The sequence below is a fragment of the Providencia sp. PROV268 genome (assembly GCF_028477805.1).
Taxonomy (GTDB): Bacteria; Pseudomonadota; Gammaproteobacteria; order Enterobacterales; family Enterobacteriaceae; genus Providencia; species Providencia stuartii.
Genome location: NZ_JAMPLW010000012.1, coordinates 115,344 through 230,686, shown reverse-complemented (window position 1 = coordinate 230,686; position 115,343 = coordinate 115,344). Strand labels below are relative to the sequence as shown.

The 115,343-nt window shown below is 39.9% G+C and carries 101 protein-coding genes, 1 tRNA gene and 2 pseudogenes (2 of these 104 cut by a window edge); 64 read left to right on the top strand and 40 right to left on the bottom strand.

From position 1 onward, the window contains the following. Together PR699_RS10965 and PR699_RS10960 are read left to right on the top strand one after the other, a co-directional pair. Nucleotides 1-527: the end of an aldehyde dehydrogenase gene (locus PR699_RS10965; protein WP_014658282.1), read on the top strand. The gene continues 958 nt to the left of window position 1, outside the view; 527 of the gene's 1,485 nt are visible here — the last part of the coding sequence; its start codon lies beyond the left edge, outside the window; its stop codon occupies nucleotides 525-527. An 82-nt stretch (nucleotides 528-609) separates the two neighbouring features. Next, nucleotides 610-2,112 (top strand): sodium:alanine symporter family protein, encoded by a 1,503-nt coding sequence (locus PR699_RS10960; RefSeq protein WP_004919417.1) that lies wholly within the window; start codon nucleotides 610-612, stop codon nucleotides 2,110-2,112. 28 nt (nucleotides 2,113-2,140) lie between these two features. Here the strand turns inward: PR699_RS10960 and PR699_RS10955 are convergent. After that, nucleotides 2,141-2,228: transfer RNA gene (locus PR699_RS10955), tRNA-Ser, on the bottom strand. Nucleotides 2,229-2,546: 318 nt separating this feature from the next. On the opposite strand from PR699_RS10955, the gene ghrA reads away from it, so the two are divergent. Both ghrA and PR699_RS10945 read left to right on the top strand, forming a co-directional pair. Further along, nucleotides 2,547-3,488, top strand: a complete 942-nt coding sequence (gene ghrA, locus PR699_RS10950) for a glyoxylate/hydroxypyruvate reductase GhrA (RefSeq protein ID WP_014658283.1) — start codon at nucleotides 2,547-2,549, stop codon at nucleotides 3,486-3,488. A 148-nt stretch (nucleotides 3,489-3,636) separates the two neighbouring features. After that, on the top strand, nucleotides 3,637-4,182 hold the full coding sequence (locus PR699_RS10945) for a molecular chaperone (protein WP_014658284.1): 546 nt from the start codon (nucleotides 3,637-3,639) through the stop codon (nucleotides 4,180-4,182). Between the two features lie 219 nt (nucleotides 4,183-4,401). On the opposite strand, the gene PR699_RS10940 is transcribed toward PR699_RS10945, so the two are convergent. Together PR699_RS10940 and mdtH are read right to left on the bottom strand one after the other, a co-directional pair. After that, nucleotides 4,402-4,962, bottom strand: a complete 561-nt coding sequence (locus tag PR699_RS10940) for a lipoprotein (RefSeq protein WP_004919424.1) — start codon at nucleotides 4,960-4,962, stop codon at nucleotides 4,402-4,404. Nucleotides 4,963-5,086: 124 nt separating this feature from the next. Continuing rightward, complete coding sequence (gene mdtH, locus PR699_RS10935) at nucleotides 5,087-6,289, bottom strand: multidrug efflux MFS transporter MdtH (protein ID WP_004919425.1); 1,203 nt, start codon at nucleotides 6,287-6,289, stop codon at nucleotides 5,087-5,089. Between the two features lie 177 nt (nucleotides 6,290-6,466). On the opposite strand from mdtH, the gene rimJ reads away from it, so the two are divergent. Beyond that, complete coding sequence (gene rimJ / locus PR699_RS10930) at nucleotides 6,467-7,054, top strand: ribosomal protein S5-alanine N-acetyltransferase (protein WP_004919428.1); 588 nt, start codon at nucleotides 6,467-6,469, stop codon at nucleotides 7,052-7,054. A gap of 160 nt (nucleotides 7,055-7,214) precedes the next feature. Beyond that, nucleotides 7,215-8,750 (top strand): murein biosynthesis integral membrane protein MurJ, encoded by a 1,536-nt coding sequence (gene murJ, locus PR699_RS10925; RefSeq protein WP_014658285.1) that lies wholly within the window; start codon nucleotides 7,215-7,217, stop codon nucleotides 8,748-8,750. Between the two features lie 820 nt (nucleotides 8,751-9,570). Here the strand turns inward: murJ and argS are convergent. Then, nucleotides 9,571-11,301, bottom strand: a complete 1,731-nt coding sequence (gene argS, locus PR699_RS10920) for an arginine--tRNA ligase (protein WP_014658286.1) — start codon at nucleotides 11,299-11,301, stop codon at nucleotides 9,571-9,573. Nucleotides 11,302-11,545: 244 nt separating this feature from the next. Between argS and PR699_RS10915 the strand changes: the two genes are divergently transcribed. Together PR699_RS10915 and cutC are read left to right on the top strand one after the other, a co-directional pair. Then, nucleotides 11,546-12,100: a VOC family protein gene (locus PR699_RS10915; protein WP_004919436.1), complete on the top strand. Its 555-nt coding sequence runs from the start codon at nucleotides 11,546-11,548 to the stop codon at nucleotides 12,098-12,100. A 178-nt stretch (nucleotides 12,101-12,278) separates the two neighbouring features. Beyond that, entirely contained in the window at nucleotides 12,279-13,040 is a 762-nt protein-coding gene (gene cutC, locus PR699_RS10910; RefSeq protein ID WP_014658287.1) for a copper homeostasis protein CutC, read from the top strand. A gap of 376 nt (nucleotides 13,041-13,416) precedes the next feature. Here the strand turns inward: cutC and PR699_RS10905 are convergent, their stop codons facing one another. The 6 genes from PR699_RS10905 to PR699_RS10880 form a co-directional block, all read right to left on the bottom strand. After that, nucleotides 13,417-14,223, bottom strand: a complete 807-nt coding sequence (locus PR699_RS10905) for a hypothetical protein (protein ID WP_014658288.1) — start codon at nucleotides 14,221-14,223, stop codon at nucleotides 13,417-13,419. 210 nt (nucleotides 14,224-14,433) lie between these two features. After that, nucleotides 14,434-15,405 carry a tRNA 5-methoxyuridine(34)/uridine 5-oxyacetic acid(34) synthase CmoB gene (cmoB, locus tag PR699_RS10900; protein WP_004919439.1) on the bottom strand — a complete coding sequence of 324 codons (972 nt, stop codon included), beginning with the start codon at nucleotides 15,403-15,405 and terminating at the stop codon, nucleotides 14,434-14,436. Beyond that, nucleotides 15,402-16,157 (bottom strand): carboxy-S-adenosyl-L-methionine synthase CmoA, encoded by a 756-nt coding sequence (cmoA, locus tag PR699_RS10895; protein ID WP_004919440.1) that lies wholly within the window; start codon nucleotides 16,155-16,157, stop codon nucleotides 15,402-15,404. Before cmoA ends, cmoB begins: the two co-directional genes overlap by 4 nt. Before the next feature lie 132 nt (nucleotides 16,158-16,289). Next, nucleotides 16,290-16,688, bottom strand: coding sequence for an MAPEG family protein (locus PR699_RS10890; protein ID WP_004919441.1), 399 nt, complete (start codon nucleotides 16,686-16,688; stop codon nucleotides 16,290-16,292). 155 nt (nucleotides 16,689-16,843) lie between these two features. Beyond that, the gene (locus PR699_RS10885) at nucleotides 16,844-17,248 is read right to left on the bottom strand and encodes an NUDIX domain-containing protein (protein WP_004919442.1); all 405 of its coding nucleotides are present in this window, start codon (nucleotides 17,246-17,248) and stop codon (nucleotides 16,844-16,846) included. A gap of 152 nt (nucleotides 17,249-17,400) precedes the next feature. After that, nucleotides 17,401-17,721, bottom strand: coding sequence for a DUF4377 domain-containing protein (locus PR699_RS10880; protein ID WP_014658289.1), 321 nt, complete (start codon nucleotides 17,719-17,721; stop codon nucleotides 17,401-17,403). A gap of 573 nt (nucleotides 17,722-18,294) precedes the next feature. On the opposite strand from PR699_RS10880, the gene aspS reads away from it, so the two are divergent. The 6 genes from aspS (at nucleotide 18,295) to ruvB (ending at nucleotide 23,853) form a co-directional block, all read left to right on the top strand. Continuing rightward, entirely contained in the window at nucleotides 18,295-20,067 is a 1,773-nt protein-coding gene (gene aspS, locus PR699_RS10875) for an aspartate--tRNA ligase (protein ID WP_053110887.1), read from the top strand. A 10-nt stretch (nucleotides 20,068-20,077) separates the two neighbouring features. Then, nucleotides 20,078-20,509 carry a dihydroneopterin triphosphate diphosphatase gene (gene nudB / locus PR699_RS10870; protein ID WP_169342169.1) on the top strand — a complete coding sequence of 144 codons (432 nt, stop codon included), beginning with the start codon at nucleotides 20,078-20,080 and terminating at the stop codon, nucleotides 20,507-20,509. A gap of 30 nt (nucleotides 20,510-20,539) precedes the next feature. Continuing rightward, nucleotides 20,540-21,283 (top strand): YebC/PmpR family DNA-binding transcriptional regulator, encoded by a 744-nt coding sequence (locus tag PR699_RS10865; protein WP_004919448.1) that lies wholly within the window; start codon nucleotides 20,540-20,542, stop codon nucleotides 21,281-21,283. Nucleotides 21,284-21,614: 331 nt separating this feature from the next. Further along, on the top strand, nucleotides 21,615-22,136 hold the full coding sequence (gene ruvC / locus PR699_RS10860) for a crossover junction endodeoxyribonuclease RuvC (RefSeq protein ID WP_004919450.1): 522 nt from the start codon (nucleotides 21,615-21,617) through the stop codon (nucleotides 22,134-22,136). Nucleotides 22,137-22,208: 72 nt separating this feature from the next. Then, nucleotides 22,209-22,826: a Holliday junction branch migration protein RuvA gene (ruvA, locus tag PR699_RS10855; RefSeq protein WP_004919453.1), complete on the top strand. Its 618-nt coding sequence runs from the start codon at nucleotides 22,209-22,211 to the stop codon at nucleotides 22,824-22,826. Between the two features lie 16 nt (nucleotides 22,827-22,842). After that, nucleotides 22,843-23,853 carry a Holliday junction branch migration DNA helicase RuvB gene (gene ruvB, locus PR699_RS10850; protein WP_004919456.1) on the top strand — a complete coding sequence of 337 codons (1,011 nt, stop codon included), beginning with the start codon at nucleotides 22,843-22,845 and terminating at the stop codon, nucleotides 23,851-23,853. 72 nt (nucleotides 23,854-23,925) lie between these two features. Here ruvB and PR699_RS10845 read toward each other — a convergent pair whose 3' ends face one another. The 3 genes from PR699_RS10845 to znuC form a co-directional block, all read right to left on the bottom strand. Then, a complete protein-coding gene (locus PR699_RS10845) occupies nucleotides 23,926-24,399 on the bottom strand; it encodes a hypothetical protein (protein ID WP_004919459.1) in 474 nt (157 codons plus the stop codon). A 167-nt stretch (nucleotides 24,400-24,566) separates the two neighbouring features. After that, the gene (gene znuB / locus PR699_RS10840; RefSeq protein WP_014658292.1) at nucleotides 24,567-25,352 is read right to left on the bottom strand and encodes a zinc ABC transporter permease subunit ZnuB; all 786 of its coding nucleotides are present in this window, start codon (nucleotides 25,350-25,352) and stop codon (nucleotides 24,567-24,569) included. Next, on the bottom strand, nucleotides 25,345-26,112 hold the full coding sequence (gene znuC, locus PR699_RS10835) for a zinc ABC transporter ATP-binding protein ZnuC (RefSeq protein ID WP_004919464.1): 768 nt from the start codon (nucleotides 26,110-26,112) through the stop codon (nucleotides 25,345-25,347). The genes znuB and znuC overlap by 8 nt, the downstream gene beginning before the upstream one ends. 76 nt (nucleotides 26,113-26,188) lie before the next feature. Between znuC and znuA the strand changes: the two genes are divergently transcribed. The 9 genes from znuA to PR699_RS10790 all read left to right on the top strand — a co-directional run bounded on the left by znuA (nucleotide 26,189) and on the right by PR699_RS10790 (nucleotide 37,175). Next, a complete protein-coding gene (znuA, locus tag PR699_RS10830; protein ID WP_004919466.1) occupies nucleotides 26,189-27,148 on the top strand; it encodes a zinc ABC transporter substrate-binding protein ZnuA in 960 nt (319 codons plus the stop codon). Between the two features lie 27 nt (nucleotides 27,149-27,175). Continuing rightward, nucleotides 27,176-28,498, top strand: a complete 1,323-nt coding sequence (mepM, locus tag PR699_RS10825; RefSeq protein ID WP_154598745.1) for a murein DD-endopeptidase MepM — start codon at nucleotides 27,176-27,178, stop codon at nucleotides 28,496-28,498. 108 nt (nucleotides 28,499-28,606) lie between these two features. Further along, nucleotides 28,607-29,581, top strand: a complete 975-nt coding sequence (gene lpxM / locus PR699_RS10820; protein WP_014658294.1) for a lauroyl-Kdo(2)-lipid IV(A) myristoyltransferase — start codon at nucleotides 28,607-28,609, stop codon at nucleotides 29,579-29,581. A 1,305-nt stretch (nucleotides 29,582-30,886) separates the two neighbouring features. Next, complete coding sequence (locus tag PR699_RS10815; protein ID WP_040133096.1) at nucleotides 30,887-31,750, top strand: LysR family transcriptional regulator; 864 nt, start codon at nucleotides 30,887-30,889, stop codon at nucleotides 31,748-31,750. A 189-nt stretch (nucleotides 31,751-31,939) separates the two neighbouring features. Beyond that, nucleotides 31,940-32,470, top strand: a complete 531-nt coding sequence (locus PR699_RS10810) for a fimbrial protein (protein ID WP_014658296.1) — start codon at nucleotides 31,940-31,942, stop codon at nucleotides 32,468-32,470. Nucleotides 32,471-32,654: 184 nt separating this feature from the next. Then, entirely contained in the window at nucleotides 32,655-33,317 is a 663-nt protein-coding gene (locus PR699_RS10805; protein ID WP_004919478.1) for a molecular chaperone, read from the top strand. Nucleotides 33,318-33,328: 11 nt separating this feature from the next. After that, nucleotides 33,329-35,818, top strand: coding sequence for a fimbria/pilus outer membrane usher protein (locus tag PR699_RS10800; protein ID WP_014658297.1), 2,490 nt, complete (start codon nucleotides 33,329-33,331; stop codon nucleotides 35,816-35,818). Between the two features lie 8 nt (nucleotides 35,819-35,826). Further along, nucleotides 35,827-36,846: a fimbrial protein gene (locus PR699_RS10795; protein WP_014658298.1), complete on the top strand. Its 1,020-nt coding sequence runs from the start codon at nucleotides 35,827-35,829 to the stop codon at nucleotides 36,844-36,846. Nucleotides 36,847-36,944: 98 nt separating this feature from the next. Next, nucleotides 36,945-37,175 (top strand): hypothetical protein, encoded by a 231-nt coding sequence (locus PR699_RS10790; RefSeq protein ID WP_036943896.1) that lies wholly within the window; start codon nucleotides 36,945-36,947, stop codon nucleotides 37,173-37,175. A gap of 64 nt (nucleotides 37,176-37,239) precedes the next feature. Here PR699_RS10790 and pyk read toward each other — a convergent pair whose 3' ends face one another. After that, nucleotides 37,240-38,682 (bottom strand): pyruvate kinase, encoded by a 1,443-nt coding sequence (pyk, locus tag PR699_RS10785; protein ID WP_004919488.1) that lies wholly within the window; start codon nucleotides 38,680-38,682, stop codon nucleotides 37,240-37,242. 263 nt (nucleotides 38,683-38,945) lie between these two features. After that, entirely contained in the window at nucleotides 38,946-39,791 is an 846-nt protein-coding gene (locus tag PR699_RS10780) for a MurR/RpiR family transcriptional regulator (RefSeq protein ID WP_004919490.1), read from the bottom strand. Between the two features lie 407 nt (nucleotides 39,792-40,198). Here PR699_RS10780 and zwf point away from each other — a divergent pair, with 407 nt between their 5' ends. Next, a complete protein-coding gene (zwf, locus tag PR699_RS10775; RefSeq protein ID WP_004919491.1) occupies nucleotides 40,199-41,674 on the top strand; it encodes a glucose-6-phosphate dehydrogenase in 1,476 nt (491 codons plus the stop codon). A 79-nt stretch (nucleotides 41,675-41,753) separates the two neighbouring features. Here the strand turns inward: zwf and pdxK are convergent, their stop codons facing one another. After that, nucleotides 41,754-42,602: a pyridoxine/pyridoxal/pyridoxamine kinase gene (gene pdxK / locus PR699_RS10770; protein ID WP_004919494.1), complete on the bottom strand. Its 849-nt coding sequence runs from the start codon at nucleotides 42,600-42,602 to the stop codon at nucleotides 41,754-41,756. 633 nt (nucleotides 42,603-43,235) lie between these two features. Here pdxK and mdtJ point away from each other — a divergent pair. After that, nucleotides 43,236-43,664, top strand: coding sequence for a multidrug/spermidine efflux SMR transporter subunit MdtJ (gene mdtJ / locus PR699_RS10765; RefSeq protein ID WP_004919496.1), 429 nt, complete (start codon nucleotides 43,236-43,238; stop codon nucleotides 43,662-43,664). Between the two features lie 2 nt (nucleotides 43,665-43,666). Further along, complete coding sequence (gene mdtI, locus PR699_RS10760; protein WP_004919498.1) at nucleotides 43,667-43,999, top strand: multidrug/spermidine efflux SMR transporter subunit MdtI; 333 nt, start codon at nucleotides 43,667-43,669, stop codon at nucleotides 43,997-43,999. A gap of 65 nt (nucleotides 44,000-44,064) precedes the next feature. On the opposite strand, the gene PR699_RS10755 is transcribed toward mdtI, so the two are convergent. Next, nucleotides 44,065-44,412 carry a RidA family protein gene (locus PR699_RS10755; RefSeq protein ID WP_014658300.1) on the bottom strand — a complete coding sequence of 116 codons (348 nt, stop codon included), beginning with the start codon at nucleotides 44,410-44,412 and terminating at the stop codon, nucleotides 44,065-44,067. Nucleotides 44,413-44,574: 162 nt separating this feature from the next. Between PR699_RS10755 and PR699_RS10750 the strand changes: the two genes are divergently transcribed. The 5 genes from PR699_RS10750 (at nucleotide 44,575) to rnd (ending at nucleotide 51,442) form a co-directional block, all read left to right on the top strand. Further along, nucleotides 44,575-46,500 carry an ATP-dependent DNA helicase gene (locus PR699_RS10750; RefSeq protein ID WP_014658301.1) on the top strand — a complete coding sequence of 642 codons (1,926 nt, stop codon included), beginning with the start codon at nucleotides 44,575-44,577 and terminating at the stop codon, nucleotides 46,498-46,500. A gap of 122 nt (nucleotides 46,501-46,622) precedes the next feature. Next, nucleotides 46,623-47,321, top strand: a complete 699-nt coding sequence (tsaB, locus tag PR699_RS10745) for a tRNA (adenosine(37)-N6)-threonylcarbamoyltransferase complex dimerization subunit type 1 TsaB (RefSeq protein WP_004919503.1) — start codon at nucleotides 46,623-46,625, stop codon at nucleotides 47,319-47,321. A 285-nt stretch (nucleotides 47,322-47,606) separates the two neighbouring features. Continuing rightward, nucleotides 47,607-48,215, top strand: a complete 609-nt coding sequence (locus PR699_RS10740; protein ID WP_004919506.1) for a Slp family lipoprotein — start codon at nucleotides 47,607-47,609, stop codon at nucleotides 48,213-48,215. A gap of 327 nt (nucleotides 48,216-48,542) precedes the next feature. After that, complete coding sequence (gene fadD, locus PR699_RS10735) at nucleotides 48,543-50,231, top strand: long-chain-fatty-acid--CoA ligase FadD (protein ID WP_004919508.1); 1,689 nt, start codon at nucleotides 48,543-48,545, stop codon at nucleotides 50,229-50,231. Nucleotides 50,232-50,317: 86 nt separating this feature from the next. After that, nucleotides 50,318-51,442 (top strand): ribonuclease D, encoded by a 1,125-nt coding sequence (rnd, locus tag PR699_RS10730; protein ID WP_004919510.1) that lies wholly within the window; start codon nucleotides 50,318-50,320, stop codon nucleotides 51,440-51,442. Nucleotides 51,443-51,767: 325 nt separating this feature from the next. Here the strand turns inward: rnd and minE are convergent, their stop codons facing one another. The 3 genes from minE to minC are packed head-to-tail and all read right to left on the bottom strand — an operon-like array spanning nucleotide 51,768 to nucleotide 53,608. Further along, entirely contained in the window at nucleotides 51,768-52,046 is a 279-nt protein-coding gene (gene minE / locus PR699_RS10725; RefSeq protein WP_004919515.1) for a cell division topological specificity factor MinE, read from the bottom strand. Between the two features lie 3 nt (nucleotides 52,047-52,049). Further along, nucleotides 52,050-52,865, bottom strand: a complete 816-nt coding sequence (gene minD / locus PR699_RS10720; protein ID WP_004919516.1) for a septum site-determining protein MinD — start codon at nucleotides 52,863-52,865, stop codon at nucleotides 52,050-52,052. Between the two features lie 23 nt (nucleotides 52,866-52,888). Continuing rightward, nucleotides 52,889-53,608, bottom strand: a complete 720-nt coding sequence (minC, locus tag PR699_RS10715) for a septum site-determining protein MinC (RefSeq protein ID WP_004919519.1) — start codon at nucleotides 53,606-53,608, stop codon at nucleotides 52,889-52,891. 129 nt (nucleotides 53,609-53,737) lie between these two features. On the opposite strand from minC, the gene PR699_RS10710 reads away from it, so the two are divergent. The 4 genes from PR699_RS10710 to PR699_RS10695 are packed head-to-tail and all read left to right on the top strand — an operon-like array spanning nucleotide 53,738 to nucleotide 56,285. Further along, the gene (locus tag PR699_RS10710) at nucleotides 53,738-54,010 is read left to right on the top strand and encodes a YcgL domain-containing protein (RefSeq protein ID WP_004919520.1); all 273 of its coding nucleotides are present in this window, start codon (nucleotides 53,738-53,740) and stop codon (nucleotides 54,008-54,010) included. A 46-nt stretch (nucleotides 54,011-54,056) separates the two neighbouring features. After that, nucleotides 54,057-55,136 (top strand): lytic transglycosylase domain-containing protein, encoded by a 1,080-nt coding sequence (locus PR699_RS10705; protein ID WP_169342175.1) that lies wholly within the window; start codon nucleotides 54,057-54,059, stop codon nucleotides 55,134-55,136. Nucleotides 55,137-55,156: 20 nt separating this feature from the next. Continuing rightward, nucleotides 55,157-55,813 carry a fumarylacetoacetate hydrolase family protein gene (locus PR699_RS10700; protein WP_004919523.1) on the top strand — a complete coding sequence of 219 codons (657 nt, stop codon included), beginning with the start codon at nucleotides 55,157-55,159 and terminating at the stop codon, nucleotides 55,811-55,813. A gap of 19 nt (nucleotides 55,814-55,832) precedes the next feature. Next, entirely contained in the window at nucleotides 55,833-56,285 is a 453-nt protein-coding gene (locus tag PR699_RS10695) for a YcgN family cysteine cluster protein (protein WP_088499444.1), read from the top strand. Between the two features lie 85 nt (nucleotides 56,286-56,370). Here PR699_RS10695 and PR699_RS10690 read toward each other — a convergent pair whose 3' ends face one another. Continuing rightward, nucleotides 56,371-57,204 carry an aldo/keto reductase gene (locus PR699_RS10690; protein WP_014658304.1) on the bottom strand — a complete coding sequence of 278 codons (834 nt, stop codon included), beginning with the start codon at nucleotides 57,202-57,204 and terminating at the stop codon, nucleotides 56,371-56,373. A gap of 53 nt (nucleotides 57,205-57,257) precedes the next feature. Next, nucleotides 57,258-58,205 carry an FUSC family protein gene (locus PR699_RS10685; RefSeq protein WP_004919529.1) on the bottom strand — a complete coding sequence of 316 codons (948 nt, stop codon included), beginning with the start codon at nucleotides 58,203-58,205 and terminating at the stop codon, nucleotides 57,258-57,260. Nucleotides 58,206-58,495: 290 nt separating this feature from the next. Here PR699_RS10685 and PR699_RS10680 point away from each other — a divergent pair, with 290 nt between their 5' ends. The 6 genes from PR699_RS10680 (at nucleotide 58,496) to PR699_RS10655 (ending at nucleotide 65,695) form a co-directional block, all read left to right on the top strand. Beyond that, nucleotides 58,496-58,663: a hypothetical protein gene (locus PR699_RS10680; protein WP_004919531.1), complete on the top strand. Its 168-nt coding sequence runs from the start codon at nucleotides 58,496-58,498 to the stop codon at nucleotides 58,661-58,663. A gap of 1,548 nt (nucleotides 58,664-60,211) precedes the next feature. Next, nucleotides 60,212-60,796: a fimbrial protein gene (locus PR699_RS10675; RefSeq protein WP_004919533.1), complete on the top strand. Its 585-nt coding sequence runs from the start codon at nucleotides 60,212-60,214 to the stop codon at nucleotides 60,794-60,796. A 70-nt stretch (nucleotides 60,797-60,866) separates the two neighbouring features. Then, the gene (locus tag PR699_RS10670) at nucleotides 60,867-61,568 is read left to right on the top strand and encodes a molecular chaperone (RefSeq protein WP_004919535.1); all 702 of its coding nucleotides are present in this window, start codon (nucleotides 60,867-60,869) and stop codon (nucleotides 61,566-61,568) included. Between the two features lie 9 nt (nucleotides 61,569-61,577). Further along, on the top strand, nucleotides 61,578-64,067 hold the full coding sequence (locus PR699_RS10665; RefSeq protein ID WP_014658305.1) for a fimbria/pilus outer membrane usher protein: 2,490 nt from the start codon (nucleotides 61,578-61,580) through the stop codon (nucleotides 64,065-64,067). Continuing rightward, complete coding sequence (locus PR699_RS10660; protein ID WP_004919539.1) at nucleotides 64,058-65,065, top strand: fimbrial protein; 1,008 nt, start codon at nucleotides 64,058-64,060, stop codon at nucleotides 65,063-65,065. Before PR699_RS10665 ends, PR699_RS10660 begins: the two co-directional genes overlap by 10 nt. A gap of 12 nt (nucleotides 65,066-65,077) precedes the next feature. Continuing rightward, entirely contained in the window at nucleotides 65,078-65,695 is a 618-nt protein-coding gene (locus PR699_RS10655) for a fimbrial protein (protein WP_004919541.1), read from the top strand. A 138-nt stretch (nucleotides 65,696-65,833) separates the two neighbouring features. Here PR699_RS10655 and PR699_RS10650 read toward each other — a convergent pair whose 3' ends face one another. Further along, on the bottom strand, nucleotides 65,834-66,148 hold the full coding sequence (locus PR699_RS10650) for a helix-turn-helix domain-containing protein (RefSeq protein ID WP_004919544.1): 315 nt from the start codon (nucleotides 66,146-66,148) through the stop codon (nucleotides 65,834-65,836). Between the two features lie 1,292 nt (nucleotides 66,149-67,440). Here PR699_RS10650 and grxB point away from each other — a divergent pair. Beyond that, nucleotides 67,441-68,079 (top strand): glutaredoxin 2, encoded by a 639-nt coding sequence (gene grxB / locus PR699_RS10645; protein ID WP_014658306.1) that lies wholly within the window; start codon nucleotides 67,441-67,443, stop codon nucleotides 68,077-68,079. A gap of 101 nt (nucleotides 68,080-68,180) precedes the next feature. Here the strand turns inward: grxB and PR699_RS10640 are convergent, their stop codons facing one another. Together PR699_RS10640 and PR699_RS10635 are read right to left on the bottom strand one after the other, a co-directional pair. Continuing rightward, the gene (locus tag PR699_RS10640) at nucleotides 68,181-68,618 is read right to left on the bottom strand and encodes an META domain-containing protein (protein ID WP_014658307.1); all 438 of its coding nucleotides are present in this window, start codon (nucleotides 68,616-68,618) and stop codon (nucleotides 68,181-68,183) included. Nucleotides 68,619-68,634: 16 nt separating this feature from the next. Continuing rightward, on the bottom strand, nucleotides 68,635-69,633 hold the full coding sequence (locus PR699_RS10635; RefSeq protein ID WP_004919549.1) for a 2-hydroxyacid dehydrogenase: 999 nt from the start codon (nucleotides 69,631-69,633) through the stop codon (nucleotides 68,635-68,637). Between the two features lie 232 nt (nucleotides 69,634-69,865). Here PR699_RS10635 and PR699_RS10630 point away from each other — a divergent pair, with 232 nt between their 5' ends. Genes PR699_RS10630 through PR699_RS10620 form a run of 3 tightly spaced genes read left to right on the top strand, consistent with a single transcriptional unit; the run spans nucleotide 69,866 to nucleotide 73,004 of the window. Next, the gene (locus PR699_RS10630) at nucleotides 69,866-72,457 is read left to right on the top strand and encodes a YdbH family protein (protein WP_014658308.1); all 2,592 of its coding nucleotides are present in this window, start codon (nucleotides 69,866-69,868) and stop codon (nucleotides 72,455-72,457) included. A 50-nt stretch (nucleotides 72,458-72,507) separates the two neighbouring features. Then, the gene (locus tag PR699_RS10625; RefSeq protein ID WP_004919554.1) at nucleotides 72,508-72,681 is read left to right on the top strand and encodes a YnbE family lipoprotein; all 174 of its coding nucleotides are present in this window, start codon (nucleotides 72,508-72,510) and stop codon (nucleotides 72,679-72,681) included. Then, nucleotides 72,678-73,004, top strand: a complete 327-nt coding sequence (locus tag PR699_RS10620) for a YdbL family protein (protein ID WP_004919556.1) — start codon at nucleotides 72,678-72,680, stop codon at nucleotides 73,002-73,004. Before PR699_RS10625 ends, PR699_RS10620 begins: the two co-directional genes overlap by 4 nt. Nucleotides 73,005-73,052: 48 nt before the next feature. Here the strand turns inward: PR699_RS10620 and PR699_RS10615 are convergent, their stop codons facing one another. Continuing rightward, complete coding sequence (locus PR699_RS10615; RefSeq protein WP_004919558.1) at nucleotides 73,053-73,652, bottom strand: FMN-dependent NADH-azoreductase; 600 nt, start codon at nucleotides 73,650-73,652, stop codon at nucleotides 73,053-73,055. A 217-nt stretch (nucleotides 73,653-73,869) separates the two neighbouring features. Between PR699_RS10615 and hrpA the strand changes: the two genes are divergently transcribed. Beyond that, entirely contained in the window at nucleotides 73,870-77,763 is a 3,894-nt protein-coding gene (gene hrpA, locus PR699_RS10610; protein ID WP_193372039.1) for an ATP-dependent RNA helicase HrpA, read from the top strand. 72 nt (nucleotides 77,764-77,835) lie between these two features. Here hrpA and PR699_RS10605 read toward each other — a convergent pair whose 3' ends face one another. From PR699_RS10605 to ydgH, 6 genes are all read right to left on the bottom strand, one after another. Continuing rightward, nucleotides 77,836-78,804 carry a fimbrial protein gene (locus tag PR699_RS10605; protein ID WP_014658312.1) on the bottom strand — a complete coding sequence of 323 codons (969 nt, stop codon included), beginning with the start codon at nucleotides 78,802-78,804 and terminating at the stop codon, nucleotides 77,836-77,838. Beyond that, a complete protein-coding gene (locus tag PR699_RS10600) occupies nucleotides 78,801-81,287 on the bottom strand; it encodes a fimbria/pilus outer membrane usher protein (protein WP_272572859.1) in 2,487 nt (828 codons plus the stop codon). The genes PR699_RS10605 and PR699_RS10600 overlap by 4 nt, the downstream gene beginning before the upstream one ends. Then, nucleotides 81,268-81,981 carry a molecular chaperone gene (locus PR699_RS10595; RefSeq protein WP_080728264.1) on the bottom strand — a complete coding sequence of 238 codons (714 nt, stop codon included), beginning with the start codon at nucleotides 81,979-81,981 and terminating at the stop codon, nucleotides 81,268-81,270. Before PR699_RS10595 ends, PR699_RS10600 begins: the two co-directional genes overlap by 20 nt. Before the next feature lie 8 nt (nucleotides 81,982-81,989). After that, nucleotides 81,990-82,517 carry a fimbrial protein gene (locus PR699_RS10590; RefSeq protein ID WP_014658314.1) on the bottom strand — a complete coding sequence of 176 codons (528 nt, stop codon included), beginning with the start codon at nucleotides 82,515-82,517 and terminating at the stop codon, nucleotides 81,990-81,992. Nucleotides 82,518-83,429: 912 nt separating this feature from the next. Next, a complete protein-coding gene (locus tag PR699_RS10585; RefSeq protein ID WP_014658315.1) occupies nucleotides 83,430-84,818 on the bottom strand; it encodes an amino acid permease in 1,389 nt (462 codons plus the stop codon). Between the two features lie 277 nt (nucleotides 84,819-85,095). After that, nucleotides 85,096-86,046 carry a DUF1471 family protein YdgH gene (gene ydgH / locus PR699_RS10580; protein WP_004919577.1) on the bottom strand — a complete coding sequence of 317 codons (951 nt, stop codon included), beginning with the start codon at nucleotides 86,044-86,046 and terminating at the stop codon, nucleotides 85,096-85,098. A gap of 384 nt (nucleotides 86,047-86,430) precedes the next feature. Here ydgH and pntA point away from each other — a divergent pair, with 384 nt between their 5' ends. Continuing rightward, the gene (pntA, locus tag PR699_RS10575; protein ID WP_014658316.1) at nucleotides 86,431-87,963 is read left to right on the top strand and encodes a Re/Si-specific NAD(P)(+) transhydrogenase subunit alpha; all 1,533 of its coding nucleotides are present in this window, start codon (nucleotides 86,431-86,433) and stop codon (nucleotides 87,961-87,963) included. A 13-nt stretch (nucleotides 87,964-87,976) separates the two neighbouring features. Further along, the gene (gene pntB / locus PR699_RS10570; protein ID WP_014658317.1) at nucleotides 87,977-89,365 is read left to right on the top strand and encodes a Re/Si-specific NAD(P)(+) transhydrogenase subunit beta; all 1,389 of its coding nucleotides are present in this window, start codon (nucleotides 87,977-87,979) and stop codon (nucleotides 89,363-89,365) included. Between the two features lie 571 nt (nucleotides 89,366-89,936). Here pntB and uspE read toward each other — a convergent pair. Together uspE and PR699_RS10560 are read right to left on the bottom strand one after the other, a co-directional pair. Then, complete coding sequence (gene uspE, locus PR699_RS10565) at nucleotides 89,937-90,881, bottom strand: universal stress protein UspE (protein ID WP_014658318.1); 945 nt, start codon at nucleotides 90,879-90,881, stop codon at nucleotides 89,937-89,939. Nucleotides 90,882-91,003: 122 nt separating this feature from the next. After that, nucleotides 91,004-91,762: an FNR family transcription factor gene (locus PR699_RS10560; protein ID WP_004919586.1), complete on the bottom strand. Its 759-nt coding sequence runs from the start codon at nucleotides 91,760-91,762 to the stop codon at nucleotides 91,004-91,006. Nucleotides 91,763-92,108: 346 nt separating this feature from the next. On the opposite strand from PR699_RS10560, the gene PR699_RS10555 reads away from it, so the two are divergent. The 5 genes from PR699_RS10555 to PR699_RS10535 all read left to right on the top strand — a co-directional run bounded on the left by PR699_RS10555 (nucleotide 92,109) and on the right by PR699_RS10535 (nucleotide 97,690). After that, on the top strand, nucleotides 92,109-93,119 hold the full coding sequence (locus PR699_RS10555) for an NAD(P)H-quinone oxidoreductase (protein WP_014658319.1): 1,011 nt from the start codon (nucleotides 92,109-92,111) through the stop codon (nucleotides 93,117-93,119). Between the two features lie 402 nt (nucleotides 93,120-93,521). Beyond that, complete coding sequence (locus PR699_RS10550) at nucleotides 93,522-95,462, top strand: pyridoxal-dependent decarboxylase (RefSeq protein WP_014658320.1); 1,941 nt, start codon at nucleotides 93,522-93,524, stop codon at nucleotides 95,460-95,462. Between the two features lie 82 nt (nucleotides 95,463-95,544). Further along, complete coding sequence (gene tyrP, locus PR699_RS10545) at nucleotides 95,545-96,693, top strand: tyrosine transporter TyrP (RefSeq protein WP_306463368.1); 1,149 nt, start codon at nucleotides 95,545-95,547, stop codon at nucleotides 96,691-96,693. Between the two features lie 243 nt (nucleotides 96,694-96,936). Next, nucleotides 96,937-97,488: a PadR family transcriptional regulator gene (locus tag PR699_RS10540; protein ID WP_004919595.1), complete on the top strand. Its 552-nt coding sequence runs from the start codon at nucleotides 96,937-96,939 to the stop codon at nucleotides 97,486-97,488. Beyond that, a complete protein-coding gene (locus PR699_RS10535) occupies nucleotides 97,481-97,690 on the top strand; it encodes a hypothetical protein (protein WP_004919597.1) in 210 nt (69 codons plus the stop codon). The genes PR699_RS10540 and PR699_RS10535 overlap by 8 nt, the downstream gene beginning before the upstream one ends. Nucleotides 97,691-97,907: 217 nt before the next feature. Here PR699_RS10535 and PR699_RS10530 read toward each other — a convergent pair whose 3' ends face one another. Beyond that, nucleotides 97,908-99,653, bottom strand: coding sequence for an ABC-F family ATP-binding cassette domain-containing protein (locus tag PR699_RS10530; RefSeq protein ID WP_014658321.1), 1,746 nt, complete (start codon nucleotides 99,651-99,653; stop codon nucleotides 97,908-97,910). A 392-nt stretch (nucleotides 99,654-100,045) separates the two neighbouring features. Between PR699_RS10530 and PR699_RS10525 the strand changes: the two genes are divergently transcribed. From PR699_RS10525 to ahpF, 6 genes are all read left to right on the top strand, one after another. Then, a complete protein-coding gene (locus PR699_RS10525; protein ID WP_014658322.1) occupies nucleotides 100,046-100,522 on the top strand; it encodes a GNAT family N-acetyltransferase in 477 nt (158 codons plus the stop codon). Between the two features lie 385 nt (nucleotides 100,523-100,907). After that, nucleotides 100,908-101,978 carry an HlyD family secretion protein gene (locus PR699_RS10520; protein WP_004919603.1) on the top strand — a complete coding sequence of 357 codons (1,071 nt, stop codon included), beginning with the start codon at nucleotides 100,908-100,910 and terminating at the stop codon, nucleotides 101,976-101,978. Further along, on the top strand, nucleotides 101,975-104,731 hold the full coding sequence (rbbA, locus tag PR699_RS10515) for a ribosome-associated ATPase/putative transporter RbbA (protein ID WP_014658323.1): 2,757 nt from the start codon (nucleotides 101,975-101,977) through the stop codon (nucleotides 104,729-104,731). Before PR699_RS10520 ends, rbbA begins: the two co-directional genes overlap by 4 nt. Nucleotides 104,732-104,737: 6 nt before the next feature. Beyond that, nucleotides 104,738-105,862: an ABC transporter permease gene (locus PR699_RS10510; protein WP_179078395.1), complete on the top strand. Its 1,125-nt coding sequence runs from the start codon at nucleotides 104,738-104,740 to the stop codon at nucleotides 105,860-105,862. A 183-nt stretch (nucleotides 105,863-106,045) separates the two neighbouring features. Then, nucleotides 106,046-106,609 (top strand): alkyl hydroperoxide reductase subunit C, encoded by a 564-nt coding sequence (gene ahpC / locus PR699_RS10505; protein WP_004919611.1) that lies wholly within the window; start codon nucleotides 106,046-106,048, stop codon nucleotides 106,607-106,609. A gap of 87 nt (nucleotides 106,610-106,696) precedes the next feature. After that, nucleotides 106,697-108,271 carry an alkyl hydroperoxide reductase subunit F gene (gene ahpF, locus PR699_RS10500; protein ID WP_014658325.1) on the top strand — a complete coding sequence of 525 codons (1,575 nt, stop codon included), beginning with the start codon at nucleotides 106,697-106,699 and terminating at the stop codon, nucleotides 108,269-108,271. 183 nt (nucleotides 108,272-108,454) lie between these two features. Here the strand turns inward: ahpF and PR699_RS10495 are convergent. After that, nucleotides 108,455-108,580, bottom strand: a pseudogene (locus PR699_RS10495) (integrase); the annotation flags it as partial. Between the two features lie 154 nt (nucleotides 108,581-108,734). On the opposite strand from PR699_RS10495, the gene PR699_RS10490 reads away from it, so the two are divergent. From PR699_RS10490 to PR699_RS10475, 4 genes are all read left to right on the top strand, one after another. Next, nucleotides 108,735-108,893 carry a hypothetical protein gene (locus PR699_RS10490; RefSeq protein WP_014658326.1) on the top strand — a complete coding sequence of 53 codons (159 nt, stop codon included), beginning with the start codon at nucleotides 108,735-108,737 and terminating at the stop codon, nucleotides 108,891-108,893. Nucleotides 108,894-109,617: 724 nt separating this feature from the next. Next, nucleotides 109,618-110,082, top strand: a complete 465-nt coding sequence (locus PR699_RS10485; protein WP_041705634.1) for a GNAT family acetyltransferase — start codon at nucleotides 109,618-109,620, stop codon at nucleotides 110,080-110,082. Between the two features lie 21 nt (nucleotides 110,083-110,103). After that, entirely contained in the window at nucleotides 110,104-110,685 is a 582-nt protein-coding gene (locus PR699_RS10480; RefSeq protein WP_041705320.1) for a hypothetical protein, read from the top strand. Next, nucleotides 110,663-111,037, top strand: coding sequence for an ASCH domain-containing protein (locus tag PR699_RS10475; RefSeq protein WP_014658327.1), 375 nt, complete (start codon nucleotides 110,663-110,665; stop codon nucleotides 111,035-111,037). Before PR699_RS10480 ends, PR699_RS10475 begins: the two co-directional genes overlap by 23 nt. Before the next feature lie 13 nt (nucleotides 111,038-111,050). Here the strand turns inward: PR699_RS10475 and PR699_RS10470 are convergent, their stop codons facing one another. Beyond that, nucleotides 111,051-111,581, bottom strand: a complete 531-nt coding sequence (locus tag PR699_RS10470; RefSeq protein WP_014658328.1) for an ATP-binding protein — start codon at nucleotides 111,579-111,581, stop codon at nucleotides 111,051-111,053. Nucleotides 111,582-111,642: 61 nt separating this feature from the next. Between PR699_RS10470 and PR699_RS10465 the strand changes: the two genes are divergently transcribed. Continuing rightward, a complete protein-coding gene (locus PR699_RS10465; RefSeq protein WP_014658329.1) occupies nucleotides 111,643-112,044 on the top strand; it encodes a hypothetical protein in 402 nt (133 codons plus the stop codon). A gap of 342 nt (nucleotides 112,045-112,386) precedes the next feature. Here the strand turns inward: PR699_RS10465 and PR699_RS10460 are convergent. The 3 genes and pseudogenes from PR699_RS10460 to PR699_RS10450 all read right to left on the bottom strand — a co-directional run. Further along, nucleotides 112,387-113,440: pseudogene (locus tag PR699_RS10460) on the bottom strand (phage portal protein). Nucleotides 113,441-113,458: 18 nt separating this feature from the next. Continuing rightward, nucleotides 113,459-114,040, bottom strand: a complete 582-nt coding sequence (locus PR699_RS10455; RefSeq protein ID WP_004919702.1) for a YebB family permuted papain-like enzyme — start codon at nucleotides 114,038-114,040, stop codon at nucleotides 113,459-113,461. A gap of 148 nt (nucleotides 114,041-114,188) precedes the next feature. Then, on the bottom strand, nucleotides 114,189-115,343 hold the 3' portion of the coding sequence (locus PR699_RS10450) for a PLP-dependent aminotransferase family protein (RefSeq protein WP_014658331.1). The gene runs 327 nt beyond the window's last position; only the last 1,155 of its 1,482 coding nucleotides appear in the window; its start codon lies off the right edge, out of view; its stop codon occupies nucleotides 114,189-114,191.

Genomic DNA, 115,343 nt, shown 5'->3' with positions numbered 1-115,343 from the left:
CATTAGCCGAGTGGAAAGTTGGCGATCCTATGGATGAAACTGTCTCCATTGGGCCAATGGTTGAAAAAGCTCACTTTGAGAAAGTGAAGTCATTTATTGATCTTTCTGTGAAACAGGGCGCAAACATTATTGCAGGTGGAAAAATCCACAGTGAAATGGGCAGTGGTTGGTACATTGAGCCGACAATATTCGATAACGTCACTCCAGAGATGTCATTATTCCAAAATGAGGTTTTTGGACCCTTACTTGCCGTGTCAACGTTCGCAACAGAAGAAGAAGCGATTGCCCTCGCTAATAATACTCACTATGGGTTAGCGGCCTCATTCTATAGTCAAAATATTCATCGAGTGATGAAAGTTGCTCGGCAAATTAATGCAGGCACAGTGTCGGTGAATGGATTTAGTGAAGGTAATATCACGACGCCTTTTGGTGGCTTTAAGCAGTCAGGCTTTGGCGGCAAAGATAACGGATTAGAAGCTTTCGAACAATATACTCAAACAAAAGTCATTTGGATGATTAATCATTAATTTATTCACAACCTGAACAGCGTTAAGTTCAGGTTTTTTTATCCCTACAAATACATAATGACAATAACGAAGGAGTACTCATATGGAAGCCATCGTTAACACACTCGTTGGATACATTTGGGGCAACGCATTAGTGATTTTATCGCTCGGTGTCGGGCTCTATTTTACATTAGCTACACGCGGTGTTCAGTTTCGCTATTTGATTAAAATGGTCTGTTTGCTCAAAGAAAATAAATCATCAAAAGAGGGCATATCTTCATTCCAAGCTTTTTGTCTTGCGCTATCAGGGCGGGTAGGTGTAGGTAATATTGCTGGTGTGGCTACTGCCATTGCGGCGGGCGGGCCAGGGGCGATATTTTGGATGGTAGTGATGGGGCTTTTAGGTGGTGCTAGTGCATTTATTGAATCGACACTCGCTCAGATCTATAAGCAACGCTCCGATGGGCAATACCGAGGTGGCTCGCCTTACTATATCGAAAAAGGGTTAAAACTAAAGCCATTTGCGATTATTGTCGCTGCTGTGATCTGTCTATCTTACGGTGTGTTAGTGCCGGGGATCCAAGCGAATACCATTGCTGACTCTTTCCAAACGTCTTTCAACATTCCGCCTATCGTTACAGGTGTGATTATTACCTTATTGATGGCGTGGTTGATTTTCGGTGGTGTTAAGCGTATTGCCAGTGCTGCCGATAAAATCGTTCCTCTGATGGCGGTCGCTTATATTGTCATGATGGTGATAATTTTAGGTAGCCATTATGACAAAGTACCTGCCATGTTTAGCCTAATCTTTCGGAGCGCTTTAGGGATGGATGCCGTTTTTGGTGGCATCGTCGGTACCGCGGTTTCGTGGGGTGTTCGACGCGCTGTATTTTCTAATGTCGCGGGTGCGGGGGAGGCCACGTTTAGTTCGGCGGCGGCTGAAGTGAGTCATCCGGCGAAGCAGGGGTTGATTCAAGCGTTCTCAATCTATATTGATACTCTTGTGGTGTGCACGGCTTCAGGGCTCATGATCCTAGTCACCAATATGTACAATGTTTTCCCCGATGGAGGAGCAACGGCGCTGATTGAACATGTCCCGGGAGTGGCAGCAGGAACCGCGTGGACACAAATGGCCGTCTCAACAGTATTTGAATCAACGGGCTCTGGTTTTGTCTCAATTGCCGTGTTTTTATTCGCATTTACCACCTTGATGGCATATTACTATATCGCAGAGACAACCATTGTTTATCTAGACCGCCAACTCAAATACCCCATTCTCAAGTTGGTCCTAAAAATGGTCTTTTTGCTTATTCTGTTTATGGGGAGTGTGCAGTCCGTTAGCATGATGTGGAGCCTTGGTGATATTGGGTTTGGTAGTATGAGTTATCTTAACTTAATCGCGATAGTCTTTTTATCTAAACCAGCACTTCGCGCACTACGTGACTATGAACGCCAAGAAAAATTGGGAATCGATCCGGTTTTCGACCCGAAAGTCGCGGGCGTTGAAAATGCACAATTATGGGAAGAGATCAGTCGCGAATATCAATCGCAAACACAATCACCACAACATAAACAGATTGGAAAATTAACCGAAGAGCAGGAATAACATAAGAGGGCATTGATTTGATTAAAAATGGCGGTGAGGGAGGGATTCGAACCCTCGATACGTTGCCGTATACACACTTTCCAGGCGTGCTCCTTCAGCCTCTCGGACACCTCACCGTATTTTTAAATGCAGGTTGCTAACAAACGATATAACTTGTGTTGCAACGGGGCGCTACTATAGGGAAAAGCCGGGCTTGCGTCAACTCCCTATTTGCGCTTTTTACAGTTTTACTGCTTGTTTAGTTAAATATAAAACAATTTGGTTATTATCTAATCTTGAATGGTGAATCTGTGATCGACTTAAACTTCAAGTATTAATTATAAAATTCGTTAGCGGCTTAACAAAATGCTCATCATAACATTCATCAACCGTTGTATTCGCTTGAAAATGAGACATTTTCGGCACACTCTGTTGTAAACATAAGAGGAGTTGTCATGAATATTCTATTTTATCATCCATTTTTTGATGCTAATGAGTGGATCGACGGCATGAAAGCTAGACTTCCACAAGCCAATATTCGTCAATGGGTTAGGGGCGATAAACAAAGTGCCGATTATGCTATGGTTTGGCTCCCTCCTTATGAATGTCTAGCAGGGCGAAAAGATCTGAAAGGTATATTTGCGTTGGGGGCGGGTGTTGACGCCATTTTGAAGCAAGAGCATGAGAACCCAGGAACATTACCTGCTGGCGTGCCTTTAATGCGCTTAGAAGACACGGGCATGGCATTACAAATGGAAGAGTATGCGATGGCGAAAGTCCTCTATTACTTTCGTCGAATGGATGAATACCGCCAATTTCAATCGCAACGTCAATGGAAACCGTTGCCAGCCTATCGCCATGATGAGTTTGTCGTCGGGGTAATGGGGGCTGGTGCATTGGGGCAAGCGGTGGCTAAAAGGCTCGTGGAATTTGGTTTTCATGTGAGAACGTGGAGCCGAAGCGCAAAACAGCTCAACAACGTAAAGAGCTATTATGGACAAGAACAGTTAGGGGCGTTTCTGCAAGGTACACGGGTGATTATTAATTTATTGCCAAGTACCCCCCAAACAGTCGGAATTTTGAATCAAAGCTTATTTAGTCAGTTACAAAAAAATGCCTTTATTATTAACCTTGCTCGTGGCTCGCATCTTATTGAACAAGACTTGTTGGCAGCATTAGAGTCGGGGCAAGTTGCAGGTGCCTCTTTGGACGTATTTGCCAGTGAACCTTTACCACAAATGCATCCTTTTTGGACACACCCGCGCGTTGCGATTACACCCCATATTGCCGCGATTACACTACCGCAAGAAGCGATGGACATGATCAGCAGCAATATTCAACGCATTGAAAATGGGCAAACACCTGTCGGGATTGTTGATATGCAACGCGGTTATTAAGGTATACTTATTTTATTTCAGGTTGCAGCTTGGTTGATGGCACTGCTTTATATTCTTCATGCCATCATTTCTTATCCTTGCTGCGCCTCAAATGACTTAGAGTATGCTGGTGATAAGCCACCGTATAATGCGAAAACAGGAACCTGACATGAACGAATTTTCGATCGTCTGCCGTATTTTGGGAACACTCTTTCAGCGCTCCCCCGATGATAGTGTGGTAAAGCCATTACTGGATATGATAGCCCAAGATAAATTAAAGGCATCTTGGCCATTGGAGCAAGATGAGTATTGGGCGCGCATGGCAAAATCGGTTGATATGGCAGCGATTACCGCCGACTATCAAACGTTATTTGGTGGAGAAACACCTGCGGTTTCGGTGTTTGCCCATGATTATGATGATGAAATCGCGGAAGCGGAAATCCGTGAATTTCTTGTTGAGAGGGGGATGGCTCTGACAAACGCGAGAACCGATGCCTTTGGTGCGCTCTTATTGGCGGCATCTTGGCTTGAGGATCAAGCGGCAGAAGATGAAACAGCGGCGCAAATTGAGCTATTTGATAGCTTTATATTGAGTTGGTATGGTGCATTTCTAGGCAAAATGGAAGCTCATGCGACAACGGCATTTTATCGTACGCTGGCGCAAATTGCGCGTGATGCAGTGATTGCATTACGTGATGAATTAGAGTCAGAGTGACAGCGTCACTTTTGGTGTAATAAAATCCGCCTCTAAGCGAACCTTGTCAATGTAAATTGGCTATCAGAAAAACGAGGTAAGCCACTTAAGAGGTTTTTGTATTGGTATTAAGTATAACGCGTAGCATTTTGATAAACGGGTATATAGGTAGATAAAGAAAAGGCAACGTCTAAAAACGTTGCCTTTTGTGCTGTTTTCAATCGAAAATTTTTATGGATGTTAGTCAACTAAAGGAATAACGAGCTTGCCTGGTTTGATTTCAAGCCCTTTTGCTAATTTTTTAGCCGTTGCCTCAGCTGCACTATTTTCTGGATTCAACACATAAACCGGTTGTGTCTCAAAAAAGGTTTCTAATGAACTGTTGAGGTATGGGATCACGGCAGCAATAGCGGTATCCATACTCTCAGGAGTGACAGTGTATTGGCTGATGTTCAGCTCTTTTAAGTAAATGGCGCCTGCTTGAGCGTCAAAATAAGGGCGAGCCGTTAGGGTAAGCGCTATTTTGGCCTCGGCTTTACCTAATAAAGTATCTAAGTTGACTGCGGCATCCCCCGTTAAGGCGATTTTCCCCGGCTCACTGCGACCAATTTCTGATTTCAAGTTGGTTAATTGGATGTCTGCATCCGCGACGCCAGAAATACCAACTTTATTGTTATATTTAACTTTATTTGCAAGATACTGATTAACTGTATTTTCGCTAATCGAAAATTCAGTAAGTTGGCTACAGCCAGTGAGTAAAGTCAAACAGCCAATCAGAGCCGCCAATATAAATTGTTTCATAAACACTCCTTTTACAGTAACTTGACTATCTTATCCTATAATTATGGTTAATTGGCCTTTTACCCACATTTTTGTTAGTTAAAGTTTAAATTTATGGGCGTGTAGAGTCTAAATATCTCCGTTATTAACCACTTAACATGGCAGATTCAATTTTCTTACGGTTAAATTGTTTATGCAGTGCCCAAAGAGTGATGAAACCAATTACACCTAATAAAAACCACGGTAATTGTGGCAGATCCCATTGGTGACCAATATCGTACATCCAACCTCCACCAGTGTAGCCAACAGCACCTCCTAAAGCTAATCCTAAGCGGCTAAACCCCATATAACTACCGCGTGCACGTGGATCTGCCAGTGAAGCACTTAATGTTTCTCGTGCAGGATCGGCGGTTACAGTGCCTAAATAAAATAAGCATATTAATCCAAATAAAACAGGTAAAGAGCTCGTCATACCGATAGGAAACATGCTTAAACTCATTAAAAACAATCCAGCCATTAAACGCTGCTCAAGGCGAAAATATTTTTCACTCCAACGGGCGATGGGATAAAGTAACGTTAATGAAATAACGGCTTCAATGGCATACATCCATTTCACTGCGGTTGGCGTGCCTGCGATTTCATTCACAACAATAGGGAACATCAGCATAACCTGTACAGAGAGCATAAAATAACCAGCTAACGTGACCACATAGGTCACAAAACGGGTATCTTTGAGTACTCGGCTCATACCTTCTTTGATTGGTGTTCTTACCGTTGAAATACGGTAGGCCGGGAGTAGCCAAGCATTACAAATAGCGGCAAGTACAAAGACGGCCGCGCCAGCCCAACAGACATAATGGAAATCGTATTGCAGTAACCAACTACCAATCAGTGCACCAATAACGGCGCCCGCGCTGTCTTGCATGAGCAGCAGAGAATAAAAGCGTCCACGCTCATAAGGCCTTGTTAGCTTAATAACTAATGCGGTTCTTGGAGGATCAAATAGTGTTCCACCTAATGCTGACAAGACACAGGAGAGCCACAACACCCAAGGGTCATTGGCAATTGCCATGAGCACAAAGCCACAGGCTCGCAATAGCATCCCTATGACTATCATTGGCTTAGCGCCAAAGCGGTCTGCAATAGCACCACCAAAGATCCCAAGTCCTTGCTGAACAAATTGTCTCAGACCTAAAGCAAAGCCAACAATGACGGCGGCCCAACCTAGCTGGTCAACAAAGCGAATAGAGATCAATGGAAACACGACAAAAAAACCGAGAACAACCAGCATGTTGTCTAGGAGTAAAAAATATTTACCTAGACTTCTTGCCTGTGACACCTGCGCCATGACACACCATCGTAAAAAATAATAAAGAGGGAAGGATTCTTAATGTTTCTCATCAATAATATCAGTAGAATAGAAAGGGGAAGATGATATTTTTTTATCGTTATACCTAATGGTTATTGATAATGTGTTTTTATCCTTATGCCATCTCTGGCGATTTAATTTTTAAAAGGGTTAACGATGTTTGGTTATCGGACAAATGAACCAAAAGTGCGTCTTGTGACAGAAAGGATGGTTGTACGGTTAGCATATGAGCGTGACGGCTATCGATTAGCAGATTACTACAGCGAAAACAGAGAATTTTTGAAACCTTGGGAGCCAACCCGAGACAGTTCACATTTCAATCCATCAAGCTGGAATAGTCGCTTACATTTAATGACCGAGCTGCATCGTCAGGGAAACGCCTATCATTTTTTACTCTTAGACAGTCAAGAAAATGAAGTGATGGGTGTGGCGAATTTCAGTAATGTATTGCGTGGTGCTTTTCATGCGTGCTATCTAGGCTACTCATTAGGTGAAAAGTGGCAGGGGCAAGGGTTGATGTATGAAGCCCTTTCACAAGCTATCCGTTATATGCAAAAACATCAAGGGATGCACCGCATTATGGCTAATTACATGCCACACAATTTGCGTAGCGGTAACCTTTTGGCTCGTCTCGGTTTTGAGCGAGAAGGGTATGCCAAACAATATTTGCAGATTGACGGCCAGTGGCGTGACCATGTACTTACGGCGTTAACCGATGCAAATTGGAAACCGGTGAAACCCTAATTAACGGTATACGCCTAATAATTCGAGTGCAGCGTATCAAAATTATCAGCTTGCTGCTCTCGGACTCGGGCAAGTAACCTCTGATTTTATCATCCAATCATAGTCAGTCATGCTCCACGCTGATAAACTGGCATAATTGTTTTCTTTTAGTCTACCTATCATGAATTTATTAAAATCATTAGCAGCGATAAGCTCTATGACCATGATGTCTCGGGTACTTGGATTTATCCGTGACGCAATTATCGCTCGGGTATTTGGTGCAGGGGCAGCCGCGGACGCCTTTTTTGTCGCCTTCAAATTACCTAATTTATTACGCCGTATTTTTGCAGAAGGGGCGTTCTCTCAAGCATTCGTGCCAATACTGGCGGAATATAAAAACCAACAAGGCGATGAAGCAACTCGTACTTTTGTGGCGTATATTTCGGGGATGCTTACCCTCGCACTAGCGATTGTCACCGTGATCGGTATGATTGCCGCCCCTTGGATTATCTATGTGACGGCGCCGGGCTTTGCTGCCGATGCCGATAAGTTTGCATTAACCACAGACCTACTGCGGGTCACCTTTCCTTATATCTTTTTAATCTCACTCGCGTCGTTAGCTGGTGCAATTTTAAATACATGGAATCGTTTTTCGGTTCCTGCGTTTGCGCCAACGTTGTTGAATGTGAGTATGATTTTCTTTGCAGCATTTGCGGCGCCTTACTTTGATCCTCCCGTAATGTCATTAGCTTGGGCAGTGATTGTGGGGGGAATTTTGCAACTGGTGTATCAACTCCCGCATTTGAAAAAGATTGGCATGTTAGTTCTGCCACGGATTTCTTTTCGCGATAGTGGTGTTTGGCGAGTAATGAAAATGATGGGGCCTGCCATTATTGGGGTATCTGTTAGCCAAATTTCGTTGATTATCAATACTATTTTCGCATCATTTCTGCAATCTGGCTCAGTGTCTTGGATGTATTATGCGGATAGGTTGATGGAGTTGCCATCAGGGGTGCTGGGTGTTGCATTAGGAACCATTTTGTTACCTTCACTATCGAAAAGTTTTACTAGTGGTAACCATCAAGAATATCGTCATTTAATGGATTGGGGCTTACGCCTCTGTTTATTGCTCGCCTTGCCTTGCGCGATTGGTTTAGCGATCCTTTCGGAAGCGCTTACCGTATCGCTGTTCCAGTATGATAAGTTTACAGCTCATGACTCATTGATGACGCAATACGCATTAATGGCCTATTGTGTAGGGCTGACAGGGATGATCCTAGTGAAAATTTTGGCGCCAGGGTTCTATTCACGTCAGGACATTAAAACACCAGTTAAAATCGCTATTGTCACATTAATTCTAACTCAGTTAATGAACTTAGCATTTATTGGGCCAATGAAGCATGCCGGATTAGCACTGTCGATTGGTTTAGCAGCGTGTTTTAACGCGGGTGTCCTTTATTGGCAATTACGCAAGCAAGAAATTTTCAAACCACTTGCCGGTTGGCGAGGTTTTATTTTTAAACTCGTCATTGCCCTTATCGTGATGTCAGCGGTTCTGTTTGGTGTATTGCACTTTATGCCAGAATGGCAAGAAGGCAATATGGCCATGCGTTTATTGCGCTTAATTTTTGTGGTGATTATTGGTGCTGGGAGCTATTTCGCCACGCTATTCGCTTTAGGTTTCCGCCCAAGAGATTTTAAAAAGCAGAGTATTTAAGCCACAATAAATAACTGAAACGCCCCATTGGGGCGTTCAGAAATTCTTATTGTAGCAATTTTCTCACTACCCATTTGCTTGGCAATAGTATTAGGCATACACAAAGCGCTTAAGTAGCGCCTTATGCCACCCGCAGTATTTAACAGGTTGTTAAAATTTTGTCAGTAATGACAGGGCCATTTGAGCTGGATTATTAGTCAAATAGTCCTGTAATAATCCATTCATTGGAAGATCATGTACGTCGAGTCTTGGCCTTTCCCCATGGGGTAGCGATACATGCCACCTTGCCACGGCTTTGCCGATCAATATAACAGCAGGATTAACAGGGGGATTATTGGCTCGTATGTCTCAACGTAATAAAAAAATGACCATTGCACTTAACTATATATCGGGGATAGCGCTGGTATTGATTGGTTTAATACTTCTATATGATAATTTCATTTTCAAGAAATGAATTTAAGGTTAAATGTGTCAAAACAGTATCGGCATCTTTGCCTGACTATAATGATACATTTAACCAGAGAAAAATAATTACTAACATTTGCTGTAAAAAACGTCATAACAGCTGGTAAGAAGCTTCGTGAAAATTTTAAAGAGAGGGGCTTTCGTCTAATAAATAATATCGCTGATTCATATAATGAGGCCGCTTTTTATTACGGTATTGGAGGGGCATGCTATTTCGTCTCTCAGCTCTAACGCTCATATTGAAATAAGGCGGTCTAAAGAGCACGAAAAAAATTTCCTGAAATTGAGTCGACAGAAACAATAAACCCTATGCACAGCATAGGGTTTATTATCAATATGACACTTAGATATCAGCTTACATACGTTCGACGGTATCGATCCCTAAAGTATCCAGCCCAGCTTTTAATGTCTTCTGGGTCAATAGCGCTAATTTTAAGCGGCTTTGGCGCTGAGCTTCATCTTCGGCGCTTAAAATAGGACAGTGTTCATAGAAGCTTGAGAACAGGCCGGCTAAATCATAAAGGTAAGCGCACATAACATGTGGCGTACCATCACGTGCGACCATCAAGATGGTTTCTTCAAATTGCATCAAACGTGTAGCAAGTGCAATTTCACGTGGGTCTTGTAACACGATAGGCAGTGTGAGATCCGCTTGTGTCACGTTTGCTTTTTTGAAGATTGAGGCGACACGCGTATAAGCATATTGCATATACGGTGCGGTATTACCTTCGAAAGCTAACATGTTATCCCAATCAAAAATATAATCCGTTGTACGGCTTTTTGATAAGTCTGCATATTTCACTGAACCAATACCGACAACATTTGCAACGTTGTTTAACTCATCTTCTGGCATATCGGGGTTTTTGCTGCGGATGAGTACTTGCGCACGTTCAATCGCTTCATCTAATAAGTCAGAGAGGCGAACAGTACCGCCTGAGCGAGTTTTAAAAGGCTTGCCATCTTTACCGAGCATCATACCAAACATGTGATGTTCGAGAGACATTGATTCTGGGATATAACCGGCTTTACGTACGATTGTCCATGCCTGCATCAAGTGTTGGTGCTGACGTGAATCAATATAGTAAAGTGCACGGTCAGCATGCAGTACTTCATGACGATATTTTGCACAAGCGATATCTGTTGTCGTATATAAGAAGCCGCCATCTTTTTTCTGGACAATAACGCCCATAGGCTCGCCTTCTTTAGTTTTAAATTCGTCAAGATAAACGACAGTAGCACCTTCGCTTTCTACTGCGAGCCCTTTGGCTTTCAAGTCAGCGACAATCCCAGGCAGCATATCGTTATATAAACTTTCGCCCATGACGTCATCTTCAGTTAACGTCACGTTCAAGCGACGATAGGTTTCTTGGTTTTGCTGCATGGTGATATCAACCAGTTTACGCCACATTTTACGGCAGTACTCATCACCTGATTGCAATTTAACCACGTAACCTCTTGCGCGCTCAGCGAATACTTCATCGCTGTCATAGTGTTGTTTTGCTTCGCGGTAAAACTCCTCGAGATCTGCCAATGCCATGTCACTTGCATTTTCATTTTGCATTTTTTCGAGGTAAGCGATCAGCATACCAAATTGCGTACCCCAGTCACCAACATGGTTAGCACGGATCACTTTATGCCCTAAAAACTCTAAAGTACGTGCGGCAGCATCACCGATAATTGTCGAACGCAAATGGCCTACGTGCATCTGCTTGGCCACGTTTGGCGCGGAATAGTCGATGACGATAGTTTCTGATTTAACAGGGGATAGGCCAAGGCGATCACAGGTTAATGCTTGTTCCACTTGTGTGGTGAGCCAGCTTGGCTCAAGGAAAATATTGATAAAACCCGGCCCTGCGATTTCTACCTTGCTTGCAATACCTTCAAGATCTAAATGGCTGACAATCTGCTCGGCCAGTTGTCGGGGATTGATGCCCATTTTTTTAGCAGCGCCCATTACACCGTTGGCTTGATAGTCACCAAACTGCGCTTTCGCTGATTGACGCACAAGGGCATCACTGCCTTCTGGAGCTCCCGCTGCCTGCATTGCAGCACTGATTTTATCTGAAAGAATAGCCTGAATATTCACCGGATTACCTTAAATAACGAACCATAGTTATCGCATTGTGCCATCACATGCGTAGAACTAAAAGAAAGAAGAGAAAATTCGGCAGGTTTTATACCATATTTTAAGGGAGTCGTGCTACAGTCTGGCAGTTTTATTCACGGTATAGCTGTCATATTTCAATAGCGTTGATAACACAACAGACGAAAAATTGAGAGTATATCGCGAATGCGAAGAGATAAACGGTGTTTAGAAAAGAGTGTGTTGAATGACTGAATTTGCCAATGTGCCTGAACTGCAAGATCTATGGAACACGTTGCCTGAGTTTGAGCAAAAATTAACGCAAATGGCTAAAGTATTAGCTTTATCCTTAAACGATCACCTGATAGACCATGTTTCTGTCCGTTGTCATCATAATGAAACAGCAGAGCGCTGGCGGAAAGGCCTCCACCAATGCGGTCAGTTACTGTCTGAAAATGAAATTAACGGGCGTCCGATCTGTTTATTCGAATTGAACAAACCATTAATAATCGCATCTCAACAGGTTTATGTGGTCGAATTGCCTTTTCCAAAAGGAAAAATGTACCCACAAGAGACATGGGAGCACGTTGAGATGGTCATTAATGTCGCCCCAGAACAGCTAGAGCAGAGTGCATTGGCATTACTGCCACATCCGCTTCCAGAGGGCTACAGCTTGAAAATGAGTCAACCGAAAGGGCAGTTAGAAAGATTGCCTAATCCGACATTAGCAGTGACAAATGGGATAATTACTTTGAAATATCACCCTTACGCGCTGAAACAGATTATTGAAAGCGAAAAATAAGTGATGCAATTAACGTTATTACGAACAATTCGTAAAAAACTGTTAATGGTGTGATGTTAATCCGGTAACGTTCAAAAATTAGTGGCATCATTAATCGAATGTTAACGATTAACAAGTTCCTTTAAGTTATTAATTAGATGTTAAAGCAACGCTTTAATCCTACGTTTTGGAGGTGGTCATGGCAAAATTGGAAATTTGCTGTTTCGGTATCGAATGTGCACAAGTTGCACAAGAATACGGCGCTGATCGTATTGAATTATGCTCCGGTGCAGCAGATGGCGGCCTGACACCAAGTTATGGCTATCTAAAATTAGCAAGCGAAAAACTTCATATCCCCGTTCATCCTATTATTCGTCCGCGCGGAGGCGATTTTTGCTATAACACGAATGAATTTGAAGTAATCTGTGAAGATCTGCGGATGGTGAAAGAGATGGGCTTCCCGGGAGCAGTTATCGGAATTCTCGATACCGAAGGGCGTATCGATATCGACCGCATGGCGATATTGATGGAGATAGCAACGGGAATGAATATCACGTTTCACCGTGCATTCGATATGTGCGTGAATCCCTTATTAGCCTTTGAACAACTAAAAAGTTTAGGGGTTGCTCGTATTCTTACATCGGGGCAGCAGCAGAATGCAGAGTTGGGATTACCGTTACTTAAAGAGTTAAACGAAAAAAGTATTGAAATTAACGGCCCAGTGATTATGGCTGGTGCAGGGGTTCGGCTGGCTAATTTAAGTAAGTTTATGGAAATAGGGCTGGTAGAATTGCACAGTTCGGCGGGGAAATCAGTTCCGTCAAGTATGAGTTATCGTAAAGCAGGGGTGACGATGGCATCAAACAGTGAAAATGATGAATTTACTCATTACTGCGTTGATGGGCCAACCGTTGAAGCGATGAAAGATTTTATTTCGATCACTGAAAAGATTTCGGCATAAAAACGAAACTATTCAATAATAATTAATAAAAAGGGAGAGTTTTATCTCTCTTTTTATTTTAGGTCATGTAATCAATACAGAAAAGAGATAGTAAGTAATAAATCGTTCAATATAGCCTTTTACCCATAAAACAGTATTCAAAGTCATTTTAGAGATCATGCTAAATAAGAATTAAATGATAAGGCAATATCGATAAGATATTAAAAAGGGGAATAGTTTCGCGCTTTAAAGAGAACAGTTATATGCTGTTTTTCTCGAGGTAATAAGGCATAAGAAACCGCGTATAAGATAATCTTCTTTATCCATAAATACACGTAAATTGATTGGGCCGTTATAGAAAATAAGATAATAACGTGCCCAATAAAATTACCTTGAACTAGGATTTGGCTGGAAAAACAGCGTTTGCATAAGAAACACCATTTTCTAGGATCTCAATTGCCAATGGTAGCAGCTTTGAGGGTTTTCCACCGTTATCCTCAGTCGTATAATTTCCTAATACAACGAGGTTCTTATCTTTTTCAGCCCCATGGATATATTTTACGACGGAATTTTTTATAGGCTCTAACTCATAGATCTTTTGATTCAGTATGGAAGCAAAATAGACATCATCACCTTTTTTATAGGCAACAACAGTAACCAAACGTCCTTCTGTTGAGTCAACGACCTTGAGTGTTTCAGGGCTTAATTCATTGTCGTAAATCTCTTTTGCTCTATTAATGAGATGAGCTCTCACTCGATTACCGACTGATGAATCGTTAATATAGTTTTCGATTTGAGCTAACCCATTCATATTATCTATAAACGCTTTATTTTGAAGGTTCTGCGCTTTAATACCACCCTCATAACCGCCGTGCTCACAAACTAAGGCAGGAAAGCTGTCTTTACGGATGCGATTGCCAACACGAACAGAGTTAATTGCGATATCGTCACCGATATAGACTTCACTAATAAATGGCCTAAACCCCATAAATTCATTTTGATTATTCTTTGCATTAAACTCACCACAAACGATGGCTTCATCGGCATTCCTATGAACAACAATATCTTTATATTGTATTGAGTCAGGATCAGGATAATGTGTGGCAATCTCTTTTTTTATTGCAGTATGAATTTTATTTTCTGGGGGGGAGCAAGCGAATAAGAGAAAAGAGAGAGGAAAAATAAAAAAATGGGGCAGTTTCATGATCGTATCCAAATGAGTCTGTCATTAATAAAGGCTAACCGCTATTTAAATTTTTGTATAAGTATATTATATCAATAAATATTGAGAGATAAAATGTTTGCAGGGTTTGATAAATGTATTATTACTATTTGGGCAACTACAGATTTAAAAATACGGAGAATAAATTGAGAAAAGAATAAGAGTGAAACAAGTCACCCTTATTCGATGATTTTAGGGTTTACGTGCAACGAGGATAGCGCGTAATGGAGCAGGGTAACCTTCGATGGTTTTTGTTGAGTCATTAGGGTCTAGAAATTCTGCTAATGAATCCGTTTTCATCCACTCAGTACGGCGCTGCTCTTCAACTGTGGTGACGGCTTGGTCAACGATCCGCACATCGACAAAACCACATTTTTCTAACCAAACTTTAAGCATTTTAGCCGATGGAATAAAGTAAACGTTACGCATTTGTGCATAACGGTCACCGGGTACTAAGCACTGGAACTCATCCCCTTCAACAACCAAGCTTTCTAAAATTAGCTCGCCTTCACTGACTAATTGATTTTTTAGCTGCCATAAGTGGTCAAGAGGAGAACGACGATGATAGAGCACTCCCATTGAAAATACGCTATCAAAGGCATTAAGTGCGGGGAGCTGTTCGATGCCTAATGGTAATAAATGAGCGCGTTGGTCATCGCCCAGTAATTTCCTAACCGCTTCAAATTGGCAAAGAAACAGTTGTGTAGGATCAATCCCGACGACAAATGAGGCGCCTTCGCCTAACATGCGCCACATGTGGTAACCACTACCACAACCCACATCAAGGATCATTTTATCCTTTAAAGGGGAGATGTGAGGTAAAACCCGATCCCATTTCCAATCAGAGCGCCATTCCGTATCGATATTGATACCGTATAGAGAGAAAGGGCCTTTACGCCAGGGTTTTAATTGCTCAAGAATACTATTAAGACGGCGAGTTTCCCCTGCGGATAATTCAGGGTCACGTATCGCAGTTACGCTATTTTTTAAATCGAGTTGGGTGGGGGTCATGATGGGTAAATTTTCTAACATTTTTTCCCATGATTTGAATCCACCGTGTAATTGCGAGTTTTTCCACTCGCTAAGTTGAGCGGGTAATGTTTCAAGCCAATGACTTAAAGGGCCTGTTGCAATTTGCTGATAAAAGCGCCCGAAATCAATCATAACTGTGCCTCTTTAAGTGCTAATAAGGAGCCAAAGTTAAAGCATTGGAACCATACTTCACAATGCGTAAAGCCGGCTTGTTTTAACCGTAACTTATGTGTTTCAACAGAGTCGGTCAGCATAACATTTTCTAACATGCTGCGTTTCTGGCTGATTTCTAATTCGCTATAACCATTTGCACGTTTAAAATCATGATGCATATTGAATAACAATTCACCAATCTCTTTGTCTTCAAAATTGAATTTTTCTGACAGCACAAGGATACCGCCGGGTTTGAGGCCTTGATAAATTTTAGTTAATAGCTGTTGGCGGTCATTAGGATTAAGGAACTGCAACGTAAAATTGAGTACCACCATCGATGCATTTTCAATAGGGATATCGCGAATATCACCTTCGATAACCTCGACGGGCGTTGCGGCTTTGTAAGCGTCAATATGACGACGGCAACGTTCAACCATTGCAGGTGAATTATCGACAGCAATAATTTGGCAATGTTGCGCGGTAATATTGCGGCGAATTGACAGCGTTGCTGCTCCCAATGAGCAACCAAGATCATAGACACGGCTGTTTTCGGTGACAAAGCGCCCAGCTAGCATCCCAATCATCGTGATAATGTTTGAATAACCCGGCACCGAGCGCTGGATCATATCGGGAAAGACTTCGGCAACTTTTTCATCGAATTGCCAATCACCTAAGTTGGCAATCGGAGCGCTAAAGAGGCTGTCTTTATTGTTGGATTCCTGACTTGACATAAGATCTGTGTATGTAAAACAAAAGTAGTTGCGGATTGTAGCAGAAAAGGCGCGTAACCTGAAAATCAATCAGTCAAAACAGCAATAAAAGTTTTACGACACTTAAATAAAGTGCCGCGTTGATAATAAAAATTAAAGATTGAAGGAAAAAATTTGGATCCAAGGTAGGTAATAGATATTGGCGATAACCATCAATGTCATGGCAATATAGGTTGCCGCCATGCCTGAGCGACGATAAGAGATATCATGATTTTTCAGGCCATAAGAGTGGAGTATACGCCCTGCGATTAAAACTAAGCCACATAAGTGGATCATCCAAACCTGCGCGCCGTTCATCTCCATAAAAAGCAATAATATCAAAGCAATGGGGATGTACTCTATAGCGTTACCATGAGCGCGAATCGCTGTTTGTAGCTCATAGAAACCCCCATCACCATAAGATACTCGATATTGATTTCTGAGCTTCACAACATTCAACGATAGTTTAAGTAGTAACAAAGCGCCCAGTACAGCATACAGAGAGCTGACCATTTATTCACTCCATTGCTTAACCAAATTGATTCACTGATTGATTAAAACTATTCACTATATTAATAGATATTAGTAAAATTTACTAATAGTATAATGTCTAATTAGTTTACCCTTAAATTAAGGCTCCACAACAACGTAATCTGTTGGTGATTAACTTAATTAATTAGGCCATCTTGTTGTAATTTCGCCATAATGATCGCAGCAGTGGCTGAACATTTTGCTAGGTCATGGCTATCAAACCAAGCAAGCTCCGCAATTTCTGCGGCAGGACGAGGGGTACCATTATAATGCGCAAAATAGCAACGAATACGTACCTGAGTTCCATCTTGTTTACCATCAGCTGCGCCAATAAATTCATCATAAAATTGAAGAGAATCTTTATGTAAGGTTAAGGTTAACTCTTCTTCAATTTCTCGACATAAGGCTTGTTCATCACTTTCGTTAGGTTCGCGCTTTCCGCCCGGAATATAGAAGAGTGTCTTATTATGAGAACGAACCATTGCTACTTTGCGGTCAACAAGTGTAATTAAGCCTAACTTATCGATAATTTTATTGTCCATTGCCTTTAACTCTTTGTTTTAAGTGTTGGGGCCACTATGATGTGATGTTAATAATATTACTCAAATATAATGAAAACAATGGGTTTTGTATGGTTCCCCATTAGTAGACAAAATCATGGTCCACTAATGGGTAATATAAAATTTTATATGAATTATTTGGCTTTATTAATAATTTCAACTAACTCATATCTGACATTTGGGGCATCAGCAGGCGGATTAGCAACGTCAAATTGTTTGACTTTCAAAGTGTATTGGTAGCCTGATTCATATTCAAACCCTTGGATATTGCCATAAAAAAATTCCCACTCGGCATTTGGGGCTTGTTTGACTTTCATACATTTCATGGGGGCAACACCAACGCAATCAGCCAATGTTGAATCAATATAAAAAGTTTTTGTGTTATCAGCAGGTTTCACGGTTTGGCAGCCTACAAGCAGTAGAAATAGAGAAGAAACGAAGAGACTTTTTTTCATCGGATGGCCTTATATGCAGTTCAAATAAGTATGATTATAATAAATAACAGCAGGTAATTATTCTTAAATCAATTCAAATTGAACAATTATTTTGCTCGTATGCAGTTAAATAGGTTTTTGTTTGTTATCACATTCATCGTCGTGTAGTGATGAGCTAGAATAACCTTATTATCTATTTTGTTTGAAAATTAAGCATCATTTTGTTTCGAGCGCGTAAGGATAATGGATAACGCAAACACCATTGTCTATGTTGCGGTCATGAAACAGAATAACGTAATTAAATAAACCCGCCTTGCAATATGTACATAATTCGCGGAGTCACTTAAAATCACCAACAGTCATAAATTCTGTTTATAGCCATGTACAGTCATCGTTACGTGTTTCGATTAACTTTTAATCGATTAAAAGATGATTAAAAACAAAAATATTAGCTGTGTCCGCTAATACGTAACTGTTTGTGCAACAGAATTTCCTGTATAATGTCTGCCTTTTTGACATTCTGAATGTTCAGCAAAATGCCAAATTTCCGCAGCAAGTAAAATGCACAACAAGCTGAGTAAAAAAGGATATTGTATGCGTACTAACTATTGTGGGCAGTTAAACATTGCTCATGAAGGCCAAAAGGTCACTCTTTGTGGATGGGTAAACCGCCGTCGTGATTTGGGTGGTTTGATTTTTATCGATATGCGTGACCGAGAAGGTGTCGTGCAAGTATTTTTCGACCCTGAGCGCAAAGACCTCTTTGAAAAAGCTTCGGAATTGCGTAATGAATTCTGTATACAAATTACAGGAACTGTCCGCGCTCGCCCAGATAACCAAAAAAATAAAGACATGGCGACGGGGGAAATTGAAATCTTTGCTGAAGATCTCAACGTTTTTAATAAATCAGAGCCACTGCCGTTAGATAGCAACCAATCTAATACGGAAGAGCGCCGCTTAAAATACCGCTATCTTGACCTACGTCGCCCTGAAATGTCAGAGCGCTTACGCACTCGCGCAAAAATTACCAGCTTCGTCCGTAACTTTATGGATAAAGAAGGCTTTATCGATGTCGAAACGCCAATGCTGACCAAGGCAACGCCAGAAGGTGCTCGTGACTACTTAGTGCCAAGCCGTGTGCATAAAGGTAAATTTTATGCGTTGCCACAGTCACCACAATTGTTTAAACAATTGCTGATGATGTCTGGCTTTGACCGCTATTATCAAATCGTTAAATGTTTCCGTGATGAAGACTTGCGTGCAGACCGTCAGCCTGAATTTACCCAGATCGACGTCGAAACGTCATTTATGACGGCAGAACAAGTACGTGAAATCATGGAACGCATGATCCGCCAATTATGGTTGGACGTTAAAGGTGTTGATCTCGGTGACTTCCCAATAATGACCTTCGCAGAGGCAATGCGTCGCTACGGTTCAGATAAACCTGACCTACGTAACCCAATGGAATTAGTGGATGTAGCTGATATCGTTAAAAATGTCGAGTTTGCCGTTTTTTCAGGGCCAGCGAACGATCCAAAAGGCCGTGTTGTGGCATTGAAAGTGCCTAACGGTGCTGTCATGACTCGTAAACAGATTGATGAGTATGGTCAATTTGTTAGCATCTATGGTGCCAAAGGGCTAGCATGGATGAAAGTAAACGAACGTGCAAAAGGTTTAGAAGGTATTCAAAGCCCTGTCGCTAAGTTCTTAAATGAAGACGTTATTAACCAACTTCTTGAAAGAACAGAGGCCGCTGACGGTGACATTCTGCTGTTTGGTGCAGGAGCAAAAAATGTTGTGACCGATTCAATGGGGGCATTGCGACTGAAAGTAGGTCGTGATTTTGAACTGACAGACTTAAATAGCTGGAAGCCACTTTGGGTGATTGATTTCCCAATGTTTGAAGAGGATGGCGAAGGTGGCCTAAGTGCAATGCACCACCCATTCACTTCACCACGTGACTATTCACCGGAAGATCTGGCCAAAAACCCAGAAGAAGCTGTTGCTAATGCCTATGATATGGTCATCAATGGCTATGAAGTCGGTGGTGGCTCTGTGCGTATCCATCGTAGCGAAATGCAACAAACCGTGTTTAATATTCTAGGTATTAATGAACACGAACAACGTGAGAAATTTGGCTTCTTGCTAGATGCATTAAAATACGGTACACCGCCACATGCCGGTTTGGCGTTTGGTCTCGACCGTTTAGTCATGCTATTAACGGGAACTGATAATATTCGTGATGTTATTGCATTCCCTAAAACAACGGCTGCGGCGTGTTTACTAACTAGTGCACCAAGCCAAGCGAATCCAGATGCACTAACAGAATTAGCTATTTCAGTTGATGCAAAAAACGCTGAAGACTAATTTATTCGACATGAATAGTTTTAAACGCCCAGAGTCGGTGTTAGTGATCATTACCGCTGAAAGCAGCGGTAATGTGCTTATGCTACGGCGCAAAGATGATCCCGATTTTTGGCAATCCGTAACGGGTAGCTTAGAAGATCATGAAGGTGCGTTTGAAACCGCAATGCGGGAAGTCCGTGAAGAAACGGGCTTCCTCCCCCAAGAGGGGCAACTGTATGACTTGGCGCGTGAAGTCACTTTTGAAATTTTTGCGCATTTCAGGCATCGTTATGCTCCCGGTGTAACACATTGCAAAGAGCACTGGTTTAAAATGGTACTGCGTGTTGAACAAGTACCACTTTTGACGGAGCATACTGAGTTTTGTTGGGTTCCACCGCAGAAAGCGGCGGAATTAACGAAATCTTGGAGTAACCGTCAAGCTATTTTAGAATTTGCTATTTAATTATTTTATTGACGTTTTTGGAGATATTTCATGGCAGGTCATAGTAAATGGGCCAACACCAAACACCGTAAAGCGGCACAAGATGCTAAGCGCGGTAAGATTTTTACTAAAATTATCCGTGAGCTGGTGACAGCGGCGCGTTTAGGGGGCGGTGATCCTGCTACTAACCCGCGTTTGCGTGCTGCTGTGGATAAAGCATTATCGAACAACATGACCCGTGATACTTTAAACCGCGCAATTGCGCGTGGTGTTGGGAATGATGAAAACGATAATATGGAAACTATCATTTATGAAGGCTATGGCCCAGGCGGCACAGCGGTGATGGTTGAATGTTTGAGTGATAACCGTAATCGTACCGTTTCTGAAGTGCGTCATGCTTTCACCAAAACTGGCGGTAACCTCGGAACAGATGGTTCAGTTTCCTACTTATTTACTAAGCGTGGCGTTATCACTTATGCACCGGGCGTTGATGAAGATGCCTTGATGGAAGCTGCATTAGAAGCGGGCGCTGAAGATGTTGAAACTTATGACGATGGCGCTATCGACGTTTACACCACACCAGAAACTTTTGGTGAAGTGAAAGATGCTCTGGATGCAGCTGGCTTTACTAGCGAAGCGGCCGAAGTTTCGATGATCCCATCAACTAAAGCAGAGCTGGATGTTGAAACAGCACCTAAATTACTGCGCCTAATCGATATGTTGGAAGATTCTGACGACGTGCAGGAAGTTTATCATAACGGTGATATCTCTGACGAAGTAGCAGCACAACTGTAATCAGCTATCACTCGCGTAGAGAAAGCGGGCTGAATTCAGCCTGTTTTCTCTAACGCATCTCTAATAATAGCTGCTCCTTTATCTACTCTGCGTGGCTTACTGGTTTGCCATCTAGCGCTTTTGTGCATTTTGTCTTTCCTGTCTGTTTTTTTGGGCCTAATGATATTGGGAAATAGGCTATTTCTGTGCTTTTTTATCTCAGCTTAGAGAGACTCGCTAGTCATAGTCGCTTATCAATACGATTATTAAGGGACGGCATGAGTATTGTCGCCGCGGAAAGATACAGATAAGATGATATTAAAAGTAATAATGGATATTAATAGGCTTTGATATGGCGATTATTTTAGGTATAGACCCCGGTTCACGTGTAACGGGCTATGGTGTTATCCGCCAACAAGGCAGGCAACTTTTTTATTTAGGAAGTGGTTGTATTCGTACTCAGGTTGATGATTTACCAAGCCGTCTGCAACGTATTTATGCGGGAGTCTCGGAAATTATCACTCAATACCAACCCGATGTATTAGCAATTGAACAAGTGTTTATGGCAAAAAACGCCGACTCAGCCTTGAAATTGGGCCAAGCTCGTGGTGTAGCGATTGTAGCAGGTGTTAATCAAAATATTCCTGTGTTTGAATATGCTGCGCGGCAAGTGAAGCAAACCGTTGTCGGTACAGGGGCCGCGGAAAAAAGCCAAGTACAGCATATGGTTAAATCGATACTTAAACTTTCTGCTAATCCTCAATCAGATGCAGCGGATGCCTTAGCTATTGCTATAACGCATTGTCATTTTAATCAGAATTTGCTTCGTGTCGGCGATCCTCGCTTAGTGTTAACGCGTGGGCGATTAAGATAGTGACTGGATATACGTCCAGCCTTTTTTATGGTATAAACAGCGCTATCAATAAAATAAACTGAGGGCTTCAAGGTGATAGGTCGTTTACGCGGTATTGTATTAGAAAAACAACCCCCCATTGTTTTGTTAGAATTGCAAGGTGTTGGCTATGAAGTCCATATGCCAATGACCTGCTTTTATGAATTACCCGAAATCGGTCAAGAAGCCATTGTATTTACCCATTTTGTGGTGCGTGAAGATGCGCAATTATTGTATGGTTTTAATGACAAACAAGAGCGTGCACTATTCAAAGAGCTGATTAAAGTGAATGGTGTTGGGCCTAAACTGGCTTTAGCGATATTATCAGGGATGTCGGCTCAACAGTTTGTTTCTGCTATCGAACAAGAAGCGATTTCATCATTGGTTAAATTACCGGGAATTGGTAAAAAAACGGCTGAACGCTTGGTCGTTGAAATGAAAGACCGCTTTAAAGGCCTCAATGGTGATCTGTTTAACCAACACAGTGATATTAAGCTGCCGGATGTCAATGTCAAAGTATCAAGCCGCGCTGATATTGAAGCGGAGGCGGCAACCGCACTGGTCGCTTTAGGTTATAAACCACAAGAAGCCAGTCGTATGGTCAGCAAAGTGGCTAAGCCAGACAGTGATTGTGAGTCATTGATCCGTGATGCATTACGTGCAGCACTTTGATTGAGAGAAAATAACGATGATTGAAGCTGATCGCCTAATTTCTGCTGAAGTGATCCATGATGAGGAAGAAGCGATTGATCGCGCGATCCGCCCTAAATTACTCAATGAGTATATCGGGCAGCCACAAGTTAAAGAGCAGATGGAAATCTTTATTCAGGCGGCTAAGTTACGAGGTGATGCACTTGATCATCTATTAATTTTTGGCCCCCCAGGTTTAGGTAAAACCACGCTTGCAGGGATAGTCGCGAATGAAATGGGGGTAAATTTACGGACGACCTCCGGCCCAGTACTCGAGAAAGCAGGGGATTTAGCGGCGATGCTCACCAACTTAGAGCCGCATGATGTGTTATTTATTGATGAAATCCACCGCTTATCTCCCGTTGTTGAGGAGATCTTGTATCCCGCAATGGAAGATTATCAACTTGATATTATGATAGGGGAAGGGCCAGCAGCGCGCTCGATCAAAATTGATTTACCGCCTTTTACTTTAATTGGGGCAACAACACGGGCTGGCTCTTTAACTTCACCATTACGTGATCGTTTTGGTATTGTGCAGCGCCTTGAATTCTATAATGTCGATGATTTGCAATACATTGTGAAACGTAGCGCTCAGTTTATGGGTGTAGAAATTAGTGAAGAAGGGGCTAGACAAGTCGCCATGCGCTCGCGAGGTACACCGCGTATTACTAACCGTTTATTACGCCGTGTACGTGATTTCGCACAAGTCAAAGGTGATGGCAGCATCAATGAGCTAATTGCTAGCCAGGCACTCGATATGTTGAACGTCGATGCCGCGGGTTTTGATTACCTTGACCGGAAACTGTTAGTCGCCATTATTGATAAATTTATGGGTGGACCTGTGGGGGTTGATAACCTTGCAGCGGCTATTGGTGAAGAGCGGGAAACCATCGAAGATGTTTTAGAGCCATTTTTGATCCAACAAGGTTTTATCCAGCGCACCCCTCGTGGCCGGATGGCAACAGCTCACGCTTATCTACACTTTGGTTTAACTCCGAAAGAAGTTTAAGTGCTTAATGTCAGAAATTTCCCCCTTTACGGATAGGAAAAATAAAGGGGGAATATGATGCTACACGATCATTTACTCATTTGAATTAGGATCAAATGAGTAAGGGGAATCATATAATTCTAATGCTGGATCTGTACGAATCTGATAATTTAAAATGTCGTATAAATCAAATGAATTCCAATTTTGGCACTCTTTCTTATTGATTAACTTGTTATTTTTATAAACAGCTAATCCCTTAAATGCCCAGCCGCGCCCCTCGCCTTGATACAACAAATAGCTGTATGGGCCATTTTGAAAACGAATATATAGAGATTCACCAGCAATAAAATGTCCTTGCCCAACAAAAATATTTCTCGCTCCTTTTTCATTAAGCGGTAAGGTTATCTCTGGCTTAGCCAAAGTTCCGTATCGATATTGTGGTGTTTTCCCCGGGTCGACTATCACGCTAACATACTTTTTATTCTCCAGTTGGCAGGTAAATTCTGCGGCCATCACTGGTGTTGCAGATACCCCAATTATAACCATCCCAAGTAATGTTTTATTCATTTCGATACCTTGATACTTAATATTATTAGAGTATTAAGTATTTATTTTTTATTTTAATTAACGAGATGGTTAAGACTGAAAATAGCAAAAGTGTGAAGTTGATATAAAATAAAACCGCTCAATGGGGTATCACTTATTGAGCGGTAAGAGAAAAGCCTCAGTCGGTATTAATTTTTCGTTTTGACTAATAAGCTAAAGGCAAACAAGATTGCAGCGGTTAAGACCACTGAAGGGCCGGCTGGCGTATCGTAAAACGCGGAGAATGTGAGACCTCCTGTCACCGATAACATACCAATTAAAATCGCGATCAGTGCCATTTGCTCTGGTGTTTTAGCGAAACGGCGTGCTGTGGCGGCAGGGATAATTAATAAAGATGTAATAATTAGCGCACCGACAAATTTCATTGCGATCCCAATGGTCAATGCAGTGACTAACATCAGTAGCAGACGTAGGCGTTGAATATTGACACCATCAACAAAAGCGAGCTCTTGGTTAACCGTCATGGAAAGCAGCGCCCGCCAGCGCCAGCAAAGTAAGCCGCAGACTACAATCACACCAATAAAGATAGTGATAATATCCTCGTAATTAACCGAAAGGAGATCCCCGAATAAGTATGCCATTAGGTCAACACGCACATTGGCCATTAAGCTGACAACGACGAGGCCGAGGGATAAGGCACTGTGAGCCATAATGCCTAATAAGGTGTCAACAGCCAGCTGAGGGCGTCGTTCTAACCACACTAAAATCAAAGACAGCAGCAAAGTGACAGCAATTACGGCATAGAATGGGTTGATATTCAGCAATAGGCCAAATGCCACACCTAATAAAGAAGCGTGTGCAAGGGTATCCCCAAAATAAGACATGCGACGCCATACCACAAAGGATCCTAACGGGCCGGCAGCAATCGCCAATAACATCCCCGCAATCCAACCGGGTAACAGTAACTCAATCATGACGGCACTCCTTATTATGAATATGAGGAGCCACAACGTTACCTTCTAAATCATGTTGATGGTTATGATGGTGGCGATAAACGCCGAGTTGTGATGCGCCACGATAGCCAAACATCGCAACAAACTCAGGGTGGTTCGATACAACATCGGGTGTACCTGAACAGCAAATATGCCCATTAATACATAATACTTTATCCGTTTTCGCCATGACTAAATGCAGGTCGTGAGACACCATAAGTACGGCACAACCAAGCTCTGTGCGTAATTGGTTAATTAAGTCATAAAGTGCGACTTGCCCATTCACATCAACCCCTTGAGCGGGTTCATCCAGAACCAAAAGGTCGGGCTTATTCAATAAAGCACGTGCTAATAACACACGCTGTGTTTCGCCACCAGATAGTTTCTGCATTGGCTGTGTCAATAAATGGGCGGCTTTAACACGTTCAAGAGCAGGTAACAGTTGGTCTGAACGAACAGCAGGTTTTAGCATTAAAAAACGCTTTACGGTTAATGGTAAGGTGGCGTCTAAATGTAATTTTTGTGGAACATAGCCAATAGACAGTGAAGCGGCTCGCTCAATGATACCTGTAGTCGGCGCTAACAGTCCTAGCACGACCCGAACAATTGTCGATTTGCCCGCGCCATTAGGGCCTAACAAAGTGACAATATCGCCTTTATTTAAGGTAAAGCTGACGTCTTTGAGCACCTGTTTCTCGCCAAAAGAAACGGAAATTTTATTTAAATTCAGTAATGGTTGCATGTGAAAAACATCTTGCAGAATTCATGTTGTGTTATATTATAACATTTCAAAATTAAAATCACGGAAAAAGACGTCTATGATACATAAATCTCAATTCAATGCCCGACAATTTATTTTAGGCGCCGTTGCGGCATCTGTCCTTAGCACAACGTTGGTCACTGCGGCAAAGGCGGATGTTGTGACCTCTATTCGCCCACTTGCCTTTATTGCCGCGGGTATCGCTGATGGTGTGACTGATACTCAGGTCTTGCTGCCAGATGGTGCATCACCCCATGATTATGCGCTTAAACCTTCTGATTTGAGGAAAATTAAACAGGCAGATCTTTTTGTTTGGGTAGGCCCCGATATGGAGATGTTTTTAGATAAGCCACTCAAGACGTTACCACAGGATAAACGTCTGGCGCTGGCAGAACAAGCAAATATTATTCCCTTGCTGATGAAAGGGGATGAGGAAGAGGCGCATGACCATGAACAGGGTGATGAAGCTAATCATGATGAGGATCACGAACATCACCACCACGGTGAGTATAATATGCATATTTGGCTGTCGCCCGAGATTGCAAAACAGGCTGCGTTAGACATTCACGATCGTTTAGTAGTGCTTTATCCTGACCAAAAAGATAAGCTGGACGTAAACCTTCGTAAATTCAATGAAAAAATGACGCAAAACGATAAGAAAATTGTTAATATTTTAGAACCAGCCAAAAACAAGGGCTATTTTGTTTTTCACGATGCCTACGGCTACTTTGAAAAACACTATCGGTTGGCTCCTTTGGGGCATTTTACGATAAACCCGGAAATTCAGCCTGGTGCACAGAAATTACATAAAATACGAACTCAATTGGTTGAGCATAAAGCACAATGTGTTTTTGCTGAACCCCAATTCAGGCCAGCCGTCATAGAGAGCGTAGCAAAAAATACGGGAGTCAAAATGGGAACTCTCGACCCGCTAGGTAGCGGGCTGGAAATAGGACCAGATAGCTATATGCAGTTTTTAACGCAACTGTCTAAGCAATACGCGAGCTGCCTGAATTAAACAAGAAGGAATTGTTTAGTGCAGCAAATGGCTAAAGGGCTTGCGCAGGTTTACGGTAGCCTGTCCAAGTCTCACAAAATAATGTTAGGAACATTAACAGTAGCAACATTGGCCGTCGCGATTTGGCGGCCAGCGCATTTACCATCAACTAACACAGATACTGAAGGTTCAGTCGATACCGTTATTCCTCTTGCATTTGTACCTTTGACTGATGCAACTGATGATATTATTCAAGATAGTAGCGAGCAACTTCCTGATGAAGGCGTCGCTGATAGCACTGACGGTGAAACGGATGGTGCGCCAATCCCCCATGAATATGTTGTTGCAAGCGGCGACAACCTCACTAGCATACTGACTCAATTCGGTATTGAATCAGGTGATGTGGCGACGTTAGCTAATCAACATAAAGCATTGCGTAATCTAAAAATTGGTCAAACGCTAAACTGGAGCCTGACCGATCAGGGGGAGCTCGACACTTTAACATGGGAAGTTTCTCGTCGTGAGACCCGTGTGTACACCCGTGTTGGTAGCACAAATAAATTTGAAGAAAAGAAAGAGATCCGTTCAGGTGAATGGACAAATAGCGTCCTTGCGGGGGTGGTAAACGGCAGTTTTGCGCAAAGTGCCAGCCAAGCAGGTTTAACACGCAGTGAAGGCCGTGAAGTGATAAAAGCACTTCAATGGCAAATTGATTTCCGTAAACTGAAAAAAGGCGATAAGTTCACCGTGTTAATGAGCCGTGAAATGCTTAATGGACGTAGTGAACAAAGCCAGTTGATCGGTGTTCGTCTACGTAGTGGTGGGAAGGACTATTATGCTTTCCGTGCTGAAGATGGTAAATATTACGATAGCGAAGGTAATGGTTTAGAAAGAGGTTTCCTGCGTTTCCCAACAGCCAAGCAGTTCCGAGTATCATCACAGTTTAACCCACGTCGAGTTAACCCAGTAACAGGGCGTGTAGCACCGCATAAAGGGGTGGATTTTGCAATGCCAGTGGGTACCCCAGTGCTTGCAGTAGGTGATGGTGAAGTGATTGTGTCGAAATATAGCGGAGCCGCGGGGAACTTTATCGCGATTCGTCATGGGCGTCAGTACACCACGCGCTACATGCATTTACGCCAATTACTGGTGAAGCCAGGGCAAAAAGTTAAACGGGGTGATCGTATTGCACTTTCTGGTAATACAGGGCGCTCAACAGGACCACATCTGCATTTTGAAATGTGGGTCAACCAACAAGCGGTTAATCCATTGACAGCGAAATTACCGAGTTCAGGTGGTTTAACTGGTAAAGAACGTAAAGAGTACTTAGCCATGGTTAAAGAAACTAAACCACAGTTAAAACTCAATTAACTCTTCATTACTGGCAGGTACAGTGTATCTGCCAGCTTTCTTTGTAACGCTTTCACTTATTATCATTTTAAGCTATAAAAGAGCGCGAACAGTTCTTTTAGGTACATTATGAATAAAGATAAAGATACCGACAGTAAATTAGGCTATGTGCCAACCTTTCATAAATCCTATTTACATCCTAAATACTGGGGAGTTTGGGCTGGGGCTGGCGTTTTTGCCGCTTTAGCCTATATTCCTGTTAAAATTCGTGACCCCATGCTGGCAAAAGTGGGGAAATGGGTAGGAAAATTGGCAAAAAGCGCAAGGCGCCGCGCAAAGATAAATCTATTATATTGCTTTCCTGATCTTACCGAGCAGGAAAGGGATCAATTAGTGGATAGAATGTTTGAAACTGCACCTCAATCGTTTGTGATGCTTGCAGAGTTATGTATTCGTGGCGCTGATAAAACGTTAGCAAGAACACATTGGCATAACCAAGAGATTATTGATAACTTAAAGCAACAAGGCAGTAATGTTATTTTTATGGTGCCACATGGGTGGGCTGTAGATGCTCCAGCCATGTTACTTGCTGCAAAAGGCTATAAAATGGCGGCGATGTTTCACCACCAAAAAAACCCAGTAGCAGATTATTTATGGAATAAAGCACGTTACCACTTTGGTGGTCGCCTACACTCTCGAGAAGCAGGAATTAAACCTTTCATTGCTTCTGTACGGCAGGGATATTGGGGGTTTTATCTTCCCGACCAAGATCACGGCGAAGAGCATAGTGAATTTGTCGATTTTTTTGCGACTTATAAAGCAACATTGCCTGCTGTGGGCCGCCTAATGAAGGTATGTAAAGCGAAAATTGTGCCTCTGTTTCCGGTGTATGATCATCGTACTCATCAACTGCATATTTATATCCGTGAGCCTATGGATGATATTGATGGGCAGGATGATGAATATATTGCAAGAAGGATGAATGAAGAGCTGGAATATCTCGTCGGTCCAAATCCTGAACAATATACTTGGATACTTAAGTTATTGAAAACACGGAAGGGGGATGAAATTGAACCCTATCAACGTGATGATCTATATCGATAGTTTTACGCTCAATTCACTTAAATAATTATATTTTCTATGAATAGCACCTCGACTGAATTGTTATGTTAGAGGTGCTTTTTTTATATTTGGGGAATGCCTTACCTAAGAATTACCAATCTTTTATTGATTGGCTAATTATGATAATAATTTAGTTAATTGAGAAGTGAATAGAAAAAAAGATATTTATTTTTCTCTTTTATACTTTATTTATGATCGCTATTTTATCGATTTGCCTTATATCAAATGTTTTATAACACCATGATAAATAAGTGAATTATATATTTCTGGGGTTTATTTATAACTTATTTTTTGTAAGGTTATAACTGCTTAACTGCATAAAACGAAGCCTTTTATCGAGCGGAAAGGTCAAAAATCCTTATCAATAGTTAATATCAATTATATGGTAAATGAAATACACGTAAAAGGTTATTTTTATGAAATGATATAAATTGTTGTAATGCAGATAATGTGAGTTTAGTTGATAGAGCGTATTTGTCAGAGTAAAAATAGGCAATCAGAGGTGGAAGGTTGCATTGAGATGCTCATACATTTGCGTTATTTTTCTTTGTAACTAAAGAGTCGTGTGTATTGATGAATGATAATGGAAATATAAGTTTTTTCTCTTTTTCATAAACTCACTATAGTTAACCGTTAACTTATTGGAACAGTAATAAGATTAATCTAATAGAGCACTAGTTTGATAAAATTTTGATGAAATAAGTATTAATTAAAAAGGTCATATTGTCTGCCATTCCCCCCTAGAACCCCACATTTGCTAATCAATAACAAAAAATTATTAGATTAATATCCTGATTTTCTTTACTCTCAATAGGTGTTTAACGAGCCATAAATTTGCAAGCATTTGACGAGAACATTAAATGTTAAATCATAATTTAATTTAAAGTTAAACATCATACCAAATATTTATTAATAAAATAATTAATTAATTTAAATTACGCTGGGATTTTTTTAATGATTTAACGCTAAGACAAAACGCTATATTAACGAATAGTTTTTATGTTTTAAATATAAAATAAATGGCAATAAATTTATTGTATATTTTATTTTTACTGATGATTAAATGATGGAAGAAATAAGAGTAAGTTTAAATTAATAAAGCCCAAAAAAGAGATTCTTTTTAACTAAGATGAAATTTGTACTAAAAAACATACAGACTTAAATAATATTTAACTAATGATGACAAAATGATCTGTAAGTGCATATACCTATTAACGGTGATGAAATATGTTGCTATATTTTTATTAAATAATAAAAATTGAGTCCAAAACTCTATTTGGAGACGCTATGGAAAAAACGAGAACGACATTGGACCAATGGATTACCTTGCAAGCTGTTGTAGATTGCGGGGGATTTGCACAAGCCGCTGAAGTATTACATCGGACTCAATCCGCTATTAGTTATACAATCAGCAAACTTGAACAAACACTAGAAATTGAAATCTTTTCATTAGAAAAAAGACGCGCTGTTTTAACACCGAAAGGTGAAATGTTATTAGCGTTATCTCGGGAGTTAACGAATAAAGCGATATTATTGGAAACAAAAGCTAAATTACTGAATAGTAAATGCAATATAAAGATTAAACTCGTGATAGACACGCTTTATCACACAGATAATCTTTTAGATAAAGTGGCTAATTTTATTAAAAGGCATAAAGATTATGACATTGATATAATCAAACAAAACATATCTAAATCAGATGTGTTTGCTTTAAAAGATTATGATATTTTGATTACAGATCAGCATGTTGAGACTTTAAATCCTATTTTTTTAGAAACGGTTGAATCTGTTATTGTGACTTCACCTGACCATATATTACAGAGTATTGAAGAATCTAACTTATTGGATTATCTATCTAAATATACAAAAGTTGTTCTTGATCCTTCATTGGAAGATACCGTTAAAAGTGCACAAACTATCAGCGCTGCATCACTAGAAACAGTTATTAAACTTGTCGAAAATGGAACGGGCTATACATGGTTGCCTAAAAATCTAATAAAAAACCAGTTGAATAATCATTCACTAAAACAGCTAAAAATTGCCAATAAAAATATTTACTATGATTTTTATATGTATGTGAATAAAAATTCATTGGTGCAAGATGTTTTAGGTGAATTTATAAACCATTTAGAGTTAACTGAGATTAAATAAACGTTAATCATTAAATGAGTAATCAAAAATAAACATTAAGTGTTTCGATATAATAACAAAAAATTCAATGTAACAAGATATTAACTAAATTAAATTGTGATGCTATATTTCGCTTGCACTCATGCACTGAGTAAATATTTATTAGTGCTGTGGCAATTAACATCAGAATATCTAATTATAGGAATCGATATGAGTATTCTAAAAAAATCCCTAACTGCTTTAGGGGTGGCTTTAGCTGTAACAACCGCTCCAGCTGTTTTTGCTTCAGGAACAATTGACTTTACTGGTGAAATAACTGATTCAGCTTGTGCAGTAGATAGTAGCTCTCAAAACTTAACGGTTGACCTTGGTAAAGTGTCAGTGAAAAGTTTAGCAGCAGCAGGGCAAATTGCTGGTTTAAAAGATTTTACTATTAAACTCATCGATTGCCCTGAAAATGCTAAAGTGGCAGTAAGATTTGGTGGCTCTCGTGATAACGATGACCGCGATATTTTACAAATAGCACAAGCTGGGGGTCACGCAACCAAAGTAGGTATTGCTTTATTTGAAAAGGATGCGACAACACAAATTAAACTATTTGAAGACTCAAAATTAGTTGAATTTAAGAATGCAGCAGGTGATTCAGTAGAATTGAATTACGTAGCTCGCTATAAAGCAACAGGTGCTGCAACTGCTGGTAAGGCAGATGGTACGGCTGTCTATAGCATTCAATATCAATAATAAATATATACCCTAAATAATTTGAGTTGCATCTAAAAGACAGACCTACATATTCTAAGAAGCATCGTTATTTAATGCCTCTTGGAGGGGATGGTGCACGTCAATCATGAGGCAATTTGAATATAGTGTGTATAGAGGGTAACGCTGTTACCCTCTCATTTTTAATAAATAAAATGGCCGAATTATGAAAAAAATAATTTTTTCAGCAGTTTTTCTTTTATTTTCTATTTCTCATTTTGCTTCTGCGGCGGGTGTCAGTGTGGGAGGAACTCGTTTTATCTATCAAGAAAATAAACGTGAAATTGATATCCCTATTTTTAATAGTGATAAAGAAAAGCCATTCCTTATTCAAACTTGGGTAAGTCCATTTGAAGGTGAAGGAAAAACACCATTTATTGCAACGCCACCATTATTTCGCATCGAGCCAGATAGTAATGCTGCTGCACGTATTTCTTATGTAGGTGAACCTATTGGTTCAAACCAAGAAAAATTATATTTGCTTAATGTAAAATCAATACCACCTAAAGACGTTAAAATTGAAAATCAATTACAGATTGTTATCAATTCTCAGTTTAAACTATTTTTAAGATCAAAAGATATTGTTCCATTTGACTTTAATAAAGTTGAAATTATCAAAAAACCTGACGGTATTATTATTAATAACGATACTCCCTATCATTTATCAGTTAGGGATATATTGGTGGACGGGAAAAACATCCAAGGCGGTGATCTCGTTTACCCTCATACAAAAGAATACATTGTTAAACACAGCATAAATAATAATCAAAAAGTTGTTGTTAAATTTATTAATGACTATGGCGCGATTATTGATAAAACATCTAAATAAGAGTATAAAAAATGTCTGCCTCATGTTTTAAAAATAAAAGTTTATACCACTCAAAAGTTTTTATTGCAGTCAGTATTATATTATATTCTAACAATACTAAAGCAGATGATGTTTTTGACATTAATGCAATCAATACAGGGATTGAAAGCCACGTTGCGGATGTAAATAATTTAGATTATCTGTCATATTCGGGAGGGCAGCTACCCGGAACTTATCATGTCGCTATTTATATTAATAACAAATTTGTTGATGAACAAGATTTACGCTTTATCTTTGATAAGCAAAATAAAAAGCTTGTTCCTGAAATAGCAAAGAAGATGCTATTAAGCTGGGGGGTTAAAAATACCGCGAGCCAAGCCTTTAGCGATGCAAAAGATGATCAAGCAATCACTGATATCGCCGCGACTATACCCGGAGCGTTCTACAAATATGATTTTGGGAATGGTCGCCTTAATATCAGTATTCCTCAAATAGGGTTAGATAATTATAGCCGCGGTTACGTTGATCCTAAAGAGTGGGATGATGGTATTAATGTCGCCTTCGTAAATTATAATATCCGACACAGCCAAAATTGGTATAAAGATCGTGACGATACCAATAACACATTTATTGGCTTACGCAGCGGTATTAATTTTGATGTGTGGCGATTGAGAAACCACAGTACTTATAGCCGGACTTCAGGGAAAACGGATTGGAATAATCTACAAACTTATGTGGAAAGGGATATTCGTCCATTAAAAAGTCACTTAACGATTGGTGAAACAGCATCGGATAACGGTGTTATGGAAAGTAACCCTTATCGAGGCGTAAAGCTAGCCTCCGATGAAAGTATGTTACCGCAAAGTCAACGTGGGTTTGCGCCGGTAGTTAAAGGCATTGCTCAAACGAATGCTGTTGTGACGATCCGCCAAAATGGTAGCGTGATTTATCAAACGACAGTACCACCCGGCGAGTTTGAAATAAATGACCTTTATCCTACGTCATATAGTGGTGATTTGGATGTACAAATAGAAGAAGCAAATGGAACGATCCGTTCGTTTATTCAACCTTTTTCTGCCGTTCCTATGATGCAGCGAGCGGGATCATTAAAATACAGCATTGATATTGGTAAATACAATGTTGATAACGCGCTTCGGAAACCTAATTTTGCGCAAGCCTCTGCTATTTATGGTTTGCCTTATAACTTGTCGGTTTATGGTGGTTTTATTTTATCAAAGGACTACCAAGCTTATACCGCAGGGACAGGGATCAACTTGGGGAGTATTGGGGCAATTTCAGCCGATGTGACCCAATCTAAAACAGAACTACTTGATAAAACGAATGCGCAAGGTCAGTCCTATCGAGTGCAATATTCGAAATATATGCCAGGAACAGGTACGTCATTTTCTCTTGCATCTTATCGCTATTCGACAAAAGAATATTACGATTTTTCTGCATCAAATAATGACCCTTATGAGAGCGGAAGAAAGAAACAGCAGTTCCAAGCTTCTATTTCTCAGTCATTAAAAGATATTGGTTATTTATCCATTAATGGTTATCAACAATATTATTGGGATAGAAGCGGCGTCGATAAAAATTTAACCGTAGGCTTTAACTCTAATTATCGACAAATAAACTATGGTATTTCTTACTCTTATACTAAGCAGGAACATACTAACAGTAAAAACGAAATGTTATCTATCAATTTTAGTGTTCCATTTACGCTTGGACAAAAAAATAACTGGGTCAATTATCGTTACAATACTAGCCAGAATGGTGATTCGATTAGTTCGGTCAGTGTGAGTGGTACACGTTTAGAAGATAACAATTTGCAATTTGATATCACGCAAAACTATAACCATAGCCGACATGAAAATAGCGGTTCGGTGAGTGGTAATTATATTGTTTCATCAGGAGAGTATAACGGGGGCTATAGTTATGACCCACGTTATCAGTCCGCTAATATCGGGGCAACTGGCGCGTTACTATTACACTCTGGTGGTATCACCCCAGCTCGAGCGATTTATGACTCTGCGGTTTTAGTCAAAGCCAATGATATTAATGACCTGAAGGTCAATAATGCGCAGTCGCTTTATACTAACTCTTGGGGATATGCTGTTGTACCGAGTGCTACACGTTATGAAAGGAATAAGATCAGCGTTGACCCTTCAACATTAACAGGAAATAACGATGTTGGGTTAAGCACGACAACAGTTGTACCAACTCGTGGTGCTATCGTATTAGCCGACTTTAAAGGTAAACGTGGTGCGAGAGTCATGCTTAAATTAACTCACCATGATCAACTCATTCCATTTGGAGCACAAGTGTCTGTTTTAGTTGATAAAGAAGAAGTTACAACAGGTATTGTCGCTAATGATGGTGAAGTCTATTTAAGTGGTGTACCTGAACAGAGTCGTATTGTTGTCAAATGGGGAAGTCATGCGGATCAGCAGTGTGAACTGCCACTTCAGCTTGATTTAAGTAACGACAAAATTCAATTTATTGAGCGAATTTGCCAATAGGAGCAGACATGAATAAATTATTTTTAATTGGGGGTATTTCGACGCTTCTATTTTCACAATCCGCTTTAGCCGAATTTAGAGCATTATTTAATGAATTATCTCATACAGTGAATGAACCTATTTATGTTTCAAGAACAGCACCAATTGGATCAGAAGTCGGAACTATTGATTTAGGAAGCTATACCGCTTGGAGTTGGAGTAACATAACAGACGAAGTTCAAGTGGGAATTTATTTACCTGAAACGTATGGCAGTAAACAATATTATAATAACAGATACATTAAAGAAATTAATAATTCTGGTGTGGGCTATGCGCTACATGGGACAGTGTCAACACCTTGCACAGGTAGTGCTTATGTTGATGGAATTAATACCATTGATGGAAATAATGCGAATAGGATGATCTGTAGCACTACCCAGAGTTCAGGTGTGTATACCGTTTCTTTAAAACTTGTTTTTTATAAGCTCAAAGATAACGTAAAAACGCAAGTACTACCTGCTAGCCGAGCGGCGATGTTAATTATTTATAATAATGGATTTCAAACATCGGATAGCTACGGTAATATGGAGCCTAAGGTTAGTATAGGGCCGGTTAATATTATTTCGACAGGTTGTGAAGTGCTGAATAAAAATATTCTTGTGCCTTTTAATAAGATTGATAAATCGAGTTTTTCAGGGGTAGGGAGTGTTAGCCCAAATAGCGTGAAAGATTTTCAAATCAACCTTAGTTGTGACCCCGTGTCACCCATAAAAATCACCTTTACTGGAACACCTGTCAATAATAGTATGACACCCGGAACAATCGCATTAAATAATCCAACAGACGTCAATACTGCGAAAGGGTATGGTATACAAGTTAAGTATAAAAATGACCCCATTAAAATAAATCAAATGATGACGATCGAAGAAAAAAATGTATCGTCGGAAAATTATAGTATTCCATTACAAGCAGCGTATATTCAAACTTCGAATGATACACAAGCTGGCCAAGCTAATGGAACGTTACAGTTTAATTTGCAATATCATTGATTCCCAGAAAAATCGGACAGATTAAACGGTAACTATTCAATATAAATTATGATGAGCACAATATTTATTACAATGTTGTGCTTATTTTTATTTTAGTGATGCCAAAGACGAACGTAGGAGAACTTGGTGGCATTGGACCGAATGGATTGGCATTTACTGAATTTTATTATTCAACAGAGAATGGGAGCTATTTTGATGACTATCATCGTGTTTTAGCACAAGCATTGCCATCAGTATACCATGTTGAAAATTCTTGGGAAAACTATGACAAAATAGCTTCGGTGATTGCTGCTGTATTTAATAATTGGAAAATGACTCACTCTAAATAAGCATACAGCATTATCTATATCGATTGAAAAAGGGAGCAAATGCTCCCTTTACACCAATATTGATTTATTCGACTTCCAAAATACGGCAAGTATTCGTACTACCAATTGTGCCCATCAAGTCACCTTGAGTAACGAGAACGAGATCTCCAGTCATTAAATAACCATTATCACGTAGGCGTGTGATAGCTTCATTCGCAGCCGCAATACCATCGGTGTGAGTGCTACAGAAAACAGGTGTAACACCACGGTACAGTGAAGACTGATTGAGTGTTTTTTCATGGCGCGACATAGCGAAAATAGGTAAGCCAGAACTGATACGTGACATCATACGAGCAGTACGGCCTGATTCAGTCATCGCGATAATGGCTTTGACCCCTTTCAGGTGGTTAGCAGCGTACATCGTTGACATCGCGATAGCTTCTTCAGGTGAATCAAACTCGGCATCTAAGCGGTGCTTGGAGACATTCAGTCCAGGCATTTTTTCAGCCCCTAAACAGACTTGTGCCATGGCAGCAACAGTTTCAGCTGGGTATTGCCCCGCAGCGGTTTCTGCTGATAGCATAACGGCGTCTGTACCATCTAGAACGGCGTTAGCGACATCCATCACTTCAGCACGAGTCGGCATTGGATTTGTGATCATTGACTCCATCATTTGAGTTGCGGTGATCACTACTCGGTTGAGCTGACGTGAACGGCGGATCAGTTTCTTTTGTACCGCAACTAATTCTGGGTCACCGATTTCAACGCCTAAATCACCGCGAGCAACCATGACAACATCCGATGCAAGGATAACTTCATCCATAATTTCATCGGTTGCCACAGCTTCAGCGCGCTCTACTTTCGCGACGATTTGGCATTCACAGCCTGCATCACGAGCCAAACGGCGCGCATAATTTAAATCTTCGCCTGAACGAGGGAAGGAAACGGCAAGGTAATCGACACCGATTTTAGCGGCGGTGATGATATCTTCTTTGTCTTTATCGGTTAGTGCTTCAGCCGATAAACCACCACCAAGTTTGTTGATGCCTTTATTATTGGAGAGTTGACCGCCAACGGTTACTTCAGTGAAAACTTGTAAGCCTTGGACTTCACGGACTTTCAGTTGTACACGACCATCATCAAGCAATAAAATGTCACCAGGTACAACATCAGCAGGTAAACCTTTATAATCAATCCCCACTTTTTGTTGGTCACCTTCACCTTTGCCGAGAGTGGCATCAAGGATAAATTTATCACCAACATTTAAGAATACTTTGCCATCTTTAAACGTAGAAACACGTATTTTAGGGCCTTGTAAATCGCCAAGGATCGCAACATGGCGACCTAAACGAGCTGCGATTTCACGCACTTTGTTAGCACGAAGAATATGGTCTTCTGGAGTTCCGTGAGAGAAGTTTAGGCGTACAACGTTGGCGCCGGCGTTAATAATCTTTTCAAGGTTATTATCACGATCGGTAGCTGGACCTAGGGTAGTAACAATTTTAGTTCTTCTAAGCCGTCTAGTCATGTATTACTCCGTTGACCTGTAATGGTGTTGATTTATTGAGTGAAATCTTTTCATACTTCAAGCGGTATGTAGTGCTCGTGGCGTAAGCCCCTATCATATTATGTCGACATACAACTTGAATCATTTAGCGTATTTTCGAGACCTTTTTACGACAAGTCGTCATGCTGACACGAGCACAGCTATTATATACTGCTAATTCGTTTATGCTATCAGGTCTGTAAAACTATTAAAGCCCACAGCAAGAAAAGAATACTTTTTAACGTTTACACACTATCAAACCGTGAATCACGTAATGCTTCTTTGACCCGTTTCAAGTTATCTCTAAATTTTTCACCTCTTCTTAAGGTAAAACCCGTTGTGAGGACATCGATCACTGTGAGTTGAGCAAGTCTTGAGACCATTGGCATATAGACGTCGGTATCCTCTGGTACATCAATAATAATTGAAAGGGTAGCGACTTGAGACAATGGAGAGTTTTCTGAGGTGATGGCAATCACAGTGGCATCGTTATCACGGGCTAGGCGAGCCATATCAACTAAGGCTTTCGTTCTTCCTGTATGCGAGATTAAAACGATAACATCCCCCTCAGTACTATTTATACAACTCATTCGTTGCATGACAATATCATCGAAATAAATGACGGGAATATTAAAACGGAAAAATTTATTCATCGCATCATGTGCTACAGCCGCCGATGCGCCAAAGCCAAAAAAGCTGATTTTTCTTGCTTGAGTGAGAAGGTCAACCGCACGATTAACGGCCGCAATGTCTAAAGTATGTTTGACATTATCTAAACCCGCCATTGCTGATTCGAAAATTTTATGGGTATAGGTGTTAACCGTATCATTCTCTTCAACATTTCGGTTCACGTAAGGGGTGCCGTTAGCGAGGTTTTGCGCCAATCGAAGTTTAAAGTCAGGAAACCCTTTGGTATCCATTTTACGGCAAAACCGGTTAACGGTGGGTTCACTCACATCAGCAAGTTGAGCAAGGCTCGCAATGCTAAGATGAATAGCTCGCTGTGGCATACCTAAAATCACTTCGGCAACTTTCTTTTCTGATTTACTTAAAAAATCGAGGCTGTTCTTCATTTGTTCTAAAATATTCATATAACGAAAGTGCCTATTTCATCAAAAGGAGAAATTTTTCTGCCATAAAGATACGCTGTATTTTATTAATATCGTTTTGAAGGCAGTGTGTATATAAAAGGAATATACTATGGGTAATGGCTAACCTATCTGAATGAGAGGCGTTTGTGATGTAATTTTTTACAAAACTATGAGCTGTATCTAATTTTCATATCAGTAAGTTCGTTAGCTGTTTTGTCATTTTATTACAAATGCTGTCACCATTCAGTTAACATGACATGGTTTAGGTTTGCTGTTTTTTTCAGCATAAAAACTGTGATCTGTATCATCAATATTTACTGAATACCCTCAAAAGGGTACATTAGCGGAACATCTGGCTAATTTTGTAACAAAATTACAATAAATTCCGCAAATTGAGGAGAACCAATATGGCGGTAAATAATGCTGCTCAAGCCTGTGACTTGATTATTTTCGGCACCAAAGGAGACCTCGCTCGTCGTAAGTTGCTTCCATCCCTTTATCAGTTGGAGAAAGCAGGCTACATTCACCCAGACACCCGTATCATCGGTGTAGGGCGTGCGCAGTGGAGCCAGAGCGATTATGTTGAGTTTGTTGAAAAGGCGTTCAGCGAATTTTTAAAAGAAGATCTCGACCCAGTACTTTGGGAGAGGCTCAGTGCGCGTTTAGATTTCTGCAATTTGGATGTTAATCAAACCGAAAATTTCGATAGCTTGGCACAAATGTTGAAGCAAGACTGCCATCCCGCTATCCACTATTTTGCTATGCCGCCGAGCACTTTTGGGGCAGTTTGCCATGGACTTGGACATGCAGGTTTAAATAAACAGCCTAACCGTGTTGTGATGGAAAAACCGTTAGGTACAGATTTAGCGTCTTCTCAAGAAATCAACAATGAAGTAGCGAAATATTTTGATGAAAGTCAGGTCTATCGTATCGACCATTACCTCGGTAAAGAAACGGTACTTAACCTGCTGGCTCTACGTTTTGCTAACTCATTATTTATCAACAACTGGGATAATCGCACCATTGACCATGTGCAGATCACCGTTGCAGAAGAAGTGGGTATAGAAGGGCGCTGGGGGTATTTTGATCAGGCAGGTCAAATGCGCGATATGGTGCAAAACCACCTATTACAAATTCTCACCATGATCGCGATGTCGCCACCTGCTGATCTCACCACTGACCGGATCCGTGATGAAAAAGTGAAAGTGTTACGTTCATTACGTCGAATTGACCACACTAATGTCAGAGAAAAAGCGGTTCGCGGGCAGTATACTGCGGGCTTTGTTCAAGGTAATAAGGTCCCCGGTTATCTTGAAGAAGAAGGCGCTAATAAACAAAGTATGACAGAAACCTTTGTTGCGCTACGCGTTGACATCGATGATTGGCGCTGGGCGGGAGTACCTTTTTATTTACGCACAGGTAAGCGTTTACCTGCTAAGTGCTCTGAAGTTGTTGTTTATTTTAAAAAGCCAGCACTGAATATTTTCTCTGAAAGTTATCAGGAATTACCGCAAAACAAGCTCACTATTCGTCTGCAACCGGATGAAGGGATTGATATTGAGATCATGAATAAGGCACCGGGCCTTGATCACAAACATCGCTTGCAAACCACTAAGCTGGACTTGAGTTTCTCAGAAACCTTTAATCAAACACACCTTGCGGATGCTTATGAGCGCTTATTGCTTGAAGCAATGCGCGGTATTCAAGCGCTGTTCGTACGCCGTGATGAGGTTGAAGAGGCTTGGAAGTTTGTTGATTCCATTATGGATGCGTGGGCTATGGATAATGAAGCCCCTAAACCGTACCAAGCGGGTACTTGGGGGCCTATCGCATCGGTTGCGATGATCACTCGTGATGGGCGTTCTTGGAACGAATTTGAATAAACTATAGTTGATTTATCTCGTAGGCCAGCTTGCTCTAGAAGGAAGCTGGCCTTATTTTTATCCGTGGTGCGAGAGCATCTTACAGCACTAACTCACTTCTTCCTGTCGCCGCCATATGAATAATACCTTGCTCTATCCGTAAACAAGCCATTTTAGCCGCATCGGGAACAGACAGCCCCGCAAGTAATTGAGCTGTTAACTCTGCACCAAATAGATCGCCGGTGCCTTTTGGCGTGACAGGGTAACGTTTATGGCGAATAACCGCGACATCCTGTTTAGTGACACACACGACTTCAATACTTTCATCATCGGGTTGGAATGCACTGGTAATGATCACCCATTGCGTATGGCCTTTTAGTAATGAACGAGCAGCTTGGGTTGCATCATCAAGGGTCTTTATCTGTTGACCACTTAGTGTCGCGAGTTCAAATTTATTGGGGATGATACCTGTTGCAAGCGGCAATACTTCATCGCGATACACATCGGCAATTTCTGGGGGAATATAAAAACCGCTATCTTCATCCCCCATAACAGGATCGACAATGACAGGTATAGAAGGGTATGACTGACGTACACTTGATAACCATTGTGCAAGATCATGGGCTTTATCTCTAGAGCCTAAATATCCTGTTAGGATCGCACGTACACTGCCAAGGCAATCGCGCTCAACTAATCCAGACAGATAGCCTCGAAACCATTCACCCGGTAATTCGCCGCCGTGACATGTCACATAATGGGGGGTATTGCTTAAAATCACTGTCGGTACAGCAGCGACCCTTAGCCCTTGCTTCATCAGTGCCGGAACCGCAATACTGTTACCGACACTGCCGTAAATAACTTGCGACTGGATGGAGATGACATCATAAGGCAGCGGCGTGGCATTTGCATCGTTTTGAAAACTGTTAGAGGTGAGGTTAAAGGTGTCCATTTATCTCTCTTTCGGCCAAAATTAAGCAGTTAGCTAATATAAGATGCCTGTTTGCCGTTGAAGTCAATCATAAACAATGGATAGGACTACGTAATAAAAGAAAACAATGAAAAATTTATTTTTTTCAATAAAAAGTATGGTTATCTAGTGAGAAGTTTGTGGTTGATTATTCGTTTAACTTGAGAATAGGTCAAGGTTAGTTGATTATTTCCTGCATAATTATGCAATAAATATTCATTTAAAAAAGCTTTTTATATTCATTGACTTAATATTTTTGGCATGATAAAAATAACCTGTAATCAACAATTATATGAGGGTTCGGAGTAACTTGGATGGATGTCCATCCGATGAAATGAATGAGATATCATGCTTAGCGTGAATAGCATTAAAATCAGTAAGTCCCAAAGAAGAACTACCCATCGGCTTTTCCTTTCAGCGATCCTTTCCAGTGAACACCACTGGTGCGGTGCATTATAGCGTCTCTCTCTATTATTCATTTTGCTGAATAAAATCAGCATCACTTTGATATTTATTTGTTTTTTATAATTGCACAAAATTTTTCTTAGCCGAAAAGTTTGCTATTTCTGTATGAAAAATAAGCAGTCGTGCGATTATCCATAGAGAGATTATATAATGATATATTGGATATTTTTAGCATTAGCTATCATTACCGAAGTGATCGGTACATTATCGATGAAACACGCCAGCGTGAGTGGTGATTTTACTGGGATGGCAGTAATGTATGTCATGATTGCATCTTCTTACATTTTGCTAGCTGTTGCTGTGAAAAAAGTTGCTCTTGGGGTTGCATACGCCTTATGGGAAGGGATCGGTATTCTATTTATCACGACGTTTAGTGTGTTGTGGTTTGGCGAGTCGCTTTCCCCTATGAAAATTGGTGGCTTAGTATTGTTAATCGCAGGAATTGGGTTAATTAAATCGGGTACTAAAAAATCGACCGTCACTCAGTCTGCTCAAAAAGTGAAAGAAGCGGCGGGGCGTGCGGTCTCTGCGGTTAAATCAGGTGGTTTGGCACAAGAACGTGCTAAAACGGAGGCCTGATTATGGACGTCCAATTTGAATGGTGGCACGGCGCATTTTTAGTTCTTGCTGTGGTACTGGAAATTCTTGCAAACATCCTCTTAAAAATGTCGAACGGCTTTAAACGTTACTGGTTAGGAATTTTATCTTTAGTGGCAGTATTAGGCGCATTTAGCTCGTTGGCTCAAGCAGTCAAAGGTATCGAATTGTCGATTGCTTATGCGTTGTGGGGCGCTTTTGGTATTATTGCGACGGTAGCCGCGGGGTGGATCCTTTTCAATCAGCGGCTAAATTATAAAGGTTGGGGAGGTATCGTCCTGTTATTGTTGGGGATGGTGCTTATTAAAATGTCTTAAAAAATAGAGCGCCAATTGATGATTGGCGCTCTATTTTTTTATGATAAATCGTTTGCTAGGTGTCGTTATTCAATAGCGGCAACAATTTTGATTTCGACTTTATATTCCGGTTTCATCAGCGCCGCTTGTACAGTACAACGAACCGGTGCGCTGCCTTCAACAACCCAAGCATCCCATGCTTGATTCATTCCCGCAAAATCGGCTTTGTCAGCAAGGAAAATCGTTGCATCAAGGATTTTACTTTTGTCAGAACCCACGCGTTGTAAAAGAATATCAATCGCTGAAAGGGTATTCGCTGTTTGAGCAATAATATCAGCATCTAAGTTATCCGGTACACTGGTGTAGTAGACAACATTGTTGTGAATAACCGCTTCAGACCAACGTTTGTCAGGGTCAATTCTTTCAATCGTCATCATTATTCCTTAGTTCATTTCATTAGTGAGTCTTTTTAAGGATAACAGCTTGCTTTATTGATGAAAAATCCTTTCTATGACGATTGGATGATTTAGCTCAGCAGGCAACATCAAGACATGATAAAGTAGACGCCTTCAAAGAGAACAATAAATAGGTTTGCGGTGCACGACGATTTTTCTTCTAATGGCTTTTTGGCGAGAACAATCCCAGGTTTTCAACCACGAGCAGCCCAAGTCAAAATGTCACATGCTGTCACGGAGGCAATTGAAAAACAGCATGTGCTAGTGGCTGAAGCGGGAACAGGAACAGGCAAAACATACGCTTATTTGGTGCCCGCCTTACGTTCGGGTAAAAAAGTGATTGTTTCGACTGGATCGAAAGCGTTACAAGATCAGCTTTATCACCGTGACTTACCCACGATTATAGACGCGATGAAATTTAATGGGCGGACAGCGTTATTAAAAGGCCGCTCAAATTATCTTTGCTTAGAGCGTTTAGATCAGCAGTCATTAGGCGGGGGGAGCCTTGAGCCAGAAATATTGTCTGCCGTTGTCCGCTTACGCAACTGGTCCATTGAATCGGAGTCTGGGGATATCAGCACTTGTCACGATATCGCGGAAGATCATGCCGTTTGGCCATTAGTCACCAGCACTAATGACAACTGTCTCGGCAGTGATTGCCCTCGTTATCAAGAATGTTTTGTATTAAAAGCGCGCCGCAAAGCATTAGATGCTGACATTATCGTTGTTAACCATCATCTCTTTATGGCTGATCGTGTTGTTAAAGATATGGGGTTTGGGGAGTTAATGCCACAAGCTGATGTGATGATTTTTGATGAAGCACATCAAATCCCCGATATTGCTAGCCAATATTTCGGTCAACAACTCAGTAGCCGCCAGCTTCTTGATCTCGCACGTGATATGGTTATGGCCTATCGCACAGAGCTAAAAGATCTGGTTCAGCTACAAAAAAGTGCAGATAGGCTAACTCAAAGCACATTGGATTTTCGCTTAAATTTAGGTGAGAGCAGCTTTCGTGGTAACTTGCGTGATCTATTGAAAAGCCCTGTGGTGCAGCGCGCGTTGACATTACTCGATGATTCTCTCGAGTTATGTTATGAAGTGATCAAGACATCATTAGGGCGTTCGCAAACATTAGATTCCGTTTTTGAACGGGTGACTCTCTACCGTAATCGTTTGAATCGGCTAAAAGATGTCACAATTCCAGGTTATAGCTATTGGTTTGAAAGCTATGGCCGGCATTTTTTATTAGCGATAACACCACTGACGGTTGCGGAAAAATTCAGTGAAATGATCTCCAGTACGCCAGCAAGTTGGGTATTCACATCGGCAACGTTATCCGTTAATGAACAACTCAATTACTTTACCGATAGATTGGGTTTAACGTCAGCGAAAACCTTGCTATTGGCGAGCCCTTTTGATTACCAAAGCCAAACTTTACTCTGTGTGCCACGTTTTTTACCGGAAACAAACCAAAAAGGGGTGGCACAAAAACTTGCGAATATGTTGCGACCACTGATTATAAAAAACCAAGGGCGCTGCTTTTTCTTGTGTACATCACATATGATGATGCGTGAATTAGCCGAAGAGCTGAGAACAACACTCGTGTTACCTGTGCTTATGCAAGGCGAAAGCAGTAAAAATAAGTTACTTGCCCAATTTATTGCGGCGGGAAATGCAGTGCTTGTTGCAACGAGTAGCTTTTGGGAAGGGGTAGATGTCAGAGGGGATGAACTGACATGTGTGATTATCGACAAATTACCGTTTACAGCCCCTGATGACCCATTATTACGGGCGCGTATTGAGGATTGCCAATTAAGAGGCGGTGACCCATTTGCGGATGTTCAAATTCCTGATGCGGTGATCACCTTAAAGCAAGGTGTTGGGCGTTTGATCCGTGATACCAGTGATTACGGCGTTATTGTGATTTGCGATAACCGTTTAGTAACACGTCCATATGGTAAGGTTTTTTTGAATAGTTTACCGCCGTCACCAAGAACTCGCAGTTTATCTAAAGCAATTGAGTTTCTTGAGAAAAAACGAATAGAACATAATAATAGCAATTAAACCAAGGTCATAAGCGGTTTTTTCTGCTATTTCATTTTGAGTTTATGCTACTATAAACGTCATTTTCAGGTCACTGTACAGGTACAGTGGCATCAAATCTAATCATTTGCCGGAGTTGTGGCATGTCGAGCCGTATTCTTGCTGTTGATACAGCAACAGAAGCATGTTCAGTCGCATTGTTATGCGATGGAGAAATTATTTCGCGTTTTGCCGTTTCGCCTCGAGAGCATACACAAAAAGTGTTGCCAATGGTGGACGAGGTATTATCCCAAGCGGGGGTCACTTTAAACCAATTGGATGCGTTAGCGTTTGGTCGTGGACCGGGGAGTTTTACGGGCGTTCGCATCGGGGTCGGTATCGCCCAAGGGTTAGCACTCGGCGCCAATTTACCGATGATCGGTGTTTCATCATTGATGACACTGGCAGAAGGGGCATATCGAACGCAAGGACATGAGCAGGTTTTGACGGCGATCGATGCGCGCATGACAGAGGTATATTGCGCTCAATATCAGCGTACAGCAGAGGGCATATGGCTCGGTGAGGATACCGAAGCTGTTATGGCGCCGGAGCTATTTAGAGATTCAATCGCTCAGTTGGCAGGGCAATGGAGCCTAGCAGGAACAGGTTGGCAAGCTTATCCGCAATTAAAAGACAGTGCGCTTTCGTTGATTGAGAGTGGGATCACATTGCCAGCGGCACAAGATATGTTACCGATTGCTGAACGTTTATGGCGTGCGGGTCAGGTACAAGCCGTCGAAAACGTTGAACCAACATATTTACGTAACGAAGTGACGTGGAAAAAACTGCCGGGTCGTGAATAGGTATATTTTTTAGATTGGCTATGCTTATTTTATTGTTAAGTTAGGCATAGCCAAGTTCTGTTTTACGCTTTTTTCCTACCAATATTTACTGTCTTAAATGGATGTTTTTTTAATTCGATGATTAAAATTAGCATCGAGACTCATCAAGCCTTATTTTATCAGTCTATAATTGAATTATTCGTGTATTTATCTCTCAAAGTATTGAACATATCGTGTTATGTTAGTTGATATTAATGTTAATCCTTGCCGTCTGAATTTATAATTAAAGCTAAATGGAGGTGGTATATGGGTATAAAAATTAACAGCCGTTCGACATTTAAAGCGGTTTTATTTGTCGGCATATTAACGTTAACGGGGTGTGTGTCGATCCCAGCCTCAATTCAAGGCTCGTCACCTAATCCAGCGGTTAACTTATCGTCAGTACAAAATGCGCCTGAAATGTATATTGGGCAGGAAGGGCGTTTTGGTGGGAAAGTAATCTCTGTTTTTAATCAGCCTAATAAAACGCGATTAGAAATTGCCGTGATCCCACTGAATAAATATGATGCAGCACCAGAATTAAATACGGCATCAACTGGTCGTATTTATGCCTTTGTTAATGGGTTCCTTGACCCTGCTGACTATAATGGTCGTTACATCACAGTGGTGGGTAAAATTACCGGAGAGCAGCCTGGTAAAATTGGTGATATCCCCTATAAGTATGTCACGTTAGACGTAACGGGTTACCAGCGTTGGAATTTAGCGCAAAGTGTAATTTTGCCGCCACCAGGCCCGTGGGGTTATGGGTATTACGGAAACCCTTATTACTATAACCATCCTTGGGGTTACGGATATGGCTATGGTTATGGCTATCCGGGGGGCGTTGCTCCAGTACAAACCTATTTAACCGAATAAAATGAGAAGTGAAAGGCTATTTATTCGGCAATGAGCTTAGTCAGTTTATTTATTAGGTTTATACGTGGGAAATATGTTAATTTTTCCAAAAATGATTCAAAAAAGTGTATTATTATGATATCTACACCAGATATCGTTCTGGAATAACATACTAAAACGAAATAGGCGGAATAGTCCGCCTATTTTTGTTTCGAAGGAATGAAATTTATTTAGTGATAGACCTCTCAACCTTAGCACAGGGTATTTTTCAAACTGGTACGCTGAGTTAATAATTTGTTAAAAGAGTGTTTGAGTTATATTACTATACTAAAATTCAGGAGTCATACTTTGGAAAAAATCTGGCTGAAAAATTACCCAAGCGATGTGCCGGAAGAGATCGATCCTGATCGCTTTGCTTCTTTAGCAGAGTTACTTGAAAATTCGGTTTCGCAATATGCTGACCAACCTGCATTCATCAACATGGGTGCGGTGATGACTTATCGCAAGTTAGAAGAGAGAAGTCGTGCTTTTGCCGCTTACCTACAAAATGGGTTAGGGTTAAAAAAAGGCGACCGCGTCGCGTTGATGATGCCTAACTTGCTGCAATACCCGATAGCTCTATTTGGCGTTTTGCGCGCGGGGATGGTTGTCGTCAATGTTAACCCACTTTATACCCCAAGGGAGCTAGAGCACCAGTTAAATGATAGTGGTGCAACGGCCATTGTCATTGTGTCTAACTTTGCTCATACCCTTGAAAAAGTGGTGTTTAATACCAAGGTTAAGCACGTTATTTTAACTCGGATGGGGGATCAACTCTCTCGTCCGAAAGCGACATTAGTGGATTTTGTCGTCAAGTATGTTAAACGGTTGGTGCCTAAATACCATTTACCAGATGCTATCTCTTTCCGACGTGCGATGCATTACGGTTATCGTATGCAATATATCAAGCCAAAGATCAATGGCGATGACCTTGCGTTCCTTCAGTATACCGGAGGGACGACAGGGGTAGCGAAAGGGGCAATGCTAACGCACCGTAATATGTTAGCGAATATCGAGCAAGCTCGAGCGGCTTATGGTCCGGTATTAAAAATAGGTTCAGAATTTGTTGTTACGGCACTACCGCTCTATCACGTCTTTGCTCTTATGGTAAATTGCTTCCTGTTTATTAATGTCGGGGGGGTGAACTTATTGATTACTAACCCTCGTGATGTGGCAGGTACCGTTAAAGAGCTAGCACGTTATCCGATCACTTCGATTACGGGTGTTAATACCTTATTCAATGCATGGTTACATAACGCAGAGTTTCAACAACTGGATTTTTCTAAACTCAGGTTGACGGTTGGTGGCGGGATGCCTGTTCAAAAAGTAGTTGCTGAAAAATGGCAAAAACTGACTGGGAAGCATTTATTAGAAGGGTATGGATTGACGGAATGTTCGCCACTTGTCACTGGAAACCCGTATAATCTGACGGCTTATAGTGGTAGTATCGGGTTACCGGTTCCATCAACAGAAATCAAGCTGGTTGATGATGATGGAAATGAGGTTGCACTTGGGGAACCAGGGGAAATGTGGGTGAAAGGTCCACAGGTGATGAAAGGGTATTGGAACCGCCCTGATTCAACCGCGGAAATTTTACATGATGGCTGGTTAGCGACGGGGGATATTGCTGAAATAGACAGTGAAGGTTATATCCGCATTGTCGATCGTAAAAAAGACATGATCATCGTTTCGGGCTTCAATGTCTATCCAAACGAAGTGGAAGATGTGATTTCATCTCATCCTGATGTCGTAGAGTGTGCCGCGATTGGTGTGCCGAGTACGAGTACAGGGGAGGCAGTTAAAGTCTTTGTTGTTAGTAGTAATCCTAATCTAACGTCAGATGATCTGAAAACATTTTGTCGCCGCTCATTAACCGCCTATAAAGTACCTAAGTTATTTGAGTTCCGAACCGAGCTACCAAAATCGAACGTTGGTAAAATATTGCGTAGAGAACTACGTGATGAAGAGAAACAGCAAAAAGATAAATCAACAGCGTAACGTTGTCATATCGGTTTGCACCCCTATGAGTAACGCCGGTTTTTACCGGCGTTACTGTGATGAGAATATAAAAAGAGAAATTTGTTTTGAATTATCGTTTAGTTACAACTGATAGCGAACTTGCACAGGTATGCCAGCAGGCGAGTGAAGCCGATTGGTTGGCATTGGATACCGAATTTGTCCGTACTCGAACTTACTATCCACAATTAGGTTTGCTACAGCTTTATGATGGAAAACAAGTTTCACTGATTGACCCGTTATCTATTAGCGACTTTTCACCGTTTAAAGCCTTACTGACAAATAAGAGCCTCACTAAGTTTTTACATGCCGGTAGTGAAGATCTTGAAGTGTTTTTGCATGATTTTGAGTGTGTGCCTGAACCGATGGTCGACACACAGGTTATTGCAGCCTTTTTGGGGTATCCAATCTCCTGTGGTTTCGCTTCTTTAGTTTCTGAATACTTAGGCATAGAGCTTGATAAGAGTGAATCTCGAACCGACTGGCTAGCGCGCCCCTTAAGTGAAAAACAGTGCCAATATGCGACGGCAGACGTGCTTTATTTGCTGCCGTTAGCCAAGATCCTGATGCAGAAAGTGGAAGAGTCAGGCTACCTTTCTGCTGCGCTAGAAGAGTGCCAAAGAACGGTTGAACGCAGACAAAATGTGACTGATCCTGCATTAGCTTACCGTAATATCACCAATGTTTGTCAGTTAAAGAATGAGCAATTGGCTTGCTTGCAAATGCTGGCGGAATGGCGGCTAAATCAAGCAAAAGCGCGTGATATGGCGATTAACTTTGTGGTTAAAGAGGAGCATCTTTGGAAAGTGGCGCGTTATTTACCCGGTTCATTAGGTGAATTAGACGCATTAGGGCTGACGGGACAAGAGATCCGCTGTCATGGAAGGCGGTTACTCAGTATTGTTGAAAAAGCCAAACAGATGGATGAGAGTGAATATCCCCCTACAGTGGCGAATTTGAATGAGCAACCTCAATATAAAACGTTATTTAAAGAGATAAAGAGTGTTGTTAAAGAAATTGCAGAGCATGAGAAATTCAATGCGGAATTGCTTGCTTCAAGGCGGCAAATAAACCAGTTGCTCTCGGTACATTGGGGGATCAAATCTATCCCTAATCAGCCTGAATTACTTGATGGTTGGCGAGGAAGAATGCTTGCTGAGCCAATTACAAAGCTCCTTCAACAAGCGCGTTAATGGCCTATTTTCACTCCTAGGTTTGCTAGGAGTGAAATGTTAACCTTTTACCTAGTGAATAGTGACGGCACTTAAGCGTTGAATAGCTCACCCACTCATTAATCAATCGATTTATTTACTGCACTGCTACGGTTTCGACAGAAAGTTAACTATCGGCAGAGGCGTATCGGAGAGTTGGGGGATTTTGTATTTCTTTTGGCAATAGACACCCAAACCACATAGAACAAATATTCATTCCATTGATGATTATTTAAATTCAATTGGTTGAACAAATAAAAAAGCAAGCCGCTATTTACAACTTAAAAACAACGGCTATTTGCTATGATTATTTTTCAGGAGCCTTGATTTCATCACCTTCCGGTAACGTAACGTTGAGTTCAAGTACTGAGATATCATCACCTTTTTGTTCGAATTGTACAGAAAGCATCTCAGGGTCAACTTGCACGTATTTACAAATAACCTGCAAAATATCTCTTTTCATATCAGCAAGATAAGGAGGTTCACTATCACCGCGGCGACGTTCTGCAACGATGATTTGCAATCGCTCTTTTGCGATATTTGCTGTCGACTTTTTTCTCGACAGAAAGAAATCCAATAAAGCCATTATTTACCCCCCAAATAGGCGTTTCAAGAAACCTTTTTTCTCTTCTTCAATGAATCGGATAGGGCGCTCTTCACCTAAAATACGGTCAACACAGTCACTGTATGCCTGACCTGCATCAGATTCTGCGTCTAAGATGACCGGTTCACCTTGGTTTGATGAACGTAGAACAGATTGGTCTTCAGGGATCACACCAATTAATGGAATACAAAGTATTTCCAGCACATCTTCCATGCTTAACATATCACCACGCGTCACACGACCCGGGTTATAGCGGGTTAATAATAAGTGCTCTTTGATAGGATCGAGCCCTTTTTCGGCGCGGCGTGATTTAGAGGCGAGAATACCCAAGATGCGGTCAGAGTCACGAACAGAAGAAACCTCAGGGTTCGTGGTGATGATCGCTTCATCTGCAAAGTAAAGTGCCATTAATGCACCACTTTCAATACCGGCTGGGGAGTCACATACGATAAAATCAAAAGACAAGTCATTACTTAATTCGTCGAGTATTTTTTCAACGCCTTCACGTGTCAGTGCGTCTTTGTCACGAGTTTGTGATGCTGGCAGAATATAAAGATTCTCGGTGCGTTTATCTTTAATCAGTGCCTGATTTAATGTGGCATCACCTTGAATGACGTTAACGAAGTCATACACTACTCGGCGTTCACATCCCATGATCAGGTCGAGGTTACGTAGACCGATATCAAAATCGATCACAACCGTTTTTTTCCCTCTTTGAGCTAGGCCTGTAGCTATGGCCGCGCTTGAAGTGGTTTTACCGACGCCACCTTTACCAGATGTAACAACAATTATGCGTGCCATGAATAATTCCTTGTAAATAAGGTCTAAATTAAGTTTTCAATATTTAATCTGTTGTCAACGAGACAAAGTTTCGCTGCTTTGCCGAGAAATTCAGACGGGATCTGATCACTCAGCCAATATTCACCTGCAATAGACACTAACTCTGCTTGCAAGTGGACACAAAAAATTTGGCTTTCCGTATCGCCAGAAGCACCTGCAAGTGCTCGGCCTCTCATTATGCCATATATATGAATATTACCATCTGCCAACAATTCTGCACCTGCACTCACATTACTTGTTACGATGAGATCACTATTTGGTGCATAAATTCGTTGGCCTGAACGAACAGGGGCATTAATAATTCGTGTTTTCCGGTAATTAAACTCAGGTTCGGCGGGAGTGGCTACCTCGACCGGTGTATGAACAGCCTTAGGTTGAGTATCAACGGCTTTTTGGCTTTTCCCCTCATTGAGAACCGGTAAGCCTGCATCATTGACTTTCTTACGTAGCAAAGGATCGGTACATCCGCTTATTCCGACAACCCTTAAGCCAACCGATATAATTGCTTTGTGAATACTGTATAAATCAGCATTTGTGGTTAAATCAGCAATGTTGATAACCACTGGCGCATTTTTAAGGAAGTCAGGAGCTTGACTAACCTTATCTTGTAGCGCTTTTTTGATGAGTTTGGGTTCTTCACTGTGTAAGTGAAGAACAGAAAGAGTAAAACTACTGCCTTTGAGTTCTATTGGCGACTGTGACATCTATCCGGGCTCAGCAAATTAAAATATCCGAAACAAACTTCGGGTGACGATATTCTGTAAAACAATAGCATGTTATAGTTACTACATTCTTCAAGCAAGCCAATGAACTAAGAAAAAGAGTTAAATATAATGATTTGTGCAATATATCGTAGTCCTAACCGTGAACAAACATATCTTTATATTGAGAAGAAGGATGATTTTTCTCGTGTACCTGAAGAACTCATGAAACAATTTGGTACTCCTCAATTTGCGATGACCCTTTCCCTTGCAAACCGCGACAAGCTGGCAAATGCAGACATTGAGAAAGTCAAAGCTGATTTAATTGAAGTTGGGTATTATCTGCAATTTCCACCTCCAGTTGAAAACCTACTCGCTGAATATCGAGAGTCTTACAGCGAATAAAATTAGGATAATACTTAGATGTTAATTTACTTGGGGAGGTGATGTGATAAAACCAACGTTATTATTTACTTTAATTAGCGGCCTATTTTTAGCTAGCTGCTCAGCAAAACAACCTATTTTGGTTACACCACAGGCTGAGCAAGATGCCATGATTGCAAAAGAGGTGATCGCGCTAAATAAAGCTTTTCCACTCGAAGAGCGTGAACCATCGCAATTCCCTGCTTATGTGGAGTTGTTAAAAGAGCATGCATTAGCTCAAGGTATTCAACCTGCAACTATTGAACGTGGTTTCGCCCATATTCATTTTATTGAACGCGTTGTTAAGGCCGATAAAGGGCAACCGGAAAAAAGAGCAACGGTGACTTTAGAAAGTTATCTCAAGAATGTGCTACCTGCATCACGCATTAATGCAGGCGCGGAAAAATATTGGGAAAATGAGTCACTCTTAAATGCGATTAGCCATCGTTATGGCGTACCGCCCCAATATATTGTTGCGTTGTGGGGGCTAGAAAGTGGCTTTGGTCGCTCCCAAGGTAAAGAAGATGTTATCTCAGCATTAGCTACGCTTTCATTTGAAGGCCGCCGTGAAGCATTATTCAGTAAACAGTTGCTGGCTGCACTGGAAATTATGGATAAAGGCTATATACCGGAAGAGCAGCAGTTAAAAGGCTCTTGGGCAGGCGCCATGGGCCAAAGCCAATTTATGCCGACGTCTTATTTATCTTATGCGGCGGATGGTGATGGCGATGGCAAAATGGATATTTGGAACAATAAGGCGGATGTGTTTGCCTCAATTGCCAATTACCTGTCTACGGAAGGCTGGCAGTCTGCACTACCTTGGGGCTATCAAGTGAGCCTACCTACCGACTTTGATAAGCAACTGGAAGGCGTGAAAGCAGAGCAGGGCAAAACGGTTGCACAGTGGGAGCAACTTGGCGTTAAACTCCCTGCATCTGCGCAGTTATCACCCAATTTAAAAACGTGGGTTGTTATCCCTGATGATCCGTTAGGGCGTGCATACTTAGTAACTGAAAACTTCCGCACGATCATGCATTGGAATCGTTCATATTACTTTGCTTTGAGCGTTTGCCTCATGGCTGATGGCGTTGCTCAAAAAATACAATAACGATAATAGGAGTTACAACTATGTACCAACATCGTGACTGGCAAGGTGCCTTACTGGATTTCCCTGCAAACAAAGTGGTTTGTGTTGGCAGTAACTATGCGAAACATATAAAAGAAATGGGCTCAGCACATCCCGAAGAGCCTGTGATTTTTATCAAACCTGAAACGGCATTATGTGACGCTAACCAACCGATTGTTATTCCAAAAGATCTTGGCTCTGTACACCATGAGATAGAATTAGCGGTTTTGATTGGTATGCCCTTAAAAAATGCTGATGAAGATAGAGTTTCTCGCTCAATCGCGGGTTTTGCTGTGGCATTAGATTTAACATTGCGTGATTTGCAGGCAAAATTTAAAAAAGCAGGGCAGCCATGGGAAAAAAGTAAAGCGTTTGATGGCTCATGTCCTATTTCAGGCTTTATTCCGGTTAATAACTTTGGTGATCCGCAAAGTGCCCAGCTTTCACTGGAGATCAATGGGGAAATTCGCCAGTCAGGCTCTACTCGTGATATGATCACGCCAATATTACCTCTGATTAGCTATATGTCTCGCTTTTTTACTTTGCGTGCGGGGGATATTATTTTAACGGGAACACCAGAGGGTGTCGGGCCGTTGACATCGGGTGATATGTTAAAGCTCTCAATTAATGACCACTCGTTAACGACTCGAGTGATCTAATGATATAGGATTGATAAGTATTATGTCTCAGCCTTTCTGGCAGGTAAAAACGTTAGATGAAATGACTGACGATGAATGGGAATCACTGTGTGACGGTTGTGGTCAGTGTTGTTTACATAAGCTGATGGATGAAGACACGGATGAAATTTATTTTACTAACGTGGCTTGTAATCAATTAAATATCAAGACCTGCCAGTGTAAGCATTATGAAGATCGTTTCAGTTATGAGGCAGATTGTATCAAGCTCAATCGCTACAATTTAGAAACGTTTGAATGGTTGCCACACACTTGTGCTTATCGTTTATTGCTAGAAGGTAAAACCTTACCTGCATGGCATCCTCTTAAAACGGGGTCAAAAGCGGCAATGCACAGTGAGCGGATCTCTGTTCGCCATATCGCGGTTAGAGAAAAAGATGTGGTGGATTGGGAAGACCATATCATGAATCGGCCAGTAGATAGAACATCATCTTAATCAGATAAGCTTGATTTAGCCAATATGTTTGAATAACGCGACAGCCCTATTTTATAGGGCTGTCGTATTTTAAAACAGTGACGTATTAAAATTCTTCATAAACAGCAGGATCTTGATTGCGTAATCGACCATTAGCAGAAGATAAGTTATTTATTGCTTGCATATCTTCCGGCGATAATTCGAAATCATAAACATCAATATTTTCAATTTGGCGTGACGAATGCGCCGCTTTCGGTATTGGTAATGCACCTAACTGTAAATGCCAACGTATGATAATTTGCGATACCGATTTATTATAGCGACTCGCTAAATTGAGTAAGGTTGGATTAGATAACACATCACCGGCACGACCTAATGGGCTCCATGATTGCGTAATGATCCCTTTAGATTGGTCATATTGACGCTGTTTGGCTTGATTAAAATTAGGATGCAGTTCAATTTGATTGACCACGGGAAGTATGCCCGTCTCTTTTTCTAATGTTTCTAGATGTTCGGGGAGAAAATTACACACCCCAATACTTCTGATTAAACCTGAACGTTGTGAATCGATTAATGCTTGCCAAGCCTCAACAAATGTTCCTCTTTTCGGATTTGGCCAGTGGATCAAATAAAGGTCAACATAATCTAAACCTAATCGAGCCACTGATTCTTGGATAGTGTGCATGGCATTATTGTATTGTTGGTGTCGGCCAGGTAATTTCGATGTGACGGTTATTTGATCTCTAGGAACAGAGCTATTTTTAATGGCTTTGCCGACAATACCTTCATTCTCATAATTAAATGCAGTATCTAATAAACGATAGCCATGTGATAGCGCACTTTCAATAACCCGAACCCCATGTAAACCTTTTAATGAATATGTTCCAAAACCAATTTGAGGGATTTGGAATCCATCGAGTAATTCATATGATGGGATCATAGTGTCTCCTGATAGATGTCAAAACTGTACCCAATATATCACCGCGTAAGAACTTATTTTGTCGATTTGGGCAGTAGCAATAACATCATGATGGCAATGACCAAAGCGCAAACCGTCAGTAACACTCGGTCAATCGCTAATACAATAGGCCCAGCAGTGGCCGTTAAGTTAAATGTTAATGCGATAGCGGTTAAACAAAATGTCCAATAGCCATAACGTTTCGCACCGATCATTAACATGGCGAATAACAATAGGCCCACTAAGGAAACGTGTAAGAGTGGGTTATTTGATAAACCAAGTAAAAGCCCCCCTACAGCAGCACCGAGCAGAGTGCCTGCACCACGTTGTTTTAGCCTTTGCCAAGTTGCTGTCCGTTCAGATTTCATCACTCTTAAACCAGCAGCAGGTAGCCAACAGGGATGAGAGCTAGGGAGCAGGGTTGCAAGAGCACTCCCGATGAGCGCAACGAGAACTATTGCCACAGAGAAGCGCTGTACTGCGGGAGTGCGCATATCAATTTGAGTTGTTGGTGCGGGAAGGTCATGACGGGGCAACAGAATATAAGCAATAATGACGCCCCAAAATGTACCGAGTGTAAATGCGATGCCATAAAATAAGCTACCCTGAGCGGGGACCTGACCAATTGATAGGAAATAAGCTAAAACGCCAAGGGCGATTGGTAAACGTAGATAGGTTGACCGCAATTCGGCATAGCCTTGAAAAAAAGCGCCAAGTCCAGAGCAAATAAAGAATAAAAGGCTACCAAGGGTGACATTAACACCGATTACCGCAAGAGCAGATAAAATGCAGGCTCCTTGCAGTAAAACATAAATAGGTTTTTTCGTGGGGAGTTTAGGAAATGACACAACTAATAAATATGCACCAAAAGAGATCAAAGTCCCTAACATGGGTTGCTTATAGAGGATAGCAATAAACCATGGAGCGATAACCCATAGAGAAAGTAAAAAGGCACTTCGGGTTTGGGGCAAAGAAATTGGCATTAGACGATCTCACCTTATAAATTAATCATATTCATACAGTGTATAAGTTGATAACTCAACGAATAACTTACTGAGAATTATTATAATTTTCCATCATCTCTATTTGAGCATCATTGATTGCCCCGCCAACCTATCACTCGGAAAATGACATAACTAGCGTATAGCAACATCAATATGCCACTCTGGTAGTCGTTTGTATTGCTATCTTCTATTTTTGTAAAATTAAGTAATTAAGACCTATCTTTTTCTTGAGTATGGCATGGTAAAGCCTCTAAAGGGAGGAGACCAAAATGCATCAAATGAAAACAGAAGTTGTGGTTATTAGACTCACTAAGCAAGAAAGAGCAGAGCTTGACGCTAAGAAAACTAAGCCCATTCTCTCAGACTGGTTAAAAGAGCTCGCATTTGCAGCCCCCGATAACCCAGACAATAAGAATATTGAAGGTAAACCCGCCTAGCGGAGTGATGATTTTATTCTCTACAAAATGGGCTTGCATGGTATATCTCGGTCAATAAAGGCGTTGAATGCAATTAACTTTATGGCTAATAGTAGGTTAATTGCATTCACTTAATGGAATGTAGCAGTTTAAGTCAGCAATTTTGTAAGGTGCTGTTAAAGAGGTTAACGGTAGTTTTAATTGATTGGTCGCTAACAATATGAAAGTAGTAACTTAACAACAATGTCGATTAAAGTTTGATCGGTGTGTGTAGTTGAAAGAGATCTAACTCTCACTTCTTACGATAACAGATATTCAATATACGATGTGTGCTTTATGTTATGGTCTAAATAAGTTGCATTAAACAGGCTTATTCGCTCCATTAATCTTGTTATCTTTAGATAGATTATTGCGCAAAGTGATCTAACTAACCTTAACTGAGCATCTTTTTTGTTCAGCGCTGGTGAAATAAAAAGCTATTTATACTCTTTAGGTGAGTTTTAGGACTATTCTTAAGGATGGTTTTGATATCTGAGTTAAGTCTCAATAGAGGGGAGGGTAAATTATTTTTTAACATTAGTTATCAAATGGTTACACATTTAAAAAAAATTGAATAGATCAAAAAATATGAAGAAAAAATGTGCATACATCAAATTAATTGATAACATTTACTAACAATAAGTAACCTTTGTTATTTCTTCATTAGCGCATTTTGGGTGCTAGGCAAGGAATAAAATAGCGAAATAAAAAGAACTTTTGAAATATAGTCAAATCACAAGTAATTATTCTACTTACTAGATCAAAATAAAGCCTATTACTTTCTGATTTATCGCTTAAGTTTTGCTTTTAATCTAAAAATACACCTTTATCCATATAATCATATTGTTTTACTCCTTACATGAGTAAATAATCCAATTATGATGCATTACCGTTATATCATAAATATATTCTCAAATGAGAATTAATTCCATCAATGAATAAACATAAAATTAATTTATATTATTTAAAACCCAAATATCATATTTAGACTAATATTTATTTTGAGTATATAAATTTAGAATAAGTAGTCACAATAAGGATAATCTTATTTAGAATAGTTTTTGCATTTATCTCTTTTATAAAATATCACTATAAGATCATTTTTTAGAATTTGTTAAAAACATAAAAATAAAAAACAAACAATCAATTTGATAAATTAGCGTAAAACGAGTAATACATCGTGTATATTCAATAAGGTTTTTCGATCAATAGCAGTTGTTTGATAGGCTAAGACTATTAAATTTTATTGTATCTCATGATAAAAACGATTTAATGTAATTTAAGTTTTTATGTATCCTCTCTCCGAAATCATATAGACCACGTTATGATTATTAATTCTAAAAATGGACTGATTAAGATAGAACTATATTTTTAATTAAATTATTAGCAGTAGCTTAAATACACGGAAATAAATGTTTAACCATATTAAACATATGGTCAACACCCTACGCTAATTATTTATTAAAAGACTAGGTGCTTAATAAGTTCTGTTTAGTGTAATAATAAAAACCCTCATATTAGGAAATGACAATGAAAAAAGTATTACTGACTGCAATTGCTACTGCAATTATTGGTGCATCTTCTGCTTACGCTGCAACTGAAAACGCTGGTGGTGGCCAAGTTAATTTTTACGGTAAAGTGACAGATGTTTCTTGTACTATTTCTGTTGACGGCCAAGGTAGTGACGCTAAAGTTTATTTGGCTCCTGTTTCAGTAAAAGAAGTTAAAGATGCAGGTGCAAATACTTACCTGAAACCAAAATCATTTGTTATTGACGTGACTAATTGTCAAGGTACAGCTGATGACACTACATTAAATGTTAACTGGACTGGTGGTAACGTATTAGTAGGTGCTTCTGGTGCAAACGAAGGTTATTTAGCTAACACTGATTCAACGGGTGCTGAAAATATTCAATTAGTATTAGCAACTAATGCTGATCCTGATTTAAAAACCAAAATCAACCCAACTAGTGCTACTCAACCTAAAGCAAAAACAGTTGATATTGCTGACGGTTCACGTTTCACTTATTACGTAGGTTACGCAACTTCTACGCCAGATACTGTTAGCAGCGGTATCGTAGAAAGCTATGCAACTTACGAAATTACTTACGAATAATATTAAATTAATTTAAAAGTAATATTTATCTAAGCGGTAGGTTAACTGCCGCTTTTATTTAGAGGTTCAAATGAAAGCAATTGTTTTATTCTTCTGCTTCGTTTTCAGTGCATCTTCATTAGCGAACAACATTATTGTTAACGGCACACGATTTATTTATCCTGGAAATGAAAAAGAAATTACAGTGCAGTTAAATAATACCGCGGATAGACCAGCTGTCGCACAAGCATGGTTAGATACCGGTGATGCATCTGAAACACCAGATACAATAAAAACACCATTTCAAATTACGCCTCCAATATCTCGTATTGATGCTAAGGGTGGTCAAACTCTCCGTATTAAATTAATGGATAAAAATGGACTACCACAAGATAAGGAAAGTTTATGGTGGCTGAATATTTTAGATATTCCACCGACAGTCCGAACTGCAGGAAAAGAAGATCAAAACTTTTTACAACTGGCAATTCGTTCTCGTTTTAAATTTATTTATCGTCCTGTAGGTTTAGGTAGCCGTGAATTAGCACCTGAAAAACTAATTGTGAGTGCTAATGGAAATAATCTGACTATAAATAACCCAACACCATTTTTTATTACCATTACAAAAATTTCTACAGATGGAAAAAATGGGTTAACTGATAAAGCGGTTATGGTGGCACCAAAAAGCCAAAGCTCAGTGGTATTGAAAAAAGCAATTAAAGCAGGTGAAAACATTGTTTTGAACAATATCAATGATTATGGGGCGGACATAGCAGTTAAAACAACTGTTAAATAGGACAGAAAAATGAAACAGCGAGAGTTAATAAATAAATATAGTAATACACTCTCTGTGACCTGCTTTGTCACTGTATGTATGATGCCAACATTTTACGCGTGGGGGGCGGAAGGCACAACCTACGAGTTTAACAGTGGATTCATAGTAGGCAGCAAAGATAATGTTGATTTAGAACGCTTCAATACTGCTCCAATTAGTGAAGGTAAATATTCTGTTGATGTGTATACCAATGATAATTGGAAAGGACGCTATGATTTAAATATTGTTCAACAAAAAGATGGGAATTTAGGTGTGTGCTATACGCCAGCTATGTTGAGCAATTTTGGTGTTGATGCAGAAAAATTAAACCCACAACTAAATTCACAAGAATCCACCTGCTTACCTCTTAAAGAGTGGAATAATTTGAGTGAAGTGAATGATAAATTTCACTCATCTAATTTACGTCTAGATATTTCAGTACCCCAAATTTATGAACAACGTTTATCACGCGGGTATGTTGCGCCACAATTCTGGGAAAAAGGAATACCAGCACTTAATGTAGCCTATATGGCTAACTATTATGATAATCATACGAGCGGAGCTCAGGGGCAGAATGATGCCAGTGCGTATTTAGGATTAAATGCAGGGTTATCATTCGATGGCTGGTTGTTAAAACATATCGGTAACTTAAGTTGGCAACGTTCAGGAAGCACCAGTTGGAACAGCAACCAAACTTATTTACAACGACCTATTGCAAGTATGAAGTCAAAAATGACCGCAGGTCAGTTTTATACTGATGGCGATCTGTTTGACAGTATTAGCTTGCGTGGTGCAAAAATTGCGACAGATGACAGCATGTATCCTGATGGAATGACATCATATGCACCTGAAATTCGTGGTGTTGCCCAAAGTAACGCATTAGTCACTGTACGCCAAAATGGCTCGATCATATATCAAACTTCAGTACCACCAGGGCCGTTTATTTTAAATGATGTCTATCCATCCGGTTACGGTAATGACCTAAACGTCACCGTTAAGGAAGCAGATGGCAGTGAAAGTACTTTCAGTGTGCCATATTCATCGTTAGCACAACTGTTACGTCCGGGCTTTACACGTTATCAAGTCGCTGCTGGTAAGTCTGATACCGATGGTTTGCATCATCGCCCTTATATTATGCAAGGTACGATCCAACACGGCTTAAATAATACGTTTTCACTTTATGGTGGTGTTACGGCATTTGATGACTACCAAGCTTATTTAGTTGGTACTGGTATTAATACGGGGATTGGTGCGTTAGCACTGGACGTGACGCAATCTCGAACTGCGTTAAAACATCGAACCGATAATGGCCAAAGTTATCGTATCACTTTTAACCGACTGATATCGCAAACTGATACCAATATTTCATTGGCTGCGTATCGTTATTCAACGAAAGACTATTTTAATGTTAACGATGCGCTGTATGCGATCGATTATGATAAACGTGGTCTTTCAAATAACCGTTGGCGTGAAAAAAATGGTTTTAGCTATACAGTAAACCAAAACTTACCGGATGGATTTGGTGGGCTGTATTTTACAGGTCGTATATCAAGTTATTGGGAACGTTCTGGCACTGAGAAACAGTATCAGTTTAGTTATAACAACCAATATCAGCGCCTCTCTTATTCCATTAATTTTATGCGAGTCTACTCGGATAATAATAACTCACATGGAAAGAAAGACGACCGTATTAGCCTAAACCTAAATATTCCACTCTATTTTGGTGACAGCAGAAGTACCACATTAACCTCAAACACCGTATTTAATAATGAGAAATTTGGCTCAACTCAGCTCGGTGTTAATGGGGCACTAGATGATGAGAATAACTGGACTTATGGGCTAAATACCTCAACGGCTAGAGGTGGTGAACACAGTGTTGCAGTAAATACGGGTTATCGTACTCCTTATGTCAATACCAATGCTAATTATAGCCAAGGGCAAGGTTATCGCCAATTTGGCGTTGGTGCGAATGGCTCTATTGTTGTGCATTCAGGGGGCGTTGTACTCACACCAAATACTGCAACGACAATGGCGTTGATTGAAGCCGAAGGTGCAGAAGGCGCTTCAATTATCAGTGCTCCAGGTGTACGCGTCAATCGAGGTGGTTATGCACTAGCACCATATGTACGACCTTATCGTATTAATAATATTGAAATTGACCCTAAAGGCAGTGCTGAAGATATCGTGTTCGAAAACACATCAAGCCAAGTCGTTCCTTATGAAGGCAGTATTGTTAAGGTGAAATTTGGCACTAAAGTTGAACGTAATCGGACTTTTAACGTTGTGCGTCTCGATAAAAAGCCAATGCCATTTGGCGCGGAAGTGACTAACGCTGAAGGTGAGTCAATTGGTGTTGTCGGACAAGGTGGCACGGTATTTATTAGTAACGAAGATGCCAAAGAAGCTATTGTGAAATGGGATAATGGGCAATGTGTATTTTCTCTGGAAGCAGGAACCAGTAAGGATAGTGTATGTCGATAAACACAATTTTACGTAATGGAATAGCACTGGCAGCAGTGCTATCGAGTATCCCCGCGTATGCTACATGCACCCGAAATAGTTGGGTTCCAGCCGAGAATATCGACATGCAATTTGGCCGAGTGGTTGTCTCCCCAGATCTTCCTGTAGGTAGTGTGATACAAGAAAAAACATGGCCGATGAAGGAAACTGGCAGTTATTGGGCACAGTGTTATGGTGGCACTGTTTTAGATGCCATTATAACAGCAAAGGGGCTGACTGAGGGGCCAAATAAAGTCTATAACACGAATATCCCAGGGATAGGATTGCGTTTCCAACGTATGGGGGCTGTAGCAATGACCTACCCAGATACGTTTAAAGTTAGTGGGAGTAATAGACAAAAGATCAATGTGTATTTAGCTGGCTCAACATTTAAGTTACAAATCATTAAGACAGCAGAAAATACAGGCTCAGGGCGAATTACCCAAGGTGAGTATACTCGTTATGGTTACAAACCTAATTCAGTTGAACCAGCGATTATTACTTATTTATCGGCTGATGCCATTACCATTGTATCGCCATCTTGTAAAATTATGACAGGTAAAAACCAAGATGTTCATCTAGATACGGTTAAGCGCACCGATTTTAAAGGTCGAGGAACTACTGCGGGTGAGAAAAAGTTCCCTATTAATTTAATGTGTAATGGTGGAGTGAGTATTTCTCCCGATTCGGTTTCTGTAAACATGAGTTTCTATGGAAGAAATGCACCGAATACCAACCCTCAAGATGGGGTTCTGGATAACACTGCAAAATCGTCCCCGGCACAAGGTATTGGTGTGCAAGTTCTTACCGACAAGGGAGTAAAATTAACTTGGGGTAAGAGTTATAAGGTTGGGGAGTTAACAACTGCACTCGATAAATATATTAATACGAACTATATTGCTCGCTATTACCAGTATGGAGACAAAGTGACTGCTGGTGATGTGCAGGCTGTGATGCAATTCAACATAACCTATGATTAATAGGGGAGCCCAATGAAAAACTGGATAATACTGATGCTTTTTTCAGCGGTAGGTTATGCAAATGCATTACCAACTTTTGAAACTAACTATGATGAAGGCAAGGTATCTTTTGCGGGTAAAGTTGTTGATGTTTCGTGTGTAGTTTCCGTGAATGACCAAGGAAGTGATGCGAATATCTATCTTGCTCCAATTTCACTTATGGAAATTCATAATAGTGAAGGTGGTGCCTATTTAAAATCAAAAATGTTTACTATCAAGTTATCACAATGTCAATCTGTTGAGCATAATGGTGAAGTTGTTGATGCCGATCTCAATAAAATCAGTGTAACTTGGGCGGATGGTTACTTGGTGCCGAAAACAAACTTTGAAACTGCGGGGCTTCTGAAAAATATGTTAGTTGATGGTGCAAAAAATATTAACTTTGCATTATCCATCAATAATAACACGATTCTAGATGCTGATAATAAAATTATTCCAGCAGATCCTCAGCAACTTAAAGTCACGCCGAAAATATCAGATAATAAGGATGCAATTTTCCAATATTATATTGGTTACACAGCAGAGAAGGCGAGTGATGTGACAACTGGGTTGATGGCAAGTTATGCGACATATGAAATCCAGTATAATTAACATATAAAAACATGTAGGTTAAATAAAAATAACATAGCGATTTAATCGCTATGTTATTTTTTTGTTTAGGTGATTAGGTTTGAAATATAATTGTCTAATTACAGATGTATCATAAATGTAATAATATAGATTGAAATATTAGAGCGAGTTTTTAGAGTGAATAATAACACTCTCTGCTGTATATTTTAGCTCTTGACTCTTAATATTAATTGTTTCATCTTGCATAGAGTAATCCTCTTCAGTAATACATCCTTGAAAGAACCAGTCTATAGGGCATTTCAACGCAATCGCTATGCTAACTAAGTGATTTAGAGGTATTTTATTGATTCCATTCTCATAGCGAGAGACTTGCTGTTGGCTGATATTTAATTTTTTGGCTAAATCAGCCCCCGAAAGGCCTAATTCTTTTCGCCGTGTTTTTATCTTAATTCCAATAAAATAATGAATGTCCATGTGACACCCTCGATTGATAAAGGGATTGTAGAGTATAATGCTAATGCATTATAAAATTATACAATATATAAAATCTTAAAAAAACAATTAATTTCAATATATCGGTTATTTAATTTAGCTAAGCCATATATTGAAAAGACCTTACAATTTATATTAGTAAGTGTTCTCATGTGTTAATTAAAATGAGAATAATAATTATAACAGAAATATTACTATATAAACATTTGATATAAATTAATTGTTTTACTTTTTGTTTTTTAGTTTTTGTATTTGATTATTTTAAGGCTTGATTATATTTAAATAAACCTTATTCATTTTTTCTTTTATCGATACTCGATTATGGATATGTCGTTCTCTAATATATAACCTTAGATGTTAGTGATATGTATCTAAAAAGCTATTAATTTTCACGGTAAGTATTTTTATTGAGGGTTTTATTGGTATATAAAAATATTAACATTAATTAATATTAAGGAAATTTAATGTTTATTGCTGTTTTACGGAGGATTATTGAATAAAAATTCATGTGGTAAATATACGTATGCTTATAATAAATTATTAAAATAATAATAAAGTAGAGTGAAAAAAGTCAATAAGTATATAATGAAATTAATCAATTAACTGTAATTGCGGTCTTGAGAGGGGAGTGCTAGAAAGGATTGTAATTATTAAATCTATTTATAATCAATTACTTATTTCTTCATTCTAATCAGAAGGAGAGTAATATAAATTACATTTTAATAACAAAAAAATGCAAGATATAGATAAGCTCATCATAGATCCCTAATGACATAGTAAAAATAACTATTAATGTAAAAAAGCTAACAGAAAGCAGTTTCGCCATAATTAATTGATAAAACTCTATTGGTAAATATGTGTTTATAGTTTTAGTATAACTGAACTTAAATATTAAAAATGATGTAATGTGTAAACATACATTTCTGGTAGCGCATACTAACAACTAACGCCATTGTTCAGGTGTTTTTTGAAGTTATAGACTAATTGATCTGATCAAACCAGTTTTTTATGCTGTATATATGGTATAATACAGTGGTAGAAGTCGGTGATATTGGCCTGAATTACTGCAAATTGTAACAAAATTGAATGTTCACAAAAGAGCGAAATGAAGAGGTTCGCTGATAAATATCTTGCATAACTCATCGGTTAGAACAGATTTAGTGGTGGGTTACTTAAAGTTAATGAATTTTACAACTTTGTTACATCCATGCCTTTCGCTATACTAACATAATAATCAATATGATTGTCACCACTTAAATGAAGAGGATCTTATAATGAAACTCTATCTTTATGATCATTGTCCGTTTTGTGTTAGAGCAAGAATGATATTCGGATTTAAAAAAATCGCTGTAGAGCAGATATTTTTGATGGAAGATGATAAAGCGACGCCAACCAAAATGATTGGCCGCAAAATGTTGCCTATTTTGCAAAAAGATGATGGTGACTATTTACCAGAGAGTCTAGATATAGTTCATTATGTCGATCAGCTAGTAGAGCCAGCAATCGCTCAACATGCTGTTTCTCCAGAGATTGATAAATGGTATAACACCGTTTCAACTACAGTATATAAATTGGTTGTTCCACGTTTTACACAAGCCGATTTTCCTGAGCTAAGGACCCCAGAGGCGAGAGCCGCTTATATTGAAAGGGAAGAGCGTGCTTTTGGTGATCTGAATACGTTATTAAAAGAAACGCATACATTAATTGTGGAGCTTGAACCACATATGGATGTTTTAGATGCATGGTTAGAAACGCGTAATAGCAACAATATTATGGATGATATTATTATCTTCCCTTTATTGCGCAGTTTATCAATAGTGAATGACTTACCGTTTAGCACCACTATACTGAATTATATGAAAAATATCGCTCAAATAACGGGGGTAACCCTGCTGTTTTCACAAGCAAGGTAAAGTTAGCTATTTTGAAACCGTGTTATTATCAAGCAAAAATCCCATTATTCATGACAAATAATGGGATTTTTAATTAGTCGTCACTTGAAAATAAAGAAAAATTAATTAACGTAATCTTTCAAAACATAAACCAGTTTATACCTACCTTGTGACAAAGTAAGCTTTTTATCATTATAGGATATATCAGCACCTTCGGTTAGCATACGTTTAATTAATGGATCCCATTTTGATAAGTCTTCATCAACGCACTCTAATTCTGTTTTGGATAGATGCTTAACAACAAGCGTTGCATTATTGATCCGACCCATTCCATGAAAATCATTGCACATAGTGGCAGAGACAAACATTTTTTCGCCAAAGGACAAACTAGGAACGCCGACTTTACCAACGATGGGGTGCCCATCAACCTCTGTTAGTACAAAATTATGATGGATTAACTGTTGCTCAGTCACATTATCGCTGTTATCAGCACTCACATTTTGGGTTTGGCAGGCTGCTAATAAAAAACCCAATAGTGTTAAAGGGATTATCCGTTTCATTATCATTTTGCCTCTATTAGGCTTTGACAATGTTAGGACAATCTTCGCCATTATTAAGTTGGCGGATGTTCCCTAAAGTTGTTTCGCTGATACTGGTTAATGCTTCTTCCGTTAAGAAAGCCTGGTGACCCGTAAATAGCACATTATGGCATGATGAAAGGCGACGGAAAATATCATCTTGGATAACGTCATTCGATTTGTCTTCAAAGAACAATTCGCGTTCATTTTCATAAACATCCATACCAAGAGAGCCAATTTTCTGTGCTTTAAGTGCACTAATGGCTGCAACAGAATCGATGAGAGCGCCACGGCTTGTATTGATGATCATTACGCCATTTTTCATTTTATTAAATGCGTTTTCATCTAATAAATGGTGATTTTCGGGCGTGAGAGGGCAGTGTAAAGAGATAATGTCAGAATTTTTGTATAAAGTATCTAAATCCACATATTCTGCACCTAAATCGAGGACCACTTGATTTGGGTAAGGGTCATGGGCGAGTAAACGCATACCAAACCCTTTTAAGATCCTCAGCGCGGCTTGGCCAATTTTACCCGTGCCGATAATACCGACAGTGCGGTTATGCATATTAAAGCCCGTTAACCCTTCTAAAGAAAAATTAGCATCTCGGGTACGTTGATAGGCTCGGTGGATACGACGATTAAGGCATAACATCATCCCCACGGCATGTTCGGCAACTGCTTCAGGTGAATAGGCGGGCACACGCACAACTTGGATCCCAAGCTCTTGTGCTGCGACTAAATCAACATTATTAAAACCTGCGCAACGTAATGCTAAAATGCGGATATTAAGCGCCGCAAGCTCTTCTAATACTTCACGGCTAGCATCATCATTAACAAAGATACATACGGCATCAGCGCCGACAGCATTTTTTGCTGTTTGTACTGTTAATGGAAAATCAAAGTATTCGATATTAAAATCAAACTCGGATCCTTGATTGACTTGATCCATATGTTTACGATCATACTGTTTAGTACTGTAAGAAACGATTTTCATCTAAGAAACTCCGTGTACTATTCGTTAGGAACCCAAAATAAGGGGTAGCTAAAAAAGTGGCTACCAAGCATTAAGGTCAGAATAAGATAATTATTACAGTAAATCATCAAAAAAATACTGAAAGCGCGCCTTTATTGCGCTTTAATTGGTGATTGTAGTCGTTTAAAGATATAACGATCTTGATTAGCACCAATATTCACAATCGATATAGATAAAACAAGGAAGCTGTTTGATGAAAAGGGCACTTAAAATATTACTCTTAAGCGTTGTAGGATGCGTTGTGCTCTTATCTATTTTATGGGTCACAGTAACCCGTTGGCTTCCTATTGTTGCAAAATCTTATTTACCCGAAAACGTGACGCTGTCATTTAGCCAGCCTGTATATCGTCATGACCAATTAATTGTTGATAGCATACAATTGAAGGCAGGCGACTGCTTGTGGTTTGATGCTAAAAAGAGCCGTTTTTCGCTTTTTCCATTACATTTAGCAATTAATGAGTTAACTGAAGATAATCAATGTTTAAGTCAGTTGTCTTCAGATGAAAAAGATAGCGAAAGTACACCACTATCGGTGATTGAATTGATTGATAACTTACCTTCATTTTCATTGGTCATTGAAAATGCCAAGGTATCGCCTTGGGAAGAGTATCAAGGCAGTATTTGGCTGTATCGAAATGAAGGGACGCCATTAGCTTTAGATTATCGTGGTGATAAATTATCTTTTTCAACCAATATCACTGCTAACCATCAACTCAATATTGAACATTTTTCCGTTCAATTACCAGAACAAGAGCAGCGCCTTGAACTCGATGGCGAGTTAAGCTTACCACTAACGACAGAATCACTTCCGACATCAGGCATACTCTTTGCTGAATTTTTATTAACTCAGCCAAGCAAATCCCTGTATGCGAAATTGCGGTGGCTGGATGATCAAGGCACATTGTCTTTATTTGATAAGCAAAGTGGTCAAGAAATTTTTCATTTGCCTTGGCAAGTGTCAGCCAACATGATCCGTATTGAGGATGGGCGTTGGCAGTGGGAAGAGAGTGAGGTTCCATTACATGGCGGTATTTCGTTACAAATAGAGAATTGGCAGTCGGGCCTGAGTGACATGGTGATTAGTGGGCGTACTAATATGATGACCGAGGCTCAAAAAGGTAAAGCGAATTTAGTATTAAATTTACCAGCTAATAAAATTAATTTACTCGATGCAGATATTCATTTTCAGCTAAATGGGCAATTGAAATATGATGATATGGTTTTAGATATCAACTTGCCGTCAAAAATATCGGGTCAATTAATTTCGCCCGCAATTTCATTTCTTCCCGGCTCACTCTTACGAGCTTATGGGCGTGTTTCACCGACGCTACTATTACAAGAAGCGCGCTTACCTTTAGCGGGGACTTCATTGAGTGCGGAAGGGATCACCGGGCGCCTCCAAGCTATTTTAAAAGTGAAAGAGCAGTATTGGGGGGATTTCGCCATTCATTTAGATGGTCAGGCGAATAAGTTTATATTTGATAAAGGTAAGTGGTTTTGGAATTATTGGGGAAATGCACAATTACCGGCTTTAGCGGCGCATTGGGATATCAAAGGGCAAGGTAGTTGGCAAGATTCGTTAATTACCCTAAATACGTTAAACACTGGGTTTGACCAAATAAAATATGGTTTGCTTTCGATGACGGCAACACGCCTTATTTTAACAAAACCTTTATTTTGGCAACGTGATCCGGCTAAAGAGAACTTCCAAGGTGAACTCCAACTTACCAGTAACCGAATGCAATTTGGAGCCGCAAGCTATTTGCCTAAAACGACTGTTAATGCGGCTCTAAAAGGTAAATCACCGGCTGATTTTCAGTTAAAAGCTGATTTAAGTACTAAAGACGTAGGGCCAATTGTTATTTTTAGTCGATGGGATGGCGAACGTTTTCGGGGGCAAGCGCGTTGGCCAGAACAATCAGTGAGCGCATTCCAAACATTGATCCCAAATGATTTAGGGATCATCTTGCGTGAAGGAAAACTTTTTTCACAAGCCGCTTTTTCGATTGATCCAGAAACCGGTTTTATCGCGGGAGGGCACTGGCGTGTAGAAAATACGGGAATGTGGCTTAAAGATGGTGAAGTGAGTGGCTTAGATTTCGTTTTACCTTGGAAATTACAAAATAGCACATGGACGTTAGGTGAAAAATCGGCTGTACAATTACGTATCAAGCAATTAAATAATTTGTTTGAACTAACCGATATTCGAGCCGATTTATCAGGTACTTACCCGCCAACAGATGCAATGCCATTAAAATTGAGCCAAGTTGGTTTTAATTTATTAGGGGGGAAGGTAGAGCTTGATTTACTCCGTTGGCCACAAAAACAGCCAGCCACAATCAGACTACATCAAATTGAATTAAGCCGATTATTTACCATACTCAAAGTAACTCAGTTTGCGGCCTCTGGTCGCGTTGATGGGGAATTACCTTTTTACCTTAATAATCCAGAGTGGATCGTTAAAAATGGTTGGTTAGAAAATAGTGGCCCGTTGGCCTTGCGTCTTGATACTCAGTTTGTTGAGTCAATTAAGGCTGATAATATGTCTGCAGGAGCAGCGATAGGTTGGTTGCAATACTTGGAAATTTCTCGCAGCCGTACCGATGTGAATATCACCAATTTAGGCTTGTTGACAATGAAAACCATTATCCAAGGTTTTAATCCTCAAGAATCTAAAAAAAGAGAAGTCCACTTAAATTACACACATGAAGAGAATATCTTCCAATTATGGCGTAGCCTACGTTTTGGCAGTAACTTAGAAGAGTGGCTGGAAAAAAATATCTAAAGGAATAAGGATTAACAGTGAAAATAATCGCGACGAGTGTATTTACATTGATGGCAATGATGCTGACAGGTTGTTTGCGGGTTGAGGTAGCGACACCTGATAAACCCATTAATATCAACATGAATGTTAAAATTGAGCACGAAATACTCATTAAAGCTGATAAGCAAGTTGAAGACTTACTTAAAGAAAATAGTGATCTTTTTGGTAAGGTGGAAGCACAATGAAGACCATTTTCCAAGCGTTGATGATATCCGGTTTATTTGTTTTTTCGGCTGCTGCACTAACCGTTGATGAGGCAAAAAATCAAGGGTTAGTTGGTGAAACATTATCGGGTTATTTAGCGGTAGTTACCCACGGTAATGCGGAAGTTGATGAGCTTGTCACTGAAATTAACCGTGAGCGTGAAATCAAATACAGTGAAATTGCGAAGAAAAACAATCTAAAAACTAGGGATGTGGGCAAAATAGCGGGGCAGAAACTCGTTGAAAGAGCCGCGAGTGGGGAGTATGTACGCGGTATTAATGGTCAATGGTTGAAGAAAAAATAATATGCGCATGATTTGTTCATACGCACATCATTGTGAGGTCAATTGCGGTTAAGCGATAACCGTATCGATGCATTGACGAGCATCTTGCTGTGCTTTTTCAGCCGATTCAGTACCTAATGCAGTACCCTCAGCAAAAATAAATTCGATATCGGTGATACCGATAAAGTTTAAGAACAGTTTTAAAAATGGAACAATAATGTCAGAAGCCGTATCTTTATAGATGCCACCTCGGCTGGTTAACACAAATGCACGTTTATTTTCTAATAAACCGACTGAGCCTTGTTCAGTATATTTAAAGGTCTCTCCCGCTCTTGCAATAAAATCAAAGTAATTTTTAAGATGGGAAGGGATATTCAAATTGTACATTGGCGCAGTAATGACAATCACATCATGTTGTTTGATTTCATCGATCAATTGGTTAGATAATGCTAAATGCGCTTTCTGCTGTTCAGTTTTACTGTCACCTGGTGCGAAAGCTGCTAAAATTTCCGCATCAATCGCTGGAATTGGGTTGCTGACAAGATCACGGATGGTTATGCTATCGCTCGGGTTTTTTTCTTGCCATTGTTCAATAAAGTAATCTGCCATTTTGTTACTGTGTGAATAGTCTGCCAGAATACTTGATTTCAACAACAATACTTTTTTCATCGTTTTACCTTAAAACTCATTGATTTATATCGTAATTAATAATACAGATTTTAATCATCAATGAAAGAAAGAATTTTAGAAGAGTTATATCAAAAAAATTGATGTTGCCATTTATTCTGTGGTATTGATGGCGTTTTTATCATGATGGTAATGACAGCCTATATTCAACAAAATGGCATAAAATAGTTAAATAATAAGGATTTAAAAAGTGGAATCCATGCTGACAGCCTTAGAAGCTGATATTGGACAAACTTCATTACGTGACCAACGGTTACTGAAAAAGCGTCTTCAAGGAATAGTTAAAATTCGTGATGAAAAATCACGAGTTGCAGTACTGAATGCGATAAAAGCGGATGTTGAAACAGCGAAACAAAAAATTTCGAACAAGCTGCTTAATCCACCTAAAATCGTCTATCCAGAAAATCTTCCTGTTAGTCAGAAAAAACAAGCTATTTATGATGCGATAAAACAGCATCAAGTGGTGATCATCGCGGGTGAAACAGGGTCCGGTAAAACGACTCAGATCCCCAAAATATGTCTGGAATTAGGGCGAGGTGTTAAAGGGTTAATCGGTCATACACAACCAAGGCGACTAGCCGCTCGTGCGGTAGCAACCCGTCTAGCTCAAGAGCTTGAAAGCGAAGTCGGAACTATTGTTGGTTATAAAGTTCGCTTTAGTGATCAAGTGAGTGATAGTACACAAGTCAAATTAATGACAGATGGCATTTTGTTAGCAGAACTGCAAAATGATAGGTTACTGCTGCAATATGATACGATCATTATCGATGAGGCTCACGAACGTAGCCTAAATATCGATTTTATCTTAGGTTACCTGCGCCAATTATTACCTAAACGTCCTGATCTAAAAGTCATTATTACGTCAGCAACTATCGATCCTGAACGTTTCTCTCGCCATTTTAATCAGGCACCCATTATTGAAGTGTCGGGGAGAACTTATCCCGTTGAAGTGCGTTATCGCCCGATTATGGGGGATGATAATGACAGCGACCGCGATCAAATCGATGGCATCATTGATGCTGTAAATGAGCTTGGACAGGAAAGCTCAGGGGATATTTTGATCTTTATGAGCGGTGAACGAGAAATCCGCGATACCGCTGATGCCTTGTCAAAATTACAATTGCGCCATACCGAAATCTTACCGCTATTTGCTAGGCTATCGAATAGTGAACAAAATCGCATATTCCACCCACATGGTGGGCGGCGAATTATTTTAGCCACTAACGTTGCTGAAACGTCTTTGACCGTGCCTGGCATCAAATATGTCATTGATACTGGTTATGCGCGAATAAGCCGTTACAGTGTTAGAACCAAAGTGCAACGCTTACCTGTTGAACCGATCTCCCAAGCTTCAGCAAATCAGCGTAAAGGTCGCTGTGGTCGTGTTTCTGATGGTATTTGTATTCGTTTATATTCTGAAGAGGACTTTTTAAGTCGCCCAGAGTTTACCGATCCTGAAATACTAAGAACCAATTTGGCGTCTGTTATTTTACAAATGACCTCAATTGGCTTAGGAGATATTAGCGCATTTCCATTTGTCGAAGCTCCGGATAAACGTAATATTCAAGATGGCGTGAAGTTATTAGAAGAGCTTGGGGCTATTCAGGCGCATCAACAGAGTGAACGCGGTTATATATTGACGGATATTGGTCGTCAATTGGCTCAACTACCGGTTGACCCACGTCTCGCTCGAATGGTGATAGAAGCGAGAAAGCTAGGAGCAGTCAGGGAAACCATGGTGATTGTGGCGGCATTATCGATTCAAGACCCAAGGGAGCGCCCATTAGATAAACAACAAGCGGCAGATGAAAAGCATCGCCGCTTCCACGATAAACAATCTGATTTCTTAGCATTCCTTAATCTGTGGGATTACTTAAAAGAGCAGCAAACCGCTTTATCAAATGCGCAATTTAGGAAAATGTGCCGCCAAGATTTTTTGAACTATTTACGCATTCGAGAGTGGCAAGATCTCTATACTCAATTGAGGCAAGTTGTTAAAGAGCAAGGTTTTCCAATTAATAGTGCAGCGGCAGATTACCGGTGTATTCATACATCATTACTTGCTGGGTTGCTATCTCATATCGGCCAAAAAGATGTGGAAAAGCCAGAATTTACAGGCGCTAGGAATGCAAGATTCACTATCTTCCCCGGCTCAGGTTTATTTAAAAAGCCCCCAAAATGGGCAATGGTCGCCGAGTTAGTAGAAACGTCAAAATTATGGGGGCGGGTGGCTGCAACTATTGAGCCTGAATGGATAGAGCCGTTAGCGGAGCACCTTGTTAAGCATCATTACAGCGAACCTCATTGGTCTAAATCGCAAGGTGCTGTGATGGCCTCTGAAAAGGTCACTTTGTATGGATTACCGATCGTCGCCGCGCGCCAAGTGAATTACGGGAAAATCGACCCCTTATTGTGTCGCGAGCTTTTCATTCGTCATGCACTTGTCGAAGGGGATTGGGTTACTCGTCACGCATTTTTCAGGGAAAACCGTAAGCTATTGGCGGAAGTTGAAGATTTAGAACACAAGTCTCGTCGTCGTGATATTTTGGTTGATGATGAAACCTTGTTTGCGTTTTATGACCAGCGTATTCCTAATGATGTGATCTCTACTCGCCATTTTGATAAGTGGTGGAAGGTTGCTTCAAAACAGCAGCCCGATCTCCTGAACTTTGAAAAAAATATGTTGATCAAAGAGGATGCGGCGCACGTTTCATTGCTAGATTATCCAAATTTTTGGCATCAAGGTGAGCTGAAATTCCGCTTAAGTTATCAATTTGAACCAGGAACGGAGGCAGATGGGGTGACAGTGCATATCCCATTAGCCATTTTAAACCAAGTACACAATGTTGGTTTTGATTGGCAAGTTCCGGGGTTACGTCAAGAACTGATTATTGCGTTGATTAAATCATTACCTAAGCCTGTACGTCGGAATTTTGTGCCTGCACCTAATTATGCCGCGGCATTTCTTGAAAGAGTACCGACACCAGATGGTAGCCTACTTGATAAGCTTGAGCGTGAATTACGTCGCATGACAGGGGTGACTGTTGAACGTGATGCTTGGCAATTAGACCAACTACCTAGCCATTTGAAAATGACATTCCGCGTAGTGGGTGAAAAAAATAAAACCATCGCTGAAGGTCAAGATCTGGATGAATTGAAAAATCGGCTCAAAGAAAAGGTACAAGAAACCCTTTCCGAAGTGGTTGATGATGGCATTGAACAAAGCGGCTTACATATCTGGAGCTTTGGTGAGTTACCTCAACGTTACGAACAGAAACGAGGAGGGTATTCTGTTAAGGCTTATCCGGCCTTAGTGGATGAAAGAAACAGTGTTGGGATCCGCGTTTTCGAAACCGAATTTGAACAACAACAAGCGATGTGGGGTGGTGTACGTAGGTTACTGTTACTGAATATTCCATCGCCAATTAAATACTTACATGAAAAACTCCCGAACAAATCTAAACTGGGATTATATTTTAATCCGTATGGAAAAGTTTTAGAGTTAATCGATGATTGTATCGCTTGTGGTGTTGATCAACTCATTGCGACTTATGGTGGCCCTGTGTGGACGGAAGATGGGTTTGGCAAGTTACAAGAGTTTGTGCGGGCTGAACTCAATGATGCAGTTGTACAAATCGCGAAACAAGTTGAGCAAATACTCACTGCGGTATTTGCAATCAATAAACGCTTAAAAGGACGCGTTGACTTTGCGATGGCAATGGCACTTTCGGATATAAAAGGGCAGATGTCTAACTTAGTCTTTAAAGGCTTTGTCACTGAACATGGTTGGAAACGGCTTCCTGACGTGCTCCGTTATTTGAATGGTATTGAGCGCCGATTAGAAAAACTGGCGATTGATCCTAATAGAGACCGTGCCCAAATGAGTAAAGTGGAGCATGTGACACAAATGTGGCAGCAATGGAAGGCGAAACTGATACCAGTACAACAACAATTACCGGAAGTACAAGAGATCCGTTGGATGATCGAAGAGTTGCGTATAAGCCTATTTGCACAGCAGCTTGGTACGCCGTATCCGATTTCGGATAAACGGATTATTCAATCAATGGAAAATTTAAGTCAGTCACTTGTATAAAACACAGAGTTAGATGATAACCTTCAAAACCCCATCATGATGCTAAAGATGGGGTTTTTTTATCGTTATCGGTTATGGATAAACAATTTGTAATGTCGCAGTTGCATTGGCTTTCCCCGCACTAACAGAGGGGTGGATTTGCACATATTGAGCTTCGAAATAAATGGCATAGGGGGAGCGGTCAAAGCTAGTTCCCAAATTAAAGACTTTATTTAGAGGGATTGGCTCACCTTGAAAACGCAGTTGTAAACCAATCCCTTGGGCGCTATCAGGTCTTTTATCTAGTGCAATCACAGAATGATCTGCACTGTGACTGGCTCGCCCACTAAGGATAATGCCCACAGAGGTTTCTCCACTACAATTTAGCGTAAGATAAAAAGAGACGGGGGCGGAATGGCTACCAATCCCCCTAAACTGGCTCTGTTTGACTTTCTTCATTTTTACTCGTTTATGTTTTTCGAGCAGTTCACAGCTAGGCGTAACAATTTTTGTATTTAGGAAACGATAACTTTGAACAGGTAAATGGCCAATTGATGCTTCAATCAGACGATGAGAGCTAAGTATCCCTGAACCTGTTATGTTTTTTGTTTTCACCAATTGTACTCGGATCCCATTTAATGCATTACCACAATAGCTATAACGATGAGAGGTAATGTGGCAAGCATTGGGTGAGTCATTAACAAAAGGTAACTTATCTCGGCTAAATGCCGCTCCCTGTGAGATAAAGCGAAGGCCAATACCGTCAATATTTGTTTGATAAATTGAGTTATAACCATTTGATAGTAATGGGAACTGGCTATTTTCCCATTTTGCTTGAACGGGTGAGCGACAATCTACCATGATTGGATTGTCACTAAGACCGTTTAAGGTCACCTCTTGGATCACCGACCCTACCGCTAATCGATGAGGTACAGTTACCGTACCGAGGGATAACACAGTATGATGTGGCGTGAAATTTGGCACATATTGGCATTGAGAAGCATAAGCGTTATGTGTAACGAATATACAGCAAGGCCATAAACGAGAAATTAAAGTCATCATAAAGCTTCCTTGCGCTGACAAATCACCGGAACATGGTAAAACCCTTGATTCAGATCTGTTTCTAATAGTTGGTATTGAAATTCACATTGTTGCGATTGTTTTGCTCCCCATTTCAATTTTATTGTGCCTGATGGCTCAAGCCCACTTAAATAGACTTGGCCCATATCGTTAATAATCCCTACATTAATATCATTGCTTGTTAGTTCTCCTTTTTCTGTTACGAGGCTGGCAAGCGCACCAAAAGGGGCCAATTTCCCATCCGCAAGCCGAATAGTAAAGAAAGAGCGTTTGCCCCGTTTGACGGGGAAGTGAACCAGTACCAATGCCCCTTTCGTTGGTAAAATAGATTGAAAACTCGTTTCAATTTCAGTATCTACGGGTAAGGTCTGTGTATCAATAACAAAGTTATTACGCCGATAAGGTTGTAGCTGATTGATAATCGCATGGCCTTTGCTATCGGTATTGGTATTGAGTTGAGCATCCAAACGGACGTCTTGCGTATTAGGTACAACCAATAAAGCGGAAGTTTCGCCACGACTCGGTGTTAGCGTGATGCCATACGGATGAGCCACCACTGAACTTCGAAACCCATAGTGCAATTGATGCTCTTGTTTGTAGCCATAACCCGCATTTAAAATAAATTTATTATGATGATACTGAGTATAAAATCGTGTGTCTGATTCATTTTTCGGCCTCATACAACAGCGGTTATTTAGAGAGTTATGCTGTAGAGTATAAGAAATAAAATTATCTTCTAGGATGGCTCCCGTTAATGTTGCTTGCTGGCTTTGATAGTTATTTGGCGCATATTGTGATTGGTAACTAAAATGCGTATTAGGCAACCAAGTGTTCACTGGAATAATTATGGAAGCAGAAAAGATATACTCTGGTTTTTGCTCAATGATAGAATAATTTGACTGGCAGTTAAGGCTAAAATGGTATTCGTTTATATTGCCTGAATAATTGAGATTATAGGCCCACTGATATCCTCTTTGCTCTCTAAACCTCTGTTGCGATGCTGATAATGATATATTTCCAAAATAACCTAACCCTTGTGATAAATGTAGCTTAATGATCTGTTGAGGGTAGGCGGTGTTAGATAAGTTTATTTTATCCAATACATCAGTGAACTGCCGTAACTTAGGGTTATCGGTCCATTGAACATTAAATGTAAACTCAGTTGCGGTGGGCGTGATTAACTTTGAATATTCAAACTGATAACTATTTGATTTATTTTTCTGACTGTAGGATTGTGTCCAATCAATAGTCAAATCGCCAATTTCATTGGCTGAAAATGAACTGCCTAATATCAGTGATTTAAAAGGTGATGAGAAAATAGAACCAGTATACGCAGTGATATTATTGTTAATACCATATTTTATTTCGCTATGAAAAAAATAAGGTGGTGCAGAGCGTGAGCGGTTAGAGACCATTCCACTGTTTAAGGCATAGCGAAATTGGCCTTTTTTGATCATCAGTGGCGAAGAAGAAAAAGGGTATTGGTATTGACGAACTCGACCACTAGACTCAGTGATCGTCATTTCTAAGACGCCTTTATGGGCTAATGGTTTCAATTGATTTAGTGTAAATGGCCCCGCAGGTAAATAATCATTATAAATGATAATATTATTTTGCCTTACGGTCACCTGAGCCGGACTATGATTAATGCCTTGTAATATGGGGGAATAATATGCATCATAATCCGGAAACATTAATTCATCATTAGAGAGTGAGATCCCTTTAAAAGAGTATGGTATAAAAAATGAGGAGGCAAGGTAATACTCGCCTAAGATAAATTGACTTTTTAAGGACCTAATCGGGTAGGATAAAGTTGTATTATAACTCTCCCATTGTTGGTGTGAGTTTGAGTAAACTAAATTATTTCTTAGACGCCATCCTAGATAGTTAATACCATTTTGCAATGACAGGTTAAAGCTATTATTGTCATTAATGTACTTATTCGAGTTATAACTTCCGGATAGGTTATAATCAATATAAGCTGACGTTACGCCATCATCCCATTGTGATTGAAGGTTATTCTCATTAGTGTCACTATTTAAGTAATGATGAGGGATATTGATATCCAACGTTAAGTGATTAAAGTCAAAATGATGAAAATAACCCTCGATAATTGTTGAAAGGTGGCTAGCTAGGTTGTCATTCTTATCAAACGCCATTGTATTTAATGTTTTTTCATGTAGGCCAATTTTTAATAATTGATTTCGACTGAATATTGGTACTAACTGTTGATCTATATATTGAAAACTTACATTTTCAGTAAATAGTCTAACATTGTTGACAATAACATCAACGGCATAAATCCCTTCGGGTTGATTATCTAGATTTAATATAATATTTTCAATGTCATTAATATTTTCAATGTTATCAAGTGCCTCAAGATTAAAATATTCAGCATATGCCAAAAGAGGAGTCGTGATTAAAAACAGCATTAATAAATTGATATTATTTTTTTTCATCATCATTAAAGAGTTGTTGAGAAATTAATTGTGTTTTACCGCCATAATCATTTAATGCGCTCCAAGAAACAGAATTCAATTGAGGCAATACTATTTTCCAAGATAATTGCCCAAAGGGGGCTATCATGCCAGGCTCTGCAATCTCTTTACCATTAAGGTATAGTTCTCGCAGCGTAATATAGTGCCCAGTAGGATTTGTTGCCGTTACTTTTTGGTTATTATAGCTAAATGTGATCTCTTTAAATGCAGATTCGGCACTGCTATTTAAAGATTCAGGTCGATAAAATAGCTTGAAACTGGATTTCACAACAATATGTAAATTATTTTCTGTATTTTCATGAATGGCAGGAAGAGACTTGATATGTAACCAGTAGAGAGTCTCTTGAACAGTTTGGTTTAATGGCGCCACTTTTATCACTCTTAATTTATTTAATGAGGCAGGTTTTAGCTTAAATAGTGGTGGTGTAATAATAAAATCATTAGACCGTTGATTATCTTTTTCAACCCATGATTGAATAAGGTAAGTCGTTTGCTCCTCAGGGTTCTCAATAGATAATGATATTTCCCTATCGTTTTCAGGATAAACAAACCGCGTGCCATTAATAATAATTCCGGCATAAGAGAGAAAAGGAAGCAATAATAAAAAGGTGACTGTTATTTTCATGATAATTAATGAGAGAGAAGAAAACCTCTCTCTCATCTCCTCTTTTATTGATAAATAATGCTGAAATGCGCTAATGCATCTGCTGAGCCGGGAATGATTTGATCACTGGTTGCAATATATTTAGCCACAAAATTCATTTCTACCGTTTTACTTGGGGTTATTTCTTTAAACTGGCTTCCCCCATTTAGTGGTATACGGCGAACACTATTTTCTTCATAAAGGCCTATTGCAATACCTGTTGCAGCAGGTGAGGTTGCATTTGGTGATAATCCTAATAAAGAGGGGTTAGCACTATCACTTTTACCATCAAACTTAAATTGAATTTTCTTATAATCGGTAGGGCAATTAGATAATGTTATTCTAAATGGTGTTGCTGCGGCAGTACTATTTTTATTAGTAAAAGCGGCTACAGAAACCTTCCCCATATTAACCACTTTATGTACAGAATTAGTATCAACAGAGCACGCCGTTGGAATTATACTGCCAACGAACTTTATTTCACCATCTGCTGAAAAAGAAATAGAATGATTAAAAAATAAAATAAGTAATATATATTTTAATAAACTGTTCATTGTATGACCTTGTAAATTATTTGCTGTGTGATTTCTATCAGTATATGTTGCTGATTGAGCGCAATATAATAAGTCTATTTTTTATGTTAAAAAGGGGTAAATTGGCGTGCACAAAACCAAATGATTTGATATCGACTTTCTTTTTCATCCTAAAATTTTGTTTTTAACATTTGCATTATGAAAATGATTTTCAGCATGATACTCCGTTTATTGTTCTTAAAAATTAAGAGTAGGGTATAACCGTTAAATTTTTAACGATTATAGCATCAAAACATACTACTTTAGTTACAACATACTAATTGTTTGAAGAGTACCTAATGAAACAACAGTGCCAATACAAAAAATAACGTGACTAGGCTAGCTAAGAATTAAATGGGAAATCAATCCAAGGTAGGGTGAATAGGGGGGGAAATGGTAAATCAGAGTCTCTATTTACTCCCTTTGCTAGTTTTAGCAGAGAGAGTAAAAACACAAACTGTCTGTATGGGAAATGAGCAAAACACTACAGTGTTTTACTTGTTACGCTATGCAAATAGGGCGAGCCATTGGTTTTTACGGCGTTTAAAGAGAATGGGTGTAACTCCTTTGAGCCTTTCTCATTTAATTTCTGGCGACATCTAATTTTTCTGGCACAGGCACTATTCGAAAAATGAAGCTTATTGATTTTTTTAACTTTAGCGCTAAAACCAATGTCTTGTGATGATTGAATTCTCTCATTTTTGGTTATGGTATATGAATGTTCATTACGTAATATTAAGTGCATGTTACCTCCTGAATGCAATCATTAGATAATATATGATTCACTTACAAATGATTTAAAAAAGCGCTGCTAGAACTAATGAAGGAAGAAGTATCGATGAGATCACTACACTGAATACTAGAGCCTTTTCAGTGTAGTGATTGTAGTTGAAGCTAAAATAGATAGTAGGTTGCGGGCACTGCCCCCGCGATAATAGCCAGAGCGATAATCTTTTCAGCCATATTAAGTGGAGCTTGTTGGGATTGCTGAGTTCGCGCATACCAAAAAACAAGTATACCAGGCGCATATAAAACGACAGACAGCATAAGGTTGATCAGTCCAGAAGCATAAAGCAGCCAAAGACCATAGAGGCTGGCCACCATTCCAACCATCAGTAGCAGCTTATTATGGCGTTCAAAAGCGACTTTTATGAGAAAAGCACCCACTAAAAAGTAAGGAACCAAAATCATCTCAGAAGCGATTGTTAGGAGCGTATTGTAATTACTCCCACTTAGCCAAATTAAGACTAGAGAAAGCTGTACGGCACCATTTGTTAACCACAGGGAGGAGGATGGAGCATCATTCTTATTCAGTTTATTGAATATTTTAGGGAATGATTGATATTGCGCTGCGATATAAGGCACTTCGGCAGCCATAATTGTCCAACTCAGGTATGCTCCACACACAGAGATAATAAGCCCCGCTGCGATAATGATCTCACCACTTGAACCAATTAAACCTACCATTAAATTGGCCATTGATGGATTTTTTATTTCAGCAAGCTCAGCCCTTGGCATAAGGCCTAACGAGAGAAGTGTCACTAGGATATAGATGATTAATGCAGAACTAACGGCGAAAACAGTGGCTAAGCCAACATCACGGCGGTTTTTAGCGCGAGCAGAGACAACGACAGCTCCTTCGATACCAATAAACACCCACAACGTGATCAACATAGTGTCTTTAACTTGCTGCCAAACAGGCACTCCGAGGGAAATCCCACTAAAATCTGCATCGAACACATCAAGTTTGAAAGCGACAAATGCTAGGATAATAAATAGCCCTAATGGGATTAATTTTGCCATAGTGGCTAGCTTATTAATTCCCGCCGCCGTTTGAACACCACGCAACACTAAATAGTGCACAATCCATAATAAGATGGATTCACCAACTAAGGCTTGCCAAGTGTTACCATCGCCAAAAATAATCCTATCGGGTGTATCAGTAAAAAAGCTGATAGCCGCAAAAACGATAACTAAGTAAGAGACATTAGCGATAACCGCACATAGCCAATAACCCCATGCGGAACAAAAACCAATCAGTTCACCGAAACCTTCTTTTGCATAAGTAAAAATGCCCCCATCAAGATCTGGGCGTATACGAGAAAGTAGCAGTAGAGAGAAAGCTAAAAATAAAATGCCAATGCCTGTAATTGACCAGCCAATGATAAGTGCCAAAGGGCTGGCAACTTCAGCCATATTTTGTGGAAGGCTAAAGACACCTGCACCCACCATTGAGCTGAGAACTAATGCGGTGAGTGCTGTAAGACTGAGTGTATGTTTCAATGTATGTCCTGGTTATTCTACAATCAAAAGTTAAAATAACGTTAAATCTACAATTTTATAATGTATTTAAGCTGGAACAATTTTAAATTATAGATTGTTTATCTGTCGTACTGATAAAGTGAGGGGGATTCTACGAATGAAACGACGGTTATGCAATGGAAAACTATTCAGTTTGATAAGATTTTTATTCAGTGGGAAAATCAGCAGTCAAACGTTTTTTTCAGAAATAAAAAAGCCAGCTCGAAAATGGAGCTGGCTTGGTTAGTTAGTATACTTATTACTTAAAGAGGTCAGCGCTGATGGTTACGCTACCGCCATTTGACTGCCACTCACGTGTGATATGGAAGTATTTGGCACCTTTAGCTTCAGCACGTTTGGCAATTTGATAACGCACTTCTGGTGTATTGGTGTAATAACCCGAGAAAGTGATCGAATCAAATGGAACCATTTGTGCAGCAGCGGTTTTATTAACTTCTTCGATAACATAGCCACTTGGCAATGTTACGCTGGTTTTGCCTGGTGCACTGCTTGATGTTTCAAAGAAACGACCAACGGCAGTAGTTGGTTCTTCAGATGAAGCAACGCCAGGAATACGTACTTTTTTGGCGGCTTCACCACCTTCCGCTAATAATGCTTGACCCGCTTCTGAATCTGCTGGTACGACAGCTTCCTCTAGCTGAACTTGGCGCTTAGGCGCATCTTTTTTATAGACATAAGCGGTAGCTAGGGTATTTCCACCATCATTTACAGCGATGTTACGAACAACATAGAATGATGCTGCGCCTTTTTCTTTTGCTTTCTTCGCAATAGCTTCATAAAGATCAGGCTGAGAAGGGTAGAAACCACTGACGGTAACAGCATCAAATGGTTCATACTGTGTTGCGTCTGCTTTTGACATCTCTTCAACGCCACCAAATACGCGACGTTTGCTTTCTTCCACAGATTTTGCATCTTTTTGGTAAAGATCTGCAACAACGCGCATGTTACCGCTATCACCCACATCATCAAGGCTCTGGATATAGAAAGCGTAAGCGCCTAATTTATCAGCCCGGCGTGAGACGGCATCGGATGCTTCATAAATAGCATTAAAGCGCCCAGTCACTGTTATGCGCTCATAAGGTTTTAACTCTTCAGCCTGTTTGGGCGTCAGTTCAACAGCTGCCTGTACAGCAGTAATACTGGTTAATGATAACACCGCGGCTGCGATGGCCGTAGTTTTCAGCTTCATACAAAATCCTTCCGACTTGCGCAATTTATTTTAAAAGTGCTGAACTTTAGTTGTATCACATGGCTATGATTATTACACGTAACCAATCAAGTTGTCTCATAATTTTATTTTTTATAAGAAATAAATATTCATTGACTAGTCATAATTACCAGATTTTTTTAGCTATCCAGTATTTTATTGACCTAAAACTAAGATTTTCACTGCGAATTCCATTTACTGTTTAAGAATCGAGATCAATTATGGATCAAGAAGGTTATTTTCAGTAGGTTATTAGAACTCCATAGAACTGTTTTCGGCTAAAAATAGGACTTTTCTATCTAAGATGGTTAATTTTTAGCAAATTTAACAAATACAAAATTACTTTGGCTTTGAAAAGGGAACATTATGCGTATTGGTATACCTAGAGAACGATTTGCCAATGAAGCTCGTGTTGCTGCTACACCCTCGACGGTGACTCAACTGATTAAGTTAGGTTTCAGTGTCTGTATCGAAAGTGAAGCAGGACATTTAGCGAGTTTTGAGGATGCGGCTTATGAGCAGTCGGGGGCTGAGATTGTTGATCGTGACACCGCTTATTCAGCCGATATTGTTTTTAAAGTCAATGCACCACTAGACGATGAAATTGGATTACTGAAAGAAGGTGCAACGCTGGTGAGTTTTATCTGGCCAGCGCAAAATGCTGAATTGATGGATGCCTTAAAAGCAAGAAACATCAATGTATTCGCTATGGATGCAGTGCCGCGGATTTCCCGTGCGCAATCATTAGATGCCTTAAGTTCAATGGCAAATATCGCAGGTTATCGTGCAATTGTCGAAGCTGCTCATGAATTTGGTCGTTTTTTTACTGGTCAAATTACAGCAGCCGGTAAGGTACCGCCAGCGAAAGTGATGGTCATTGGTGCTGGGGTTGCTGGGCTGGCGGCAATCGGTGCTGCTGGTAGCTTGGGAGCGGTTGTACGTGCATTTGATACGCGTCCAGAAGTTAAAGAGCAAGTGCAGAGTATGGGGGCCGAATTCCTTGAGTTAGATTTCAAAGAGGAAGCAGGTAGCGGCGATGGCTATGCGAAAGTCATGTCCGAAGCGTTTATTAAGGCGGAAATGGCTTTATTTGCTGCACAAGCTAAAGAAGTCGACATTATCGTCACTACCGCACTTATTCCTGGGCGTCCAGCACCTAAATTAATTACCAAAGAGATGGTTGAGTCAATGAAACCCGGTAGTGTGATTGTTGACTTAGCGGCGCAAACAGGGGGGAACTGTGAGTTAACCCAAGCGGATAAATTGGTTGTGACTGATAATGGTGTCAAAATTATTGGTTATACCGATTTACCAAGCCGTCTACCGACTCAATCATCGCAATTGTATGGCACAAACCTTGTTAACTTGATGAAGTTACTGTGCAAAGAGAAGAATGGCGAAATCAATATTGATTTTGATGACGTTGTGATCCGCGGTGTTACCGTTATTAAACAAGGTGAAATCACGTGGCCTGCTCCCCCCATTCAAGTATCTGCTCAGCCGCAGGCGAAGCCTCAAGTGGCGGAAAAAGAAAAAGCGCCTGAGAAGAAGAAAATGTCGCCTGTAGTTAAGTATGGCTTAATGGCATTAGCGATCATTCTATTCGGTTGGTTTGCAAACTCAGCGCCAAAAGAGTTCTTATCACACTTTACGGTATTTGCTCTCGCTTGCGTTGTCGGTTATTACGTTGTGTGGAACGTAACACATGCGTTGCATACACCATTGATGTCTGTCACCAATGCAATTTCAGGCATTATTGTTGTCGGTGCAGTATTGCAAATAGGCTCGGGAGGATGGGTTAGTTTCTTATCTTTCATTGCCATATTGATTGCAAGTATCAATATATTCGGTGGGTTTACTGTTACCCAGCGTATGTTAAAAATGTTTCGTAAAGGATAAGGGGTAACGTATGTTGTCGAGTGGAATTGTAACGGCAGCTTATATTGTTGCTGCTATCCTATTTATATTCAGCCTAGCAGGGTTATCACGCCATGAAAGCTCTCAGCGTGGTAATACTTATGGTATTGCAGGTATGGCGATTGCTTTACTGGCTACCATCTTTGGCCCAGATAGTGCCAATATTGGCTGGATGATTGTTGCGATGGTCATTGGTGCAGTGATTGGTATTCGTCTGGCCAAAAAAGTTGAAATGACCGAAATGCCAGAATTGGTCGCTATTTTACATAGCTTTGTTGGTCTAGCGGCTGTTTTGGTTGGTTTTAATAGTTTTATTGCCAGTGAAGGTCATGCAGACGCGGTGATGGAAAATATCCATCTGACGGAAGTGTTCTTAGGCATATTTATTGGTGCGGTCACCTTCACAGGATCTGTGGTGGCTTATGGGAAATTGTCCGGTAAGATCTCATCGAAACCGATGATGCTACCTAATCGCCACAAACTAAACTTAGCGGCGCTTGTTGTCTCATTTGTGTTATTGCTGATCTTTGTTAAAACAAATAGTGTTGGTTTACAAGTCTTTGCCATGCTGATCATGACGGTTATTGCTTTGGCATTTGGCTGGCACTTAGTTGCTTCGATTGGTGGTGCAGATATGCCAGTTGTTGTGTCAATGCTGAACTCATATTCAGGTTGGGCAGCCGCTGCGGCAGGTTTTATGTTGAGTAATGACTTGCTCATCGTGACAGGAGCACTGGTCGGTTCGTCGGGTGCTATCCTCTCTTATATTATGTGTAAAGCTATGAACCGCTCCTTTATCAGTGTTATTGCTGGAGGCTTTGGTACAGATGGCTCCTCAACGGGTAATGAAGAGGAGATGGGCGAATACCGTGAAACAACGGCGGAAGAAGTGGCAGAATTATTGAAAAATTCAACCTCTGTCATTATTACTCCAGGTTATGGATTGGCGGTTGCCCAAGCACAATATCCTGTTCACGATATTACGGCTAAGTTGCGTGAGAGAGGCATCAATGTGCGTTTCGGTATCCACCCTGTAGCAGGGCGCTTACCTGGGCACATGAACGTCTTATTAGCTGAAGCAAAAGTACCTTATGACATAGTACTGGAAATGGATGAAATTAATGATGATTTCTCTGATACCGATACAGTATTGGTTATTGGTGCGAACGATACTGTTAACCCTGCGGCACAAGAGGATCCAAATAGTCCAATTGCAGGCATGCCAGTGTTGGAGGTTTGGAAAGCAAACAATGTGATTGTATTTAAGCGTTCAATGAATACCGGCTATGCAGGTGTACAAAATCCATTGTTTTTCAAAGAAAACACGCAGATGTTATTTGGTGATGCAAAAGCCAGCGTTGATGCGATTTTAAAAGCACTTTAATATACTAACCTCAAAAGCTCTGTAGGCAACTACAGGGCTTTTTTATGGGTAAAAATGGGTTGTATAAGAAACTATCTTATTAAAAATTCAGTCTATCTCATTATGTTGTGCATTAGTTTCATTTTAATTTTAAAACCGGAGAATAGAAAATAGCCGTCATTTTATCGTCCACATGATGCTATTTTATTCACTTTAATCATAACGAGGAGGCCAATATTATGGCTCTCAACTGTGTAAATAAGGCTTCCTCACGATTACCAATGGATTTGTTTCAGGATTGGACATTGATAATGGGTTAGCATTGGGAATTAAATAACGTATTACAATGAGTCGACGAGGGGGTAGCCGTTAATATCTCTGCTGAAGGTAAATTAGAGATATTTTCAATTAGATAGTTTTTATATTACCCAATATACAAATTTTATGAGTAATACTGCTGGCAAAAATAGTGGGGATACTAATTTTTGCGCATTGAAGCACTGAATGTGCATTCATTTATCGCAAAAGCGCTGAGTTACCTACAGCGCTTTTGCCACTTTAAAATAAATCTACTTAAGGTTGAGCGATAAAATTAATCATCATCAACCGTGATTGGGCAAACGAAACCATCAGGCTTAATCGCTAATAGGTCACATTTCAATTTGTCGATAACATGTTCTGCTGTATTCCCAAGAAAAGCTGCGGAAATCCCAGTTCTGCCTAATATACCTAGGACAACGACGCCGGCATGTAACTCCTCACAGATTTCAGGGATGATTTTCTCAGGTAACCCTTCACGGACGTGAGTGTATTTTTCATCAATCGAAAATTTCTGGCGTAATTCCTTCATGGCAATGAGATGTTGCCCACGTAGTGCATTGTTATAAAGGCTTGGGTCGAAATCAGGTAGTTCTATTGCAATATTCATTGGCGCAATAGGGTATGCGCTGACCAAATGAATTTCCTGATCTTTCACAATACGTGTTGCTAAATCCTTCGTTTTCTCAACCAACTTAATATTGAGGTCATCATGATAGGATTCTTCATTTGATAAATTGACGGCCACAACAACCGAACCATGATCTGGCCAGACTTTATCTTTAACCATCCATACAGGAGAAGGGCATTTTCTTAAAAGGTGCCAGTCCAGCGGCGTAAAAATAATCGACTCAAAGTTATCTGTTTGATGAGCCATTTTCAGAAGCAGGTCGTGTTCACCACTAATCACTTCCTGAATGATGGCTTCGTAAGGTTTATTATGCCAAATCACTTTAATTTCTATCTCAATACCTGCTTCCAGATAGAAATGCGCTTGTTGTTTAATCCAAGCAGCCTTTTGATTAATGACACCCTTACGCATTGCATCACGCTCTTCAGGTGATAGCAACGTGGTCATATCATAAGAGAGATCATAGATAGGTAAGAATGCTTTAATCCGTCCACCATTACGTTGCACTATGTAGACAGCACGTCGTAATGCTGGTTGATCATCCTGATTTGGGTCAATTGCAACTAGGAGATTTCTATAGTTTGCCATATTAAAATCCTCATAACGGCTGGACATTCCCTACTAAAGATAAACTAAGGTATTGAGGAAAAATAGGCAAGATTTGATGAAAAATAATAATGATGGGTCACAAAATAGTGACCCACCGAGAATTATGAACAAGAGACAGTGGAGACTTTACCTGCAATATCAGTCAGTTTTTCCATATCTTCAATAGTGATATATTTGCCTTTAACACTTAACATGCCGCTTTTTTGGAAACGTCCTAAAAGTCGACTAATCGTTTCAACGGTAAGGCCTAAATAGTTACCAATATCACCACGAGTCATCGTTAAGCGGAATTCTCTTGGAGAGAAGCCGCGCTCTGCAAAGCGATGAGATAGGTTAAGAATAAATGCAGCTAAACGTTCTTCCGCATTTTTCTTAGACAATAAAAGGATCATTTCTTGATCGCCTTTTATTTCGCCGCTCATCAAACGCATGATTTGTTGGCGTAGATTAGGCATCTTACCTGACAAATCATCGAGAGTTTCGAATGGGATTTCACAAACCATTGATGTTTCAAGAGCTTGTGCAAAACTTGGGTGCTGTGTATGTATAATTGCATCAAAACCAACCAGGTCACCAGCAAGATGGAAGCCTGTAATTTGCTCATCACCTTCTTCAGTGATGGTGTAACTTTTGATTGTTCCTGAGCGAATGGCATACAAAGAACGTAATTCATCGCCGGCTTTAAACAGCGCCTGACCCTTTTGAATCGGTTTTTTACGTTCAATGATATTATCAAGTTGATCCAGTTCATGTTCATTCAGTGTGAAGGGAATGCACAGTTGGCTAATACTGCAGTCCTGACAATGAATAGCACAACCACCAGACTGGATGCGACGAACAACTCTTTTTTCTGGGATCATATTAAATGCTCAATACAAGTTAAAATTATTGATATGAGTCAATTTTAACATAAGATAATGCAACTGATAAGTAGAAATATAAAACAGAAGTATCTCAAATAGAAAAGCGTATAAAAACAAAGTAGTTAATCAAATTACATAGTTCATTATAACATCATGATATTCCTTATTTAACTTAAATAACCATTAAGTTAAGTAAAAAATTCTTTAATAGATAAAAGGGGTTATCTATTAAATATCTATTTAAAAGATATATTTTGATAAATTTAAAAATTAACATTAGTTATAATATTTAAACAATAATGCAATATTCGACTTAAAAATGAAAACTTCAGAGGAGCATCAAATGGTAAATAATCCATTAAATATTCCCAATACGATGAAAGTAATAAATATCGCGGAGCACGGTGGAGCAGAAAAACTGCAAATAATTGAACAACCATTGCCCGTATTATCAGAGGGTTATTTATTGGTTAAAGTTGAGGCTGCTGGTGTTAATCGCCCTGATGTTCTTCAACGTATGGGGGCTTATCCGCCACCTCCAGATGCCTCACCTATTTTAGGGCTTGAAGTCGCAGGAACCATTGTTGCAAAAGCAGACGATGTTCAACAATGGCAGATTGGAGATAATATTTGTGCGTTAGTTGCTGGAGGTGGTTACGCCGAATATTGTCTGGTACATCAAGATATTGCATTACCATTAGGTCACTTATCATTTGTTGAGGGAGCGGCTATACCTGAAAACTTTTTTACTGTTTGGGCGAATGTTTTTCAGATTGGTAAATTGAAAAAGGGTGAAACAGTGCTCATTCATGGTGGAACATCCGGTATTGGATCCGTTGCTATCATGTTAGCAAAAGCATTTGGTGCCACGGTGATCACAACAGTCGGCTCAGCAGAAAAGGTAGAAGTCGCAAAATCATTAGGGGCGGACTGTATAATTAATTACCGAAACGATGATTTTGTTCAACACACTCTTGATTACACGCGTTCTCAAGGGGTTGATATGGTTGTTGATATTGTTGGTGGTGATTATGTGGATAAAAATTATCAAGTCGCCGCAAAATTCGGGCGGATCATTCAAATAGGAATGATGAAAGGTAACCCTAAGAGCCTCAATTTAATGCCTTTAATGATTAAACGTTTGATTCACACAGGGTCAACCATGCGTTCACGTACCGTTGCCGAAAAATCCAGCATCGCCGCAGAGTTAAAGCAGCACGTTTGGGGGATGTTGCAAAAAGGTGAATTAAAACCTTTTATTAACAAAACCTATCCGTTAGACCAAGTGGCTGATGCTCATCGCCATATGGAATCTGGCGATCTTTACGGAAAAATAGTGTTAATTAACAAATAATTATTTTCCTATTGAGATTTATTGAGTCATGAAGATTTAATTTTTTCATGACTCATTGGCTTGCTCATTTATAACAAATGGTTTACATTTTCAAGTGGTTTTAGCGTAAATATCTCTTTACAGCAGACTAATTTTCGAAATTTTGTTCCTGCGCACAAATCCGATTGAAATAAATACGAGTTTATTAATATTTTAACAATTATGGATTATACCTATAGCTAAGTTGGCACATTAACGGCTTGCCTATCAATAAATAACCCAAAGATAATAAAGATAACAAGATCATTAATATATTGTTGTCTTTTAAAGATATGCATCCGTTATATCACTTTCCAATGATAGTAGTTACTTAAATCAAATATGCCATTAAAAGCATGGGCATGATTTAAAGGTGTAGTGATAATGACAAATTTTAATAACTCAAAAATGAATGTAGATGCTTTATTTCTAGGACCGAAATCTGAAAATGCAGTATTTTTCAGAGAGATGATGGAATATGCGGTAACGGAACATATGCATTGGCGTTCAGGCTACCACCCAGAAGACCCTGAATATGTGACAACGGTCGATCGTTATGCACCGGAATATAGGGATACTTTATATCGAACAGAAGGTATTTTAAATCAACTCTCTTCTAAGTTAAAAACAACATCAATCCCATGGTTTTCTCCTCGTTATATGGGCCACATGAACGCGGATACCTTAATGATATCGAATCTCGCGTACGTTATGGCAATGATGTACAACCCAAATAACTGTGCTCAAGAGTCTTCCCCCACCACAACAGTACTCGAGCTAGAAGCAGGGTTAGACCTGTGTGCAATGTTTGGTTATGACACTAATCAGTCATGGGGGCATATTACTTCAGGCGGCACTGTCGCTAATTATGAGGGGTTGTGGGTTGCTCGAAATATTAAAACGTTACCTTTGGCAATAGCTAAGCATCCTCAGGCTCGACAATTACTAAAAGAGGATAGTGAGAAAGCGTTGCTGAATATGCCGACCTCTGCTGTTTTAGATCTTATCGATGATTTAAAGAAACAAGGATTATTTGAAGAAGTCAGAGAAATGACTTGTCGTGGTGAAGGGGTAGAACAAGGGAAATTAGGTAAGCTATTAGTCCCGCAATCTAAACATTACTCTTGGATGAAAGCGATGGATATTTTGGGGTTAGGACAACAAAATATCGTACAGCTCCCCGTCGATGCCAGTTATCGCACTGATACTGAGCAAATGAGACAAATTGTGTTTTCATTGATTGAACAAGGTGAGCCTATTTTAGCCGTAGTGGCTGTTGTAGGAACAACGGAAACGGGCGCGATTGATAATGTCGCAAAACTGATTGAATTGCGCAGAGAGTGCGAAGCGCGTTTTGGTGTCTCATTTTATATTCATATCGATGCCGCTTATGCAGGCTATGCCTGTGCCATGTTCCGTGATGAGAATAATCAATTCCTTGATTATGATGTTTTGATTAAACGTTACCATCAGGAAGGTATTTTCCCCTCCGATGTTGTTTGGCCAAAGCCAGAGGTTTATCAAAGCTTCAAGGCATTACAAGAAGCGGACTCTATCACGGTTGATCCTCATAAAGTGGGCTTTATTCCTTATGCGGCAGGAGCAATCTGCATGAAGGATAAACGTATTGTTGATCTCATTTCTTATCATGCCGCTTATGTGTTTGAAGAAGTTGCAGAAAAAGGGCGTAAAGCAGAAAAGCAACAAAACGTATTATTAGGCTCTTCAATCATGGAAGGGTCAAAAGCTGGAGCCACGGCGGCGGCGGTCTGGGCGGCCCATCGGTTAGTTCCGCTAAATATTCTCGGTTACGGAAAAGTGATAGCAGCAGGAATAACCACAGCGAATTGGATCATTGAAAGTATCAATACCTGTGAGGCATTTGAAATCGAAGATAGAAAATTCGAAATTATTGCGCTGCCATCGCCTGATTTCCACATGGTCAACTTCATGTTTAAGGAAGTCGGTAATCAATCATTAGAAAAGCAGAATCAACTGAATAAGCGCCTTTATGAGTTGTGCTCATATGCCGCAGGCCGCTCTTATACGAATGACTTTTTAACTTCCTCAACATCCTTAACCTCGGAAGAGTACGGTGATAATCCACGAAATTTCTGTCGTGAGGCTGGCTTTAGTGATCAAGAGTGGGATAAGACTCAGTCATTATATGTATTAAGAGCCGCGATCATGACACATTGCTTACGGGATAAGCAGCATTTCACCGATTTTTGGCAAGAGTTGAAAAATATCTTTGAAGGCAAGTTGCAACAGCTTATAGATGAAGAAAATAAATTAAATCATTCAAAACAAAAAATAACGCTATAAACTTCTTGGCTAGGATCTCAATATGAAAAATCGCACACTTGGCAGTATTTTTATTGTTGCTGGCACTACGATTGGTGCTGGTATGCTTGCAATGCCGATAGCGGCAGCAGGTAACGGCTCCACGATAAGTTTAGCAATGTTGTTCGTGCTTTGGGCATTGATGTGTTACACCGCATTATTACTTGTCGAAGTCTATCAACATGAGTCCTCAGAAACGGGTATCGGCTCTGTTGCTCAGCGCTACTTAGGCTCAGGCGGTAAATTTATTACCGGTTTTAGTATGATGTTCCTGATGTACGCACTAACGGCGGCTTATGTTAGTGGTGCAGGGGAAATTATTACCTCCAACTTAAAAAGCAGTTTTGCTATTGAGATGGCTGATTGGATGGGGATTGTTATTTTTACGGTGATTGGTGGTGGTGTCGTGTGCTTTGGAACATCATCCGTTGATTTTATTAACCGTATTTTATTCGCAGCAAAAATTGTTTTTCTAGTCATTATCTTAGTGTTAATGATGCCACATGTTGAGCAGCAAAATTTATTGTCTGCACCAACAGAGAAAGTCTTGATCCTCTCGGCTATTCCTGTGTTTTTTACCTCATTTGGTTTCCATGGCAGTGTGCCAAGTGTTGTGAAATATATGGGCGGTGATGTGAAAAAATTACGGATAATATTTATTATCGGTAGTGCTATCCCATTAGTTGCCTATATTTTATGGCAGATTGCTACGTTAGGTAGCATTAACCCTACAACCTTTGTCGGCATTCTTGCAGAAAATTCAGGATTAAATGGCTTACTGGATGCTATCCGCAATGTTGTGATGTCGGAAAGAACCCAGTTTATTGCTCAGATGTTTATGAGTTTAGCGCTCGCCACCTCGTTTCTCGGTGTTGCTTTAGGGCTATTTGATTTCTTAGCGGATTTATTTAAGCGCCAAGATAATATGGAGGGCCGCCTGCAAACAGGATTATTAACTTTCTTGCCACCATTAGTCTTTGCGCTGTTTTATCCGAAAGGATTTGTCATGGCATTAGGTTTTGCGGCGATTGCATTATCTATTCTTGCACTATTGTTACCTAGCGCGATGGCATTTAAATCAAGATTGTGTAATAAGCGTAAATATCAAGTTACCGGTGGCACACCTGCACTATTTATCGTGTTCTTGTGTGGTATTGTGGTGATCGGTGTTCAATTGGCAATTGCCTTCAAAATACTGCCAAACGTAGGGTAATTGACCTTTTCATTCAAATCAATAAAGCCAATCACGGACTCAACGGATTGGCTTTTTTTATTTCACTTCGATTATTGCTAATGCTTTTTTATCGATGGCATTTTATTAGCATCTCAATAAGAATAATTATCATTAGCATTTTATGCAAAAAAACAGATATATCTAAACTGGTAATCTTCAAAAAATCCACTATTATATTAGATATATCGGTTTTTAAGACCTAAAGGGGTTCTGAGAGTATTAATGAATAATGAACAACAAGCGGAACCGTGCCTTTGTGATGGTAAAAGCTTAAGCCGTATGTTTAACCCAAAACAGTTGCGTGTCTACATTCTGCATCTCTTGGCTGATGGGTCAAACTATGGTTATGAATTGATAAAAAAGATAGGGCAGGAAACGGCGGGTTTTTACTGCCCAAGCCCTGGTGTGATTTATCCAACATTAACATTACTAGAAGAGTTGGGGCTGATCACCGCGTATAAGGAGCAAGGAAAAGGGCGTAAGTGTTATTCGCTGACACCTGAAGGAAAATGTTTTCTATTATTGAAAGCTGATATTTTAGCGGAAGTTCAGCTAAAACTCAGTTATGCACAAGAGCTTACGGCTGGCAACCAATTTGCCAAAGAAATAGAGCTTGCTGTTGATAGATTTAAATCATTGCTGCGACACAACATTGTTTTGCAGGAATTGACTAAGGAACAATCAATGCGAGTTGTTGAAATTATCAACAGTGCTGTTGAACGTATTGAACAAGTCAACTCGGTATTGACAGTAGAAGGGCACGAACATGGCTAAAACCAATGATATTATTCAGGCAAAAGAGTCTTCATATATGAAAGATAACGTAAAGACATCACCTAATATACCATCTAACGAAAGTACGGAATCGGCCGAGGTAAAACCAGAGGCTGCATTAGATAAAAAATTTAAAGAGGTTGTTTGCCCAAAAGTACCGACATCTTATTTTAAACGAGCTAAACGCCAGCGTACTAAATAATAAAATAGGTTATTTTGCTGATTTATTATTCATGGTAAAACTTTTTGCACTTTAATTCGCTATTTTAGTGGAAAAAGGCCATGAAAATAAAAAATAGACCTATTTTACCAAAACATTTTTCTGTTCTTAATGAACGGTCATAGTAAAACGCTGTTTATGGATTACATAATTATCATGTAATCCCCTAATAACCTTGGCTATTAGGGGATTGATTTAATTACAGGTTGAGTAGCGCCTGTATTTTTTCTATTTCATCGATCCACTGTTGTTGAAGCAGTGGTTTTTGATGAGCTAATTTACGTTGCCTATCTGCGTGTAATTTATCTTCAAGTAACAATAACTTTTCCAACAATTCATCTTCATAAACAGTCGATTGAGAAGCGGCTTCGTCTATATGGGGTGAAGCTACTTTTTCGTTAATTACGCTGTTATTTTGAAGGTGCGATTGTTGCTCGATTTGTTGGTAAACCTCCTCGACGTCAAGATACTCCTCTAATCGATTATTATTGATATACCAAAAACGCTGGCAACTCGTTTCAATTAACCATTTATCATGGCTAACCACCAGCAAAGCGCCTGCAAATTGTGATATTTGCTCACTCAGTGCTTCTTTACCTTCAAGATCAAGGTGGTTGGTGGGTTCATCTAGCATCACTAGCTCATATTGCGCCAAGCTCAAGCCAATAAATAACAACCGTGCTCGTTCGCCGCCACTGAGTGTTGCCACTTTTTGTTGGTGGCGAGTATAAGGAAAACCTGCACCAATCAATGCCATTTTGCGTTGTTCATCGACTAAATTAGCAAAAGGCCGTAAAGCATCAGATAAACTGTCATTATCATTGAGTTGCTCAAGTTGCTGGTCGTAATAACCCGCATTAATCGATGGATGAAACTTTAATTGCTCACTGTATCGTTCATCTGCTTTAAAACGTTGCCACAATAAACGTAATAAAGTGGATTTACCGCAGCCATTGGCACCAATAATGGCAATACGATCACCACTTTTGACTTGATGAAAACCTGTTGTGAAAAGCAATTTCTCATCGGGAGTCTTAATGTTGGCATGATCTAATTCAAGGACTCTATCTGCGGGGATCGATTTGCCATTTAGCGCTAATTTCCATTGATAGCCTTCAGTCAGCTCAGTTTGCGCCTCCTTGAGTCTATCGATATGTTTTTCCATCTGTTTTGCTTTACGAGAAAGGTCTTCGTTATCATAAACTTGACCCCATATAGCTAAACGTTTGGCACTTACCGCAATGCGATCAATCTCCTTTTGCTCCGCTTGATGGCGTTTTTCATCAGCGACATCTTTTTGGCTCAGTGCATGACGTGCAGATGAGCATGGGAGCCGGAAGAAATGTAGCGTTTTATCTCGCAATATCCATGTGCAGTTAGTCACTTTATCAAGCAGATTTTGATCGTGAGAAACTAAAACGAAGCTGCCTTTCCAGTTTTGCAAAAAGTTACCTAACCAAATCAATGTGGGAAGGTCAAGATGGTTACTTGGCTCATCCAATAGCATCAGATCGGGTTGTTGAATTAATGCTCTACCTAAAAGTAATCGGGTATGCTGCCCGCCACTAATTTGATTGGCTTTTTGTGCCCATTGTTTCTCAGTGAACCCTAAATCAGTCAGTAAAACTTCCGCTCGCCAACGCTCAGAAAGACGCTCTTGAGCAGGGAGTTGCTGCATAACTGCATCAGTTAAACTCAAATGCGCTACCTCTTCGGGTAGGTGCTGTTCAATATAAGCGGTTACACACTGATTTGCATAAGTAATACTGCCACTGTTAGGTGATAACTGACCGGTCAAAAGCTTCAATAATGTACTTTTGCCACTTCCGTTATGCCCAATCAGACCAATACGATCGCCACTTTGTAGCGTGAAGGTTATATCACTCAATAAAGAGGTTGTAGAAGTATCATAATTTAATGATTTTACAGATAATAAAGTGCTCATAGCTTACTCAATTTTTAGGCATGACAATGCCAGGGTATAGTCAGGACGACAACCCAGTAAGCTGAGGAAGGTATCTTTTGGGAGCTTCGCTCAGGCAGGGTTATCGCAGTATATAACTGTGAAAGCCTGAGCTTTGGCGATTACCAAAGAAGTGTGAATAGTCAATAAGATCACACAACATCATAATAAGCCTCCTTTTTTCTAGTGTTGAACAATATCGCTATCATAACAAACCTAGCAACTTTCTATCAATCACAATGATGTATTGTGTTTAGGTATTGTTATAAATGATTCTAATGGCATTAAAAGTGTCATGAATAAAACTGCTAGTGGCTGTGGTGAGTAATAATTTTGGAGTAAAATCAAGATGTAAACATATAGGAAACGCCAAAATGAATGTAGAAATAAAACCAGCCACAATTAAAGATGCCGCTTTGATTTTAGATATGATCATCGCATTAGCGGAATATGAAAAAGCACGTCATGAAGTTAAAGCATCTGTCACCGATATAGAAAACTCATTATTTGGTGAAAATTCAAATACAGAGGCTTTAATTTGCTATGTGGACGGTAAACCTGCTGGTTATGCGGTCTTTTTTTCTAGTTACTCGACTTGGTTAGGTAATAATGGGATCTACTTGGAAGATTTATATGTTTCCCCTGATTATCGAGGAGCGGGTGCGGGTAAAAAATTATTAAAGCATATTGCAATGATTGCCAGTGAAAGGAAATGCCAGCGTTTGGAATGGAGTGTTTTAGACTGGAATCAACCTGCAATTGATTTTTATAAAAGTATTGGTGCTAAACCCCAAGATGAATGGGTTCGTTACCGTATGGATGAACAAACAATTGCTGAATTTATAAGTTAAATACCTAATAAGTTAATTTTATAACAAAATAATGCTAACAAACTTTTTTGTTAGCATTATTTTTTTGTTTTTTAATAAATCTTAAGCAATAAGTGCCAATAAACTCTTTTTAACTTTTGAATATGGTATTTTGTGATATATGTGCTATTTTACTTAAGGTTAAAAGGGATAAAATAGAATTAAATTAAAGGGATAGAGAACAGGCAAGTAACTTAATCTAAAAAGGAATGTTGTATTGAGATGTTAAGTTGAAAATGTGCGTTAGTCAGTTTTTATTTTCTTGGTTTTATTATTTTTTAGTGTGACTAAATAAGATGGGCAATACTAAACAATTGAATTAAAAATTAGCTATTTTCTTTCACATAAAGAAAAGAGAAGGGATGGTATGAAAATAAATAAACGAAAGATCATTTTTTATGTCGCTATTATTTTAATTATTGCAGCAGGTGGTTTTTATTATTGGAGTATGAATTCTAGCAGTTTACCCGCAGGTTTCGCTCAAAGTAATGGTCGTATAGAAGCAACCGAAATTGATATTGCAACCAAAACGGCAGGGCGGATCGATACTATTACGGTGAGAGAAGGTGATTTTGTCAAGGAAGGTCAGGTTCTTGCCAAAATGGATACCAGAGCACTGCAAGAACAGCTTCACGAAGTACAAGCTCAATTACGTCAAGCAATTAGTAATGTATCAACAGCAGAATCAGGTTTAGTGCAACGTGAAAGTGAAAAGTTAGCCGCACAAGCGGTTGTTCGTCAACGTGAAGCAGAACTTGATGCGGCACAGAAACGACTTAACCGTTCTCGTGCATTAGTAAGAACCAAAGCGGTTTCTCAACAACAGGTTGATGATGACACCGCACAGGTACAAGGCGCAAAAGCCGCGCTGCAAGCGGCTAAAGCTCAAGTTGCAGCCTCTCTTGCGGCAATTGATTCTGCAAAAGCGGGCGTTGTTCAAGCAAAAACGCGCGTTGATGCAGCGACTGCAACTGAAAGACGTATTATTGCTGATTTAGATGATAGTGTGCTTAAAGCGCCGCGTAACGGTCGTATTCAATACCGTGTTGCTGAACCTGGTGAAGTATTAGGGGCCGGTGGTCGAGTATTAAATATGGTTGACCTCAGCGATGTTTATATGACCTTCTTTTTACCTACAGAAGATGCTGGAAAAGTGGCATTAGGCAGTGATGTGCATATTGTCTTAGATGCTGCCCCTAATATTGTGATACCTGCGAAAGCGACTTTCGTTGCCAGTGTTGCACAATTCACACCAAAAACCGTTGAAACGCAAAACGAACGTTTGAAATTAATGTTCCGTGTTCGCGCACGAATTTCACCAGAGCTACTGGAAAAGAACCTCGAATATGTCAAAACTGGTTTACCTGGCAAAGCTTATGTTCGTTTAGATCCTAATGCCCAATGGCCAACTGACCTTGAGGTGAGATTACCACAATGACCCATAATTTGATGGATGATGTGATAGTAGATTTAAGCCATGTCAGCCAACATTACGGTGATAATTGTGCGTTGGATGACATTACTTTATCAATTCCAGCAAGGAAAATGGTTGGTTTAATTGGCCCTGATGGTGTGGGGAAATCAAGCCTAATTTCATTGATTGCCGGTGCAAGAGAGATCCAGCAAGGGAAAGTTATCGTTCTTGGCGGTGATATGGCAGATAAAGAACATCGCCGAGAAGTCTGCCCTAAAATTGCTTATATGCCCCAAGGATTAGGGAAAAACTTATATCACACGCTTTCAGTCTATGAAAACGTCGATTTCTTTGGGCGTCTATTTGGGCAATCTAAAGAAGAGCGCCAGTATCGTATCGACGATTTACTCGAAAGCACGGGGTTGGCTCCATTCAAAGATAGGCCCGCAGGGAAGCTTTCAGGGGGGATGAAACAGAAACTGGGGCTTTGTTGTGCGCTAATTCATGACCCTGATTTACTGATCCTTGATGAACCAACCACAGGGGTTGACCCATTGTCACGGGCACAATTTTGGGATTTGATCGAACGTATTCGCGAACGACAAACTAATATGAGTGTGTTGGTGGCCACTGCTTATATGGAAGAAGCGGAGCGTTTTGATTGGCTGGTTGCGATGGATGATGGCAAGGTCATGGCAACAGGACATGCCTCTGAACTGAAAGCACAAACACAGTGCGATGATCTTGAAGCTGCATTTATTGCGTTACTGCCAGAAGAGAAGCGTAGCGGTCATAAAAAAGTGGTTATCCCGCCTCGTGATACCTCAGACGATGATGTGATAGCGATTGAAGCGCAAGATCTAACCATGCGTTTTGGTCAATTTGTGGCGGTCGACCATGTTAATTTTAAAATACCGAAAGGTGAAATATTTGGCTTTTTGGGATCTAACGGATGCGGTAAGTCCACAACGATGAAGATGTTGACTGGGCTATTGCAAGCGAGCGAAGGGCAAGCATGGTTATTTGGGCAAGAAATTGACCCAAAAGATATCGAAACGCGCAAACGCGTTGGTTATATGTCACAAGCATTTTCCCTCTATAGCGAATTGAGTGTCGAACAAAACTTAGTTTTGCACGCTAAGCTATTTCATATCGCGGAAGATCAAATTAAGCAGCGTATTGATGAGATGTGCCAGCGTTTTGATTTAGATGATGTGCGAGATACGATGCCCGATGATTTACCGTTAGGTATTCGTCAACGCTTATCGCTAGCCGTTGCCGTTATTCATCGCCCCGAAATGTTGATCCTTGATGAGCCTACATCAGGGGTAGACCCTGTGGCGCGAGACATGTTCTGGAATTTAATGGTTGACCTTTCAAGGCGTGACGGTGTCACCATTTTTATTTCTACCCACTTTATGAATGAAGCGGAGCGCTGTGACCGTATTTCCTTGATGCATGCAGGGAAGGTACTTGATTGTGATACTCCTGATAATCTGATCAAAAAGCGCGGATTAGACACGCTGGAAGCCACTTTTATCGCCTATCTACAAGATGCTGTGGGAGAAGCCGGAGCGACCAAGGATACAGCCCCTGAATTTCATGTTGACCCTGAGCTTAAAAAACAGACGGATGAAGCACTGAAAAGCCGTTTCAGTTTCCGTCGATTATTTAGTTATAGCATTCGGGAAGGGATGGAGTTACGGCGCGACCCAGTACGTTCGACACTCGCACTACTGGGTACGGTGATCCTCATGTTTATCATGGGCTATGGGATCAGTATGGATGTGGAAAATTTACGTTTTGCAGTACTTGACCGTGACCAGACAGGTTTAAGCCAAGGTTATACCCTAAATTTGGCAGGCTCTCGCTATTTTATCGAGCAGCCTCCCATTAAGGATTATGATGAACTGGAAACCGCGCTGCGTAGCGGTAAAGTATCTGTCGCCATTGAAATTCCCCCTAATTTTGCGCGTGATGTAGCAAAAGGGCATGCGGTGAAAATTGGCGTATGGGTTGATGGCGCAATGCCTAATCGTGCTGAAACTGTTCGTGGTTATGTACAAGCGATGCATCTCGCTTGGTTAAGCACCATGGCTGCTAAGCAACCTGTTGGTGTGGCGGGAATGCCTGTCATCGACATTCAAACCCGTTATCGCTATAACCCCGATGTAAAAAGTTTACCTGCGATTGTTCCCGCAGTGATTCCTCTGTTGCTGATGATGATCCCAGCGATGTTAAGTGCACTCAGCGTGGTTCGCGAAAAAGAGCTAGGATCAATGATTAACCTTTATGTAACCCCGATCACCAAATTGGAGTTTTTATTAGGTAAACAGCTTCCTTATATTTTATTAGGCATGTTTAACTTTGTGATGCTCTGCGCGTTGAGTGTATTTGTTTTTGGCGTTAGCTTTAAAGGGAGTTTTCTGACCTTAACACTTGCAGCTTTTCTCTATATTACTATCGCAACAGGAATGGGCTTGCTGATCTCTTGCTTTATGAAGAGTCAAATCGCCGCTATTTTTGGTACCGCAATTATTACACTGATCCCGGCTACTCAATTTTCAGGCATGATTGACCCTGTCTCTTCACTTGAAGGGATTGGTCGTTGGGTTGGTATGGTTTATCCAACATCGCACTTTTTGACAATAACACGCGGTACTTTCTCTAAAGGACTGAACTTGTTTGATTTGCAAGCGTCATTTATTCCGCTATTGATTACTATCCCTATCGTGATAGGCCTCAGTGTTATTTTCCTGAAAAAACAGGAGTCCTAACTGATGATACGTAAGTTACAAAACATATTTCATTTAGGTGTCAAAGAGCTGCGTAGTTTAGGGCGTGATAAGGCGATGATGGCGCTTATTGTTTTTGCTTTTACGGTGTCGATTTATTCATCGGCAACAGTGACGCCAGGCTCTTTGCATCACGCACCGATTGCGGTTGCTGATCAGGATAAATCACAATTATCGAACCGTATTATCAATAGTTTTTATGCACCTTATTTTAAGACGCCGGCGGATGTAACTCCCGAACAGATTGATGGCCTTCTTGACCGAGGTACTTATACTTTTGCTTTAGATATTCCACCTAATTTTCAGAAGGATGTACTGGCCGGTCGCCATCCAGAAATCCAAGTGAATATTGATGCAACACGTATGAGCCAAGCGTTTTTAGGTAATAGCTACATTCAAAATATCACTTTAGGTGAAGTGAATGAGTTTCTTGCTAAGTACCGTAGTGATGCGAGTTTACCTGTAGATCTTGAAGTTCGTATGCGTTTTAACCCCAACTTAACGCAATCATGGTTTGGGTCGGTAATGGCAATCATTAATAACATTACTATGCTTTCGATAGTGTTAACGGGCGCTGCGCTAATTCGCGAACGAGAACACGGTACGGTTGAGCATTTAATGGTGATGCCACTAACTCCATTTGAAATCATGCTATCTAAGATTTGGTCAATGGGATTAGTGGTTTTGGTTGCCTCGGCAGTATCGCTTCTGCTGGTGGTTAAAACCTTGCTACAAGTGCCGATCGAGGGGTCTATACTGCTATTTATGTGTGGTGTGGCATTAAGCTTATTTGCGACCACATCAATTGGTATCTTTATGGGGACGCTAGCTCGTTCAATGCCTCAGTTTGGGCTATTGATGATCCTTGTTCTATTACCGTTAAATATGCTTTCAGGAGGTATGACCGCACGTGAAAGTATGCCTCAGTTAGTTCAAGACATTATGCTGACGATGCCGACAACACATTTTGTGAGCCTTGCACAAGCGATTTTATATCGAGGAGCAGGGTTCCAGATCGTTTGGCCTCAGTTTATTGTCTTATTTATTATCGGTATCGTCTTCTTTTCATTCGCATTAATGCGGTTTCGTAAAACCATTGCAACCATGGCATAACACCTTGCTGTTGCAATTATGTCAAAAAACGCTTGCTGAATTGTTCAGTAAGCGTTGTAATATAGTGCCTATCAATTCAAAAATCATTGCAAGGCTGTGCCTATCAAATCGATAGTATTAACTGATTGGAAAAAAAGGCTGTAAACCAGTAACTTAATAATCAACCAAACAGGAGAACGTAAAATGTCTTTAATTAATACTCAAATCAAACCATTTAAAAATCAAGCTTTTAAAGACGGTAAGTTTATCGAAGTCACCGAAAAAGATGTGGCTGGAAAATGGAGTGTATTCTTCTTCTATCCAGCAGACTTTACTTTCGTTTGCCCAACTGAACTTGGTGACGTCGCTGACCATTACGAAGAATTCCAAAAAATGGGCGTTGAAATCTATTCAGTTTCAACTGATACCCACTTTACTCACAAAGCATGGCACGAAAGTTCAGAAACTATCGGTAAAATCAAATACACCATGATCGGTGACCCAACAGGTGAACTGACTCGTAATTTCGAAAATATGCGTGAAGCAGAAGGTTTGGCTGACCGTGGTACTTTCGTTGTTGACCCACAAGGTATCATCCAAGCTATCGAAATCACAGCAGAAGGCATTGGCCGTGATGCTTCTGATCTGCTACGTAAAGTTAAAGCTGCACAGTATGTTGCTAGCCACCCAGGCGAAGTATGCCCTGCTAAATGGAAAGAAGGTGAAGCAACTCTGTCTCCATCTTTAGATTTGGTTGGCAAAATCTAATCGAAAACTTTATTTCGAAAGTAGAAAGTAAAAACATACTGATGTTATCGGGTGCTATGCACCCGATTTTATGACCAAGGGGATCATATGCTCGATAACAATATGCAAGCGCAATTGAAAGCGTATTTAGAAAAATTGACTAAACCTGTTGAGTTAGTCGCTAATTTAGATAGCAGTAATAAATCAAATGAAATAAAACAGCTTCTAAACCAAATTGCTGCGCTTTCAGACAAGATTACTGTTCGTGAAGTACAAGATAATACTCAAAGAGTACCATCATTTTTAATTACTAACCCTGGTGTTGATAGTGGATTGCGTTTTGCAGGTTCACCACTAGGCCATGAATTTACATCGCTTGTGCTTGCATTGTTGCAAATTGGTGGTCACCCATCTAAAGAAGCACAAGAGTTATTAGATCAAGTGAAGGCCCTTGAAGGGGAATTCCATTTTGAAACCTATTATTCATTATCGTGCCATAACTGCCCAGATGTTGTGCAAGCACTGAATTTAATGGCAGTATTAAATCCAAATATCACACATACAGCGATTGATGGTGCGCTGTTTCAAAATGAAATTGAAGAACGTAATGTGATGGGCGTTCCCGCTGTTTTCCTAAATGGAAAAGAGTTCGGCCAAGGGCGCATGACATTAAGTGAGATCATTAATAAGGTTGACACGAATGCTGACGCGCGTGCCGCTAAAGCATTAACGGAACGTGAACCATTTGAAGTACTCATCATCGGTAGTGGACCTGCTGGAGCATCCGCAGCGGTTTATACTGCACGTAAAGGTATTCGCACTGGTGTGATCGGTGAGCGTTTTGGTGGCCAAGTTATGGATACCGTTGATATCGAAAACTACATTTCTGTACTCAAAACAGAAGGGGCGATATTTGCGGGAGCACTGAAGAACCACGTTGATGACTACAATGTTGATGTAATTGATGGTCAGTCAGTGACTAAGTTAATTCCAGCAACAGAAGAAGGCGGTTACCACCAAATCGAAACAGCTTCCGGCGGAGTAATGAAGTCACGGAGTATCATTATTGCGACAGGTGCCCGTTGGCGTAACATGGGAGTACCTGGGGAGCAAGAGTATCGCACGAAAGGCGTTACATTCTGCCCACACTGTGATGGTCCGTTGTTTAAAGGCAAACGCGTTGCTGTGATTGGTGGAGGTAACTCAGGTATTGAAGCAGCTATTGACTTAGCGGGTATTGTTGAACATGTAACAGTATTGGAATTCGCGCCTGAATTGAAGGCGGATTCAGTACTACAAGATAAAGCACGTAGCCTGAAAAATGTTGACATTATCGTTAATGCTCAAACATTGGAAGTGAAGGGCGATGGTAGCAAGATGACGGGTCTTGAATATAAAGACCGTACTGATGATAGTGTACATTTATTAGAAGTTGCAGGCGCATTTGTACAAATTGGCCTGTTGCCAAATACCAATTGGTTAGGTGATACCGTTGCACGTAACCGTATAGGCGAAATTGAGGTGGATGCACGTGGCGAAACAAATGTGAAAGGTGTGTTCGCTGCGGGTGACTGTACTACTGTACCTTATAAACAGATCATTATTTCAGCCGGTGAAGGTGCAAAAGCCGCACTTAGCGCCTTTGATTACCTAATCCGCACAAGTACCAGAACCGCTGAATAATTGTTAATTCAGTAGGTTGTACCCAAAGGCACTCGGGGGCGAGTGCCTTTTTTTGTACGTTATCTGTGCAAAAAAGGCTCAAAAGTGCCTAAAAGTGTTCAAGTGTGGACAACTTGTGGACATGCAAAAGTTAAATTTGTATCGTTTTTCGTCGTTAAAATCATCCTAAAACAGAACAATCTATTAAGCTAATTCTATTCCTCCTTTTAATGGATTATACGTAATTGCATCTTGAAGAAAGTCCGGTGCAAAGTGAGCGTAGGTCAGTGTTTGCTGTAATGTCGAGTGACCTAGGAGCCTCTGCAAAGTAGTTCTTCTTGTAAAAGCGGCCTATATTCGCCAAACGCGTGACTTTATTATTGAGCTGGCCAAACAACGTGTTCAAGCGATCCAACTCGACCAACCGCAAGTAATGGAGTTTTGGGAGATATTTGATTATTTACACGATAACGAGGCTTTTGGTGTGAATCACAGTAGTGAAAAGGGTGTTTATGCAGTGAATTTTAACCATATTGCACAGGTGGCCAGTGAGTACCGCCAGTCTATGCTATTGAATACGGATATTAAGAATTTATTGAAAGCGGGGCGCATGCGTAAGTTTGTGGGCGTTAAGACGGTGTGAAGCGCGGTAAACAGTCAGTTTAATAGCACGCTTGCGGTGGGGAGTACGCTTAAGAAGCCTGAAGTGATTAAGTGCTGGGTGTTTCAGGAAAACAGTGAGAGTTAGTTTCCCCCTCCATTCATCTATAGGCTGCCGATGTGCAGCCTTTTTTTTACCTATCGATAAACCCCATGAATTAAGTAAATGCTCATCATCAATATTCTATGAAAGCGTAGGTAAGTAAATCTATGGATAACAGAGTAAGAATTGACTGTTATTTAATCTCTTTTATAAATATAGAGAATTTATGGGAGGGGTTCGGAAAGCGGTTACAATGGTTACAAAATTAAAATAGTCTTATATCTTATTGATAATAGATAGAAATATAGGAATAGTAAAAGGTTACAAATGGGTTACTTTGTGGTTACGTGTAACCGTTTTAATGGGTTACAAATTAAAAATATAACTTATTGTTTTATAAGGATGTAACTTTTTACCCCTTGTTTTGTAACCCGTTGTAACCAGTAAAAAGTTACAACGGAGTTGTTTATAATCAGTGAGTTAGAGATGGTTTTAGTGGGATGTAACCGATGTAACCGATTTCCGAAGAGAGGAAATTTATTATTGTCTATTCATTTCGTAGTATTGAAACAAGAATGATCATGAATAAAATTTAAGTATTGTGAGTACGGTCATTTACATTCTACCAAATGTGAATAATATGAAAGTATTTAAGGGAGGGTATATGGCATTAGTCGAAAAATTATTTTCATCAATAGATTTAAGCGATCCATTTTTTGATTCTCTGAAAATTGATTATCCAGAGTTTGAAGATTGGTTTAATAGAAAAAGAGATCATTATGCTATTGTTTCTATTAATGACTCTGGTAGGATTGACGGTTTTTTATACTTAAAAGAGGAAGACGAATCATTAGATGATATGGATCCTAGTTTTCCTAAAGAACAAAGATTGAAATGCGGAACATTCAAAATTGATGGTCATGGTACGAAGCTCGGAGAGCGTTTTGTCTCAAAGTTAATAAATTGTGCTCTCGAAAAAAGAATCAAAACAATATATGTGACTATTTTTGATAAACATGATGGTTTAATTAATCTTTTAAAATCTTTCGGATTCGAATTATGTTCAAGAAAGTTAAAGGAAACACCGAGTGGTAGAGAAGGTGTATATTTTAAACGAGTTACTAAATGATATTAGAAAGGAATTGATAATATGCCTAGTTCGTTTCCTCAAGTTAGATTAAATGATAGAAATTTCTTGCTCAGTATTTACCCTGAGTTTCACACAAGATTATTTCCAGAGTCAAGATTAAATAATGAGGATGAGGCGATCATCCAAGATACTGTTTACGCTAATAGTGTAAATAAAGTATATATAACAGGAATGAGAGGTATTGATAGCTTACACATCGGTGATAACCTACTAATCTATAGAACTACCGATGGGGTCGGACCAGCAAGATTTCGTTCTGTTGCAACATCAGTTTGCGTAGTTACAGATATAAAGAATATTAATGAATTTTCTAGTCTTCAAGAGTTTAAAAATTATTGCGGGCAAAACACAATTTTTGAAGAACATCAATTAGATAATTTCTATCGAACAAAGAGATATCCTTTTATTATTAAATTTAGATATCATTTCTCTTTGGAAAGAAGGGTGATACTCAATGACATTGTAGACATTACAGGCTACGATATACAAAATACATATTGGGGATTTGTCCGGTTGAACAATGCTCACTTCAGACGGATTTTAGAAACAGGACAGGTAAATGAAGGTCTTATTATCGATTAAACCAGAATTCGCAGAATTGATTTTATCGGGAGAAAAAAAATTCGAATTCAGAAAGGTTTTATTTAAAAATCAAGATGTTAAAGTTGTTGTGATTTATGCAAGCCATCCTGTTGGTAGAATTATTGGTGAATTTGAAATTGATGAAATAATATCCTCTTCGCCTATAGATGTATGGAAAAAAACTGAAAAATTTGCAGGAATAAGCAAAACTTTTTTTGAGAAATATTTTCATGAAAAAGTTACGGCTTTTGCTATAAAGGTGAAAAATCCAAAGCGGTATAAAGATCCTATGCTTATAAGTGATCTGTTACCTGGAACGAAGATGCCACCACAATCATTTAGATACATCTAAAAAAAATGAGCACTTAGTGCTCATTTTTTTGATTTGAATAAATATTATTTATCATGCCATTGAAATAATCAATGTCATTTGAATTGATTATTTCTAACCTGATATTATAGGTTTTCGATGCTTTTATAGCATTTTCTCTTTCTTTTTTAATTAATTCAGTCAATGAAAATAATATTTCCGCATTTCTTTTTTCAAATCGTTCTTCGATTATATTAATGTCATTTTCTAATAAAATTATGGCAGATAACTTCATTTTATCATAAATAGAGTGATCTAGTTGTACAATTTCATTGTTTTTTCCAATTAAACAAAAATGACCATCTAATAAAATATTTTTATTATTGTATGTTTCTAACTCTTGCAAAAGTGCCGATTGATTCTCTTCTGGAGTCAAAACTATTTTATTGTCATCCCAACTTTTTCTTCTAACCGACGATATTAACTCGCTAGAGCTTAAGTGTATGAAATTATTGTTTAATTTTATAAATTGGTCACATAAAAAACTTTTGCCTACCCCATGAACACCTGAAATAAATATTCTCATTAATATCCAAGGCCTTATTTTGTGTTAAAATGGAAAATATATCTTATATGGGGGTAAATAAATGTCAATATATATAAATGCATTATCTATTTTATACCCAGCAGTTACTAATATTATTGAAAAAAAGAAAAATGTGGAAATTAGGTCTTGGTATCCACAACAGATACCTTTATATAATCTATTACTAGTAGAAAATAATGTATATCTTAAAAATGATGAAGATATAGATATGGATGCTACTGCCGTTGCTATTGTCGATGTATTTTCAATAAATTGTTGGACATTACAAGACTTTAGGAATCAATCCGATGAGATAACATTAAATAGGGAGTGGAAAGATAATTATTATATGTGGGATATACGGAATGTTAGGATTTTAAACAAATCGTTTAAATGCTATGCAAAGAAAGGTATATATCAGTTAGAAATAGATAAACCTGAAATGTTACAATATCATGTGTGAATTATAGCACAATTTTTTACTAACTTGCACAATTCCTATCCAAATATATTTGCTTTCCATACTTAGTCGCAGCCTAACTTTCAGCGCTCCTCACACCTGCACAAAATCCCACCCCTTTTGTGTGCGGGCGAGGCGGGGGAGCAAGCGCGCGCAAAGGGGTAGATGTGAGCCGCGCTGCTATTATGTGATTAGTCCATGAGTGGTGTTATTTGTGAGTATTCAGGCTGTACAGCCTAGATGAGATAAAAAATAAATTCGGATATCTGGAACAGATAGAACGGCGCTAAGGCCGTTCTATTAGCTTTGAAAGGGGGGAGCATCGAGTAACGTGAATTGAATGGTTTATTTATAGTTAGGTTCTTTGTTCTTCGCCTGTGCCAAAAAGTCCAGTAACGCATATTGCTTAAAGCGGATCACCTCAACACCTAGCATGTCGTTAATTGATTTCATGCTTTCCATTAGTGGTAATAATTCATTGAACCAAAATACCATTGCGGCTTTTTCAACATCACCAAGGCTACCTGAGCCTTGCGGGATGATCCCCATCAGTTGTGGTGGTATCCGGTGCATAGCCAACAAATCATCGCGCGTGGTGTCCTTGATACCGACAAACTCGTCTTTGGCGCTGATCTGTGAGAATGGCAAAATTTGAATTCCATCCTTGCCCCCGTTGGCGGCATACACAAAGATATTCTTAAATGCTTTGCCTTTGCGAGCTTCGGTGAGTGATTTTTTTAATGACTCGACGGCCTTGTCGTCAGCCAATGCCGCGGAAAGATATACCATCACACCGGCGTGGCTGCCATTCTCATAATAGTTTGTCCGAAATAGGGTAGCCGAATGATTCAAGTTAGCGGAAATAAGCCCCGCCAAGTAATCGGGAACGCCATATATCTCTTGGTTAATACAGGGGTTTTTCAAATGAATAACGCTATTTTTGCGAAATTCATAAGGCATCTTGGTAATTCTTCACTTGCCAGTATTGCCCCTCATTCACACCGGCGTGGGTATACTTAGCCAAAGAGGTTTTTAATGTCAGCATATCGCCGAGCCGGTTAAATGCGCTTTTCAAGGTAACCATTACCAAAAACCACAAAATCCTGCGCTAATGTAGTGAAATCAGGGCGTGATAAATAGGGCGTTGGTTCAAAACAGCTGGTGATCACATTACGCTTAAACACGAACGGTGATTGATGGTAGGCCGCTGATGAGGTAAACGAGCGCGCAATACCAGTAAAATCAATCGGGGTTTCATACCAGCGGTCATTGTGGTTGCACTCCATGCAGTCCAGCAAATCACCGCCGCCAGATACAATGACGGCGGGCAAAAGGTAAATGAGCAAAACTCAGGACTTTGTGTTTGTTTTTCGGTTACTGTTAATTCCCAACAAGCCAAAGATTATCGCAATCCGAACTAATGAATATCCTCGTGACTGCGGTAAATTAACTCTAATTGCGGATGACTCCATAAACTGGCGGGGGTCACTGTCGCACGCTCCCAAGGAATATGACCGATAAACCACAATTTCCAAAAGTTAAGTTTGGCTTCAGGGTTTTTACTTAATAAATCTTTAAAAGTTTCAATTTCACCTACGTTAATTGAAAGTGCTGACTGGTAAATATCAAATACAAATTTCGAGCAGAACTGGCGGGAAGAGTGATAATCAAAGCCAGTATGATAAAATTTATTAAGTCTTGAAGGAACTTCTGCAACTAAAGCTGCTTTTTGTTCATCCGTTAGGTGGTGAGTAAGTCGGCGAACACCATATCTTTGCCCAGCCGAACGTTGAATAAAGCGAGTCAAAGTCGTGACAGTTGATAGCGGTACTCGGCTTTCTGCTACTAAATAATCTTGCCCGTTATGACCAATTATCAAGCCAACATGATTGCTCCAACATAAAGAGGCTGACGCTATTTGGCGAAATAACGTAGTGCCAATACTTGTAAAGATAATATCGCCGACCTCGAGGTTTTTAGGGGGAGTATTATTTGTCATTATTCATACCTCTCAATAATTTTAACTCTGTTTGATAGTAATCCCTGACAAAGAGTAACAGCAATGAGAATACGGATTAAAATCGCGTATTAAATTAAATAATACGTTTTCGTTTAGGTTATATTGATTATAGGTTATGCAACTCAATTTATTTTATTGTTTGTAGGGCATGGCTCAATGCGATAATACTACGCGTAATCTCAGTTTCAGTATGTGCAGCATAACCGAATAAAATAGCGTTGTTTTCATGACTATTCATACAATAACGAGACAGTGGCTGTACACCAAAACCTAACTGATGGCAGGTAGAGAGTATAAACGGCAAACTAATTCCCGGCTTTAACCAACAAACAGCATGGATCCCTGAATCTGTTTGCTCAACGTTAAATACATGGGGCAAATAGGTGTTAATTGCACTAATTAATGCATTTTGGCGTGAATAGCAAACTTTACGAACTTTACGCACATGGCGTGCATAATGCCCCTCTTGAATAAACTGTGCTAAAGCGGCTTGTTCTAAGTAACCTGAATGGCTATCACTGTAATATTTCATCATAGTAAAAGGCTCGATCAGAATTTTTGGCACAATTAAAAATCCTAAACGAAAACCCGGATACATCATTTTAGAAAAGGTGCCGGCATAAATAACACGTTGATGTGCATCAAGCCCTTGAAGTGCTTGAATAGGTTTAGATAAATAGCGAAATTCACTGTTGTAGTCATCTTCAAAAATCCATGCTTGATTCTTGTTTGCCCACTCTAATAGCGCTAATCGTTTTGTTAAGCTCAAAGTCGTACCAAGAGGAAATTGATGGGAAGGGGCGGTGTAAACTAAGCAAGCGTCAGGGTAAGTTTGTGCGGCCATCGTAATATTCATTCCATCACTCTCAGAAGGAATTGGGCAAATATTGGCTCCACGAGCAGTTAAAATAGCTCGCGCACTGTCATATCCAGGATCATCTAACCAGACTGAGCTACCTTGTTGTAATAATACGCTTGCGGTTAAATTAATCGCCTGCTGAGTACCATTTACAATAATAATTTGCTCTTCGCTGCAATTAACCCCACGCGTTGAGTGCACATAATCGACTAATATTCTTTTTAGTGGCGGATAACCTGCCGGATGATTGTAGTGAGGAATTTCTTGTTTTGATCTTCTCCAAACCCTTCCTAGTAATCTTCCCCATAAATCATGGGGAAACTGATCAACGCAACCAATGCCGATATTGAACATCTGTTTTTTATTCGTATTAGGCCGAGACGTTTTCCATAATGTCGTTAAATGACTCATCACGGGATTGAG

Coding starts and splice junctions, on each gene's coding strand:
- PR699_RS10960 (WP_004919417.1), top strand. CDS start 610: ATGGAAGCCATCGTTAACACACTCGTTGGATACATTTGGGGCAACGCA.
- ghrA (WP_014658283.1), top strand. CDS start 2,547: ATGAATATTCTATTTTATCATCCATTTTTTGATGCTAATGAGTGGATC.
- PR699_RS10945 (WP_014658284.1), top strand. CDS start 3,637: ATGAACGAATTTTCGATCGTCTGCCGTATTTTGGGAACACTCTTTCAG.
- PR699_RS10940 (WP_004919424.1), bottom strand. CDS start 4,962: ATGAAACAATTTATATTGGCGGCTCTGATTGGCTGTTTGACTTTACTC.
- mdtH (WP_004919425.1), bottom strand. CDS start 6,289: ATGGCGCAGGTGTCACAGGCAAGAAGTCTAGGTAAATATTTTTTACTC.
- rimJ (WP_004919428.1), top strand. CDS start 6,467: ATGTTTGGTTATCGGACAAATGAACCAAAAGTGCGTCTTGTGACAGAA.
- murJ (WP_014658285.1), top strand. CDS start 7,215: ATGAATTTATTAAAATCATTAGCAGCGATAAGCTCTATGACCATGATG.
- PR699_RS10915 (WP_004919436.1), top strand. CDS start 11,546: ATGACTGAATTTGCCAATGTGCCTGAACTGCAAGATCTATGGAACACG.
- cutC (WP_014658287.1), top strand. CDS start 12,279: ATGGCAAAATTGGAAATTTGCTGTTTCGGTATCGAATGTGCACAAGTT.
- PR699_RS10905 (WP_014658288.1), bottom strand. CDS start 14,223: ATGAAACTGCCCCATTTTTTTATTTTTCCTCTCTCTTTTCTCTTATTC.
- cmoB (WP_004919439.1), bottom strand. CDS start 15,405: ATGATTGATTTCGGGCGCTTTTATCAGCAAATTGCAACAGGCCCTTTA.
- cmoA (WP_004919440.1), bottom strand. CDS start 16,157: ATGTCAAGTCAGGAATCCAACAATAAAGACAGCCTCTTTAGCGCTCCG.
- PR699_RS10890 (WP_004919441.1), bottom strand. CDS start 16,688: ATGGTCAGCTCTCTGTATGCTGTACTGGGCGCTTTGTTACTACTTAAA.
- PR699_RS10885 (WP_004919442.1), bottom strand. CDS start 17,248: ATGGACAATAAAATTATCGATAAGTTAGGCTTAATTACACTTGTTGAC.
- PR699_RS10880 (WP_014658289.1), bottom strand. CDS start 17,721: ATGAAAAAAAGTCTCTTCGTTTCTTCTCTATTTCTACTGCTTGTAGGC.
- aspS (WP_053110887.1), top strand. CDS start 18,295: ATGCGTACTAACTATTGTGGGCAGTTAAACATTGCTCATGAAGGCCAA.
- nudB (WP_169342169.1), top strand. CDS start 20,078: ATGAATAGTTTTAAACGCCCAGAGTCGGTGTTAGTGATCATTACCGCT.
- PR699_RS10865 (WP_004919448.1), top strand. CDS start 20,540: ATGGCAGGTCATAGTAAATGGGCCAACACCAAACACCGTAAAGCGGCA.
- ruvC (WP_004919450.1), top strand. CDS start 21,615: ATGGCGATTATTTTAGGTATAGACCCCGGTTCACGTGTAACGGGCTAT.
- ruvB (WP_004919456.1), top strand. CDS start 22,843: ATGATTGAAGCTGATCGCCTAATTTCTGCTGAAGTGATCCATGATGAG.
- PR699_RS10845 (WP_004919459.1), bottom strand. CDS start 24,399: ATGAATAAAACATTACTTGGGATGGTTATAATTGGGGTATCTGCAACA.
- znuB (WP_014658292.1), bottom strand. CDS start 25,352: ATGATTGAGTTACTGTTACCCGGTTGGATTGCGGGGATGTTATTGGCG.
- znuC (WP_004919464.1), bottom strand. CDS start 26,112: ATGCAACCATTACTGAATTTAAATAAAATTTCCGTTTCTTTTGGCGAG.
- znuA (WP_004919466.1), top strand. CDS start 26,189: ATGATACATAAATCTCAATTCAATGCCCGACAATTTATTTTAGGCGCC.
- mepM (WP_154598745.1), top strand. CDS start 27,176: ATGGCTAAAGGGCTTGCGCAGGTTTACGGTAGCCTGTCCAAGTCTCAC.
- lpxM (WP_014658294.1), top strand. CDS start 28,607: ATGAATAAAGATAAAGATACCGACAGTAAATTAGGCTATGTGCCAACC.
- PR699_RS10815 (WP_040133096.1), top strand. CDS start 30,887: ATGGAAAAAACGAGAACGACATTGGACCAATGGATTACCTTGCAAGCT.
- PR699_RS10810 (WP_014658296.1), top strand. CDS start 31,940: ATGAGTATTCTAAAAAAATCCCTAACTGCTTTAGGGGTGGCTTTAGCT.
- PR699_RS10805 (WP_004919478.1), top strand. CDS start 32,655: ATGAAAAAAATAATTTTTTCAGCAGTTTTTCTTTTATTTTCTATTTCT.
- PR699_RS10800 (WP_014658297.1), top strand. CDS start 33,329: ATGTCTGCCTCATGTTTTAAAAATAAAAGTTTATACCACTCAAAAGTT.
- PR699_RS10795 (WP_014658298.1), top strand. CDS start 35,827: ATGAATAAATTATTTTTAATTGGGGGTATTTCGACGCTTCTATTTTCA.
- PR699_RS10790 (WP_036943896.1), top strand. CDS start 36,945: ATGCCAAAGACGAACGTAGGAGAACTTGGTGGCATTGGACCGAATGGA.
- pyk (WP_004919488.1), bottom strand. CDS start 38,682: ATGACTAGACGGCTTAGAAGAACTAAAATTGTTACTACCCTAGGTCCA.
- PR699_RS10780 (WP_004919490.1), bottom strand. CDS start 39,791: ATGAATATTTTAGAACAAATGAAGAACAGCCTCGATTTTTTAAGTAAA.
- zwf (WP_004919491.1), top strand. CDS start 40,199: ATGGCGGTAAATAATGCTGCTCAAGCCTGTGACTTGATTATTTTCGGC.
- pdxK (WP_004919494.1), bottom strand. CDS start 42,602: ATGGACACCTTTAACCTCACCTCTAACAGTTTTCAAAACGATGCAAAT.
- mdtJ (WP_004919496.1), top strand. CDS start 43,236: ATGATATATTGGATATTTTTAGCATTAGCTATCATTACCGAAGTGATC.
- mdtI (WP_004919498.1), top strand. CDS start 43,667: ATGGACGTCCAATTTGAATGGTGGCACGGCGCATTTTTAGTTCTTGCT.
- PR699_RS10755 (WP_014658300.1), bottom strand. CDS start 44,412: ATGACGATTGAAAGAATTGACCCTGACAAACGTTGGTCTGAAGCGGTT.
- tsaB (WP_004919503.1), top strand. CDS start 46,623: ATGTCGAGCCGTATTCTTGCTGTTGATACAGCAACAGAAGCATGTTCA.
- PR699_RS10740 (WP_004919506.1), top strand. CDS start 47,607: ATGGGTATAAAAATTAACAGCCGTTCGACATTTAAAGCGGTTTTATTT.
- minE (WP_004919515.1), bottom strand. CDS start 52,046: ATGGCTTTATTGGATTTCTTTCTGTCGAGAAAAAAGTCGACAGCAAAT.
- minD (WP_004919516.1), bottom strand. CDS start 52,865: ATGGCACGCATAATTGTTGTTACATCTGGTAAAGGTGGCGTCGGTAAA.
- minC (WP_004919519.1), bottom strand. CDS start 53,608: ATGTCACAGTCGCCAATAGAACTCAAAGGCAGTAGTTTTACTCTTTCT.
- PR699_RS10710 (WP_004919520.1), top strand. CDS start 53,738: ATGATTTGTGCAATATATCGTAGTCCTAACCGTGAACAAACATATCTT.
- PR699_RS10700 (WP_004919523.1), top strand. CDS start 55,157: ATGTACCAACATCGTGACTGGCAAGGTGCCTTACTGGATTTCCCTGCA.
- PR699_RS10690 (WP_014658304.1), bottom strand. CDS start 57,204: ATGATCCCATCATATGAATTACTCGATGGATTCCAAATCCCTCAAATT.
- PR699_RS10685 (WP_004919529.1), bottom strand. CDS start 58,205: ATGCCAATTTCTTTGCCCCAAACCCGAAGTGCCTTTTTACTTTCTCTA.
- PR699_RS10680 (WP_004919531.1), top strand. CDS start 58,496: ATGCATCAAATGAAAACAGAAGTTGTGGTTATTAGACTCACTAAGCAA.
- PR699_RS10675 (WP_004919533.1), top strand. CDS start 60,212: ATGAAAAAAGTATTACTGACTGCAATTGCTACTGCAATTATTGGTGCA.
- PR699_RS10670 (WP_004919535.1), top strand. CDS start 60,867: ATGAAAGCAATTGTTTTATTCTTCTGCTTCGTTTTCAGTGCATCTTCA.
- PR699_RS10665 (WP_014658305.1), top strand. CDS start 61,578: ATGAAACAGCGAGAGTTAATAAATAAATATAGTAATACACTCTCTGTG.
- PR699_RS10660 (WP_004919539.1), top strand. CDS start 64,058: ATGTCGATAAACACAATTTTACGTAATGGAATAGCACTGGCAGCAGTG.
- PR699_RS10655 (WP_004919541.1), top strand. CDS start 65,078: ATGAAAAACTGGATAATACTGATGCTTTTTTCAGCGGTAGGTTATGCA.
- PR699_RS10650 (WP_004919544.1), bottom strand. CDS start 66,148: ATGGACATTCATTATTTTATTGGAATTAAGATAAAAACACGGCGAAAA.
- grxB (WP_014658306.1), top strand. CDS start 67,441: ATGAAACTCTATCTTTATGATCATTGTCCGTTTTGTGTTAGAGCAAGA.
- PR699_RS10640 (WP_014658307.1), bottom strand. CDS start 68,618: ATGAAACGGATAATCCCTTTAACACTATTGGGTTTTTTATTAGCAGCC.
- PR699_RS10635 (WP_004919549.1), bottom strand. CDS start 69,633: ATGAAAATCGTTTCTTACAGTACTAAACAGTATGATCGTAAACATATG.
- PR699_RS10630 (WP_014658308.1), top strand. CDS start 69,866: ATGAAAAGGGCACTTAAAATATTACTCTTAAGCGTTGTAGGATGCGTT.
- PR699_RS10625 (WP_004919554.1), top strand. CDS start 72,508: ATGGCAATGATGCTGACAGGTTGTTTGCGGGTTGAGGTAGCGACACCT.
- PR699_RS10620 (WP_004919556.1), top strand. CDS start 72,678: ATGAAGACCATTTTCCAAGCGTTGATGATATCCGGTTTATTTGTTTTT.
- PR699_RS10615 (WP_004919558.1), bottom strand. CDS start 73,652: ATGAAAAAAGTATTGTTGTTGAAATCAAGTATTCTGGCAGACTATTCA.
- hrpA (WP_193372039.1), top strand. CDS start 73,870: ATGCTGACAGCCTTAGAAGCTGATATTGGACAAACTTCATTACGTGAC.
- PR699_RS10605 (WP_014658312.1), bottom strand. CDS start 78,804: ATGATGACTTTAATTTCTCGTTTATGGCCTTGCTGTATATTCGTTACA.
- PR699_RS10600 (WP_272572859.1), bottom strand. CDS start 81,287: ATGATGATGAAAAAAAATAATATCAATTTATTAATGCTGTTTTTAATC.
- PR699_RS10595 (WP_080728264.1), bottom strand. CDS start 81,981: ATGAGAGAGAGGTTTTCTTCTCTCTCATTAATTATCATGAAAATAACA.
- PR699_RS10590 (WP_014658314.1), bottom strand. CDS start 82,517: ATGAACAGTTTATTAAAATATATATTACTTATTTTATTTTTTAATCAT.
- ydgH (WP_004919577.1), bottom strand. CDS start 86,046: ATGAAGCTGAAAACTACGGCCATCGCAGCCGCGGTGTTATCATTAACC.
- pntA (WP_014658316.1), top strand. CDS start 86,431: ATGCGTATTGGTATACCTAGAGAACGATTTGCCAATGAAGCTCGTGTT.
- uspE (WP_014658318.1), bottom strand. CDS start 90,881: ATGGCAAACTATAGAAATCTCCTAGTTGCAATTGACCCAAATCAGGAT.
- PR699_RS10560 (WP_004919586.1), bottom strand. CDS start 91,762: ATGATCCCAGAAAAAAGAGTTGTTCGTCGCATCCAGTCTGGTGGTTGT.
- PR699_RS10555 (WP_014658319.1), top strand. CDS start 92,109: ATGGTAAATAATCCATTAAATATTCCCAATACGATGAAAGTAATAAAT.
- PR699_RS10550 (WP_014658320.1), top strand. CDS start 93,522: ATGACAAATTTTAATAACTCAAAAATGAATGTAGATGCTTTATTTCTA.
- tyrP (WP_306463368.1), top strand. CDS start 95,545: ATGCTTGCAATGCCGATAGCGGCAGCAGGTAACGGCTCCACGATAAGT.
- PR699_RS10540 (WP_004919595.1), top strand. CDS start 96,937: ATGAATAATGAACAACAAGCGGAACCGTGCCTTTGTGATGGTAAAAGC.
- PR699_RS10535 (WP_004919597.1), top strand. CDS start 97,481: ATGGCTAAAACCAATGATATTATTCAGGCAAAAGAGTCTTCATATATG.
- PR699_RS10530 (WP_014658321.1), bottom strand. CDS start 99,653: ATGAGCACTTTATTATCTGTAAAATCATTAAATTATGATACTTCTACA.
- PR699_RS10525 (WP_014658322.1), top strand. CDS start 100,046: ATGAATGTAGAAATAAAACCAGCCACAATTAAAGATGCCGCTTTGATT.
- PR699_RS10520 (WP_004919603.1), top strand. CDS start 100,908: ATGAAAATAAATAAACGAAAGATCATTTTTTATGTCGCTATTATTTTA.
- rbbA (WP_014658323.1), top strand. CDS start 101,975: ATGACCCATAATTTGATGGATGATGTGATAGTAGATTTAAGCCATGTC.
- ahpC (WP_004919611.1), top strand. CDS start 106,046: ATGTCTTTAATTAATACTCAAATCAAACCATTTAAAAATCAAGCTTTT.
- ahpF (WP_014658325.1), top strand. CDS start 106,697: ATGCTCGATAACAATATGCAAGCGCAATTGAAAGCGTATTTAGAAAAA.
- PR699_RS10485 (WP_041705634.1), top strand. CDS start 109,618: ATGGCATTAGTCGAAAAATTATTTTCATCAATAGATTTAAGCGATCCA.
- PR699_RS10480 (WP_041705320.1), top strand. CDS start 110,104: ATGCCTAGTTCGTTTCCTCAAGTTAGATTAAATGATAGAAATTTCTTG.
- PR699_RS10475 (WP_014658327.1), top strand. CDS start 110,663: ATGAAGGTCTTATTATCGATTAAACCAGAATTCGCAGAATTGATTTTA.
- PR699_RS10470 (WP_014658328.1), bottom strand. CDS start 111,581: ATGAGAATATTTATTTCAGGTGTTCATGGGGTAGGCAAAAGTTTTTTA.
- PR699_RS10465 (WP_014658329.1), top strand. CDS start 111,643: ATGTCAATATATATAAATGCATTATCTATTTTATACCCAGCAGTTACT.
- PR699_RS10455 (WP_004919702.1), bottom strand. CDS start 114,040: ATGACAAATAATACTCCCCCTAAAAACCTCGAGGTCGGCGATATTATC.